Origin of the sequence: Alkalibaculum bacchi (assembly GCF_003317055.1) — a bacterium.
GTDB classification, from domain to species: Bacteria; Bacillota; Clostridia; order Eubacteriales; family Alkalibacteraceae; genus Alkalibaculum; species Alkalibaculum bacchi.
Genome location: NZ_QNRX01000008.1, coordinates 57,672 through 140,948 on the forward strand (window position 1 = coordinate 57,672; position 83,277 = coordinate 140,948).

Below are 83,277 nucleotides of genomic sequence, written 5' to 3' on the forward strand. Positions count from 1 at the left end.
AAAGTATAATTGATGAATATCGAAAGAAATCTTATTTAATAGGGCGAAATGTAGAGGTTAGAATATATAATAATGATTCTATTCGTGCAAGAGTATTAGATATTGAAAAAAACGGAGCGTTAAAGGTGGAATTAGAAAATGGAGAAATTCGAGATCTTCTATCTGGAGAAGTGACTTTGTCCACAAGTTTTTAATGAGATTTGATTCTTTTTATGATGAGAGCTCAAGAATTGGGCTTTCAAGGAACTAAAAAGTACGATTAGAATAGAATAAAAAAGATTTAAATAATTTTTTAAAAAGGCATTGACTTTGTTTTAGTCCTAAGTTATACTAATACATGTCCTCAAAAAAGACAAATAATATGGTCGCATAGCTCAGCTGGGAGAGCACCTGCCTTACAAGCAGGGGGTCATAGGTTCGAGCCCTATTGCGACCACCAATAAAGTTGTAAGTAAAAGTATATAGTCGCTAAAGGTGATAAAATACATAGAGCTTAGAACAAAAAATATGCGGCCTGGTAGTTCAGTTGGTTAGAATGCCAGCCTGTCACGCTGGAGGTCGACGGTTCGAGCCCGTTCCAGGTCGCCATTTAAATAATTGGGAATTTACAATTTACAATTTAGAATTGAGAATTATAAAGAGCCGAAAAGCAGATATAATTATTGATTATTAATTAATTAAGCCCAGATAGCTCAGTCGGTAGAGCAGGGGACTGAAAATCCCCGTGTCGGTGGTTCGATTCCGCCTCTGGGCACCAGCTATAACAATGAACAGTGAAAAATGAATAATTAAAATTACATGCAATCGAATTAAATACAAAATGCAAATTTAAGTAAATAAAATCATATGCGAAAGTGGCTCAGTGGTAGAGTATCGCCTTGCCAAGGCGAGGGTCGCGGGTTCGAATCCCGTCTTTCGCTCCAAAATTATGGCGGCATAGCCAAGTGGTAAGGCGCGGGTCTGCAACACCCTTATCCCCAGTTCAAATCTGGGTGCCGCCTCCATAACTAGCCGAAGTGGCGGAACTGGCAGACGCACAGGACTTAAAATCCTGCGGTCCTTAAAGACCGTACCGGTTCGATTCCGGTCTTCGGCACCAACACATAATGTAGATAATCACCAAAGCTTTCAGGCTTTGGTTTTTTTGTATATGTTTAAGCGGAATGGTTGGACGGTTGGTCGGGAACACCTCAAAAGCTGAATGCTGAAAGCAGAAAGCTGAAAGGAAAACCAAACTCGCCTAAAGGCGAGACGGTTTTCCTGACCACCTGACCACATCGTAAAAATAAAAAGGAGGAATCCTATGAACAAAAAAATTCTTTCCTTCGATTTAGATGGAACTTTGCTTAATGGTGAGCATCAGATTACGGCAAAAACACAAGATGTCATTAAAGCTCTTAAAGATATGGGGCATATTATTATCATAAATACTGGCAGAAGCTATAATGCGTGTAATTACTATGCAAAGTTAATAGATGCAGATTACATATTAGCATCTAATGGAGCAGTGATATACGATAATAGTAAGAATGAATTAATAGATAAAATACCTCTAGATAATAAAATCAGTCACGAAATCCTATCAATACTTTACAAAAATCAAATAGATTTAAAAATTCAATGGGACAGCATTGAGACCTATTATTCAAATAACATCACCCCCTTTGAAACCTCTTATATCAATAACTACAAGAATGATTATCCGCAGAGCGTTTTTAACTATAAGATAATAAAAAACTTTAATGAAATAAAAAATTTTAATGAAGAAATTGTTCAAATATTTTTTCATTGTATGGGAGATAATAAGACAGTATATATGAAAGTGCTTCAAGAATTAAATCAGTTAAACCATGTAAATATTGTAGACTTTAGAAGTGGGTATACTGATATTAATCATCCCCTTGCTTCCAAAGGCAATGGTTTAAGGGCTTTAACACAATTGTTGAAGATGTCAATGGAAGATGTCATTGTATTTGGAGATGGAAATAATGATATATCCGCGTTTGAATGTGCTGGAATAAGTGTTGCTATGAAAAATGCTTGTTTAGAGCTCAAAGAATTGGCAACAATAATAGCAGATTATCATGACAAGGATGGGGTAGCTTTTACACTTATGGATTTATTTAAATTAAAACACTGTTTTTTATGATATAGGAAGAAAATATGAAAAAACATTGTATACAATGTACTATTTATTGAAAGAAAACATTAAAGTATAACATGTATTTTTATTATCCTTGATTGTGCTAGTATAAATGTGGGGATTTGAACAAGAATATAGAATGTTAACTATTATTAACGTAAAGAATAAGGAGAAATGTGACTATAAAGTATGTCATATACATTTTATAGTGCGTCATAAATGTTCGTGAAATCCTATATACAAGTCAAAAACGATGTGATATAATGTTAAAACAATGCTAAGGATTACCATTCCTTAGCATACTGATACTTTATAGAGACATAAATCGGTCTTTCTAAATTACATAAGAAAACCGTTATTGTATTCTAACTATTTTAAGGAGGTTCACAATGGCAAGAAAAATGAAAACAATGGATGGAAATACAGCTGCTGCTTATATTTCATACGCTTTTACAGATGTAGCTGCTATCTATCCAATCACACCTTCATCTACTATGGCAGAATTAGTTGATGATTGGGCATCTCACGGTCAAAAAAATATTTTTGGACAGACAGTTGAGGTTGTTGAAATGCAATCGGAAGCTGGTGCTGCTGGCACAGTTCATGGTTCTCTACAATCTGGTGCCTTGACAACTACCTATACTGCATCACAAGGTTTACTCTTAATGATTCCAAATATGTATAAAATAGCAGGAGAAAAGTTGCCAACTGTCTTCCATGTAAGTGCTAGAGCTTTAGCTGCTCACGCTCTTTCTATCTTTGGTGATCACCAAGATGTTATGGCTGCAAGACAAACTGGATTTGCTTTGTTAGCATCTAATAGTGTTCAAGAAGCTATGGACTTAGCAGGTGTAGCTCATTTAACTGCTATTAAGACAAGAATACCTTTTGTTCACTTCTTTGATGGATTTAGAACATCACATGAAATCCAAAAAATCGAACAAATCGAATACGACGAATTAGCAAAATTAGTTGATTATGATGCTTTACAAGCATTTAGAAATAGCGCCTTAAATCCAGAGCACCCTGTTATTCGTGGCACTGCTCAAAACCCTGATATTTATTTCCAAGCAAGAGAAGCTTCTAATGTCTTCTACAATTGGGTTCCAGACGCAGTAGCAAATTACATGAAAGAAATTACTAAACTTACTGGCAGAGAATACAAACCATTTGATTACTACGGAGCACCTGATGCAGAACGTGTCATCGTAGCTATGGGATCAGCCGTTGAAACGATCGAAGAGACAATAGATTACCTAGTTGCTAAAGGCGAAAAAGTAGGTGTAATTAAAGTTAGACTTTACAGACCATTCTCGGAAAAGTATTTCTTTAATGTATTCCCAAGCACAGTTAAGAAAATAGCTGTATTAGATCGAACAAAAGAAGCAGGTGCTTTAGGAGAACCATTATACGAAGATATAAGAACATTATTCTACAATAGAGATAATGCACCAGTTATTGTAGGTGGAAGATATGGTTTAGGTTCTAAAGATACTACTCCTTCACAAATCTTAGCTGTATACGAAAACTTAAAAGAAGAAGAACCTAAAAATGGATTTACAATTGGTATTGTCGATGATGTGACATTTACTTCATTAGAAGAAAAAGAAAAAATAAACACATCTTCTGAAGGCACAATCAGATGTAAATTCTGGGGACTTGGATCTGATGGTACTGTAGGTGCAAACAAAAGCGCAATAAAAATTATCGGTGACAATACAGATATGTACGCTCAAGGATACTTCGATTACGATAGTAAAAAATCTGGTGGTGTAACAATTTCTCACTTAAGATTTGGTAAAACACCAATTAGATCTACTTATTTGATTGATGAAGCAGACTTTATTTCATGTTCTACTCAAGCTTATATTTATCAATACGATTTATTAAAAGGTCTGAAAAAAGGTGGTACTTTCTTAATCAATACAATTTGGTCTGAAGAAGAATTAGATAAGCACTTACCAGCTTATATGAAGAAATATATGGCAGAAAATGATATTAAATTCTACACAATAAACGCTTCAGCTATTGCAGAAGAAGTAGGTTTAGGTAGAAGAACGAATATGATCATGCAAGCAGCATTCTTTAAATTGGCTAATGTAATTGACATTGACGAGGCTGTTAAATACTTGAAAGACGCTATTCAGAAGTCTTACGGAAGTAAAGGTGAGACTATTGTTAAGATGAACAATGAGGCAGTAGATCAAGGTGTAGGAGCTATTAAGCAAGTAAAAATACCTCAAGAATGGGCAAACGCAGTAGATACATTAGACAACAAAAAAGCTCAACCAGAGTTTATTGAAAAAGTACTCGTTCCTATGAACAGACAAGAAGGAAATAGTCTTCCTGTTTCTACTTTCAAAGATATCTCTGATGGTACCTTCCCTAGTGGAACAGCAGCTTATGAAAAGAGAGGAATTGCATTATCTGTACCAGAATGGCAAATTGACAATTGTATCCAATGTAATCAATGCTCTTTCATCTGCCCTCATGCAGTAATTAGACCATTCTTACCAACTGAAGAAGAAGCTAGTAAAGGATCTGAAACTTTCTTAACTAAGAAAGCTATTGGAAAGGGACTAGAAGGATATCAATATAGAATTCAAGTTTCTCCATTAGATTGTACTGGATGCGGGAACTGCGCGGATATTTGTCCGGCGAAAGAAAAAGCTCTAATTATGAAGCCTATTGGAACACAAGAACAAGAAATTGAAAATTGGGAATATGCAACAGCAAATATCCCTTATAGAGATAATCTTGTTTCTAAAACTACAGTAAAAGGTAGCCAATTTGCTCAACCATTACTTGAGTTCTCTGGTGCTTGTGCAGGTTGTGGAGAGACAGCTTATGCAAAAACACTTACTCAATTATATGGTGATCGAATGATGATTGCTAATGCTACTGGTTGTTCATCAATCTGGGGAGCTTCAGCACCATCTACTCCATATACTACCAACGCAGAAGGTAAAGGTCCATCTTGGGCAAACTCATTGTTTGAAGACAATGCTGAGTTTGGTTATGGTATGGCAGTTGGAGTTAAGAAGACAAGAAATACAATTAAAAATTACCTTGAAGAAATAATGACTGATGATGCAAGTGATTCCTTTAAAGAAGCTGCTACAGCTTGGATTGGGACTATGGATGATGGAGAAGCTTCTAAAGCATCCTCTGCAAAATTAGTAGAAGCACTTAAAGCTTATAGTGGTAATAATCCTAAGATTAAATTTATCTTAGACAATGCAGATCAATTAGTGAAAAAATCTGTATGGATCTTTGGTGGAGACGGATGGGCATATGACATCGGATACGGTGGTGTAGACCACGTGTTAGCTACTGGAGAAGACGTCAATATCTTAGTATTTGATACAGAAGTATACTCAAACACTGGTGGTCAAGCATCTAAATCTACACCAACAGCAGCTGTAGCTAAATTTGCCACATCTGGTATGAAGGTTAAGAAGAAAGATTTAGGCGCTATTGCTATGACTTATGGATACATCTATGTAGCGCAAGTTGCTATGGGAGCAGACAAAAATCAATTTATGAAAGCGATTCAAGAAGCAGAAAGCTACAAAGGACCATCTTTAATCATCGCTTATGCACCATGTATCAACCACGGAATCCGTGCTGGTATGGGTAAAACTGTAGCTCAAGAAAAATTAGCTGTAGAATCAGGATACTGGCATTTATACAGACATAATCCATTGTTAGTTGAAGAAGGTAAAAATCCATTTGTTCTAGACTCTAAAGAACCAAATAAGAGCTTCCAAGACTTTATCATGGGTGAAGTACGTTACACATCACTTAAGAAATCTTTCCCAGAAGTAGCTGACGAACTCTTCAAGAAAACAGAAGAAGAAGCAAAACAAAGATACGAAAAATATAAGAAAATGGCTGAATAAGCTAAAATTCTTAGTAAGTTAGAAAGACCCATATTCCTTCGGGAATATGGGTCTTTCGTTTTATGGAGAATGATCATAAATGAAACTTTTGGTTGGTTCGTTGGACAGTTGGACGGGACATGCGCTTCGCGCAAGTTGATTTTTCCAACCTTCTACTTTTTAGTTTTTGCTTACCACCTTACCACCTTACCACCTAAAAAAAGCGCCCTAAGGCGCTATTTTTGTGGTCTCCATGAACTTTTTAAGTTTACTGTTAGATTAAATACTAAATGGTCTTCTGTGCTATCCTTTGTGTCTACGCAGAAGTATCCGTTTCGAACAAATTGAAATTTGTCTCCTGGCTTTGCTTTTGCTAGCTCAGGTTCTAGATAGGCTGTTGTTACTTTCATGGAATTTGGATTGATTTTATCTTCTGTAGAAGAATCCTCTTCTATATCGCTTTCATCTTTGATTAAATAATCGTAAAGTCTAGCTTCCGCCTTGATACAATGTGATGCGCTAACCCAGTGAATGGTTCCCTTAACCTTTCTACCTGTAAAGCCACTACCAGATTTTGTTTCAGGGTCGTAGGTACAGTGTAATTCTAGAATATTACCTGCATCATCTTTTATTACATTATTACAGGTAATAAAATAGGCGCCCATTAGTCGAACTTCGTTTCCAGGGAAGAGTCTAAAATATTTCTTTGGAGGTACCTCCATAAAGTCATCTCGGTCAATGTAAATCTCTCTGCTAAAAGGTATTTTTCTGTATCCTAAGCTTTCATTATCTTGATTATTGTGGATTTCTAGCCACTCTGTTTGATCTTCTGGATAATTGGTAATAACGACTTTGATAGGGTCTAATATAGCCATTAATCGGCGTGTTTTTGCCTTTAAGTCATCTCTTATAAAGTGTTCAAACATAGCGATATCCACAAGGCTATTTGCTTTAGCGATACCGATTTCTTCACAAAAGTTTTGTATCGCTTCTGGCGTAATGCCTCTTCGTCTCATTCCTGATATGGTCATGAGTCTAGGGTCGTCCCATCCATCAACCATGCCATCATCAACTAGTTTTTTTATGAATCTTTTTCCTATGATGGTTCTACTCAGCTGTAGTTTTGCAAATTCAATTTGCCTTGGTCGACGTTCTTTATAATCATCTAAATTTTCTAAAATCCAATTGTAAAAAGGACGATGATCTTCAAATTCTAATGTGCACAGAGAATGGGTAATACCTTCTATGCCATCTTCTATTGGATGAGCAAAATCGTACATTGGATAAATACACCATTTATTGCTTGTATTATGATGTGTAGCATGTAGAATACGATAGATAACAGGATCTCTCATATTGATATTTGGGCTAGACATATCAATTTTTGCTCTTAAAACTCTTGTACCATCAGGAAACTCGCCATTTTTCATCTTTTCAAATAGTTCTCTGCTTTCTTTTGTAGGTCGATTCCGATAAGGACTTTCTTTACCAGGAGTATTTAATGTGCCACGGTATTCCCGTATTTCTTCAGCACTTAAATCATCCACATAAGCTAAACCTTTGTCGATGAGCTCTAAAGCATATTGGTACATTTTTTCAAAGTAATCAGAAGCAAAAAAAATTCTGTCTTCCCAGTTTGCACCTAGCCATTTAATATCTTCTTTAATGGATTCTACATATTCTACATCTTCTTTTGTTGGATTTGTGTCATCAAACCGTAAATTAAATTTACCGCCATATTTTTGCGCTGTATTGTAATTTAATAAGATGGATTTTGCATGTCCTATATGAAGATATCCGTTAGGCTCTGGGGGAAATCGAGTGTGTATTTCTTCATTTTTGTATAGATTATTTTTAATGTCTTCCTCTATGATATTATAAATAAAATTGGATGCAGTTGTCTCACTACTCACAATATCACTCCTTATAGATTTTGAAATTTCCATATATAACTAGTCTATTTTAACATACTGCAATAAAATGTACTAATATTTATTTGGTTTGTAAATTGGTTTTTAAAAATAAAAAGGTAATTATCTTATTAATTGTTTTTGTCAGCAATGAAGATAAGACCATAGCCATTGCCATGCCTAATACGGCCAATATAGCTTCGATAATAGCTTCTGAAGCCTTACCAGTCTTTAAAAATAAATAGGCTACAGCTGTGTAAATCTTAACCCCAGGAAGGATTGGAAAAATTGAAGGAACGGTAAATACGGTTATAGGCATTTTTTTTAGTCGAGCTAAGAATTCGCTGCAGACAGTTATAAAGAATGTTGCAACAAAATAGGACATCATTTGATAATTAACAGCTTTTGATACAAGCATAAAAATTATTGAGCCAAATCCACCTAAAAATGATGCGGGCAAGATCGCCTTATTTGGAGCTTTAAATGCAATTGAAGTAAAAAGTGTAGCAAAAAATGAAATGATAAAGATGCGAATCATATGAATACTTCTCCTCGTACTATTTTGATTTTAAATCCCGTAGAAAATGGTCAAAATGGCTCCTACGCCAAATGCTAGGGCAATAGCCACTAATATGGCTTCTGCTAGTCTAGCTAGTCCAGAGAGAAGATCACCACGCATAGCATCACGAATGGCAGTGGTCATGACTAAACCTGGCAAGAGAGGTGTTATGGCTGCCGTAATAATTATGTTCGTATTGCCTACATTAAATACATTAACAAATACGATGGCAATAATCGCAATCATAGCACCGCTAATTAAGCTCATAGCAAAATTATAATTATCATCTACGTCAAAATTGCTGTACACATATTGTACTAGAAATCCGCAAATAGCTGATACAAATGCATCAAACAAACCTCCTCCATAGAGAAGAGAAAATGCAGCAGGGGATAGTGATGCTGCTGTATACAAAAGGGGGCTTGTTTTTTCTCTTTTATTATGAAGTTCTCTAAGCTTTGCAATAGCCTCTTGTATATCTATAGAGCGATTTACTATTTTTCTTGATAAATCATTAACTTCATGTATAGCCCCTAAATCAACTTTTCTGCTCTTAATTCTCTTAATAATTGTATTAATAGTATCTTCTTCATCTGCAATAGTAATAATAAACCCTATAGGAAAGGAGATTACTTCCGTATCGTACCCTAGAGAGCGTCCAATAAACATCACAGTTTCTTCGGCTCGATAGGTTTCGCCATTGTTTTCCAAGATAATTTGTGCACAGAGTTTTGTTAGCGTGACGGCTTCTCTAATATTTATATTTTCCATTATATTCTCCAGTTAATAAATAATGATGCCTTATATTATATCATAAATACGTCGCAGATTGCCTCAGCTGCTTTGCAGCTTCTTACATTATAACAATCTTAAAGATATTTTACATAAATCATTATCATCTGTCTATTAAAGCAAACTTATAGCATATAAGTTTATAGAAAATCAGTATATTTTTTATGAGAGGTATAAATTCTTCTATATTTATCCATAATCTAATTATTATATACAATTAGGAGGAAAGGCATATGGATTACGATCAATTAAGCATAGCGCTGTCTGAATTAAAGGGAGATGAAGTCCTGGAACTCACAAAGCAGTTTATAGAGAGCAGACCAGATGAATTGGCTGAGAAGAAGTTTATCATTGCAGCTCAAGATGGTATTAATAAGGTATCTGAGAGGTTTGAGATGAGAGATTATAAAGTAGGTGATTTGATCTATGCAAAAGAGATCCTAGAACAAATCATGGATATGATTTTGCCTGCTGCTGAAGGATCTATTTAAATATTTTGCATCTTTCAGCAAGAAGAGATCATTCTAATGGTGTGAATCGTATGATATAATAAAATATTGATGGGAGTTTTTTCTGTTTTAAAGGAATATTCTCCCGCCGTATTTTAAGGCGACTACCAAAGGAGAAGCTATGGATTGGGAAGATGTAATACATAATTATATACCTAAAAGTGAAGAAGAAAAGAAGTACAAGGAAGTTTTCTTATACAGTATAGATTATTTTAATGATATACTGACTAGGCATAATCCTATTGTTCATTTAACTAGTTCAGCTTTTGTGGTGAACAAAAAATTTGATCATGCCTTAATGATATATCATAATATTTATGATTCCTGGTCCTGGACTGGTGGCCACGTTGATGGGGAGACGGACTTTTTAAAAGTAGCCATTAAAGAAGTTAAAGAAGAAACAGGTATTTTTGTAAAAGCGATTACCTCTATGCCTTTATCTATAGATGTTCTATCTGTTATAGGACATTTTAAAAGAGGAGAATACGTAGCTCCACACTTACATTTGTCTATAGCATATGGAGCTATAGGAGATGAGGAACAAGAGCTCGTCATAAAAAAAGATGAAAATAGCGCTGTCAAATGGATTCCTATAGAACAAGTGAATATATATAGCACTGAAAGTCATATGAAAGATATTTATGATAAATTAATAAATCGAATACTCCAATACAAGAAAGTGACGACCACACTTTAGCCATCAGCTGCCAGTTAACCAGTGCTAGGGTCAAATATCTTTACTCACTTAAAATCGAACAAAGGTTTTTACTATAAAAACGTTATTCAATTAATATAATAATGACAAAAAGCAAGGAGGATTTTATTATGGAGAAGAGAATATTTACAGAGATTCCGTTTGTAATCGATTTAGAGGTATTAAATGAGAGAATGAAGCTAAGAAATAATAAGAGAATGCTAGAGACTTTAGAAGAGCTGATTAAACAAGCTGAAGCGGTGGCAAAACCTAAAGCAATCTACATAGAAGCTCTTATACAAGAGCTTAAAGAAGATTATATTACTATTGGTGAAACTCAGTTTAATAGTAAAAATCTTGCTGAAAATGTAAAGGGAGTAGATATGGTATTTCCTTATATAATTACCAGTGGTGTTGAAGTAGAAGCGCTTACAAAAGAAATGGACGATCTTCTAGATCAATTTCTATTTGATGGCATTAAAACAGAAATTTTGCTATGTGCAACAGACTTTATATCACAAGATATTAAAAATAAGTACGGATATGAAGAAATAACATATGAAATTCCTGGCTCCTTAGAAGGCTGGGATATGCTAGAACAGAAAAAATTATTTGCTTTATTTGGAGATGTAGAAGGAGATATTGGCGTAAAACTTTCAGACAGCAATATTATGTACCCAGGAAAAAGCGTATCGGGAATATACTTTCGAAAGGTAGAATGATAAGTGTAAGGAGTAAATTTGCACAAGTTAATTTGGCGATTAAACTAAGTTTCTGGTTGGACGGGAAAACCTGACCACCTAACCATCTGACCACCTAAAAAAGCGCCGAAGGGCGCTTTTTATGTAAAACACAAGACTAAACTTAAAACTTTGAAGGAAAGCTAAAAGATTATTCTTGTGTGTAAACAAGATTAAGGTGTAATACTATTGATTATTTGATTTTTCTTCATATGAACGTACCATTCTCTTTACCATTTCTCCACCAACAGATCCTGCTTCTTTAGAAGTTAAGTCTCCATTGTAGCCTTGTTTTAAGTTGATATTAAGGTCTCTAGCACATTCTTCTTTAAATTGATTTAAACCAGCTTTTTGTTTTCTTCTGCTCATTTTTGTTCACCTCCTTTGATATTAATAGTTTTAGGAAATTTACTATTATTAGTCATGTAAATATTTGTTATGATTCCATTAAATAGAAGTATATTGATGATATTATTAAATTCACAATAAATGGAATACAATGATGAAATTAGTAAAATTTAAATATATATTATTTTCCATGGTTATTTTAATGCTTTTCACTAAAAATAATAGAAACAAAATAAGGGAGAACATAATTATGGATAAAAGCAAACAATACTATTTTAAAAATAAATTATTACAAGAAAAAAACCGAATTTTAAAACTTGTAGAAGATATGAAGAGGAATGAAATTACAGATATGTACGAGGAAATGGCAGATGAATTATCTACTTTTGATAATCATCCAGGTGATATTGCCAGTATACGCAGTGATCTTGAGAGAGGTGCTTATCAAAAGGAAAATGAACATAGGATGTTGAGAAAAATAGAAGATGCTATTCATTCTATTGAAGAGGGAAAATATGGTCGCTGTGCAAACTGTGGTCAATCCATTTCTGAAGAAAGATTAGAAGTCATTCCATACGCGAGGACATGTGTTGGATGTAAGGAAAGCTAAAAGTAGAAGGTGGAATGTGTAACTTTTGAGGAGGTTGGGTAATTAGACGAAAAACATCTTTTGCGCAATTAAGAATCTATAGAAAAACAAGAAAGCGCATGTGGCGCATTAGCAGCTAGTCATTAGTCTTTAGTCACTAGCATTTGGTATTCCTTTTGGGTCAAGATCCTTCGCTTACGCTCAGGATAACTGAACTAGAAGCTAAAGTCAAAAGCAGGACTTTCCCACGAAAATAAACGACCACATTTTCATTATACCTTGTATATGCATTTTATGGATGTTTTAGGGCTTTTTTAAAGCCCCTTTTGAATATCTCCGCTCAATACAAAGGTCTAGCTACGACTAAATTTCCGCTTTCAATTTTCCGCTAACACCAATCATTTCTCACTCCAACTTTTACATAAAACAAGCATGCTTTTAGTAGAAAAATCAGAATGGATAAGGTATACTGTTAATCGAAATTAAGTTTGAAAGGGGAATAAGATGTTACATCAATTTTCAAGAACAGAACTATTAATTGGTCAAGATAATTTAGATAAATTGAAGGATAGCAAGGTTGCAGTCTTTGGCATTGGAGGAGTTGGATCTTTTGTAGTTGAAGGTTTAGTGCGAGCTGGCATAGGTAAACTTGTTCTAATAGATGATGATAAAATTTGTTTAACAAATTTAAATAGGCAATTACATGCTACGAGAAAGACTATAGGAAGGTCTAAAGTAGAAGTGATGAAAGAAAGAGTATTAGAAATCAATCCCAAAGCAGAAGTAACTACATTTCAAGAGTTTTATATGCCTGGTAGAGGAGATGACTTAATAAGTGAAGATTATGACTACATTGTAGACGCTATTGATACAGTCACGGGAAAGATTGATTTAGTTGTCAATGCAAAGTCAAAAAATATTCCAATTATCAGCTCTATGGGAGCAGGCAATAAATTAGATCCTACTAGATTTGAGGTTGCAGATATTTATAAGACATCCATTTGCCCTTTAGCAAAAGTTATGCGTAAGGAATTAAAAAAGAAAAATATTGAATCTTTAAAAGTAGTCTACTCAAAAGAAGTTCCAATAAAGCCAATGGAAAATGAAGATTCTAGCTGTGCTGCAGGCTGTATTTGCCCACCAGGTATAACGAGAAAGTGCACTTCTAGAAATCAAATACCAGGAAGCATCTCCTTTGTGCCATCAGTGGTAGGTTTGATTATTGCTGGTGAAGTGGTTAAGGATTTGATTGATTAGCGGAAAGTGGAATGTGGAATGCGGAAAAATATAAAATGCAAGGTGGTCAGGTGGTCAGGTGGTCAGGTGGTCAGGTGGTCAGGTGGTCAGGTGAAATCAGCGGTCGCGGAGCGACCGCTGATTTCACTTAGAACTTAGAGCGCAGAATGCGCTTTTTTTTTACTTCTAGTCTTCACATAGAACTTAGAACAAAACATTATTTATATATGAAAAAATGGGTATCTTATTTATAGAGAGGATTGATAACAAAATATAGGAACACGATGAGGAGTTGATAAAATGAGCGAATTAATTAATAACAGGGAATATAGGCAAAAGGTATTAAAGGAGCTTATAACAGAGTTACATCATGGAAAAACAGTAGAAGAAGTGAAAGATAGATTTGAAAAATTAATTGAAGGCGTTTCTGCCTCTGAAATTGCAGAAATGGAGCAAAGTCTGATTATGGAAGGAATGCCTGTAGAACAAATTCAAAATCTTTGTGATGTTCATGCTGCAGTATTTAAAGGGTCAATTGAGGCGATTCATAGACCTGAGGAGGAGAATTACGAAAATCACCCTTTAGAAGTATTTGATAAGGAAAACAGCGCAATTGAAGCCTTTATCGATGAAACGATAAAAGAAATTTTAAGTAGATATGAAAAAGAAGAAGATTCACAATCTAGTGGGATGTTAAAAGCATCTTTTCAAAAGCTTCTTGAAATTGACAAGCATTACTCTAGGAAGGAAAATTTACTATTCCCATATTTAGAAAAATACAATATCACAGCTCCACCTAAGGTTATGTGGGGAGTAGATGACGAAATACGAGATGCTTTAAAAGAGATCATTAATGACATCAATAAGGGAGAGCAAAAGAGAAAGATTATAGAAGACGCGAATACTTTACTAAATAGAATTACAGAAATGATTTTTAAAGAAGAAAATATCCTGTTTCCAATGGCACAAGATACATTAACTGAAGATGAATGGAGCGCTATATCTAATGATAGCGATGAGATAGGGTATACTTTTATTGAGCCTCAAGGTCTTTATAATCCAGAATATGATGAAAATTTAGAGGAGCCAAAAGATGTAGCTAGCTTACAAGATGCCATTCCATTTGACGCGGGTTATCTTACAGCAAAAGAGGCAAATGCAATTTTTAATACTCTTCCTATAGACGCTACATTTGTAGATAAAGATGGACATGTTAAGTACTTTACCCAGGGAAAAGAGAGAATCTTTGCAAGGCCAAAGTCTGTATTAGGAAGAGATGTAGCAAACTGTCATCCACCATCAAGCCTTCATATTGTAGAAAAAATAGTAGAAGATTTACAATCTGGTAAAAAAGATCATGAAGATTTTTGGATTAAGATGGGAGACCAGTTTGTATATATTAGATACTTTGCTGTAAGAGATAGGCAAGGGGAGTATTTAGGAATATTAGAAGTTACCCAAAATATCAAGTCAATACAGGAACTAAAAGGTGAGAAGAGATTAGCAGATTAGGAGAAAGCGAAAGAAAACCTAACTTGCTTAAAGGCGAGTTGGGTTTTCCTTACCACCTTAAATCTTACTACTTGCTTTAGCTCTAGCCCAACGATCTACTTCCAATACCGAATCTAAATCAGGGTTTTGAATGATATTATGTTCATTCATTATTTTTTCTAGTATTTGTGGTATTTCAGTAAAGTGTATCTTTCTGTTTAAAAAAGCATCTACTGCTATCTCGTTTGCCGCGTTGAGAACAGTCGGCATACTGCCACCAATTTTAATGGATTCATAAGAAAGCCCTAAACATCTGAAGACATTTATATCCGGTTTTTCAAATGTTAATGTACCTATTTGTGCTAGGTTAAGAGATTCAATACTATTCTCTATCCGATTCGGATAGAACAATGCTAATTGAATAGGCACTTTCATATCAGGGTATCCCATTTGTGCAATAGTGCTGTGATCTTTAAATTCTACTAGGGAGTGCACAATGCTTTGTGGATGTACTACAACTTCTATTTGTTCTTTATTTAGGTCAAAGAGCCATTTTGCCTCTATTACTTCAAATCCTTTATTCATCAATGTAGCTGAATCTATAGTGATTTTCCTTCCCATAGACCAATTGGGATGCTTTAGAGCCTTCTCTAAAGTAACATCCTTTAGATTTTCTAAACTATAGCCTCTAAATGGCCCACCAGAAGCAGTGAGTATGATCTTATGCAAATCCTTTCTATCATTGCCCATAAGGCATTGAAAGATTGCACTATGTTCACTGTCAACAGGATAAATTTTTATACCCTTTTCCTTGGCTTTAGCCATAACAAGATGTCCTCCAGCAACTAGAGTTTCTTTATTGGCTAGTGCTATATCTTTGCCCCTTTCAATGGCTCTTAGAGTTGGTTCTAAACCGATCATCCCAGTAACAGCAGTTAAAATAATATTTGCTTCCGATAAAGAAGCTACAGCACATAAGCCTTCTATTCCCGAGACGACCTCTGTACTATTACCTATTCTTTTCCGCAATTCTGATGCTTTTTCTTCATTCATTACAGCTACCATACTTGGTTTGAAAATACTAATCTGCTGCTCCAATAGATCAATGTTTCTATTAGAAGATAAACCTACTATTTTAATTTTATCAGGGTTTTCCTTTGCAATGTCAAGTGTTTGAGTTCCAATGGAACCTGTAGAACCTAAAATGCTTACGTATTTCATATAAAACTCCTTATTCTTTAAATTTATTTTTTGCATCTAATATTTTGATACATTGATGTTCTTAAAATAATTTAAATTCTATAGTTTTTATATATTATACCTTTTTTTTTATCTTATGTATTTAATTTAAAGATTTTTGTATAAATTTTATTTATTTGGTTTAGAATCCTAATAATGCATTAATTATTCCCATTAACATGAAAAATGCTATAATTTAAAATTACAATTTTTCAACGGACTAGTGAATGCAATATAGTACAAATAAGCTATTTATATTACATCAGAAAGAATAATATATAAATCACAAAAATGTAGTTGTATTATTAGGAAATTGTGGTAAACTATATGGTGTAAAAAATATGTAACATTTAATAACACCTTGTAAATGAGATGTAAATGTTTTGGAGGTTTAATAGAATATGGAAATTAGTCTGAAAAAGACTATGATTGCAGCTTCAGCAGGAGTAATTTTTGCTACGGGAATATTTTTTTATCATGCTGATATCGGATATGAAGTCACTTTCAATGGTCAAGACTTAGGGTATGTACAAGAACGAGAGATTTTTACTACAGCTGTAGAAGTTGTGAATCAAGATTTAAAAGAAAAATACGGAGAAAATATTGTATTTGAGCAAGATGTTGACTTTAGCATGAAAGTTATAAATCGAGACAATGTCCTAAAGGACGTAGATGAGAGCATCAACGCAGTTGTGAGCACATATGGAATACCTATGGTCGAAGGGGCTGTAATAGTCATTGACGGAGAAGAAGTAGCAAGTCTTTATAGCAAAGAAGAAGCTCAGAAGGTTATAGACAATGTTTTAGAACCCTATACGAAAGAAAGCAAGAACTCGAAAATTGTCGGAGAGCCTATTATAAAAGAAAAAGTAGAAATAGTAAACAAACAAATTCCATATAAGGAATTAACTGAAGTAGAAAAAGCAATAGATACTATAAATCAAGGCACTGACAAATTAAAACAATATACTGTAAAAGATGGGGACACTACTTGGGACATAGCTGTAAACCGTGGAATTGATGTAGAAAAGCTGGCTGAAGCAAATCCAGAAAAAAATATAGAAAAACTACATGGTGGTGACACCATTAATTTAACAGTATTAGAACCTTATTTGACTATTGAAGTAGTAAGAGAAGAATCAATAGTTGACAAAATACCTTTTGAAACGGAATATAGAGACGATTCTTCTATATACGAAGGAAGGCAAAAGGTCATTATAGAGGGAAAGCAAGGTCTTAAAGAAACTACTTCAAAGGTTGTTTATGTAAATGGTAAGGAAAGTTCAAGAGAAGTTCTAAATCAGGCAGTATTAAAGGAGCCTACTACTGAAACGATTGCTAAGGGCATAAAAGCTTTGCCTATAGGTGCTGGCAAAGGAGCTTTTTCACTTCCCACTTCTGGTAGAGTAACCGCTCTTAGTAAGGCAGGAAGTCATTCAGGTGATAGAGCTGTTGATATTGCCAATAATATGGGAACACCAATCAAGGCAGCAGCTGATGGAATAGTGGTTACTGCAAGCCCTGATGGAGGAACTCTTGGAAAATATATTAAGATAAGTCATGGCAATGGATACTCTACTCTTTATGGCCATTTAAGCGAAATACATGTAGAAGTAGGGCAAAAGGTTCGTTTAGGAGAGCAGATTGCAGCAATGGGAAGTACTGGTAGAAGTACTGGACCTCATGTACACTTCGAAGTGCGAAATAATGGAGCACGACAAGTTATAACTGATTATTTTGAAGGTTTAAAAGTAGGCAGACATGTAGCACCTGTTTATTTAGATTAAAAAAAATTTAGCCAGCTGCAATTAGCGGTCAGCTACAAGCCTCTGAAGCATAGCTCGGTGGTTCAAAGATAACTGTGTATATAAGAGCCAGGTTAAAAATAGAATTTTACTATATAATATAAAGTCGCTAATTTTCAGCGGCTTTTTTGTATGTTAGGAAAGCGTTACTTCTAGATTTGACTACTTGTTTATCCGTAGTTGAATTTTTGACCAGTGAGACTTGACCCTGCCACTGGTGGCTGATCGCTGACAGCTAGTTACTGTGTTTTACCTTACCCTTGTTAATATTCTGAATATTCATTATAATATTAATATATACAAAAATAAAAGAGATAAATACAAAAGGATATTCGCTAGTATTAAGGCTATTATAAGAAATACATAGGACATCGGAGAAGGTCTAATCAATTAAAAAGAAGGTGCAAAATGAAGGTAAGAAAAGATATAGAAACAGAAAATTTCAAATTTTTTTCCCATAAAGAATGTGAATACTTTCCATGTCATAAAGTAAATTCTCCAGAAGATTTCAACTGCATATTTTGTTACTGTCCCTTATATGCATTAGGAGATCAATGTGGTGGAAATTTTTCGTACACAGAAAAAGGCATAAAAAACTGCACAAACTGCAACATTCCCCACAGAAAAGAATCCTACGACAAGATTTTAGAAAAAATGGATAAGATAATGGAAATAGCCAAGAGAAAAGAATAAAATCGTTCTATGTTCTACGTTCTATGTATTTAAGTCACCTTCGGTGACTATTACGCTTTTACATAGAACTTACAACTTAGAACTTAGAACTTAAATTGAGGTGTCATATTATGAATATTAAATTAATTGCAATAGATATGGATGGAACTTTGCTTTATTCTAGAAATGAAATTACGCCTAGAGTAAAGCAAGCGGTATTAGCTGCGGCAGAAAAGGGCGTTAAAATAGTAATTTCTACTGGAAGAATTTACTCTTCTGCTAGACAGTACACTAGATTATTGGGAATTGAAACACCAATTATTTCTAGCAATGGCGCTCTAATTCGCAAAGATGATGAAAATATTTATAAATGCTCTATTCCTAGAGATGCTCTTGAAGAAGCTACTAATTTACTCATCGATTATGATGATATTTATTATCGCATGTACGGAGATGAAGTCTATTATTCTAAAAAAGAAAATAAAGCTGTAAAGGACTTTATGAATTGGAATGAAGGTCAAAAACCTGAAGAGCAGATAAAAGTAAAGATTATTTCAAATCCCTTAGAAATTTTTCGAGAGGGAGAAGATATTTTAAAAATGTTTATTGTACAAGAAGAAACTCGTCAAAAACGCTATGATGAACTCATCCGTAAACTAAGTGAAATAAAAGGTGTTTACTGTGTATCTTCTATGCCAAAATCGATGGATGTTATTAATAAAAATGTAAGTAAAGGTCATGCCCTAGAACATTTAGCCAAAAGATACAATATTACATCGGATAATATTATGTCCATAGGAGATAATTATAATGACATTGAAATGATCCAATTTGCAGGAATAGGCGTCGCCATGGGCAACGCAGACGATGAAGTCAAAAGAAAAGCAGATTTTGTCACAAAGACCAATTTAGAAGATGGTGTTGCAGTGGCTATTGAGAAGTATGTACTGTAAATCAGGTGGTCAGGTGGTCAGGTGGTCAGGTGGTCAGGTGGTCAGGTGGTCAGGTGGTCAGGTGGTCAGGTGGTCAGGTGGTCAGGTGGTCAGGTGAAATCAGCGGTCGCGGAGCGACCGCTGATTTCACCTAGGGCGCAGAATGCGCTTTTTTGAGCAAATATGTACTTCCTTTATCTTTAATAGAGTTTTATATAAATGCTTCTAATTCAACACAACAGTCACGAATCGTGACTAAATTTCCGCTTTCCGCTTTCCACTTTCTACTAGACTTGACCCTAAGCCTGCAAAAAAATTAAAGAAAATTTTGCTTGTCATGAAAAATTCCTTCTTTCACATACTATATGTGAAGGGAGCTGAAGTAAATGAAAGCAAAGAATATTATGACTAAAAAAGTAATTACTGTTCAAAAAAATGCTTTAGTTTCAGAAGCTGCAAATAAGATGAAACAAGCAGGTGTTGGTGCGGTAGCTGTTGAAGATAACGGAAATATTGTGGGTCTTATAACAGACAGGGATATTGTTTTACGAGATGTAGCTGAAGCAGATCAACCTGGTCAAATGAGATGTAGTGATATTATGAGTACAAATATTGCTACAGCTACACCAGAATCAAATGTGGATGATGTAGCTAGAGTAATGTCTGAACGTCAAGTAAAGAGAATACCTATTGTAGAACAAAGTAAAATTGTGGGTATGGTTTCGCTAGCTGATCTCTCACAAACAAGAGGTAAGAAAAGTGAAGCTGGAGATACACTAAGAGATATTACTACAAAACAAACTTTCCAATAAGACCAAAGAGGGTGTATGAAAAAATACATCCTCTTTTTTAAGAAAATTAAAATAAGAATATTTTAGTATTAATTATATTTGAAACGAACTAAATTTATTGTTCATATAGTCATTCTAATTCACTTAAATGCATTTGCTTACACCTTACTACCTGTGTTTTTTTCGTTTTTATAGTATAATAATACATAGAAAGAAGGTGTATCTATGGATTGGAAAAATAAATTAGAGAGAAAATGGAGTCCCTTTGCTATTCACAATTTAATGGTGTACATAGTGACCATAAATTTTTCTGTTTTTGTAATAGAGTATTTAAACCTAGTGCCCAGTATTGTAGATTATTTGTATTTTGTACCTTCATTATTTTTACAAGGACAAATTTGGCGAATTATTACTTTTATTTTTATTCCACCAAATGCAGATGTTGTATTCATCTTATTTGTTTTATATTTTTATTATATGATAGGATCTTCATTAGAAAATGAGTGGGGAACTGCTCAATTTAATATTTACTATCTCTTTGGTATGATTGGAGCAATTATTGGGTCTTTTATTACGGAATATCCTGCAACATCTATCTATCTTAATCTATCTTTGTTCTTGGCTTTTGCGCAAATTTATCCTGAGCATGAAATACTACTCTTTGGTGTTTTACCAATTAAGGTGAAGTACTTGGCTTATTTGAATTGGTTTATCTTTGCTATGACTATTCTATTTGGCGCTGTTCCACTAAAAATCTTTGCTGTTTTTTCACTTATAAACTTCTTCATCTTTTTCTATGAAGATTTTTTTAAGAATTTAAAATTAAAAAGGCAAGTGTACAAAAACCGAAAGAACTTTCAAGGGCAAATTCGAAAATTTAAAAGAAAGTAAGGAGGATGTTGTGATGAATAAAAAGGTTTTAATTGTAGGTGGTGTTGCAGGCGGAGCTAGTGCAGCTGCTAGGCTTCGAAGGCTAGATGAAAATATAGAAATTATACTTTTTGAAAGAGGACAGTATATCTCTTTTGCTAATTGTGGTTTGCCATATCATATTGGAGAAGTGATAAAAAAGAGAGAAAAATTATTATTGCAGACTCCTGAAGCCATGAAGAAAAGGTTTAATATTGATGTAAGGGTTCATAATGAAGTGATATCAATAGACAAAGAAAATAAAAAAGTATCTGTGAAAAATACCATTACAGGCGATATATATGACGAAAGCTATGATGAACTCATTTTGTCAACAGGTTCTTCTCCCCAGAGACCTGCCATACCAGGGATCAATGGCGAGAATATTTTTACTATATGGAATATACCAGATATGGATGATATTAAAGATTATCTGTCTAAAGAAAATATTAAAGAAGTTAGTATTGTTGGTGGAGGCTTTATTGGAGTGGAGATGGCGGAAAATTTTTGTGAGCTTGGTTTAGATGTTCATATAATTCAAAGACCAAATCAAGTAATGCCTACTGTAGATTTTGAAATGGCTCAATTTCTTCACCAGTACATGGAAGATAAGGGTATTAAACTAATTTTAGAGGATGGCGTCAAAGAGTTTCGATCTGAGGGCGGCAAGACGATAGTCATTACTAATAAAGGAAGGGAAATAGTCTCTGATTTAGTGATTTTATCCATTGGTATAAAAGCAAACAGTCAGCTTGCAAAAGATGCAGGATTGGAGCTAAATGATAGAGGTGGCATTATAGTAAATGAATACTTGAAAACATCAGACCCGCATATTTATGCCGTAGGAGATGTGATTCAAGTCAAAGATTTTGTAAACGGTGTAAATACCATGGTTCCTTTAGCTGGTCCTGCAAATAAACAAGGTAGAATTGTAGCGAACAATATTGCAGGGTATAGAGAAGAGTACAAGGGAACTCAGGGAACCTCTGTAGCAAAAATCTTTGATATGACCATTTCTAGTACAGGAACTAATGAAAAAACCTTAATGAAATTAGGAAAGTCTTACGGAAGGGATTACCAGTCTATCTACTTGCATCCTGTTAATCATGCAGGCTATTATCCAGGCTCTCAAGTTATTCATATGAAGCTCATCTATGAATTACCAACTGGAAGAGTTCTAGGTGCTCAAGGAATTGGTGGTGCTGGTACAGATAAGAGAATTGACGTTATTGCAACAGCAATACGCTTTGGGGCAACGGTGGAAAGTTTAAAAGAATTAGAATTGGCCTATGCACCGCCGTATTCCTCTGCGAAAGACCCTGTTAATATGGCTGGCTTCATAGCTACAAACCATTTGTCAGGAAATATGGATGTGATTCAATATTATGAAATAGAAGAATTAAATTTAAATGAGTACACTATATTAGATGTAAGAACACCCGTAGAGCGAAACTTTGGTTTTATTCCAAATTCCATCAATATAGCTGTAGATCAGCTCCGAGACCGACTTGATGAATTGGATAAGGCTAAAACTATTGTGGTTTATTGTGCAGTGGGAGTCCGTTCTTGGACGGCTTACAATGTACTCAAACACAATGGATTTTCTCCTCGTAACTTAACAGGTGGCTATACAACCTATTCTACTGCATATTATAATCAAGAAGGCAAAATAGATTATCCAAAGAATTAGTCCTTAGTCTCTAGCTAAACAGCTAGTCGCTAGTATTAGGGTATTTCTTTTGGGTCAAAAGCTAGAGTTTTGGGCTCTTAATGATAGAAACAGTAGCTAAAATCAAAGCATTTTTTACTATAAAAAACTCCCGAGGGAGTTTTTTATAGTAAAGTTATATTCTTTTAACTTGTGATGCTGTTAATGATTACTACATAAGCAGTAAAATGACGCTAAAGAAATACCCAAGGGCTAGAGACTATGGATTACTTTGTTGCTCTAAAATATGCGTAGCTCATAGGGTCTTTTGCTTCAAAAATTTCTCCGCCTACAACTGTAACTACAAATAAATTATGTGTTCCTAAATCTTGTGTTCGATCCTTTTGTACTTCACATTCTACATATCCTATGGCATTTGTTAAAACAGGTAATTTTAGATTCTTTGAGCGTTTATATTGTGCGTTTTTAAACTTTTCTACATCTCTTCCGGAGCTATATCCAAATCTTCTTACTTCATTGTGATTATCTGTGCCTAAGAAGTTTACAGCAAATACGCCAGACTCTAAGATATAATCACTTGTTAAATTGTTCTTATTAATTCCAATAACTGCTTGCATTGGAGTATCTGTCATTTGAACAAAGCTATTAGAAGTCATACCGTTTATTTTATTATCTTTATTAAAAGATGTTATAACGTATAAACCATAAGTACAATTAAATAATACATTTTGAATAGCTTGTCTTTCTTCTTCAGATTGTTGTACTTCCTCTGGCATTAAATCAAATTTATCGCTACCTACGCCACAAGTTGGGCATTTTTCTGGTGCATTAGGACCTGTATGGATATATCCACATACTCTACATTTCCATTTTTTCATTTTATAATCCTCCTTAATATAATAATTCTTAATAATAATACCCATCTAAATTATTCATTAAACATTTTAGCTGAAAGTTAAATGCGGAAAGCAGAAAGAATTAGAACACTGTTTGCACCAGGAACATATACAACAGCGTACCTCCACCAATGCTTATTAGAGTATTATTTTTCCATAAATGCAATAGGGTGACAAAAGCTATTGAAATAAGCTCGGGGATACCATGAGGTGATGTTGTTATGCTTACACCTTTTAGACAGTAAATGATTAACATGCCCATAATGGCATAGGGAAGCACTTGACCTAGATATTCTATATATTTTGGCGTTTCTTTATTTTCTGGATAAAGAAAAAAGGGAATTGCTCTTGTCAAATAAGTTACTAGAGTTATCAAAGCTATAATGATGATTAATTGTCCATTTGTCAGCATTTATGAAGTCCTTTCTCTAACAGGTTTATTTGCATATGTAAGAACCAGCAAGATTCCGATCATAGAAGGTATAATAAAATTGTCTGCTCCAAATAGAATTAAGCAAATAATGCTTGTAAATACGCCTATTAGTGCAGGTTTATGATTTGTAGTAGACTTCCATTGATTGATAAAAATTACTACAAATAAAGATGTCATGACGAAATCGATACCTGTAGTATCAAAGGTGAAAAGTGAACCGAGTATTCCACCTATGGCAGAGCCTAAAACCCAATAAAAATGGTCTAATAATGAAATAAATAAATAAAACCAATTATCATCTACATCATCTGAGGCCTTTGCGGAACAAAGAAGGGAAAAAGTCTCATCTGTCAAAGAAAAAATCATGTACTGCTTTAACTTCCCCATTTTAGGAAAACGAGTCAACATAGATAAACCGTAAAATAAGTGCCTTGCATTGACCATAAGCGTAATAAGAATGGTGCCGATTATATTAAATTCGCTAGTAATCAAGCCTACTGCAACAAACTGCATGCTTCCCGCATAAATAAAAATGCTCATAATAATTGCCCAGATATAATGGTATCCGCTACTACTTACTAGTATTCCAAAAGCCATTCCCAAGAAAAGATATCCCATTAATACAGGAATTGTATGGGGAAAGGCAGCTTTTAAAGCCTTCTTTTTCATGTGATTTAAATCCTTTCATTTAAAATTTAGTAATCTAATGTAGTAAAGTACATTATATCATAATTAGTCGCAGATAGGCTGTGAGCTAATCTACTGATTTTTAAGATGATTTACTTTCTATAAGATCCAATAAGAATAATTTAGAAACAAAGGGGTATAAATAACAAGAAAAGAAAATAAATTTCGAGGTGATGAAATGGAGAAAAAAGCAATTAATGCCATGAGAATTCTAGGAGTAGATATGATTAACAAGGCAAATAGTGGACATCCTGGAATTGTTTTAGGTGCAGCTCCAATAATGTATACGTTATTTACAAAACATTTAAAGTTCGATCCTAAAGATCCAAAATGGTTTGATAGGGATCGCTTTATTATGTCTGCTGGACATGGTTCAGCCTTATTATACTCTGCACTTCACTTAAATGGCTACGACCTTCCAATGGAAGAGTTAAAGAATTTTAGACAATGGGGATCAAAAACGCCAGGTCATCCAGAATACGGTCATACTCCTGGTGTAGAATCTACTACTGGACCATTAGGACAAGGAATTGCAACATCAGTTGGACTTGCTATAGCAGAAAAATATCTGGCTGCGACTTTTAATAAAGACGACAAAAAAGTGATCGATCACTATACTTATGTATTATGTGGAGATGGAGATTTACAAGAAGGTGTAGCATTAGAAGCGATTAGTTTGGCAGGCCATTTAGGTTTAGGTAAATTAATTCTCTTATTTGACTCTAATGATATTCAATTAGATGGACCAGTTAATTTGGCAAGTTCTGAAGATGTAAAAGGCAAATTTGAAGCCATGAACTGGAATTATATTAAGGTTGAAGATGGCGAAGATTACGAAAACATCCATAAGGCTATTACACAAGCTAAAGGAAATAGTTCCAAACCAACCATCATTGAAGTAAAAACTATTATTGGACATGGCTCTCCACATGCTGGAAAAAATGCTACACATGGGTCTCCTCTAGGAGAAGAAAATACAGTAGTAACGAGAAAAACATTAGGATGGGATAAGGAACCATTTACTATTGATCAAGACATATACAATCATTATTCTGAGCAAAATCAAAATAAGGGCATTAAAGCATACAAAGAATGGATAAAATTAGTAGATGAATACGAAAAATCTTACCCACAAGAAGGCAAGGAATTAAAGGGACTTACAAATTATCAACCTCTAAATATTGATTTTGACAAGGTATTTAATTCTTATGAAATAAAGCCTTCTATAGCTACAAGAGCATCTTCAGGAGATCTTTTAAACCTTCTTCAAGAGGAATGCCCACTTCTTATTGGAGGTAGTGCGGATTTAGCTTCTTCCACTAAAGTAAAGGGCATAAATGGAGACTTTGGACCAGATAATTTATTAGGTAGAAATATTAATTTTGGTGTTAGAGAACATGCTATGGCTGCAACAGTGAATGGATTAGTTCTTCATGGATTAAAAGGTTTCTCAGGTGGGTTCTTTATTTTTAGCGACTATATGAAACCTTCTTTAAGATTAGCAGCTCTTATGGGTATACCAAGTGTTTTTGTGTTTACTCACGATTCTATAGCCGTTGGAGAAGATGGCCCAACTCATGAACCTATAGAGCAAATTGCAGGGCTAAGGTCTATTCCTAATATGGACGTTATTAGACCAGCTGATACCACAGAAGTAATGGGTGCTTGGGAACAAGCATTAGTCAGCCAAAGTGGACCTACTTGTATTTTACTAACAAGACAAAACCTTCCTGCACTAAAAGGCTCCTGCAGAAAAGAAATGAAAAAGGGTGGATATATTATATCCAAAGAGCAAAATAAAATCGACGCCATTCTCATAGCTACAGGTAGCGAGGTGGCTTTGGCAGTTGATGCCCAAGAAGAACTTTTAAAACAAGGGATTGATACGAGAGTTGTTTCATTACCTTCTTTTAAAGCTTTTGAAGAACAGTCAGAAGAGTATAAAGAATCCGTCCTCCCAAAAAACATAACAAAGAGAGTAGCTATTGAAATGGCTTCTTGCTTTGGATGGCATAAATATATTGGATTCCAAGGCGAGACAATTACCATTGACAAATTTGGTGCCAGCGCTCCGGGAGATGAAGTCATCGAAAAATACGGTTTCACAGTAGAAAACGTAGTAAGTACAGTAAAAGCTCTGGTATAAAGCGGAAGGCTGAAAGCGGAAAGGGAAAACCTCATGTCAAGTATAAACGGCATGAGGTTTTCCCGTCCACCCGTCTTATTTACTATAACCCTAGCTACTCCTTTCGTCATCCTGAGGCTTTGCCGAAGGATCTCTAGTAATAATGTATATAGTACTAGTAATCAAAGAAGATGGTACTTCAATACAAAGTTCTTTTACATAGAACATAGAATTTAAATCTTAGAACTAAAAAGCATTGACAGAAGGGACTGTTTGTGCAAAAATAATATTAGCACTCAATTAAAAAGAGTGCTAATAAACAAACGAAGGAGCGGTTTTATGGAAGTAAAGCAATTTCAAGCGGAATCAAAAAAATTACTTAATATGATGATCAATTCCATCTACACACACAAAGAAATTTTTTTAAGAGAATTGATATCAAATGCTAGTGACGCCATTGACAAGATTTATTACAAGACCCTAAGTGAGGACACTCTAGTCTTTAATAAAGAAGATTACTATATAAAAATCCGTGTGGATAAGGAAAATAGAACCTTAACCATAAGAGATACTGGTATAGGGATGACAAAAGATGAATTAGAAGAGAATTTAGGGGTTATCGCTAAAAGCGGCTCTTTTGATTTTAAAGAAGGTAACGAACTCAAAGATGGCCATGATATCATTGGACAATTCGGTGTAGGTTTTTATTCTTCTTTTATGGTTGCTCAAAAGGTTACAGTGATTAGTAAATCAATAGGAAGCGATGAAGCTTACAAATGGGAATCAGAAGGCGTAGAAGGTTATTCCATTGAGCCAGCAACGAAAGGCGACGTTGGCACAGAAATTACCTTAAAGCTAAAGGAAAATTCAGAAGATGAAAATTACGATGAGTATCTAGAGCAGTATCGATTAAAAGCTATTATTAAGAGGTATTCCGATTTTATTCGTTATCCTATTAAAATGGACATAACAGGTTCAAGACCTAAGGAAGGTGCAGAAGGAGAATACGAGGATTACACAGAAGAACAAACGATTAATAGCATGGTACCAATTTGGAGAAAAAATAAAAATGAATTGACAGACGAAGATTATGAAAACTTCTACAATGAAAAACACTATGGTTTTGATAAACCAATTAAACATATTCATATTAGTGTCGACGGTGCAGTAAGCTACAATGCAATTTTGTACATTCCAGAAAGCATACCTTTTGATTATTATACTAAAGAATTTAAGAAAGGTTTAGAATTGTACTCAAGTGGTGTACTTATTATGGAAAAGTGCGAAGACCTTCTTCCTGATTACTTTAGCTTTGTAAAAGGTCTAGTAGATTCTGACGATTTAACCTTAAATATTTCAAGAGAAGTATTGCAACATGATAGACAATTAAAACTTATTGCTAAAAACATTAAGAACAAAATTAAAAACGAACTTATAAATATTCTAAAAAATTCTAGAGAAGAATACGAGAAATTCTACAAATCTTTTGGAAGACAATTAAAATATGGAATTTACAGCGATTATGGCTCACATAAAGAGGACATACAGGATTTAATCTTGTTCTACTCTTCTAAAGAAAAGAAAATGGTCACTTTAAAAGAGTATGTTGAGAGGATGCCTGAGGATCAAAAATACATTTACTATGCAGCAGGAGAATCTATAGAACGAATTGACAAATTACCACAAACAGAAATTGTAGCAGAAAAGGGATATGAAATTCTATACTTTACAGAAGATGTAGATGAATTTGCAATCCGTATGGTGAGTGTGTATGAAGAAAAAGAGTTTAAGTCTGTATCCTCTGAAGATTTAGGCTTTGAGACAGAAGACTCAACTTCTACAGAAGAAAAAGAAGAAAATAAAGATCTATTTGAATACATGAAAGAAGTCTTAAAAGACCAAGTAAAAGAAGTGAAAATATCTAAAAGACTAAAAAATCACCCTGTATGCTTGACCAATGAAGGGGATTTAACGATAGAGATGGAAAAAACCTTAAATGCAATGCCAACAGGTCAAAGCATAAAAGCAGAAAAAGTTCTTGAAATTAACGGTAACCACGATATCTTTGCTAAAATAAAGGATGCCTTTGAAAAGGACAAAGAAAAATTAGATTTGTATACAAAGGTATTGTACAATCAAGCATTACTTATTGAAGGCTTGACAATAGAGGACCCTGTTGAGTTTACAAATAATATGATTAAGTTAATGGTGTGATACTGGAAGGCAGAAAGCTGAATGCGGAACTTTTTGCGACGGAAAGTGGAATTTTGAAGATGTAGCTTTTACAAAGAAAAGCTGAACTTAAATAGTTGAAAAAGAGCTTCAGGGAGCATTAAATATGTGGCCTGGAGCTTTTTTATATAGTAAGTAGGGGACGACGATCTGACGTCCCGCTACTAAGATACTTTTGGTAGCTATATGCTTTCACATAGCCACTATTAGCCATGTGGGTAATTAGCGAGATTTTATGACCCGCGGATCTAGCCCCAAAGTGCTGATTGCTGATGGCTTTTGTTATTCAGCTACTGGGCAATAACAAGGCCTTTCAAAGATTTCAAAAGAACTGATTTTGTCTAGTGGAATTATGATGAAGAGTATATCTTTTTTTGAACCTTTATCACAGCATTCTTTAAGTTTTAAATCTCCAAATATAAGGAGTACGCCATCAAAGAAATCAAAGAAATCTACATCTTCTAGCTCTGCAGATACAGTTTTGCAGCAGCCGCCACATTCAAATTCTATAGCGAATCTAAGGTCGCCAAGTGATTGCAAAGTCCCTAAAACTCCTTGCATACACTGTTGCATATTAGCGCCTGGATTAGCTCTCATAGCTTCTTGTAGATCATTTAAAGCAGCTTTTTGTCTGTTATTCATTATTTATATGAACCTCCTAAAAAATTTTAGGTTCTAATACAGAACCTAAGTACGAAAGATTTCTTTTGTCATTCTTCAATATATAATATTATAATGAAGTATAAATGTTCATACTTAATGTATAAAAAAATATAGAGTGTGAAGTTTAAATTGACAAGGATAATGATTAAAGGTAAACTTAATACATATTATACAGATACGTTTAATATTGATTGTTTTCTTGATTTTAGTTAGGAGGATTAAAATGACATATAATTTTGATGAAATTATCGATCGAAAAAATACCAATAGCCTGAAATACGATTTTGCAGTAGAAAGAGGAAAGCCAGAGGATATCTTGCCATTATGGGTAGCAGATATGGACTTTAGAGTACCTCCAGCGGTGGCTGAAGCATTAGTAAAGTCAAGTGAACATGGTATATTTGGGTATTCTGATACGAAGAATGAGTATTTTCAAACACTATATAATTGGTATTTATCTCGCTTTAACTTTGAGATTAAAAAAGATTGGCTAGTAAAAACCCCTGGAGTAGTTTATGCTATTTCTACCGCTGTTCGGGCTCTGACAAAAGAAGGGGATGCAATAATTATTCAACAACCGGTGTACTATCCATTTTCTGGATCCATCCAAGCTAATAATCGTAAATTAATTAATAATTCATTAATCTATAAAAATGGATCCTATCATATGGATTTAGAAGATTTTGAAAAAAAGATTATAGAAAATAATGTTCGCTTATTCATACTGTGTAGCCCTCATAATCCTGTAGGTAGGGTATGGACCAAAGAAGAACTTATTGACCTTGGGGATATATGTGTAAAACACAATGTTATTGTCGTTGCAGATGAAATTCATGCTGATTTTGTTTACAAAGACCATAAGCATCATGTATTTGCAAATCTAAAACCAGAGTACTTAGACAACTCCATTATCTGCACAGCACCAAGCAAAACCTTTAATCTAGCAGGTTTACAAGTATCTAATATATTTATTGCCAATAAAGATATTAGAAGAGCATTTATAAAGGAAATTGATAGAACAGGGTACAGCCAGTTGAATACTATGGGACTTATTGCTTGTCAAGCAGCCTATGAATATGGTGGAGAGTGGTTAGAAGAGCTAAAAGAATACCTTTCTGAAAACTTGTCTTTTATTAGATCCTTTTTAGCAGAACATTTACCTCAAATTAAGCTGGTAGAACCAGAAGGGACTTATTTGGTTTGGTTAGACTGTAGAGACTTAGGATTATCTGAACAGGAACTAGAGGAGTTAATCGTCAATAAAGCAAAACTATGGCTAGATGGTGGAACCATGTTTGGAAAAGACGGAGAAAACTTTCAAAGAGTAAACATAGCTTGCCCAAGATCTATTTTAGAACAAGCTTTTGAGCAGCTAAGAGAAGCGCTAAAAAATATGTTGTAAGCAGAAGTATTGAGGCACAAAGTTAGATGGCGATACTGGAAAGCTGAAAGTGGAAAGCGAAAAAATGTAAAGTTAAACAGGAGCTGAACAACCGTTTAACTATTGTTAAACAGGAGGGAGTTTCAAATGAATATCGAGAAAATAAGAGAAGAAGTGTCTCAGTTTTTAAAAGAGAATAAAATGAGCTATAAAGATATTGATTTTGAAAAAGAGACTACCCAATTTATAAGTCAGATGATAAAAGGCTTAAGTGGCGACTCTTCACTAAAGATGATACCTACTTATATAGACCCTTTCTCTACTTTTTCCTATGGAGAACCTATTATTGTTTTAGATGCAGGTGGCACGAATTTTAGAAGGGCAGTAGTTACTATTCAAGAAGATAAAATCCTTGTAGAGAATCTGCAGGTCTATCCTATGCCAGGGGCAGATAAAGTTATTTCTAGAGATGAATTTTTTAAAATCATTGTCCAATACATCTCGCCCATAATAAACAAAAGCAATAAAATTGGTTTTTGTTTTTCTTATCCAGTTGAAATACTTTCTAATACAGATGGCAAAGTCTTGTCTATGACAAAAGAATTAAAAATTACAGATATTGAATCTACTATATTGGGAGAAACCCTCAATTATTATTTATGTCAAGGAGGATATGAAGGCAATAAAAAGGTAGCAGTATTAAACGATACAACAGCTGTATTACTTAGCGGAATAGGTGTTTCTCAAACCTATAAATATGATACCTTTATAGGTTTAATACTTGGCACAGGAACCAATACTTGCTACATGGAAAAGAGTAAGAATGTATTAAAAGATAAACTTCTTAGCAAAAAAGAAGGTCATACCTTGATAAATATTGAATCCGGGGGATATAGTCCTCTATTTAGAGGTGCTATAGATGAAAGTTTAGATCAAAAGTCAAATGATCCAGGAAATCAATTGTTTGAGAAGATGATATCTGGAGCTTATCAGGGGCCCCTTGTCTTTGAGAGCTTGATGCGTGCAGGTAAAGATGGCCTTTTTACCAAAAAAATTATTGAAGAGGTGCCTAGTATATCTTCAAAGGATGTATCTGATTTTCTCCTAAATCCTTTTTCTAATGAAAAGAGTTTAGGTCAAGCTATTAGTAAACACGGGACATATGAAGATCGAATTAAAATTTATCTTTTAATTGATGAATTAATAGAGCGAGGCGCTATGCTATTAGCAATGAATGTAAACGCTATACTCAAAAAAACAGGAAGGGGAAAAAACCCATGCGAGCCTGTTTGTCTGACTATAGACGGCTCTACCTTTTACGGTTCGCCTGTATTTCAAAATAAATTCGACTATTATTTAAAAACTTATGTAGAAAATAAAGGCTTTTATATAAAGCAAAAAAAAGTAGAGAATGGGACTTTAGTTGGTGCAGCTATGGCAGCTCTTATGGTTTCTTAAATTAAAAATTTTTAAGAGGTATTGACAATATTTTAATTACCATTTACATCTCAAAACAATATTGGTATACTGTATACAATATAATTAAACAATGAACATAGGAGGGTAATTAATTATGTCATTACATGTTGTACATGAGGCAAAAAGATGCCTTAATTGTAAGAAGCCATTATGTAGGGAAGGTTGCCCTGTTAATACACCTATTCCACAAATGATTGCCGCTCTTTTAGATAAAGATATAAATAAGGCAGGAGATATGGTCTTTAAAAATAATCCCATGTCATTAGTGTGTTCTTTAATATGCAATCATGAGCATCAGTGCGAAGGACATTGTATATTAAATAAAAAGGGAATGCCTGTTCAAATTAGCAGCATTGAAAATTATATTTCTGATAGCTATTTTGATAAAATTAAAAAAACCGACACACCTCAAAATGGAATTAAAGTTGCAATTATTGGTTCAGGTCCAGCGGGAATCACGATTTCCATTATATTAGCTCAAAAAGGCTACGATGTTACGATTTTTGAAGCGAAAGATCATATTGGAGGAGTTCTTAGATATGGTATTCCTGAATTTCGATTGCCAAAGAAGATTATCGATAATTACCATGATAAGATGATATCATTAGGTATTAAGATACGACCCAATACAGCAATAGGTTCTGTTATAGATGTAGATGATTTATTTCGAGATGAGTATAAAGCCGTCTTTATTGGTACAGGTGTGTGGAAACCTCATACTTTAGGAATAAAGGGGGAAACTCTCGGGAATGTACATTTTGCTATTAACTATTTGACCAATCCTGATGTGTATCAATTAGGTGATAGTGTAAATGTCATTGGGGCTGGAAATGCTGCTATGGATGTGGCTAGAACGGCAATCCGAAAAGGAGCCAGAAAAGTAACAGTATTTGCTAGAGGGAATCAGCCTTCTGCAAATCTTAGAGAAGTAGAGTATGCATCTATTGAAGGTGTAGAATTTGAGTACAATGTTAAACCTGTTGAGATAACTGACGAAGGAGTATGGTTTGAAGAGGTACATAGAGATGAAGAAGAAAAAATACTAGATATACCTGGAAAAAGAAAATTTTTCCCCTCAGACTCTACTGTTATTTCAGTAAGCCAAGGTCCTAGGAATCGAATTGTTACGACTACTGAGGGCATTGACACCAATAGGGCAGGTTTAGTAGTTACAGATGCACAGGGTAATACCACAAGAAAAGGTGTGTTTGCAGCAGGAGATGTTGTATTAGGAGCTAAAACAGTAGTAGAAGCAGTACACTACTCAAAATTAGTAGCCAAGGCAATAGACGAATATCTACAAAGCTTAGTTTAAAATCTAGAGGCAAGACAATTTAAGTCTCGCCTCTTTTATATTTAAAAAAAAGTAGTATAATAAGTAGTGTGGAGAATTTTTTTATAGTAGAACTTTGTAGAATAAATAATGTAGACCATATGAGCTAATAATAGATAAATAAATTTGGGTTTACTTATTTATTATATGTATAATTTTTAAGTAAATTATGGTAATATTAAATAAATAAACATAATTTTACGAGGAGGAACTAAATGGAACCAGACTCAGGTGGGTCGATTATACCCCAGTTAGTATTAATAGTTATTTTAACTTCAATCAATGCTTTTTTCGCAGCTTCTGAAATGGCAATGGTTTCTGTAGATAAGAAGAAACTTGCTATTGAGGCAGAGGAAGGAAACAAAAAGGCCAAGCAATTATTAAAACTCTTAAAAGAACCTTCAAGATTTTTATCTACCATACAGGTAGGAATCACCTTTGCAGGATTTTTATCTTCTGGATCAGCTGCGGTAGGTATTTCAAATGACTTAGGGAAGTTTTTAACTAGTTATGGAATACCTTTTGGAAAAGATATCGCATTTATTGGAATAACATTAATACTAGCCTATTTCACATTAGTTTTTGGAGAATTAGTACCTAAGAGAGTTGCCCTTCAGAATGCTGAGAGTTTTGCGATGAAAGCTGTTGGAATAGTCAGCATTGTTTCAAAAGTCATGAGACCTTTTGTATCTTTTCTATCTTTTTCCACTAATGGAATACTGCGAATTGCTGGAATTAGCCTTGAGGGTGTAGAAGAAAAAGTAACACTAGAGGAAATTCGATCAATTGTAGAAGTGGGCCAAGAGCAGGGGATTATAAACCCTACTGAAAGAGAAATGATTGATAGTGTTATTGGTTTTGATGATAAGTTAGCTGAGGAGATTATGACTGCACGAACAGAGGTCTTTATGATTGACGTAGAAGACCCTATTGAAGAATACCTTAAGGAGATGCTTCAGTTAAAGTATTCTAGAATCCCTGTTTTCGAAGGAGATGTAGATAATATTATTGGTATACTCTACATAAAAGATTTTTTATTAGAGTCCTATAAAGTTGGCTTTGAAAATGTAGATATACGTAAGATAGCACGTCCTGCTTACTTTATACCAGAACGAAAAAATATTGATGATTTATTTACAGAGCTTCAAAATACTAGAAATCATATGGCTGTATTAATTGATGAATATGGTGGATTTTCTGGTATTGTAACAATGGAAGACTTAATCGAAGAAATTATGGGAGATATCGATGACGAATACGATCACGATGAACCTGATATAAAGAAAATTGACGCTTTTAATTTCGTTGCTAAGGGGACTACTTCTGTTAAGGAGTTAAACAGTAAGCTTCAAATAGATATTGATGAATCTTCTGAGGACTACGACACTTTAGGAGGATTATTGATTTCTATAATAGGATATATTCCTAAAGATGGCGAGAAAATTGAAGTCTCTTATGAGGATGCAGAAGGCAGAGAAATAGACTTTTTTATAGAAGTAGTAGAAGACAAAAGAATACAAAGAGTACGAATTGTGCTGAGTGATTATATAAAAGAAACAGAAAACGATGACGATGAAGACGATGACTAAAGCACCTGTGGCATTTTAGTCACCAGTCCTTAGTGTTTAGTCACTAGCATTAGGGTATTCCTGTAGGGTCAAATATGCGACGTACGTCCCAGTGGACAATGAATATGGAACAATAAACAGTATATAGTTGCTAAGATCTTATTAAAACTTTTCGCTATAAAAATAAGAGCTATTTCCAAGGAAATAGCTCTTTGTTTTTGAGATGCTGCTGTTTACAAATGAGGTTTTTATTTTATTGCAGTGGATTATGAAAAACATATTAGCGGAAAGCTGAAAGGGAGACCGTCTCGCCTTTAGGCGAGTTTGGTTTTCCTGACCACCTGACCACTTGACCACCTGATTTCACATAAAACTTAGAACTTACAAAGTAGAACTTGAGTAGTCTTTAGCTAAACTCTTAAAATTTGGTCGTCCTGCCACGTCCATTAAGTAGGCTGACTTTGTGGCTCCTTCTTTCCTATTAGAATTCAACATGTTTATAAAAGCATCTGCAGAATAGATGCCTATTCCGTGACCGTAATATTTACCACCGCTTAGGTCAATGACATTTTCTCCTTGTAAATAGGGAGTGAGTGGGCTGACTTCAGGATTATCAAAATAGAGCCGATCACCTGGCAAGAAATCTGCTACTTTATGAACAGAGCCCACTTCTTTTAGTTTCCAACCAATCCTAGACCAATTCATCAAATATATATTTTTGAACATACTATCAAATCTTTCCTTAGAAAAAACATTTAACAAAGCTTTATAATATACTATGAGCATTGCTGTAGCACACTCTGTTCCATATTTTGAACCATTGGTATAAATATCGTTGATAGCCTCTGCAGCAGAAACATCATCCTTTAATTCAAAGCCTCCATCTCTCTTTCGATTCCAGTATTTTTCATTACATATAGATTGCCTAAAGACTTTAAAGTGTAAACCACTTTGGTTAAGAGCTTTCGCTGAGTTTACAATTTCTCTTCTTAGTAACAACTCAAAATCTAATTGTCCTATATCAGCATAATTGTACGAGCTAGAGCTAGCTGACATAATTCGTACAGTTTCTCTTTCTATGCTATGTACAGGATACTTTTTTAAGTATTCATTTACATCTATAGGAGTATTATCAATCTTAATCATATCTAGCCCTCCCAATCCTTGTTCATTAGGGCTATCTGTGAAGACAAATCGTTTTTAATCCATTGACGCCACAACTTATGGTTTTGCTTTTTTAATTTATAGGAGTACTCTGATAATTGCTCTTTTTTTTCAAGGCTCGATTGTCTAAAATACTTTAGTGCATCTTTTTCAAAAAATTTTAAAGGCTTTAAGAACTCTCCTGTATCGGGAGATACTTTTTTATTTAAGTACTTTCCTTCTAAATGAACTTTAAAGATATTTGGCTCACTGCTAAGCTGAAAACTTTCCCCTGAAAAATAAATATAAGGCATATTTTCATTTACCCAACTATACGTTTGTTGTATATTTACTTCTTTATTGTCTTGAAAACTGTTTATATCCCCATCAATATGTAATAATTTACAGGCTAGTTGAATCGATTTTTCATTAGATAATTTTAATCGATTTGTTATTAGCCCTAAAAGGCTCGGATCTTTAGACTGAAGAAGGTACCAGGATAGATCGTGTATAAAACAGCCCTTTTCATAGCGATTAAACATAAGGTCAATTACAGAAGGTAATATAGAATGATCCTTCATAAAGCATATAAGCATGCCAACAGTACCATCTAATATTTCATCGAATTCGTCGTTTAAACCGTCAGCATAAACGCCACTGTCAAACATCCATATAAGGGTATCGTGAATTCTTTTGCTATTGTATTTGTCGCTAATTTCTTTAAATTTCATATCCCCTTTAATGACAGAGCACAAATTTAGGGCAATGCGATTTCTAAGATTTAGATTTCCTAGTGTATTTAAAGATTCTACTTCTTTTTTGACAAAATATAGAGTAGGAAAATACAATCTCTTGTCGTTTAAATAATAAATAGCACCCCTTTCATTTTCTAATAAAAATCTCTTAAAAGCTTTCCTAAATGAATCGTAGTCATAAGCTTTATTCAACAAGTCGAAGTACTTCAACGATGGATCTTTCATTTTAACACCGCCTTTTAATAACTTTAATCTATTCTATTAAAGTTTATTGGCTTTGTTGAATAAAATTAGTTTTTTATGTAAATTGCTGAAAGTTGAATGTGGAAGCGGAAACTTTTGAACTTACCTATTGACTATATGAACTTGTAATTTTTTAACCATTATTTTTTAAAATCAAAAACTCATAAATTCTCCAATAGCTTATGATATGTTATAATAAATCTATTGAGAAAAAACACATATTGGAGGAAAGAAAATGAAAGTAGTTGCTTTTAACGGAAGTCCTAGAAAAGAAGGAAATACTTATCAAGGAATACGAATAATATGTGATGAATTAGAAAAAGAAGACATTGAAACAGAGATTATTCAAGTTGGCAGCAAGGAAATACGCGGATGTACTGCTTGTAATGGCTGTGCAAAAAATAGGGACGAAAAATGTGTACTTCCTGGTGATGAAGTCAACGAATGGATTCAAAAGATCAAGGATGCAGACGGTATTGTATTAGGAGCACCAGTTCATTTCTCTGGAATTGGAGGTACTATGAAATCCTTCCTAGACAGAGCTTTCTACGTAGGAGGTAATAACGATAGTTTATTTAGACATAAAGTAGGAGCTGCATTAGTAGCTGTAAGACGATCAGGAGGAAGTGCATCCTTAGATCAACTGAATCACTATTTAACTTACTCAGAAATGGTTATCCCTACGTCTAATTATTGGAACATCCTTCATGGAACAAGACCAGGTGAAAGCGTAAAAGATGAAGAAGGCGTTCAGATTATGAGAATACTTGGAAAAAATATGGCTTGGATATTAAAATTAATGGAAAATGGCAAGGGAGTAGTAGCTACACCAGAGATGGAAAGAAAGACTTTTATGAATTTTATTCGATAATTATAACCAGCATTTAGAAGCTACAGCTAAAGATTAATGTGTAAATCTCTTTTGGGATTTATGGTTTACATGGTCATATACTTTTGTAAACTTGATTCCCATAACCTATATGTAGTAGAAATTTCTTATAGGGAAACTCCGTATAAAGTTAAGAACCTCTTGATGCTCAATTCCGTTGCTGATAGGTGATGAAAAGGTATGATACAATTCGAAATTTTAAGATTTATATTTCAAATTATAAATCTGGCATTACTAGTGCTTGTTATTTATTTAGTTGTTTTACTTATTCGATATGTTAAAAGGAAACTTTGACTCTATTTTTTAATGATATAGGATAAAGTAAGCAAAGTCTTGGTATAAGATACGACTAGAAGGGAATAGACATGAATAAAGGCTATATATACGAATTTCAAAATAAATTACTAGATTGGTACGATGAAAATCGCCGCATACTCCCATGGAGAGAAGATCCTTCTGCTTATAAGGTATGGATATCTGAGATTATGTTACAGCAGACTCGAGTGGATACAGTAATACCTTATTTTCTGAGATTTATGGAGGCTGTTCCTAGTATTTTTGCTTTAGCAAATATCTCTGAAGACAAATTGCTCAAGCTTTGGGAGGGATTAGGCTATTATAGTCGTGCTAAAAATTTGAAGAAAGCTGCACAAATTCTTTTAGAAGAGCATAATGGTCAGATGCCCTCAGATAAAAAGGATTTGCAATCTTTGCCTGGTATAGGTCCTTATACATCGGGGGCTATCGCCTCTATTGCCTTTGGACAAAAAGAGCCTGCGATTGACGGTAATGTCCTTAGAATTGTCTCTAGAATTACTGCGAATACTGGAGATATAAAAGATAAGAAGGTAAATGTAGATATAGAACAAATGGTTAGAGAAGTATTATCAGAAAATCGGGCTGGAGATTTTAATCAAGCTTTAATGGATTTAGGCGCAACAGTTTGCATTCCAAATGGAGCACCTAAATGCATTATTTGCCCTCTTTCTACTCTGTGTGAAGGCTATAATCAGGGAATTGCCCATACCTTACCTGTAAAAACTGCAAAAAAGAAGCGAAAGGTAGAAGAAAAAACCATTTTCGTTTTAAAGTATTTAGATCAATTTGCCTTAAGAAAAAGGTCAAATAAGGGTCTTCTATCAAAACTATGGGAATATCCCAATGTAGATGGTTTTATATCTGAAAAAGAGATAAAACAGTTAATAAAATCTTGGGGACTTTTAACAGGCTCCGTTGTAGAACTTAATAATTCAAAACATTTATTTAGCCACATTGAATGGCATATGAAAGCTTACTATATAAAAGTAGAAGCCTTGCAAAAGGGCAATGACTTTACATGGGCAAACAAAAAAGATATTGAGGAAAAGTACTCCATTCCTACGGCCTTTAAAGAGTATACAAAATATATTGATCAATTAGAAGATGATGACAGCCAAGCTATGTGAGTTTAAAATCAAAATTATAGGGTATACCATATATGAGTATTTATGAAATACTATAGATAAAACGGACAGAGGTGATTAAATGAGTATTAAAGAAGATATTTTAAAAGCAATGAAAGAGGCAGGAAAGCCAATAAGTGCTGGAGAAGTTGAAAAACTAACTGGTCTAGACCGAAAGGAAATTGATAAGGCATTTAAAGAGCTAAAGAAGGAAAACGCAATCGTCTCACCTATTCGCTGTAAATGGGAACCTGCTGAATAAAATAGTATAAATACAAGGAAGTGCTATAGAGCACTTCCTTTTTTTATGAAGGAAAGTTCTACTTTTGACCCAAGCTCTTGCTTAAGTCATCCTGAGAGCAAGGGAAGGATCTTAGACCCGAAAACCTGACCCTAGAGCGCTGGTTGCTGGTGGTTTGATCGCTAATGGCTAAAGTGCCAAAGTAACTTTCTTGTTTCAGAGGCTAATCTTAATACTCATTACATATAATAATAAGACACAGTATATATAGGAGGAGTAAATATGCGTGAAAGATCTAGTGGAATACTATTACATATATCTTCCTTACCCGGGGAGTACGGAATAGGTGATTTTGGGAGAACTGCTTATGATTTCGTGGATTTCCTATCTAAAGCTAAGCAAAAATATTGGCAGGTGCTCCCCTTTGGAATAACAGGCTATGGAAACTGTCCTTATTCAAGCTTTTCAGCCTTTGCAGGCAATCCGTATTTTATAGATCTTGATGAATTAATAAGAGCACATTATCTCAGTAATGAAGATGTAAATAGTAGCAACTTATCAAAGGAGGGTCCGGTAGATTATTATTATTTACATCAAGCAAAGATGAACTTACTTAGGCAAGCCTATATGAACGGAAAAGAAGATTTACAAGAGGCTTTAAGTTCTTTTTATAAAGAACAGTCTTCTTGGTTACGCCATTTTGCTCTTTATATGTCTTTAAAAGATAAACATCAAAACGAACCTTGGCAAAATTGGGAAAGCAATTATAAAGTTTTGTACTCTGATGTATTAAAGAATTTTGAAAAGAATAATAAAGTGGAAATAGAGTTCTGGATCTTTATACAGTATCACTTTTTTAAACAATGGTTTGCTTTAAAAAAATATGCGAACGAACACGGTATCAAAATCATTGGAGATCTTCCTATTTATGTGGCGGGAGATAGTGCAGATGTATGGGCGAATCCTGAACTTTTTTGTTTAGATAAGGATTTGCTTCCAATAACCGTTTCAGGCTGTCCTCCAGATGCCTTTTCAACAACGGGTCAGTTTTGGGGCAATCCTATCTACAATTGGAATGTAATGGAACAGGATGGATACTCTTGGTGGGTTGAAAGGATAAAACAGTGCTTTACTTTGTATGATACTGTTCGCATAGATCACTTTAGAGGTTTTGAAGCCTATTGGGAAGTGAAGTACGGGTCTAAAGATGCAGCTCACGGAAGATGGGTAAAGGGACCCGGCATTAAATTTTTCAATCAGATTAAAGACACGTTAGGTGAACTAGATATTATTGCAGAGGATTTAGGCGTATATTCAGAAGAATTAAAAAAACTGCTCCAAGATACAGGCTATCCAGGGATGAAAGTCCTTCAATTTGCCTTTAATTCTGATAAAGACAATCATCATTTGCCACATAATTTTAATAGACACTGTATAGCCTATACAGGAACTCATGACAATTTTCCAGTAAAAGGATGGTATAACCAAGCTCCGCATGAAGAAAAAAAATACGCTTTAAAATACCTGCATCAGTGTGGTGATGAAGAAGTTCATTGGAGCATTATAAGAAACGCCTGGAGTTCCACTGCTTACCTAGCAATAGCTCAGATGCAAGACTTCTTAGGCTTAGACGAGAACGCTAGAATGAATACACCTTCTACTATAGGTGATAACTGGACTTGGAGAATGAAAAAAGAAGATCTAAGCCAAGAGCTAGCGGACAAAATAGCAGATTTGACGCTGTTGTATGGAAGATAGGTTGGACGGTTGGACGGGAAAACCTAACTCGCCTAAAGGCGAGAAAAAGGTTTTGCTGACCACCTGACCACCTTATTCCAATTTACACTCCAATTTATCCAGCGCCGGCCCGTCTAAAATATTTCCCTTGTAATCAAAGCGGGAGCCGTGGCAGGGGCAGTCCCATGTTTTTTCAGCGCTATTCCACTTTAACTCACAGCCTAAATGAGTACAAGTTGTATCAACTAGATATATTTTTCCATCCTTATCCATATAGGCACCTATTTTTTCACCATCTATTTCTACAGTATGTCCTTTACCAGGTTCCGTAGGTAGTTCTTTTGTTACGTCTTCTAATTTTCCTTTGATTAAGTCCTTCGCTACTTGTATATTATCAACTACTAATTTGAGTATGGATTTGCTGCTTAAATTTCGGTAAGGTTTATATAAATTCTCCCATTGACTTTCATTATTTGCAATTAAATCTGAAATCACTTTTGCAGCCACATGAGATGTAGTCATACCCCATTTCTTAAAGCCAGTTGCAATGTATACATGGTCTGTATAGCTAGTAATTTTTCCAATATAGGGAATATCATCAGGTGTCATCAAATCCTGAGTAGACCATCTATAGGGAATACCCTCTACAGTATATAGATCTTTGACAAAATCATATAGATTAACATAGTGAGCTTTTTCTTGTTCACCATGGGCCGTTTGATGGCTATCGCCGCCAATTAAGAGCAAAGCTTCCTCTTTGCTGATTTGGTTTCTAATAGATCTAGTAGGACTTTCAGCGCTAATGTACATGCCAGTAGGAAGTTCTTCTTTTATTTTTACTCCAAGAACATAAGATCGCTGAGGGACCATTCTAGTAAAATAAAAGCCAATATTATTCGTAAAAGGATAGTGGCAAGCGACTACTACCTTATTTGCTCGAATAATGTTTCCGCCTTTAGTATTTAAAGTACAGGGGCTACCTCTGTCGATATCATCAATTTGCGTCCCTTCAAAGATGAGGGCACCTTCCTTTTGAACATGCTCTGCAAGAAAAAGTAGGTATTTTCTAGGGTGAAATTGTCCTTGATTGGAAAATTTAACAGCACCTAAAATAGGGAGGGGAAGAAGTGATTCCTCTTCAAAACTAGCATCAATACCAGCCCTTTTAGCAGCCTCTACTTCATCTTTGATTTTTGGTAGATATTTAGAATCACAAGTATAGATGTAGGCATTTTCTTTTGAGTAATCACAGTCAATCTTTAATTCTTTAATAGTGTCTTCTATAAAAGAGACTGCCCATTGATTAGAATTAGCGTATTGTGTAGCTATTTCAAGGTCATTATTGATGATCATATTATGATAAATAAGGCCGTGCTGAGAAGTGATTTTTGCAGTGGTATGACCAGAAGCCCCTGTAGCAATTCTGTTCTTTTCAAAGATTGCTACTTTAAATCCACTTTTTTGCAGGAGATAAGCTGTTACAATGCCCACCATTCCGCCGCCGACAATAGCGACATCAACTTCTAAGTCTTCTTCTAATGGTTTATGATGGGTTTCTTCTGTAGAAGAAATCCAATAAGAATTTGCTTCCTCGTGAAATAAATTATCTTTATCAACCATGTAATACTTCCTTTCAATAGATCTTACATCTTAATTAGTATAAATGTTGACTTTAAAGCAATACCTTCATGTTAGTGACTGAGGACTAATGATTAGGGACTAACAGCTTTTTATATGGTCCAGATAGCTCGGTTCCTCCATGGTGTCCTGTATCCTTAAAAATGATGTTGTTTTTATTATCTAACAAAGTGATTGAGACTTTAGAGTTAATGGTCTCTTCAATTTTTCGGTCCATAGATCCAACTTTTGGAGCCATCAGTTCTCCCACATTATTGGATATTTCTACTTGAACCTTGAGCTCATGTTTGCTATTTTTCAAAGTGATGGATATAAGATGATCCTTAAGATTAAGATGTTTTATTTTGCAACTTGTATAAGTTGCAAAAGTATAGTGTTTGTCCCCAATTCTGAGAAAGCTAATAAAGCCTATAAAGAAGCTGCCAAACCATGGGATTTTTGCTATAGAAAACATAAAAGACACATTTTCTTTTGTAAAATGATTACATTGTACCCAGATCCAAGATTCGGGAAAGGATTTGCCCCAATCTTTTTCAATATAACCATAGCCATTATCAAAATTTACTATCTTCTTCTGATATACCATTTGTCCCTGAATATTGTGGCTAATATTTACAACCCCGTGATAACATTCCATAAGAGGAACAAAGGAAAAGGGACCCATTATGCCTGGGCAGAATCTGGTTTTAGGGTAGGGGATAGGATTGAGAAAATGTAATTCTCCTATACAGATGAAATTATCGTTTTCTAAATTCAGTATCATTCGATCTTTTGAAAAGTAATTATCCCCAATAATAACTTGGAATCTCTCACTATTGTACTTAAAATCGTCATAATCAAAAGGGATGTAGTGAGACTGCCCTATTATGCCATCAATGGCTTGAATAAAAGCTTCTTTTTCACCGTTTTTATTAATAGCAATGCCAGGGATAATGGATAGGATCGACTTTTGGTTCCCGTTAATAAGCTTAAAGTACCAACCTTCAAAATAATTTTTTTTCTTGTACTGACCTTGAAATATTTCTGGATTAAATAGTCTATTAATTCGATACATTTTACACCACTTTTGCCGTATTTTTCATTTGATAGTATCTCACTTGTAGAGATAAATTATTCATAGGAAAAATGTCTTTTAAGGTGGTAAGGTGGTCAGGTGGTCAGGTGGTCAGCAAGACCATAAATCGCCCTTGGCGATATGTAGCGAACGGTGTTCCACCGTTCCGAATTACGGTCACCATTGGTGACCTAAATTTCCGCTTTCCGCTTTCCGCCTTTCCCGTCCAACCGTCCAACGAACCAACCGACCAACCTACGCATTTGCGCAAAAAGAAAAAGTCCTAGGACAAATCCCAAGACTTTTCATGATAAATTAAATTACATATCAAACAATTCCGTGAGCCATCATAGCTTCGGCTACTTTTAAGAAACCTGCTATATTAGCACCTACTACTAGATTTTCGTTTTCTGCACCGTATTCTATAGCCGCTTTTTTTGCATTTTTAAAAATATCTACCATAATTTGTTGTAATTTTTCATTTACCTCTTCAACAGTCCATGAGTAGCGCATGCTGTTTTGTGACATTTCAAGGGCTGAGCAAGCTACGCCACCAGCATTTGATGCTTTTCCTGGTGAGAATAAGATATTGTTTTTAATAAATACTTCTATTGCATCAAGTGAACAAGGCATATTAGCTCCTTCGCAAACTGCAATTACGCCATTATTGATAAGAGTATTTGCAGCTTCTACATTGATTTCGCCTTGTGTTGCACAAGGTAAGGCAATGTCGCATTTTTCATTCCATATATCTTTGCAACCTTCTACATATTTAGCACTTGGTACTGCATCTACATATTCTTTGATTCGAGCTCTTTTCACTTCTTTTAATTCTTTTACTAGATCTAATTGGATACCATTTTCGTCTACAATATATCCATTAGAATCAGAACAAGCGATGACCTTAGCACCTAATTCCATAGCTTTTTCCATAGCGTAAATCGCTACATTTCCAGAACCAGATACAACTACTGTCTTTCCTTTAAAACTTTCATTTGCATGTTTTAACATTTCTTGTGCAAAGTAAATTAAACCGTATCCTGTAGCTTGAGTTCTTCCAAGGCTACCACCGTAGCTCAGACCTTTACCTGTTAAAACACCTTGTTCACGAACGTTTTTGATTTTATTGTAATATCCAAATAAGTAGCCTATTTCTCTAGCGCCAACGCCGATATCTCCAGCAGGAACATCTAAATCTGCGCTGATATGTTTTTGTAATTCAGCCATAAAGGATTGGCAGAATCTCATTACTTCATTATCGGATTTTCCCTTAGGATCAAAGTCAGAACCACCTTTGCCGCCACCCATTGGAAGACCTGTTAAAGAATTTTTGAAAGTTTGTTCGAAACCTAAAAATTTAATAATGCTTTGATTTACAGATGGGTGAAATCTTAAACCGCCTTTGTATGGTCCAAGAGCAGAATTAAATTGAACTCTAAAGCCTCTATTTACTTGCACCTTACCATTGTCGTCTACCCAAGGTACTCGAAAATAAATAACTCTTTCTGGCTCAACAATTCTCTCTAGTAATCCAGCTTCCATAAATTTCCGATTTTTTTCAAAAACAGGAACTAAAGAATTAAAAACTTCTTTTACTGCATCAAGAAATTCTACTTCGCCTGAATTTCTTTTTTCCACTTGCTCATAGACAGATTGTACGTACTGTTTGCTATTCATGTAGTGTTCCCCTCCATTTATAATATGCAACAAATTAAAACTACGAACATTAATTTGTGAAATGATTTAACATTCATGTCGTTTTTAATAATATAGCACCAGATAAAACTAGTGTCAAACGGAATTTTGAAGGAAGGTGGATTATTATTGCATTCAAAGGAAACTTAAATTTTTATACTCGCTAGGCTCAAACAGAAAAACTTCTTAAGGATCCCCTTTCCCTAAGCGAGACCAATCGTTTGCCCATGTTTTAGAAATACCATATTTTTTCTACCTTCTTTCCTAAGACAATCCCTAAGGGACTGATATGGAATAGGTTCATGGGATTATAGACTATGTAGAATAAACACTTGCTTTATTCTGATAAAGTGAGTATAATATTAAAAGAATATTTAACTGAAATAGTATAAAATTATTAAACGAGGAGGATTAATAGTGAAAAAATTAATAGCTTTATTTTTATTGCTGACGATGGTTGTAGGGTTGGCTGCATGTGGTAGCACAGGAAATAATGAAACAGATGATCAGTCCCAGGATGAAAGTGATTTAGCTTATGTGGAAGGAAATGGTAAGCTTATCATCGGCTACACTGATTACGCTCCCATGAATTATACCGATGAAAGTGGTACTTTTACAGGCTTTGACACAGAGCTAGCTACTTTGGTTTCTGAAAAACTTGGCCTTGAACCTCAATTTGTTGAGATCAACTGGGATACCAAGGAAGTGGAACTGAATGCAAAGTCCATTGACTGCATCTGGAACGGCCTAACAATCAGCGACGAGCGTAAGGCAACGATGGAAGTTACCCAACCTTATATAAAAAATGCCCAAGTGGTTGTGGTAAAAGAAGGTACTGAATATGAAGACACTTCGTCCTTAATTGGCAAGAATATAGCTGCTGAGCAAGGTTCTGCCGGTGAAACCACCATTCAGGGAGATGACAACTTAAAGCAAGCAAGTTATATTCCTAAGACATTGCAGACTGAGGCCCTTATGGAAGTAAAAGCCGGGACTGCTGACGCTGCTGTCTTAGACTTAACACTGGCAAATACCATGACAGGCGAAGGTACCAACTATAAGGACATTACCATTGTAGATAAATTGGCAGAAGAGAATTATGGGGTTGCATTCCGCAAAGGTTCTGATATTAGTGAGGAAGTGAACAAGATTTTTGACGAACTTGTTGCAGACGGGACCATGGCTAAATTAGCTGAAAAGTATGGACTAGATCTAGCACAATAGACTATAATACATATGAAATGAAGCGAGGGACAGAGGGTAAACCTCTGTCCCCCTGCTTTTTTAATTGAGGTGAAAGAAATATGGATCAGATTTATGTAATTGTTGGTCGGCTATCAGATAGCTTTTTGCTTAATTGTAAGATATTTATAATAACCCTTTTGTTCTCACTACCCTTAGGCCTGTTAATTGCTTTTGGATCCATGAGCCGTTTTCGTCCCCTTCGTTGGCTTGTGCGAACATTTGTATGGATAATCCGTGGAACTCCATTGATGCTACAGCTTATCATAATTTTTTATGGACCGGGACTTTTGGACATGTCTTTTACATGGCCAAATGGTGAGTCTGGGCGTTTTGTAGCAGCAACTGTTGCCTTTGTTATCAACTATGCCTGTTATCTTTCAGAAATTTATCGAGGCGGTATTGAAGGAATACCTAAGGGCCAATACGAAGCTGGTGAGGTCTTGGGCATGACAAAGAGTCAGATATTTTTCAAGGTAACATTGCTTCAAGTGGTAAAGCGTATACTTCCTCCTGTGGGTAACGAGATTATTACCTTAGTGAAGGATACGTCCCTGGCCCGTATTATTGCCAATAAAGAGATCATTATGATGGCCGGAGAATACAGCAGTAAAGGACTTATTTGGCCTCTTTTTGCCACAGGGATTTACTTTCTTGTATTTGTGGGGGCATTAACCATACTACTTGATTGGCTAGAGAAGAAACTGAGCTATTTCCGTTGATAAAAGGAGGAAATTGGAATGTCAATTTTAGAAGTAAAAAATATTGAAAAACGCTTTGAAAGCTTGCAAGTTTTGCAGAAGATTGATTTTTCCTTAGAAAAGGGAGAATCAATTGCAATTATAGGTTCTTCTGGAAGTGGAAAGACCACCTTGCTCAGGTGCCTTAACTTCCTAGAAAGGCCTGATAATGGAAGCATCTCTGTAAATAATAAGGTGATTTTTGACGCAATGGATCCTGTTACTCAAAGAGATAGTGAAGTGCGAAAAAAGCGATTACATTTTGGATTGGTTTTTCAAAACTTTAACCTATTTCCTCAATACACAGTCCTAAAAAATGTTACATTGGCAGCGGAACTGTTGGCTCAAGAGCGTCCAAGCTTTAAACAGGAGAAAAAAACGATCTTGAATGAGATTCAGGATCGGGGTAAAATGCTTTTATCCCAAGTTGGCCTGTCGGATAAGCTGGATTATTATCCACATATGATATCCGGTGGACAGCAACAGCGGGTGGCTATTGCTCGCGCCCTAGCGCTAAATCCAGACATTTTGTGTTTTGACGAACCTACCTCTGCCTTAGACCCGGAGCTCACAGGGGAAGTATTGAAGGTTATTAGGAATTTGGCAGACCGCAATACGACAATGATCATTGTGACCCATGAAATGGATTTTGCTCGGGATGTGGCAGACCGCGTTATCTTTATGGATGCTGGTGTAATTGTGGAACAGGGCACCCCTCAGGAAGTCTTTAGCAATCCTAAAGAAGAGAGAACGAAGCAGTTTCTATGCAGGTATAATAAAGAGTAAGGCAACACTGAAATGTAGCAATTTAAAGTGGGACTCAAAATGTTAAAAAAAGTAATCCTTCATGGGATTACCGTGAGAGGATTTCATAAAATTATTGACTGGTATTTAATTCATATGGTAAAATAATGATATAAGCACGTTAAAAGGGAGTAGTTTTAAATGCATAGTCAACAATTACTGGTTAAATAAATTTAACTTGGCTATGTGTCCATTTAGGTAACGAGACTTTTAATACGATTCTTAAGAATTGTGTTAAAAGTCTTTTTTTTATCGCGTAAGTGCGAAAAACTTGCAAAGCGCCTTTTCTCGCTTAACTTACTAGATTGCCAAAAAAGTGGGGAATACTATTTGTCGTAAAGAAAATTTACTTTCTATGGCATAAAGTTTTCTTGAACTCATTATTACATCTTGCTATTATGGGTATTATATATCCTTAGATAAATAAAAAATCAGAGAGGTGTCAAAAACATGTGGTTTTCAAAATCCAGTAAAGAAGTCTTAAAAGAGTTGGATGTTAATCCTGCAACTGGACTTAGCAACCAAGAAGCTCAAAAGAGACTGGAGAAGTACGGTGAAAATAAGCTTAAAGCAAAACCTAAAAAAAGCTTACTTTCATTATTTTTAGCACAGCTAAACGATATGTTGATTTACGTGTTATTAGCTGCAGCTGTTATAACATTAGTTATCGGCGAATACGTAGATGCAATTATCATCATTTTGGTTGTTTTAATCAATGCATTTGTAGGTCTCATTCAAGAATCAAAGGCTGAAAAGGCTATAGAGGCATTACAGCAGATGACTACACCTAGAACTTTAGTAAAGCGTGATGGAGAGATTAAGGAAATCAATTCGGAACACGTTGTGCCCGGAGACATCGTAGTAATTGATGCAGGTCGGTTTATACCAGCTGATATTCGTCTCGTTGAGAGTGTAAACTTGCAAATTGAAGAGTCCGCCTTAACAGGTGAGTCTGTTCCAACAGATAAGGATTCAAATACAATATTTGAAGATCCAAAGACTCCAATTGGTGACAGATCTAATATGCTCTTTATGTCTACTCTTTCTACTTATGGTAGGGGAGAAGGTGTTGTAGTTGGAACGGGCATGGAAACAGAAATGGGTAGTATTGCCAAAGCATTAGATGAAGATGTAGATGAAATGACTCCTCTTCAAAGAAGGCTTGACGAATTGGGTAAAGTCCTTGGGTTTATATGTATTGGGATATGTGCAGTCATATTCATTGTCGCATTGATTCAAGGTAGAGAGTTATTTGATATGTTCCTAACGGCTATTAGTTTAGCTGTTGCTGCTATACCAGAAGGTTTAGCTGCTATTGTAGCTATTGTATTATCGATTGGTGTAACCAAAATGTCTAAAATCAACGCTATTGTTAGAAAACTTCCAGCCGTTGAGACACTTGGTTCTGTAAATGTAATTTGTTCAGATAAAACAGGTACTTTAACACAAAACAAGATGACAGTAGTAAAACACTATGTCATGAATCACCTAAAAGATGTGCCAGCAGAAGGAGCAGGCTTTAAAGGTTCTGATGATGAGAACGAACTTATCAAATCTTTTGTATTATGTTCTGATGCAACTTATGAAAATGGTCAAGGCACTGGTGATCCAACAGAAGTAGCATTAATTGTCCTAGGTAATAGGCACAATATGACAAAAAATGATTTGAATCAAAAATATAAAAGAGTTGGGGAAAAACCTTTCGACTCTGACAGAAAATTAATGTCTACTTTAAATGAAGAAGGAAATGGATATAGGGTCCACACAAAGGGAGCTATTGACAATATCCTTCAAATTGCCACTCACGCATTAGTAGATGGCCAAGTTGTACCACTAACAGAAGAATTAAAACAACAGTATTTACAAATAACATTAGAAATGTCAAATGATGCTCTTAGAGTATTAGGAGCTGCTTATAAAGATGTAGACAGTATAATCGATGCGGATGAAATGGAAAATGGGTTAACAGTTATTGGACTAGTTGGTATGATTGACCCTCCACGATTAGAAGTTAAAGATTCTATTGCAGAAGCAAAAATGGCAGGTATTAGGTCAATAATGATTACAGGGGACCATAAAAATACAGCTGTAGCCATTGCAAGACAATTAGGTATAGCAGACTCTATAGAGCAAAGTTTAACTGGTGCAGAAATTGATCAGATGAGTGATGATGAATTTGCTCAAAAGATCAATAATTACAGAGTATTTGCAAGGGTATCTCCTGAGCACAAAGTTAAAATCGTTAAAGCATTCAAATCTCATGGAAACATCGTTTCTATGACTGGAGATGGTGTCAACGATGCACCTTCTTTAAAAAATGCAGATATTGGTGTAGCTATGGGTATAACAGGTACAGATGTATCTAAAGGCGCTAGCGATATGATTTTAACAGACGACAATTTCTCAACGATTGTTCATGCAGTTGAAGAGGGAAGAAATATTTATAACAATATTAAAAAAGCAGTTATCTTCTTATTGTCTTGTAATTTAGGAGAAGTTATCTGTATCTTCCTAGCGATATTGTTAAACTGGCCAATCCCACTAATTGCTACTCAGTTGCTTTGGATCAACTTAGTTACGGATTCACTTCCAGCGTTAGCGTTGGGAATGGATCCTGGCGATAAAGATGTAATGAAAGAAAAACCAAGAGATCCAAAAGAAAGCTTCTTTGCTAACGGAGCTGGTTTCAGAGCGATTTTAGGTGGAACTTTAATAGGTTTATTGACACTTGGAGCTTTCTACTTTGGTTTAGTAGAGCATGGTCACTATATTGGCGAAGTAAATATGCCTGAAGAAGCTATAACATATGCAAGAACAATGGCCTTCGTCGTATTAGCAGTATCACAATTGTTCTATTCATTAACTATGAGAAATTCTAAGAAATCCATATTCCAAGTAGGATTTATGACGAATAAATTGCTTATTGGTGCGATTATTGCGGGAATCTTCCTACAATTTATTGTAATATCCGTACCATTTCTAGCAGATGCTTTTGGTGTACAAATGCTTACATTATTTGACTGGGGAGTTGTACTAGTTTTCTCATTAATACCTTTCTTAGTAAATGAAGCTGTTAAGGGATTTATGAGACTTAAAGATAAATAAAAAAGTAAAGATCACTATGCTTCACTGCTTACAATAATAAATTGTCTGCAATGAAAAAACCCTTTTATTGAAGGTATTATTCAATAAAAGGGTTTTTTTATTATAAACAAAAATTATTTATAAAATCATATAAGATGAAATAAAATTAAAAAAGTTTATATAAAATACAATTTTGATGTTTATGTGGTAAAAGTTAGGGAATATATTAAATATATACATATTATGACAAATAAATTAATAAACACATATATAATTATATATATAACTATAATATTTTATAGTTTATTCTACATAATTGTATATGGAATTAGATAAAGGCAAACCTGATGAAAATCAGGGACGCAAAGCTAAGAGTCTAAGGCAATGAAAATTGCTACGACAGTCAAGCCGCCAAATTTATGGCGGCTTTTGCTGTACCTAGGACAAATGAATATACAAAAGAAAAAGGCAAACCTAATGAAAGTTTGGGACGCAAAGCTATGAGTCTAAGGCAATGAAAATTGCTATGACAGTCAAGCCGCCAGAAGTGAGTTCAGGCGGCTTTTTTATATAGACGAAAGTATTCCTTTTATCATTATTTACTAGCATCTTGTAATAACACATAAAGATAGAACCCTAGTGCATTTTTTTACATGAAAAAAGCAAAAGACACTATCACAAAGACGAATGGAGGGATTATTTTGATAAAGATTGACCTTTGTTTAGATTTAAAAGAGGAGGTGAAAACTCAATGAGATCGAAAGGAAAAAAGAGAAAATTTAGTTTATTTATGGTATTTGTATTGCTTTTCTCTTTATTAGCCTCTTCACTGGTGGTCATGGCGGAGACAGTAGATTCTAATTTGGAGATGAATAGTGTAAATGTTTCTGAAGAGGAACTTACTCTAACAGGGCTCCTATCTGAAGGACCAAAAGTAGAACAGCTGGTAGAAGAGCCAAAAGTAGAACAGCTGGTAGAAGAGCCAAAGGTAGATCTGCCAGCTGAGGAACCGAAAGTAGAAACACCGACAGAGGAACCTAAGGATGAGTCACCTGCCGAGGAGCCAAAAGTAGAAACACCGACAGAGGAACCGAAGGGTGAGGCACCTATCGAGGAACCGGAGGGTGACATTGTGGAGAAAACCGTAGAAGTTGCTCCGGTTTCCGACGATGATACTCCTATACGGGATGCAAACACCAACAAGGAGAGCGCCCCTTTAACTGAGGTCCTTACAGTTGCACCAATGGCAGTTGGTCCAATACCTATTGTGAACTACTTTGCAGCAACAGGTAGTAGCACAAATGATCACTATTCAGTAGTCGGCGTTTATATCACTCCTGATAATAATATTCACCTGTTGATAGACAACGACAAGAATACTGCAAATCAGACGAGGTTTTATGATCCCATGCTAAATGGGGTAGCAGCTGCAGGATACGGTTTAACGCCTCAAAATTACGATCCTTATTGGAAGGAGTTGGGAAATAGTGTAACTTTAACGTCTCCAGGCAATCCTGACAGAGTAATTACAGGTGTAAGGCTATTTACTTTTAATTTAGGACCGATGATGGGTTCTCTTAAAGAGAGTAATACCTTGCAAATTCTTAACAGTGCGGATGGCTTTAGTATTAGAGGCTTAACATTTACGATCAATATGGGTCATACCATAACTAAGACCGTTGACAAAGCCAATGCCACAATTGGAGACGAATTGATCTACACCATTGCAGTTAAGAATACAGGCGATTTTATCCTTAGAGGCATTAACGTGACGGATACCATCCCTTCAGGCACCACAGTACTTAAAGTTTCTAAGGACAATGGTGCAACGTGGGTTGATCCGGTCATTGCAGGTAATGTCATCACTTTAGACACCAATATTGATTTGGTCGCCGGGGCGTCAAAGACCTATAAAGTAAAAGCATTTATCAATGATAATGTGACAAATGGTCAAACCCTTGATAACACAGTTGCAACGGGCGGGAACGTACCTACACAAACGGCTACTGCTCGAGTTACAGTTAAAACGGCAAACGTAACTGTCAAAAAAATTATTACTGGAAATTTTGGTGAGGTATCACGTGAATTTCCATTTACCGTAAAGGCAAACAAGAATGGTGGACATTATACTGAGAAAACATTTGACTTTCACTTACACCATAATGAAACACATACCATCCCAAACCTGCCGACAGATGCTGTTTTGGCTCTGACAGAAGTAAATGGCGATTATGTTGTTACTGTAACCGTAGATGGCAATCCTATTACCCCCGTTACAGATGTATATACTATCAATGTAGGATCTATGGCTACCAAAACCATCACCGTCACTAATGAGAAAAATGTTGTTATTGATACAGGTATTTCTCTTGATTCACTACCATATGTTTTGATTCTCGTATTCACAGTAGTTGGCTTAGGTGTAATGGTTATTCGCAAGCGCAATATTCACAATTAAAGCTAATAGGAGACACGTTAATAGGAGGTTATTATGAAGGGCAAACAAGAAACCAATTGGACTCAAGTTTTAAATACACATAAAAACACAAGCAGAGAATCCCTAGGCGAAACCGAAAATAATTTTGATGACTGCCGATTTAACCCTGAGCAAAAGGCAATTGCACAGTGGTTAGAGGACATTCACTTTCAAAAACAGTTCTTCGGAGGCATAAACGAGGAGGATGTTTGGAAGAAAATTGGCGAATTGAATGCTATGTATGAAGAAGCTTTAAAAGTGGAACGCATACGATATGATACCCTGCTTGAACACTACAAAAAAATCTGTAAAATTACTGAATTTAATGGTACTCATGAGGAAATGCTTGATAGGGAGAAGGTCGGTAATGAGTAAAATCCTAGAACTTATCAATATCTCTGATACTATAAAAAGACGAAAAAAGGAATCAGCAATAAAAGTGGCCTATATGGATCTTTTACAGAGAATCCTCTTGCTAGTAATTATTGGGTACCTTATACTTACGCAAATCTTCTTAATTGTTCGAGAAAGTGGAAATGAAATGTTCCCAGCAATTAAGGATGGTGATTTGATCATCGTTTTTCGGTTACAGCGAGAATTTGAAAAAAACGATATTGTAAGCTACAAGGTTAAGGGAGTCCGGCATACAGGGCGAATCTTAGCCAGGGAAACAGATATAGTCACAATAGATGACAGCGGAACATTGCTTGTCAACGGAACAGCTCAAGTGGGAGAAACATTTTATCCCACTTACGCTAGGGGGGGAATTGAGTATCCTTACCGAGTACCAGAAGACTCCGTCTTTGTTCTAGGAGATTACAGAACGCAAACAGTTGACAGCCGGGATCTTGGCCCCATTTCTACAGATGCAGTAGAAGGTAAGGTAATTACCATACTTCGAAGAAGAGGTTTGTAAGCTTCAAGGAAGTGATTTGATCAAAATAATATGTATCTTATGCTGCAAAAGCAGATACAGATAAAAATTAAAAGGGAGGATTTAAAATGAAGAAATTTTTGGTTATTTTCTTGGCGTTGGCAATGGTATTTAGTATGGGCGGTACGGCATTCGCAACTACCCCTGGATATGTAGACGGAAGCCCAGTGCGAATTGAAAAGGCACTTACTATTAATAATCCAGGAACGGTTAATCCAGTAGAAACTTTTAAATTTACTGTTGATACGGGATCAGGATTAAGAGATGGAGTAGCTATAACAGCTCCAGAGTTTAGCCCAGCTTCATTTACAATTGATGTTGCACAAGGTGCAACAACGGGTTTTGCAAACATTGTTTTACCTACTTTTACTCAGGTTGGAGTATACACCTACCCTATCACTGAAGTAATAGGTAATACAGCTGGTATGAATTATGATGGCGCAACGTACAATCTAGTAGTTACAGTAATTAACAATCCTAATGGTGCTGGATTCCTACGTGTTCTCACACTTACAGATGATAAGAACGTTAAACGTGATGCCTTTAAAAACGATTTTGACGCTGGTAATTTAACGATTAAAAAAGAAGTTACTGGTAACTATGGAGATCCAAATGATCAATTTACAGTTACTGTTACACTAACACCAATTGGAGATAAAGTTATAAAAGCAGATCCAATTCTAGCATCAGGTGGGACTAAGGAAGTGAGCGGTGATGGAACGGTTACAATCACTTATACTGTTAAAAAGGGATCAGAGTTCACTATTCAAAACATCCCATATGATGTGAACTATACTGTAGTAGAAGCAGCTAACGATAAGGATTATACAGTAAGTTATGATGCCAATGCAAGTGGGGAACTTGATGCGGCAGCTATAACGACTACTATTACAAACAATAGAGACACAACTGTTAAAACAGGCATCAGCCTTGACAATTTGCCTTATGTGATTCTTCTAGTATCTGCACTAGGTGGCTTGGTAGTATTTGTTATGAAAAAACGCTTATCTCATAACAGCTAATAAATTCTGCAACTAAGGATAATGAATTTGATTTAATACAAGGGTTCAGATGGTGCATTTGCATCATCTGCTACCCAATTTACAGTAAAGGATTGGAGTGTAATTCCATGAAGGTTTCTGAATTAATCCTCAAAGTAGCCAATGGGCTTATAAGTTTTGTAATTATATTATCCTTAAGTTTAGCAGGTTTATATGCAGCTTATGCCCTATGGGATAACAGTTTAATCTATGCTGCAGTAGACGATGCTCAAGCAGATATGTTAAAGCTAAAGCCTCAAGAGGATAAACCTACCTTTGATGAATTGCTTGCTATTAATCCTGACGTCCAAGCATGGCTTACATTAGATAATACAAATATCGACTACCCTGTCTTACAAGGAGAAACGAATCTAAATTACATCAATACAGATGTATATGGCAATTTTGCGCTTGCTGGAAGCATTTTTCTCGACTCACGAAATGATGGGGATTTTTACGACACTTATTCCCTGCTGTATGGTCATCATATGGATAACGGCAAAATGTTTGGCGATCTTAGTTTATACAAAGAGGAAGCATTTTTTAAGGAGAACAAAACAGGAACGCTTATTTTACCCGACAGGGTCTATAAATTAGAAATCTACGCTTGCTTACTTGTTTCGTCTTCAGAAGAAGCAATTTTTAATCCGAAACGATGGCAAGATAATATAGATGATTTGCTACAATTTGCAGACAGTAATGCTTTATACTTAAATGAGGTCGCAATAGAAAATGCCATGAACTCAACGGATGGAGACCCGCAAATTTTGGCTCTTACAACTTGTTCGTCAGAATTCACAGATGCAAGGACGGTTATTCTGGCGGTTATGGAACCATATGTTCAACAGCAGAATAGAACAGTAGAATAGGAGGATTGTGAAAATGAGAAGAAAGCATACAAAGTTTATGAAGGTACTACTCATACTTGCGACGTGCCTAATCGTACTTAGACCAACTGCCCTGGCGGCAGAGGTACGAAGCGGCGAAATACCGGTTACTGTGACTCTAGGTGGTTCGCCCCCAACGGTGGACGAAGATTATAAAATAATCATGAAAGCCGATAATCCAGTTAACCCTATGCCAGAGGGTAGTGTAGACGGAGTTTTTAGTATGATTATTACAGGAGCAGATACGGCTAGATTACCAGGGATTGAATTTTCATCACTCGGCGTCTACACGTACACGATTTCTCAGGAAGTCGGCACCAACAAATTAGCCACCTATGACAGTAGGATATATAATCTCGTCATCTACGTAACAAATGCAGAAAATGGCGATGATCTTGAGACTACAGTGATTTTGTACAAATCTGGTGAAACGGATAAGCTCGAAGAAGTAAAATTTTATAATGAGTATGAAGAAGAAATTGTCGACATCCCCAAAAATCCAAGTGAATTACCTAAAACGGGAACAAGTACGATGACGATTGTACTTATTCTATTTGGAATTGCTTTAATAGCTGTTGGATTAATACAATTACCAAAGGGTAGAAGTAAATAAAAGTAGCAAATATAAAATCCTAGGGTTTGCTCTAGGATTTTTAATATTATTTGTCTTTTTGAATAAATATAGTTTATTATTAAATAAACTAGAATAGTGCGAAAATCTGTGAGAATCGGTGATTACATGAAAAAAACAATCTCAACACTCCTTATTATTATAGGGATTTTATTAGTATCTCTGCCTTATATTAGTGACTTTATGTTAAAGCTATCAAATGATGCCAATAGCAAAGAGATAGATAAGATTACATGGGAAGATATTGAAAAAAACCAAGAAAGCAAAGCTGAGTTTAATTTAGATTCTGTTCAAGATGTGAATCTTACGAGGACACTATTAGGTTCAAGAAATCTTGATAGAAATCTTATTATCGGTCAACTGATTATTCCTGATATTGATTTGAGTTTGCCAATCCTAAAGGGTATTTCAGAGAGGAATTTGCTAGGTGGAGTAGGCACCATGAAGAAAGATCAAAAAATGGGTCAAGGCAATTATACTTTAGCAGGCCATTATGTTAGCAGAAAAGATACCCTTTTTGGAGGGTTAATGGATATTAAAGAGGGAAGTACGATTTACATGACAGATAAAAAGACGATGTATGAGTACATCGTCTATAAAATAGAAATCGTGCAAGATACAGCTATAGAAATGTTATCCGATGATCGTTCTAATGAACGGGAAAAGCCCATCGCATCCCTTATGACCTGCTATTATTCTTCTAAAACCGGCAAAAGGTTTTTCGCCATAGGAGAGCTTGTAGACCAGTACCCCTATATTGAACAGTAGTTGAGCGATGGCGGAACAATTGTTAGAAGCTACATTCCTAATTTTTTTCTCTTGCTATTAATATGAGCTTCAATGCCTTTAGCAACTTCTACAGGATCGTCCCCTATGGCTACCTTACCACCTGTAAGCCCTTCTACGTCTTCTGTCAGAAGTTTTACTAGATTTGGTGCTCCAGTAATAAATGGAGTAGGAGATAGATGTGTATAGCAGCCATATGCTACTGTAAAGATACCATCTATAGTTGCCTTTTGCTCCATCCATTCTGGTGCTGTGACGGCGATTGGAAGGTCAGGGATGTCTACATCTAAATGATCTGCCAAAGCAGTTACGAGCATAGAGATTCTACCAGTATCTGTACAAGTACCAAAGCTCAATACTGGAGGTATTCCTAAAGCTTTGCAAATGCCTTTTAGACCTTCTCCTGCCATTTCAGCAGCGTCTAGATTACAAAGTCCAGCTACTTCTAAACCATGGTTCCCGCAACCACCAGCAACAACTAAGATATCCCGTTTTATCAATTCTCTAGTAAGGTTTACGGTATTCCAGTCTTGTGGACCGTTTCTTAATGTAGAACAGTTTGCTAGAGCTACAACTCCCTTGATTTGTCCTTTTGAGATTACATCTACTAGGGTGTTTAGATCATTGCCAATAGCACCTAATACTGCTTCAGTAGAGAAACCAGCAATTGCCTTTTGTACATGTTTTGGTACCATTGGAGTAATTTTTCCGTGTCTCTTTTTAAAGTTCTCTATAGCTAATTCAATGCATTTGTCTGCCATCTCATCTGCTTTTGAAGGATAGTATGGCATATTCGTTTCACAACCAGGTACTCCGATAATCGTACTTACGCTAATGAGAGCTACTTGATATTTTTCTGCATATTGATCAATCGCTGGAGGAGAACAGTTTTCTTCCATAACGAGTGCGTCTACAGTTCCTGTTGCTAAAAAGGGCTCGATAGAAAGCCAGTTACCCATTAATCCTACAAAGACATCGTCTACTTCAAATCTTTGTAGTAATTCTTGCCCTGTTTCAATGGAACCTACAATTCGAAGACCTTTTGCACCAGCTTTTTTGGCCATTTCTTGGTATTCTGCTTTCTTTGCCTTTTGCAAAGTAGCAACGCCAATCCAAGGTTGGTGACCATTAAAGGCAATATTTACATAGTCAGGATCCATAATCCCTAAGTCTACATTTACTTCATGAGGCATTGGAGTTCCAAATAAAATATCTTGAGTCATTTCCAAGCCTATTTGAGCAGTGTAAATAGTAGAAAGTCCAAGTCGAAGAGCTTTTGTTGCTAAAGAAACATAATCTCCATCTACATTTGTCAAGCAACTTGCAATGGCGTTTTGAACTTCATGCTCGACGCCACAAGGATAGATATGAAGGTTTCTCCAAACATCATGACGTTTTTTAGGAGCAAAAGCCTTAACCATTAAGCTTTCTTCATCTGGAGTTATTTTCATTTCTTTGTCAAAGAGATCTGCTAGTTGAATAGCCATAGCATTTACATCTTGATTTGTATCTATTCCAAGTGTTGCACACATAGATTTTAACTTATCTATATCCTTAATTTTAAAGGATGTTTTTCCTTCAGCAGTAGCTTTTAGGGTTCTAAAAGCTTCATAAGCGTGGTGTCCATAAGTGGCAGCACCCATAATATTATGCATAAGGAAATTTCTCATAGCCATTGCATCTGGTCCAATGCCACAAACTCCTTTGGTAGCTCCTGTCTTTTCATTAATACGACAAGGACCTTGCGTACATAGTTGACAGCTTATTCCCTCTAAACAAAATTTACAGCGTATTTTTTCTTGCTCTGGCCATCTTGAAAATACGCTAGAAAGGCCATCGGTTTGAATTCTCCTTAACATTTCTTCAACTGAATCGTGGTAGCTGACTCTACCTTCCATTTTTTCTAAAATTGTCTCAGACATTAGTTCCTCCTCATTTCATTAAATACTAAGATTTCACCCTTAGTATGCGTTGATCTGTAAATAAAATGAGCAAAAAGAAAAAATAGTTGGAAAATTAATCATTTGATTTTTGTCCCAATAATATAGTAAATTCTACAGAGATTTCTTGAATATCTGAATGTAGTACCTGCTGTATTCTTTCTTGAGAGACTTTCCATGATAGAGGAGTCATGGAAATTAGATGCTCGAGATTAGTCTTGTCTATAGGAGCCTTGTATTCTAATGAGTGGGTGCTTAGGAGCTGATAGTTTTTCTTAAAATGGTTTATAACCCTTTCATTAGAATAAGTTTCTTTCTCTGTTTCGTTATAGAAGGCATCTCGTAATTCTCGTAAGTAATTGGATCCTGGCACAACTTTTATGAGTAAGCCATTTTTTTTAAGAATTCGATTAAATTCTGCATAGTTTGAAGGGGATAATACATCTAATATTATATCAAAACTCTGATTTTTAAAGGGATTTTTTGTTAAGTCGCCTACACACCAAATGCATTCTTTGTATTCCCTAGAAGCAATATGTATCCCGTCTTTAGAAATATCGATACCAATGCCTTCATAAGAGATGCTTCCATTAGATATGTTTTCAATAATTTGAGAAAGATGGGACCCTTCGCCACAACCTATATCTAATATATTAATTTTATTTGAGCTTTTAATTTGCTGTAGAGTGATGATTTCACTGATTTTTTTGATTAAAGGTGTGAAAAATCCACTTTTACATATAATATTACGAGATTCTAACATAGAACGATTGTACTCTGTCTTTACATTGTGAAGAAGAAAATTGATATACCCGTTTTTTGACAAATCAAAGCAATGATTTTTTTTACATCTTAAGCTATTATATTCTACGATTTCCATACTACTTTCGCAGATTGGACATTTAAATACTTTAATATTATTTTTTATCTTCATTTTACCTAAAGGTATTATTTTATCTTTCATCAATGAACACACCTCTTATTATGAATAATTTGAATAGATTAATTCTTTTGTTATAAATATTAAATACTAAAAAAACAAACCAAATTATAAATGCTGTTAAAAATTACCTGATTATTTTATTCTTTACGAAACATACTATGACTATAACATAAAAAGGAGGCAATAAAAATGAGTAGAAGAAAACAAAAAGCAGGATTAGAACAATTCAAACAAGAGTGTGCAAGAGACTTATCAATAAATTTAAAACAAGGATACAATGGAGACTTAACTTCTAAGGAAGCAGGATCTGTTGGTGGAGAAATGGTTAAGAGAATGGTTAGAGCTTACGAGGAAAAAACAAATCAAAATCAAAATATGCAGTAGTTATATAATAAGGAAACAGCAATTACGAGAGACAAAGGAAGAATAATTATTTCCTTTGTCTTTTTCGTTATAGATTGGACAGTTGGACGGGATAACTTCTTTTAGCGGAAAGTGGAATGTTGAAAGCTGAACTCGCCTTTAGGCGAGGAATGCTTTGACAACTGCTTAGCAATCGTTTAACTACCGTTCAACTATTGTTTAAAAGGGGCATAAAACGAGTCGCCAATAGGAATAATATACTCATCATAAAAGAATGAAAGGAGCATTTCTATGGCTAATTTTACTGGAACTGTTAAATGGTTTGACAATGATAGAGGCTATGGGTTTATTTCTACAAATGATGGAAAAGATGTTTTTTTGCATCATTCTCAAGTGAAAGAAAAAAGCCATGACAAGGATATACACGAAGGGGAAGAACTGACTTTTGATATAAGAGAAGACGAAAAAGGTCCAGCTGCAATTAATGTTCAAAAAATGTGAGGAGGACAAATTGAATGAATAGAGTACACTATTATGTAATAGGATTACAAAACAATACAGAGAAGACACAAATAAAAAATGCCTTAGATAAATTAGACGGAGTGCAAATGGTTAATGTAGATCTTGGTCGAGGCTCAATAGAAGTTGGATTTAATGAAGCAACAGGTGAAGATGAAATAAGAAAGACAATAGAACATACAGCATGTTGTAAAATTAAACAATAGATATTTGCACTAAAGAACTTTTAAGTGTAGAGTATAGTAAATAGCTAAAAGCGGAATGCGGAAAGCTGAAAACTCGCCTAAAAGCGAGGTAAAGTAAGATCCTTCGCTTATGCTCAGGATGACTAGGTAGTCAACTAGAGCCATCCCTGCGGGTTTTTAGGTATTGGGACCTTAGCTACTGCTTAAGTCATTCTTGAGCGTAGCGAAGAATCTTGACCCTAAAGGAATATCTTAATACTAATGACTAGCAACTAAAACGTTTATAGCACTTTAACAGGAGGTGATACAAATTGAAAAACTTTTTTCGAACTGAATTTGATTACGAAGAAGACCCTTATGATCGCCTAGAAGAAATTGTCAACAACAAGAGCAAATATAAAGATTTTACGAATAAGTCAACATTAAAAAAACCAGAGTTTGACTATGAAGAAGACCCTTATGAACCAGAAATCGATTTTGAAGAATAACTTGTGAACAATAGTTGAACGGTAGTCGAGCAATCGTTATACAGTAGTTAAGCAATTGTTTAATTACTGTTCAACCTACCTAAAATCGAGAAGGTATTGTATGAGTTGCAGATTTAGTCATCAATGGTGACCTAAAAAGTTTTTACTTAGAACTTACAACATAGAACTTAAAACTAAAGCTAAAGCGCCTCAGGCGCTTTCTCGACAAATTTCGACTTGTTTTATAAAAATTCTATTTACAAAAACTACTTCATGTGTGATAATAGTGGAAAAGAAATCTTTAAACAGGTACAGGGATACCAGTAAGATTAATATTTCTAGCATGTCACGCTATGACCATGCTCAAAACACGAATTTTAATCTTGCTGCGACACTGCAGCAAGATTTTTTGTGCGAAATTGCTTTCTATCTATCCCATTATACCTACCAATTCAAGGAGGAGAATTATGGAAAACCAAAACACAATACGAGGTTATTTACCTGACGAAAGACCACCTTTCCTAGAACTTATTCTATTTGCAATTCAACAAATTGTTGTTATGTTTCCAGCCACGGTCTTAGTAGCGCTTATTACAGGTTTTCACGTTTCAACGACAATCTTTGCAAGTGGTTTAGCAACCTTAGGGTTTATTTTAGTTACAGGTAGAAAAATACCACTATATTATGGCTCAAGTTTCTCTTATATTGCAGCAATTGCTTCAATAATGAGCGCAGATGCTTTTGCAGGTTATTCTTTAAATGACAAAATCTCAATTGCACAATTTGGAATTATCATGTCTGGTTTTGTTTCAATTGTAGCAGGCTTTGTCATTCAAAAGAGTGGAAAGAAAATGATTGATAAAGTGCTTCCACCAACTGTTACAGGAAGTATTGCCATCATTATTGGTCTATCTTTAGCTGCTAATGCTATGGGAAATGCCTCAGCTGTCCCAGCAAATGTTTTAGAAGTAAATCAAGCTACTGCAAGCAGTTATGCATGGGTTATTGCAGTTGTTACTTTAATTGCAACAATTTTATATTCCGTTTACTTAAGAGGTAAGTTAAGTCAATTGCCAATTTTATTTGGACTTTTAACAGGTTATGCAGTAGCACTCATCATTGGAAATGTAACAGGAATTCAATTTGTAAATTTTAACACTATCGTATCTGATAGCATTATAAATATGCCTATATTCACATTCCCTAAACCAACTGTGGCTGCAGTAGTGGCGATTATGCCTATTGCTATTGCTACAATCCCTGAATCAACAGCACATATTTATCAATTAGATATTTACGTAAATGAATTAGCAAAGAGAAAAGGTAAGAAAGAAAGATATAATATTGAAGATAAACTAGGGTTAAACCTTATTGGAGACGGTTTGGGAGATATTATATCTGGTTTTATCGGTGGACCTGCTGGTACAAATTACGGTGAAAACATCAGTGCTATGGCCATATCAAAGAACTTCTCTGTACCAGTACTAATCGTAGCAGCTATCATTACTATGGTGATCTCTTGCTTTACACCACTTATTAATATCATTTACTCCATTCCAACATCTGTAATAGGAGGATTGTCTATTTACTTATTTGGCGTTATCGCAGCGCAAGGTATTACAATTATGATGGATAAAAAAGTGGATATGTTTAGCTCTAAGAACTTAGCAGTTATTGCGGTTATATTAATCATAGGATTAGGTGGAACATATCAGTTTGAAGGCGGCATGATTCCAATGTTCGGAACACAACTTCCAGCACTAGCAACAGCAGCTATTGTAGGAATAGCGTTAAATTTACTTCTTTCAATAGGGGAAAGAGATTAGTTGAAAGCGGGATGCTGAATGCGGAAGTTTTAGTGATGAGCTATCAGCCACCAGCTACCAGTATTTTAGGGCTAGGCTCTGCGGGTCAAAGGTCCTTTGTTGGTGCTTAGGATGACTGGGGTAGTAGTTAGGCTTATTTATATCAAAAAGTAGGGACACTTTAAAAGTGTCCCTTTTGTCATTCTAATATACAAGGAAAGTTCTGTTTTGAGATTTAACTGCTATTAAGCCATCTTTATATATAGTTTAATCTTTGACTTGTAAGATTCCACCCTAGCACTGGTAGCTAGTAGCTAATCGCTGGTTTTCAGCTTTCGGCATTCAACTTTCAGCGATTAATGCTTGTTATATGATGAAAAATCGCTTCTTTAAAGTTCTTCCTCCAGGTTACGTTTCTTCCATTAAAGGTATGTTGTGATACTACGGGTTCGCCCGTTATAGGATCAAACCCAGTGATAATAGTTGAGTGTTGAATTCGATCTTGAAAATTCTTGTATTGTATAAGGTCTCCTATCTGCACTTTTCCAGCAATATCTCTAGAGTATAAATCTTGATTTGCTAAGTAATAAGTATCTGCTTTTATGCCAAAGCTTCTATTTTCCACTGTAGTAGTTCGTATATACCAATAAAGTGAATGGGCTACAGCCCAGCTGATAGAAGTTTGACCATTGTTATACCACCAAGGGTGTGTATTATTATAGTCGTTTTGAGCGCCACCAGCCCGTAAGCATTGAGAGATAAAATTTGTACAGTCGTCATTTTCAAAGTACACGTAATCTGGATTAGGGTTTAGAGCATATTGTAAAGCGTATTGAACAGCAGCATTTCGATTGTAAATCACCTTTGTCACATCCTTTCTTGCTATATCATACGCACTGTTAAGAAAAGAGTGTATGAAAAAGGTGGTCAGGTGGTCAGTAAAACCTTTTTAGCTGAAAGCGGAACTTTAGTTGGAAAAGCTTGATTAGTTAGCTAGTCAGAAAGGTCATGCTTTTTTGGTGGGAGCTAATGAAGAGTAGGGTGCCTTAGCAGGTCACCATGGGTGACCTAAATTTCAGCTGTCCGCTTTCCGCTTTCCGCAAATACTCAATTATTGATTTCACCCCTACCTTTTATATAAGACTTAGAATTAAAACAGATGTTTTACATAAAAAGCAACAAACTTACGGCCATGACAGCCATTCCAGCTACTAATCCATACATTGCTAGATGTGTTTCAGCATAGGCTCTTGCTGTTGGTAATAACTCATCTAAGGAGATAAATACCATAATTCCAGCTACAATACCAAATAAAATGCCTATAAATAATTTCATGCTGCCAAAAAAGGCATACAGTAAAAAGTATCCAATTATTGCCCCAAGAGGTTCAGATAGCCCTGATAAAAGAGATAACTTAAAAGATTCCTTTCGGTTACCAGTAGCATAAAAGACAGGTATAGATATAGCAATTCCCTCAGGTATATTATGAATCGCAATCGCAATAGCGATAGGAATACCCAATGAAGAATCTTCTATAGAAGCTACAAAAGTTGCTAAACCTTCAGGAAAATTGTGAATGGCTATAGCGAGCGCCGTGAGGACGCCAATTCTTTTTAATTTGTGATTAGAGTGTTTGTCGTGTTGATTTATATATTCAACCATCTTGATTTCTTCGGCGATATGTGGCTCGTGGGGATTATCTTCAGTTGGCACTAATTTATCGATGATAGCAATAATTAATATTCCCGCAAAAAAAGAAGCAACTGAAACCCAAGGACCTAATTCACCTCCTAATTCTGTAATAAGGTAGTCCTTGGATTTTGGTAAGATTTCAATCATAGATATGTAAACCATTACCCCTGCAGAAAACCCAAGAGCAAGAGATAAAAACTTGTAATTTGTTCTCTTTGTAAAAAGGGCTAAAAGACTTCCAATCCCTGTAGATAAACCTGCAAATAAGGTAAGCCCAAATGCAAATATAACATTATTAAAGTCCATATTACACTCCTTCGTCACGAAACGACATTTATTTTAACATATTATAACACGAATTAAGTTGTAAGTTCTAGGTTCTAAGTTCTAAGTTCTAAGTTCTAAGTTCTAAGTTCTAAGTTAGAAGTTGTTGTGAACAGACAAAAAATATAGCTGAAAGCCGAAAGCTGAAAGCAGAACTTTCTATGGAATTTAGTACTAACAACTATATATTTGCTTACCACCCTACCACCTTACCACCTTACTACCTCGTATGTTATAATAGCTATTAATAGAAAAACAGCTAAAGAAAAAGGTGGAGTTTTATGCGTATCTTACATACTGCGGACTGGCATTTGGGAAAACACTTAGAAGGATTTAGTCGTATGGACGAGCAAGAATCCTTTCTAGAGGATTTTATAGATATTGTTCAAAGAGAAGAAGTAGATATGGTTATCATTGCAGGGGATATTTACGATACCAGTAATCCCCCTGCTCGAGCAGAGAAGATGTTTTATGATGCCCTTAAAAAAATATCTGCTCATGGGGAGCGTTTGATCTTAGTTATAGCTGGCAATCACGATAATCCAGAGCGTTTAGTTGCTGCAGGACCTTTAGCAAGAGATCATGGGATTATTATGCTTGGCACACCAAAGACAGTAGCTCAAACGGGTTTTTATGGAGAGCATAAAGTAATTGCTAGCAGTGAGGGTATGATAGAGGTGGAAATCAACGGAGAAAAGGCCGTAATTCTAACCATTGCTTACCCTAGCGAAAAGAGATTAAATGAAGTTTTGTATAAGGAATTGACTACAGATGAAGAAAAATTAGCAACTTATGCAGAGAGGATACAAGCTCTCTTTACAGAGCTAGAGAATTATTTTAGAGAAGACACCATTAATGTAGTAGTCAGTCATTTGTTTGCTATGGGAAGTGAGGAGGAAGGCTCCGAAAGAAATATACAGCTTGGAGGAAGTTATATTATTGATGGAAGGTATTTTCCACAAAAGGCACAGTATATTGCATTAGGCCATATTCACAAGCCTCAAATCGTGCCAGGTACTCAAAAAAGAGCTCGCTATGCTGGTTCGCCTATTCATTACAATAAAAAAGAAAGACATTTTCAAAAAAAGTGCTTCATTGTAGATTTAGAGCCAAAAAAAGAAGCTCTTATTCATGAAGTTCCCCTAAAGGTGTACAAGCCCATAGAAGTTTGGCAGTGTGATAGCATTGAAAAGGCAATTGCCCTATGCGAAGAGAATAGCACAAAAGAATGCTGGACTTATTTAGAAATCAAGACCCAGCGTTTTATTAGAGAAAATGAAATCAAGACTATGAAAAATTATAAAAAGGATATCATTGAAATCATGCCCATATTATTATGTGATGAAAAACCCACAAATGAAATAACAAATATGGCCGATAAATCCTTCGAGGATATTTTTCGAGAGTTTTATAAAAATGAAAGAGAGACAGAGCCTGATGAGGAACTTGTTAATATGCTACTAGAGCTGGTTAAGGAGGATATGTATGAAGCCGCTGAAGCTGAAGGTTAAAGGGTTAAATAGTTTTATAGAAGAACAGGTAATCGATTTTGAGAAGCTGACCCAAAAAGGCTTATTTGGCATTTTTGGTCCTACGGGTAGTGGTAAATCTACAATACTAGATGGAATTACCTTAGCTTTATATGGAGAAATGTCTCGAAAAAGCTCAAATTATATTAATACTAATGTGGATACCATGGAAGTGAGCTTTGAATTTCAAATTTCATCTGCTCAAGTGAAAAAATACCGTGTTACTAGGGATTTTAAAAGGGACAAATCAGGAAGCATCCACACAAAATTAGCACGAATTATTGACATTACAGAGGAGCAAGAAATTATACTTGAAGAACAAGTACGCCAGGTAAATAATAAATGCCACGAAATTATCGGATTAAATATTGATGACTTTACGAGGACGGTAGTCCTACCACAAGGGAAGTTTAGTGAGTTTTTAAAATTGCAGGGCAAAGAGCGAAGAGAAATGCTTGAGCGCTTGTTTAATCTCGAAAAATATGGGGATGAGTTGTCTCAAAAGCTGTACAATGAAATCAACAAGTACCGACATGAAGAAAGTGAAATGAGCGGACAGTTAAAAAGTTATGAAGATGTAAACAAAGAGCTTATAGATGAAAAAGAAATACAAGTGAGAACTATCAAAGAAGAACAAGAGCGTATGAATATAGAAAAGGCTAAGATGGAAGAAACGTACTCAAAGTCTAAAACCTTGTGGAGTCTACAATTAGAGCTAAATAAATACATGGAAGATATGAATACTTTAGAAGAACAAAGGCAAGAAGTCAAAGGGTGGAACGAAAAAGTGCAACTAGGACAAAAAGCATTGAGGGTTCTTCCATATATTCAAAACTTTGATAAAAAGATAGAGGACATAAAGAATGAAAAGAAAAAAAATGATGAGCTAAGTAATCAATTAAAATCAATTGAATCAAAAAGAGCAGAGATTCTAGAAAAATACGATAAGGCATATAAATCAAAAGAAGAGGAATTGCCTGTACTACAAGAACTTCAATTTAAACTTCAAGATGGGTTAGCAATTGAAGAAGCATTAGAGGTGCTGTATAAAGAAAAAGAGGTTCTAACAAGAGAGTTTGAAGAAAACACACAAAAATTAGAGGAAAAACAAAAGAAAAAAGAAAGTCTGCAGAAAAAAGTAAAAGAGACTAATGATCAAATAGTGCAAAAAGAGCTGGAGCTTGAAGAGGTAAATACTCCCCATGAGTATGTAGAACAACTTCGTATGGCCTTCTCTATAGATCAAAAAATAGATGAATTAAAGGCTGCTAAAATTCAAACAGAGAATGAACTAATAGGCATTCTAAAAGATATGGATGATACTAAAAGAGAATATGATTCTTTAAAGAAAGAAATAGAAGAACAGGAAAAGTCATTAATAGAACAAAATGAAAAACTAGGCTTCTTAACTCAGTCTCCACCTGGAGATGATGAATGCCTTCTAATATCTAGCAATCAGTTAAATGATTACAAGAATAAATGGAAGATGTATAGTGATTACTCTTTAGCCATAAAGAATCAAGAAGAAGAGATTAAAAATTACGAAAAGGAATTAGAAGAGAAGAAAAATAAAAAAATAGTTTTAGAAGAAGAGTTTACTTTGTTAAATGAAAACATAAACCAACTCAAAACAGAGAACATAGCTCTTTCTCTAAGAGAAAATCTTAAGGAGGGAGACTCCTGTCCTGTTTGCGGCTCTACAATGCATAATATAGAAGTAGGCGATTCTTCTAGGATTAATGTAAAGAAATTAGAGGAATCCTTAAAGGAAAAATCAGACTTAATTCACTCTTTATCTGCACAAATAGCAAAGGCAGAAGGAGAAATGGGACTAGAGAACAAAAATATTCTAAAAATAAAAAGGGATTTAGAGTCTTTAGGTGAAGATTTTTTAGAGCATCCTATTGAGATATTAGAAGAAAATTTTAAAAAATTACAAGAAAACATTCAAAAGTACAAAGAAGAAAAAGACAAGCTAGAACAGAACATTCAAACAATAACAAAAAAAAATACAGAAAAACAAATCACTTTTAGCGCATCTGTGGAAAGACTTAACAATTACAGTATTCAAAAGACACAAATTTTGGCTCAATTAGAAACGATAAAAAAGGAATTACATGAAAATCAAGAAGCACTAGAAAACTTCCAAAAGAGTTTGCAAATTCTTGATGTAAAGAAAGAAATGCATGAGATAAACGAAAAAGAAAAGAAAAAAAATGATCTACAAAATCAATTAAAAATACTAAGGGAACGATTAAAGGTCGATCAAGAGCAAGAGGGGATTCTTATTAAAGTAGAATCGGACTTACATAGGATTTGCACTCAAAAGAGTTCAGATTTAAAGGGAGTAGAAAAGAGTATTGAAGAAAAGAAAAACTCTCTACTCTCTAAGCTTGGGCAGATCTCTGATATTTCTAAAGAATTAGAAAAGACAAAAGAAAAGATTGAAAAAATTAAAAAAGATTTTGAAACAAGCCAAAATCAAAAGGAAAAAAACGATATAGCTTTTAGCCAATACAGCGAAAAGCTAAACATAAGTAATTCTTACCTTCTTTCTATGGAAAAAGAGCTTCAAGAAGTACAGGAAAGCTTAAAAGTAAAATTATGCGAAGAGAATTTTGTAACAGTAGAAGAAGTGAGAGATTGCTCTTTGACTTTAGAAGAGATTAATAAACTACAAAAGAGCATCGACAAATTCAATAATGATTTTAATCAATTAAGTGGTGCTGTAAATCGAATTTTAAGGAATATGAATGGAAAGAATATATCTCAAGAAGACTATGAAAAAATTCAAGAAGACTGGGAAAAAATCAACACTCAAGAAAAAGAACTAGAGACCAACAGAATAAGCTTTGAGAATGAATTAAACAATATAAAGAGAAGATTAAATGAAAAGAAAAATATAGAAAAAGAAAAAAGAAAAACAGATGAGAAATTAGGCCTTTTACGAGATTTGGAGAAATTATTTAAGGGAAAACGCTTTGTAGAATACGTGGCTTCCTATCAGCTTCAGTATGTATCCTTAGAAGCATCTGAAAAGCTAAAATGGATTACTAGAGGGAATTATGGCCTTGAAGTAGATGAAAAAGGAAAATTCATCATTCGAGATTATAAAAATGGGGGAGCCATGAGAGATGCTTCTACTTTATCAGGTGGAGAAACGTTTCTAGCATCTCTTGCATTAGCATTGTCCTTATCTGCCCAAATACAACTTAAGGGCACTGCCCCCCTTGAATTCTTCTTTTTGGATGAGGGCTTTGGCACCCTTGACGATGAGGTTTTAGAAGTAGTAATGGATTGCTTAGAGAGAATCCACCACGAAAAATTGTCTATTGGCATTATTAGTCATGTAGAGTCTATTAAAAACCGGGTTCCCGTAAAACTACTGATTGAGCCTGCAAAAGCTGGTTTAGGTGGAAGTAAAGTAATAATCGAATATAGTTAATGAATAATGATAGATGGATAGGAGTGGGGGCTTTGGGCATACCACATCTATCCATTTAAAAATATCTGTGTTAAAATGAAGTAGCTACAAAGGATAAAGAAATAGAGGGATATACTTATGAAACATATTGTCATAACGGCAGGGGGTACTGTTGAAAAAATTGATGAAGTGCGCCAAATCACCAACACTAGTACGGGCAAATTAGCTCGTTTAATTTGTAAAGAGGTCTTAGACTATCTTGGGGATGAAGATTTTACCGTTCATTATATAATGTCTAAGAGGGCTGTAAAACCTGAGGTTGTACAGAGTAAGATGATGATCTATCCTGTAAGTGATACACAAAGTGTAATAGATGCAATCGACAAAGTCTACTCTCAGCATAAGATAGATTACTTTATTCACTCTATGGCTGTCTCTGATTTTACCACGTCTTATACAGCACCAGTGAGTATTTTAGCAAAAGAAATTTCTAACTTAATACAAGATAACCCTGTGGAAGAATTGGAAGAAAAAATACAAGAAATTTTGACTAGTCCTTATTGTGCTTTACCAAGAGGAGCAAAGATTTCGTCTAGAGAAGATATTGTACTTGGTTTAAAGAGAACGCCTAAAGTCATATCTTATATTAAAGATAGAGATCCTGAGACCTTTTTAGTAGGATTTAAATTGCTAAACGGCGTATCAGAAGAACGATTAAAAGAAGTAGCATGTAAACTTGGAAAAGATAATGACTGTAATTTAGTTCTTGCCAACGATATGTGTAATATTAATAATGAAAAACATGAAGCCATATTATTAAAAGATGGTTGTATTGTGGAGCGGTTTCATACCAAAGATGAAATTGCAAAGGGAATTGTAATGAGAATGTTAGGAGAGAATAAATGAGTAAATGTATTACGGTAGGTGTAACTGGAGGAATCGCAGCATACAAAGCGGCAGAAATCGTCAATGATTTAGTAAAAAAAGGGTTTGAAGTCCATGTAATCATGACAAAAAACGCTACAGAATTTGTGCAACCATTAACTTTTCAAACCTTATCTCATAATAAAGTCATTGTTGATATGTTTGATAAAATAGACAAATGGGATACAGAGCATATCTCACTTGCAAAAAAGACCGATTTATTTGTCATTGTACCAGCTACAGCAAATTTTATTGGAAAATTAGCCAATGGAATAGCTGATGATATGCTACAAACTACCTTAATGGCCACAAAAGCCAAGATCATGATTGCCCCAGCTATGAATACAGGCATGTGGGAAAATCCAATTCTCCAAGATAATATTAAGAAGTTACAAAGATATGGTTATACTATACTAGACACCGATAGTGGTCGGCTAGCTTGTGGAGATATGGGCAGTGGAAAATTGTTAGATTGGCGTATTATTGTGGAGAAGGTAGTAGAAGAGATAGATACTTTGCATAATTGAGTTTCGTTAGATGGTTTGCTTCTTCGACGAGAAAATTTTTTAGCGAAAAGCTGAAAGCTGAAACTCGCCTATAGGCGAGATAATGTAAGAGCTAGCTTTTGCACTCAGGATGACTATGTAGTTTAATAAAGATGATTTTATGATTTTCTCCACTCCATTAGGTAGAAAGTTCTGCTTTCAGCATTCAGCTTTCCGCTTTTATAACCTTCTCCGAAAAACATATTTTTAGTAGCTAAGCTTTTTACTCATAAAGGAGAGATAATCTATGAATAAAAGATTCGTCTTTTTACTATACAATCCTGTTGCTGGGAATAAAAGTTTTCCTAATCACCTAGATTATTTTATTGAGGTATTTCAAAATAAGGGTTATGAGGTGCATTTATTCCGAACAAGTTCTGCAGAGGACTTTTCTAATGTTTTTGAAAATAGGGACGTGTCTATATATGAGGCCATATTTATTGCAGGTGGAGATGGATCTGTAAATGCTCTCGTCAATAGTATGATTAAGCTTAATATCGATATCCCCTTAGGGATCATTCCAGCAGGTACTATGAATGATATTTGTTATAATATTGGTATGCCTATGGACATAAGACAAGTTATAGAATCCTTGTCTGTACTACAGACAGAGTATGTAGATGTAGGACTTGTTAACGATCAGTACTTCTTAAATGTATGCGGTGGTGGTCTATTTATGGAAATTTCTCAGAACACAGATCGCCAACTGAAAAATGTGATGGGAAGAGTAGCTTATTATCTTACTGGCATTCAGCAATTACCAAATTTTAAGAAACTGAATTTAAAGATTTCTACAGAGGAACAAGTTATAGAGGATGAGTTTTACTTTTTCATTGTTATGAACGGAAGGGGCGCTGGAGGCTTTCACAAATTGGCTCCAGAAGCTATGATGAACGATGGGAAATTAGACCTGATTGCTATAAAAGTATGTCCTCTAAACGAACTATCTGTGGTATTTGCAAAGATATTAAGAGGAAATCATTTATCCTACAAAAATATACTTCATATACAAAGTGATCATTTCTCTATTGAAAATATGGAAGAAGATTATCATGTGATTACGGATATAGATGGAGAAGAAGGTCCCAATATGCCTTTAAACTTGCAGATTCTTTCTAGAAAGCTTAAGATGATTTTGCCACCTAAAAATTAAATATAATAAAGATGACAATCCCACTTCAAGATTTTGATGAAGTGGGAGATTTTTATATAGTAGAAAAGTTCTACTTTTAGACTTAGATATTATTTGAGTCCTCTTTATATGTGATGGAATCTTTGACCTGTAAGATTTGACCCTAGCAGTGATGGCTAAAATGCCAAAGATGCTCTCTTTATACTAATTAAACATATAAGATTAATAATATCGAATATTTACAAGAAATCATTAATGGTATATAATACTTTCATGTTATAATGATTTTTAGACAATATTTTAATCTGAGTTTATAATATGAAATACAGAAAATTATTTTAGGAGTTTGCAATGAAAGAAAAAATCATAGAGATAATAGATTTGACAAAATCCTTTCATACCAAGGATGGAGAAGTAAAGGCACTAGATCACATTGATTTAACAATACATAAAGGCGATATTTTTGGAATCATCGGTATGAGTGGCGCAGGTAAGAGTACCTTAGTTCGCTGTATGAATTTTTTGGAAGTTCCTACAGCAGGTACGGTCATTGTTGACGGACAAGATCTATTTGCTTTGAGTAAAAAAGAATTAAGAGAAGTAAGACATTCTATGGGGATGATCTTTCAGCAGTTTAATTTATTAATGCAAAAGACAGTAATGGAAAATGTCTGTTTTCCACTAGAAATTGCAGGCGTCAAGAAAGCAGAAGCACAAGAAAAAGCAAGAGAACTCCTAGCTATAGTAGGATTAGAGAATAAAGAAAAGGCATATCCTTCTCAATTAAGTGGTGGTCAAAAGCAAAGAGTTGCCATTGCCAGAGCTCTAGCCACAAATCCAAAAGTATTACTATGTGACGAAGCAACCTCGGCACTAGATCCCACTACAACTCGTTCCATCCTGGCACTGCTAAAAGATATTAATAAGAGACTGGATATTACGATTGTCATCATCACCCATGAGATGAGCGTTATCGAAGGTATTTGCTCTCATGTTGCCATAATTGATCAGAGCAAGATAGCAGAGTCTGGACGAGTTCAAGAAATATTTACTCATCCGAAAACTCTTGCCGCTCAAAAACTAGTCTATCCAGATGGACAAAACACTGGCGAAAATATAGGCGAGAAATGTTTACGTATTGTATTTGATGGTAGTTCTTCTTATGATCCAGTAATGTCTGAGATGATCTTAGCTTGTAAGGCACCAGTCAATATTCTCTATGCAGATATGAAAGATATCGAAGGAACAGCTATTGGACAGATGGTCATACAATTGCCTTCGGATGAAAACTTAGCCGAAAAAATTATTTATTATCTAAAGAACAGAAATCTTACAGTAGAAGAGGTGAATTATCGTGCTTGATAGTGGAACCATATCCATGTTTGCCGTAGGCTTATTAGAGTCTTTGTATATGACATTAGTCAGTACATTTATTGCCTATTTAATAGGATTACCAATGGGTATCTTAGCTGTTGTAACGGAAAAAGATAATATTTTGCCAATAAAGTCGTTAAATAGCATTTTAAATACCATTATAAATATTACTCGTTCTATACCTTTTTTAATTTTAATGATTGCCATTATACCTTTGACTAAGAAGATAGTTGGTACACCTATTGGTTCTACTGCAACTATTGTACCTCTAGTAGTTTCAGCAGCTCCTTTTATTGCTAGAATGGTAGAATCTTCTATTAAGGAAGTAGATAAAGGTGTTATTGAGGCAGCTTTATCCATGGGAGCATCACCCTTTCAGATTATATATAAGGTAATGCTACCCGAGGCAAAACCTTCCTTAATTGTTGGCATTGCCATAGTCACTACAACGATTTTAGGTTATTCAGCCATGGCAGGAGCTGTAGGTGGAGGTGGTTTAGGAGCCATCGCTATTAATTATGGATATCATAGATATGAGTACTTTATTATGTTTGTGACCATTATATTATTAATCATTTTAGTACAAATTTTTCAAGAAATAGGCATGAGAATTGCCGATAAACAAGATAAAAGAAAATAAAAGGGGGAATCATTTATGAAAAAAGTTATTAGTTTACTAACCGTTGCAGTTTTATCTATTTTTGTGTTTGTAGGCTGTAGCGCATCTGACGACAAGATTATAACAATTGGTGCAAGTCCATCTCCTCATGCAGAAATTTTAGGGGTGGCAAAAGAAGTGTTAGCAGAGGAAGGTTATACTTTAGAAATTAAAGAATTTACGGATTATGTTGTCCCAAACACTGCTTTAGATTCTGGAGACATTGATGCGAATTTCTTTCAACACAAACCTTATTTAGACGATTTTAATGCACAAAAAGGTACAGAATTAGCATCTATTGCAACAATTCATTATGAACCACTAGGTTTATATCCAGGAAAAACAACTAGCCTTAATGAATTAGCAGATGGCGCTACTATAGCTGTTCCAAATGACACGACAAATGAAGCAAGAGCATTACTATTATTAGAATCAGCTGGACTTATAAAAGTAGATCCAAATGCAGGTTTACAAGCTACAATAAGAGATATTACCGATAATCCTAAAAATCTAGTAATCAAAGAAATAGAAGCAGCTCAAGTTGCTAGAATGTTAGAAGACGTAGATATGGCAGTAGTCAATGGAAATTATGCTCTATTAGCTGAATTAGACGTTGAAAATGATGCATTAGTAAAAGAAGAAAAAGACTCTTTAGCTGCTACTACTTATGCAAATATTGTAGCTGTTCATCAAGGAGACGAAGAAAGAGAAGATTTAAAAGCTCTGGTAAAAGCACTACAATCAGAGAAAGTAAAAGAATTTATTCAAGAAAAATATGAGGGTTCTGTTGTACCGATGTTTTAAGTAAGGTGGTCGGGTGGTCAGGTGGTCAGGTGGTCAGCAAAAGCATAATGCCACTGCTGCGCTTGTGGCTGAATGCAATACCATCTTCTAAGACCCTAGCTACTGCTTAGTCACCTTGAGCGTTAGCGAAGGGCCTTAGAAGTCATATAGAAAAAGCTTAGACGTACAAGTCTAAGCTTTTTCTTATTGTAATGCTATAAATAAATTCGATGTAAGGTTGTTTTTGACCCAAAAGGAATACCCTAATGCTAGTGACTAGTTGACTAGTGACTAGCGACTAAATGCGCTGAATGCGCTAGTCTATGTAGTTTATGATATCTTTTGCATGATCTACTACAATTTCTGGGTTTAGTGTTAGTAAGTAGTTTTTGTCTCGAAAGCCCCATGTAACCACGATGCACTTCATACCTGCATTTTTGGCTGTTTTTATATCTACTTCGGAATCTCCTATGTAAATGCATTCTTTTGGTTTGGCTCCTGCTATTTTAGCCAGAGCTAGAGCTCCGCTTGGGTCGGGTTTTCTTTCGTAATCTCCGTGAGAGCCGATGACTTTAATGAAACTCCACTTGCTTAAGTATTGATCTACGATAAAATCTGTTACATCCTGATTTTTATTGGTATTAACTGCTAAGGGGATACCTAAATTTGTGATTTTATCTAGTACTTTAGCGATACCTGGATAAAGGTTCATGCCTGCTCCGTAGTGCTTGCCGTAGGTTTTAATCATCATAGAGTAGTATTTTTCTACAGATTCTGAATCTTTATATTCTTCAGGAAGAGCCCTAAATACTAGATGTTTAATGCCATTACCTACAAATTCCTTGTATTTTAAAGTAGGATATGTTTCGAAATCATTTTCTTTTAAAACTTGATTCATAGAAAATGCAATGCCTTCTAATGAATCTACTAAGGTACCATCTAAATCAAAAATCATCAGCTTAGTTGTCATATTTACCACCTCAAAGACAAAATATTTGTAATACAATTATAGCATATTTAAATTTGTCTCTATTCAGAATAAGGAATAAAAGGATTTACATTCTTACAAAGTGAGAATTTGACAGAATGTCCAATATCCATTATATTTATATTATAAATCAGATATGATAACTAGGTTTAGGGGGTGAATGAAATGAAAATATCTACAAAAGGGAGATATGGCCTACGGGCAATTATTGACTTGGCGCTAAACTCTAATGGAGAGCATGTTTCTTTAGTAAATATTGCAGAAAGACAGGACATCTCGAAGAACTATCTAGAACAGGTTTTCTCAACATTGCGAAAAGCAGATATTGTGAAAAGTGTAAAAGGAGCCCAAGGTGGCTATGAACTAGCGAAAGACCCTTCTGAAATTACTGCAGGCGAAATTTTAAGGGCTCTTGAAGGAAGTTTATCTGTAGTAAATCCATCTAATGAAAATGAAAGCAATACAATAGAAAAGTGCATTAAGAAGAATGTGTGGAATAAAATTGATGAAAGTGTAAATACAGTAATTGATAATACTACCTTAGAAGATTTAATAAACGAATATAAGAAAGATTCTGATGTAATTATGTATTATATCTAAATAGCTAGATTATGTGATTTCTAACATAATTTAATAATTCCTTGCATATAATGAGTACAGGAAAAAGGGGTGTATAAATTTGAAAGAATTTATCTTAATGCTCGTATTACTGTGCTCATTTTTTATGTTTGGATGTTCTACAGGATCAGAGGATGCTGTGAATATTACTGACAACAAAAGTACTGATATTGCTGTGGAGGAGAATACTATTGAACAAGTGCAAATGCCAACTAAGTTGAGTTCAACGAAGACAAATTTGAATACTTATTTTGCACTTATTGACAGACCTCTAGAGGAACTCGAGTCCTTATGTGGACAAGCTGATGTAAAAGATGTAATGTATGGTGGAGACTTTTATTACTATGACAAACTAGAAATAGGATTTGGCGTTGATGGGGATATTGTAACTTCTATTTATATCTATGAAGGAGAATTAGATAATGGGATTAAAGTCAATATGTCCTTAGAAGAAGCATTAAAAATTCTTCAATTATCACAAGCGGATGTAGAAGAAAACGAATACGGTATAATATTAGTCTTCTCTAAATACCATTCTTACGATGCCTATCTATCCTTTGATGAAGGAAAGCTACAAGAAATCCTCATTAAGAAGAGTTAGGTCTTTAAGTTTTTCCCGTCCAACCGACCAACGAGCGAACTGTCCAACCAGTCATCAAGAAATCACACAAAAACTAAAAAAGGAGGATGTCAACTCCTCCTTTAATTGTCATTCTAAATTATTATTTCGATCTCCATCAGGGTTTGAACGGATAAAAATTTGCCCATCTCTGTGTACTACATGGTAACCTGGGAAGTCACTGATATTGTTTGCAATTTCCTCAAGTGTATAAACTTGTCCAGAACTTACGTCTTTGAATTTCTTATTGCGGCCACCATCACCCTCTTCAATTACTTGAAGTTCACGTTTTTCCATTTTCTTACCTCCTTGTGTCTTAGTTTTACCTATTATTTGTAATCAAAGATAAAATATACTCAGGAGAAAAAATAAGCGTTTCAAAACAACTATTTTTTCTAATAGAAAAATCTTACTTTGGACCTAAACTCCTTCCTTAATTATTCTGAGGCTTTGTCGAAGGATCTTGACCCTAAAGGAATACATACAAGCCAGAGACCAATGATTAGTGACTAACGCGCCTTCGGCGCGTAGCCTATTCCAACTATTGTCACTATATTTAACATATCGGAATTGTTATAATGGTAATAGAGAACAAGAATTACCTAAGGAGGCGTTTATGAAAAAGAGACATTTTATTATAGCATCAATCGCGTTGATATTTTTCATTGCTTTGGGTATAAGTATTTACATAAATCGATCAGAGATTACAGAGATTCACTATAGAGACTTTGTACAAGATTTAGAGTCAGGAAAAGTACAAGAAATCAGAATAAAGGATGAAAGTGTACTAACGGTAAACTTAAAAGACGGAACAGTCTATGAGACAACGAATCCTCAAAGTGACTCTATGAGAGAGTATTTTCTGTTAAATGGAGCAAGTATAAATGAAAATCAGAATAAGGTTGCAGATTCCGTTATACAAACTTTAGGACTCGTTGCCATAGGTGCCTTTGCTATCTTTTATATGAAAAAGAATACTGGAAAAGATAAATTAGAAGTAGTAAATATCAATGATCAAAATTCAGGAGATAAACCTATCTGCAATTTTGAGCATGTTGCAGGAAATGATGAGGCAAAGGAACTTGTAAAGGATATTATTGACTTTATTAAAGATCCTGATAAATATGCTAAGCTTGGAGCCAAAATGCCTAGAGGTATACTGCTCTATGGACCACCAGGAACAGGTAAGACCCTTATGGCTAAGGCTATAGCTGGTGAGTCTGGAGTTCCCTTTTATGCAGTATCTGGTTCTGATTTTGTTCAGATGTATGTAGGAGTCGGTGCAAGTAGGATTCGTCAGCTTTTTCAAAAGGCAAAAAAAGCAAAAAAAGCAGTAATTTTTATTGATGAAATAGATGCAATTGGAAAAAAGAGAGGTAATGGAGTAACACAAGGAAATGATGAAAGAGATCAAACCCTTAATGCTTTGCTCACAGAAATGTCTGGTTTTAACAGTCATAGTGGCATTGTAGTAATTGCTGCTACCAATCGCCTTGAGACATTAGATGAGGCTTTAGTGCGACCTGGAAGATTTGATCGGCTAATTGAAATTGGTTTACCAGATATTAAAGCTCGTAAGAGAATACTTAAATTACATTTAGATGATAAACCAGTACATAATTTAGTAAATATGGACAAGTTAGCTAGGGAGACTGTTTACTTTAGCGGTGCTATGCTTGAAAACTTAGCCAATGAAGCTGCGATTATCGCCGCAAATAAAAATGAAAATGAGATTTCTCAGAAAGATTTTGATGAAGCTTATTACACGATTATAGCAGGCTCTGCTAAAAAAGATCTTAGTACCATAAGTACAGAAGATCGTAAGGTGACTGCTTATCACGAAAGCGGACACGCATTAGCTACAAAACTGCTGCAACCAGAAAATACAGTAAGCAAAGTGACGATTATACCAAGTACTAAAGGTATCGGTGGATTTAGTATGAGTATTCCAAAGGATAGACAATATAGAACAAAAAGTAGCATCCTTTGTGATATAAAAGTGTTATTAGCAGGTAGAGTGGCTGAGGAGTTAATCTTTGGCGAAAGCAATATTACTACAGGTGCTTCTAATGATATTGAAAAAGCCTCTCAATTAGTCAAAGAATACGTATCAAAATTTGGAATGGATGAAGAACTTGGCTTATTCAATTGTGACGCAGCTTCTATGAATCCAGACACGGCAGTAATGGATAAATGCAGAGAACATATAAATACACTATATCAAGAAACAAAAGAAATCATGCTAGATAATATAGATCTTTTAAATCTATTTGCGAAAGAGCTTCTAGAGAGAGAAACCTTAAACGAAGAGGATTTGGACTTACTAGTTCAAGGGCATGTGGCGTAAATATTATGTAAAGCTTGTAGATGTTTTTAAGTATAAGCTGAAAGCCGAACTCTCTATGTACTTCGGTAGAAAAGACTTTAGAATTGCCTATACAAACTACCCGATTCATCCAGAAGAGTTTGCGACGAAGGCGAGTTTGCTTTTCCCGTCCAACGAAAAAAGAAGGTCGATTATTCCATGAGGATAATTCGACCTTCTTTTTTACTCTCTTTTAGGTTGATAATTCTTTGGTTTTTAGAGCCTTTAAAGACTAGGCGATAATCTTTTTCTTTTTCCATGAAAGGTCCATCTACTAGGATATCACATAAATGTAGTAGCTCTTTCCAAGAATTATTTTGTGAATGGATAATGGCCTCATAAAGGTATCCTGTGTAGACCATAATATTTAAATTAGAATTTTCTTTAATCCTTTTAGCTAAGTCTAAGAATTCATCCCCTTGCTCTAAAGGCTCCCCACCGCTAAAAGTGATTCCATCCAAAAGTGGATTAAGTGATAGTTCTTTTATAATGTCATCAATATCCACCATGTAGCCTTCATCAAAAGAATGTGTGCGGGGATTATGGCAACCTGGACAATTGTGTTTGCAACCTTGGGCAAAAATCACATACCGTATCCCCGGCCCATCTACAATAGACTCCTTTACAATACCAGCAACGCGAATGTTCATTAAAAAAACTCCTTTTAAAAAAGTTGGACGGTTGGTTCGTTGGTCGGTTGGACGGGAAAATAAAAAGCAGAAAGCGGAATGCGGAAAGCAGAAAAAATCACACTCACCTGAAGGGGAGCGTGATTTTGCTTACCACCTTACCACCTTACCACCTTACCACCTTACCACCTTACCACCTTACCACCTCGTATAATGTAGTTATGATATTTGATAAATTAAATCTACATAGTCTAACGAATTTTTATCTTTATAATAGTATCTAA

The 83,277-nt window shown here is 35.0% G+C and carries 73 protein-coding genes, 6 tRNA genes, 1 pseudogene and 2 riboswitches (1 of these 82 cut by a window edge); of the genes and pseudogenes, 59 read left to right on the forward strand and 21 right to left on the reverse strand.

Annotation, left to right across the window (positions count from 1 at the left end):
- From DES36_RS07395 to nifJ, 9 genes are all read left to right on the forward strand, one after another.
- Positions 1–194, forward strand: the final stretch of a protein-coding gene (locus tag DES36_RS07395) for a biotin--[acetyl-CoA-carboxylase] ligase (RefSeq protein WP_113920593.1). Its footprint begins 790 nt before the window's first position; only the last 194 of its 984 coding nucleotides appear in the window; its start codon lies off the left edge, out of view; it ends in the stop codon at positions 192–194.
- Between the two features lie 169 nt (positions 195–363).
- Positions 364–439 (forward strand) — tRNA-Val (locus DES36_RS07400).
- A 72-nt stretch (positions 440–511) separates the two neighbouring features.
- Positions 512–588: transfer RNA gene (locus DES36_RS07405), tRNA-Asp, on the forward strand.
- Positions 589–681: 93 nt separating this feature from the next.
- A tRNA-Phe gene (locus tag DES36_RS07410) sits at positions 682–757 on the forward strand.
- Between the two features lie 91 nt (positions 758–848).
- Positions 849–923 (forward strand) — tRNA-Gly (locus DES36_RS07415).
- Between the two features lie 7 nt (positions 924–930).
- A tRNA-Cys gene (locus DES36_RS07420) sits at positions 931–1,004 on the forward strand.
- Positions 1,005–1,010: 6 nt separating this feature from the next.
- Positions 1,011–1,099, forward strand: a tRNA-Leu gene (locus DES36_RS07425).
- A 204-nt stretch (positions 1,100–1,303) separates the two neighbouring features.
- Entirely contained in the window at positions 1,304–2,149 is an 846-nt protein-coding gene (locus DES36_RS07430; RefSeq protein ID WP_113920594.1) for a Cof-type HAD-IIB family hydrolase, read from the forward strand.
- Between the two features lie 383 nt (positions 2,150–2,532).
- Complete coding sequence (gene nifJ, locus DES36_RS07435; protein ID WP_113920595.1) at positions 2,533–6,045, forward strand: pyruvate:ferredoxin (flavodoxin) oxidoreductase; 3,513 nt, start codon at positions 2,533–2,535, stop codon at positions 6,043–6,045.
- 215 nt (positions 6,046–6,260) lie between these two features.
- Here nifJ and DES36_RS07440 read toward each other — a convergent pair whose 3' ends face one another.
- From DES36_RS07440 to DES36_RS07450, 3 genes are all read right to left on the reverse strand, one after another.
- Positions 6,261–7,937 carry a glutamine--tRNA ligase/YqeY domain fusion protein gene (locus DES36_RS07440; RefSeq protein ID WP_113920596.1) on the reverse strand — a complete coding sequence of 559 codons (1,677 nt, stop codon included), beginning with the start codon at positions 7,935–7,937 and terminating at the stop codon, positions 6,261–6,263.
- 79 nt (positions 7,938–8,016) lie between these two features.
- Complete coding sequence (locus DES36_RS07445) at positions 8,017–8,472, reverse strand: threonine/serine exporter family protein (protein ID WP_113920597.1); 456 nt, start codon at positions 8,470–8,472, stop codon at positions 8,017–8,019.
- Between the two features lie 30 nt (positions 8,473–8,502).
- Positions 8,503–9,264, reverse strand: a complete 762-nt coding sequence (locus DES36_RS07450) for a threonine/serine exporter family protein (RefSeq protein WP_113920598.1) — start codon at positions 9,262–9,264, stop codon at positions 8,503–8,505.
- A gap of 254 nt (positions 9,265–9,518) precedes the next feature.
- On the opposite strand from DES36_RS07450, the gene DES36_RS07455 reads away from it, so the two are divergent.
- The 3 genes from DES36_RS07455 to DES36_RS07465 all read left to right on the forward strand — a co-directional run bounded on the left by DES36_RS07455 (position 9,519) and on the right by DES36_RS07465 (position 11,210).
- Positions 9,519–9,776, forward strand: a complete 258-nt coding sequence (locus tag DES36_RS07455) for a B12-binding domain-containing protein (protein WP_113920599.1) — start codon at positions 9,519–9,521, stop codon at positions 9,774–9,776.
- A gap of 139 nt (positions 9,777–9,915) precedes the next feature.
- The gene (locus DES36_RS07460; protein WP_113920600.1) at positions 9,916–10,491 is read left to right on the forward strand and encodes an NUDIX hydrolase; all 576 of its coding nucleotides are present in this window, start codon (positions 9,916–9,918) and stop codon (positions 10,489–10,491) included.
- A 128-nt stretch (positions 10,492–10,619) separates the two neighbouring features.
- Positions 10,620–11,210, forward strand: coding sequence for a vitamin B12 dependent-methionine synthase activation domain-containing protein (locus DES36_RS07465; protein WP_170128224.1), 591 nt, complete (start codon positions 10,620–10,622; stop codon positions 11,208–11,210).
- Positions 11,211–11,414: 204 nt separating this feature from the next.
- Here DES36_RS07465 and DES36_RS07470 read toward each other — a convergent pair whose 3' ends face one another.
- Entirely contained in the window at positions 11,415–11,597 is a 183-nt protein-coding gene (locus DES36_RS07470) for an alpha/beta-type small acid-soluble spore protein (RefSeq protein ID WP_113920602.1), read from the reverse strand.
- Positions 11,598–11,826: 229 nt separating this feature from the next.
- Here DES36_RS07470 and DES36_RS07475 point away from each other — a divergent pair, with 229 nt between their 5' ends.
- From DES36_RS07475 to DES36_RS07485, 3 genes are all read left to right on the forward strand, one after another.
- Positions 11,827–12,186 (forward strand): TraR/DksA C4-type zinc finger protein, encoded by a 360-nt coding sequence (locus DES36_RS07475; RefSeq protein WP_170128225.1) that lies wholly within the window; start codon positions 11,827–11,829, stop codon positions 12,184–12,186.
- 483 nt (positions 12,187–12,669) lie between these two features.
- A complete protein-coding gene (locus DES36_RS07480; RefSeq protein WP_113920604.1) occupies positions 12,670–13,422 on the forward strand; it encodes a tRNA threonylcarbamoyladenosine dehydratase in 753 nt (250 codons plus the stop codon).
- Between the two features lie 279 nt (positions 13,423–13,701).
- Positions 13,702–14,913, forward strand: coding sequence for a DUF438 domain-containing protein (locus DES36_RS07485; RefSeq protein ID WP_113920605.1), 1,212 nt, complete (start codon positions 13,702–13,704; stop codon positions 14,911–14,913).
- 57 nt (positions 14,914–14,970) lie between these two features.
- On the opposite strand, the gene DES36_RS07490 is transcribed toward DES36_RS07485, so the two are convergent.
- Positions 14,971–16,113, reverse strand: coding sequence for a 1-deoxy-D-xylulose-5-phosphate reductoisomerase (locus DES36_RS07490; protein ID WP_113920606.1), 1,143 nt, complete (start codon positions 16,111–16,113; stop codon positions 14,971–14,973).
- A 419-nt stretch (positions 16,114–16,532) separates the two neighbouring features.
- Between DES36_RS07490 and DES36_RS07495 the strand changes: the two genes are divergently transcribed.
- The 6 genes from DES36_RS07495 (at position 16,533) to DES36_RS07520 (ending at position 22,930) form a co-directional block, all read left to right on the forward strand.
- Positions 16,533–17,918, forward strand: a complete 1,386-nt coding sequence (locus tag DES36_RS07495; protein WP_113920607.1) for a peptidoglycan DD-metalloendopeptidase family protein — start codon at positions 16,533–16,535, stop codon at positions 17,916–17,918.
- 426 nt (positions 17,919–18,344) lie between these two features.
- Positions 18,345–18,629: a cysteine-rich small domain-containing protein gene (locus tag DES36_RS07500; protein WP_113920608.1), complete on the forward strand. Its 285-nt coding sequence runs from the start codon at positions 18,345–18,347 to the stop codon at positions 18,627–18,629.
- Between the two features lie 110 nt (positions 18,630–18,739).
- On the forward strand, positions 18,740–19,561 hold the full coding sequence (locus DES36_RS07505; RefSeq protein WP_113920609.1) for a Cof-type HAD-IIB family hydrolase: 822 nt from the start codon (positions 18,740–18,742) through the stop codon (positions 19,559–19,561).
- A 365-nt stretch (positions 19,562–19,926) separates the two neighbouring features.
- Entirely contained in the window at positions 19,927–20,352 is a 426-nt protein-coding gene (locus tag DES36_RS07510; RefSeq protein WP_113920610.1) for a CBS domain-containing protein, read from the forward strand.
- Positions 20,353–20,556: 204 nt separating this feature from the next.
- On the forward strand, positions 20,557–21,222 hold the full coding sequence (locus DES36_RS07515) for a rhomboid family intramembrane serine protease (protein ID WP_113920611.1): 666 nt from the start codon (positions 20,557–20,559) through the stop codon (positions 21,220–21,222).
- A 13-nt stretch (positions 21,223–21,235) separates the two neighbouring features.
- Positions 21,236–22,930: an FAD-dependent oxidoreductase gene (locus DES36_RS07520; protein WP_113920612.1), complete on the forward strand. Its 1,695-nt coding sequence runs from the start codon at positions 21,236–21,238 to the stop codon at positions 22,928–22,930.
- A gap of 245 nt (positions 22,931–23,175) precedes the next feature.
- On the opposite strand, the gene DES36_RS15315 is transcribed toward DES36_RS07520, so the two are convergent.
- The 3 genes from DES36_RS15315 to DES36_RS07535 form a co-directional block, all read right to left on the reverse strand.
- A complete protein-coding gene (locus tag DES36_RS15315) occupies positions 23,176–23,787 on the reverse strand; it encodes a flavin reductase (protein ID WP_170128226.1) in 612 nt (203 codons plus the stop codon).
- Between the two features lie 100 nt (positions 23,788–23,887).
- Entirely contained in the window at positions 23,888–24,217 is a 330-nt protein-coding gene (locus DES36_RS07530; RefSeq protein ID WP_113920614.1) for a branched-chain amino acid transporter permease, read from the reverse strand.
- A complete protein-coding gene (locus DES36_RS07535; RefSeq protein ID WP_113920615.1) occupies positions 24,218–24,907 on the reverse strand; it encodes an AzlC family ABC transporter permease in 690 nt (229 codons plus the stop codon).
- 196 nt (positions 24,908–25,103) lie between these two features.
- Here DES36_RS07535 and tkt point away from each other — a divergent pair, with 196 nt between their 5' ends.
- Both tkt and htpG read left to right on the forward strand, forming a co-directional pair.
- A complete protein-coding gene (gene tkt, locus DES36_RS07540; protein WP_113920616.1) occupies positions 25,104–27,071 on the forward strand; it encodes a transketolase in 1,968 nt (655 codons plus the stop codon).
- Between the two features lie 318 nt (positions 27,072–27,389).
- The gene (htpG, locus tag DES36_RS07545; protein ID WP_113920617.1) at positions 27,390–29,264 is read left to right on the forward strand and encodes a molecular chaperone HtpG; all 1,875 of its coding nucleotides are present in this window, start codon (positions 27,390–27,392) and stop codon (positions 29,262–29,264) included.
- 300 nt (positions 29,265–29,564) lie between these two features.
- On the opposite strand, the gene DES36_RS07550 is transcribed toward htpG, so the two are convergent.
- On the reverse strand, positions 29,565–29,924 hold the full coding sequence (locus tag DES36_RS07550; protein ID WP_113920618.1) for a hypothetical protein: 360 nt from the start codon (positions 29,922–29,924) through the stop codon (positions 29,565–29,567).
- 244 nt (positions 29,925–30,168) lie between these two features.
- Between DES36_RS07550 and DES36_RS07555 the strand changes: the two genes are divergently transcribed.
- The 4 genes from DES36_RS07555 to DES36_RS07570 all read left to right on the forward strand — a co-directional run bounded on the left by DES36_RS07555 (position 30,169) and on the right by DES36_RS07570 (position 35,727).
- Positions 30,169–31,347, forward strand: coding sequence for a MalY/PatB family protein (locus DES36_RS07555; protein ID WP_113920619.1), 1,179 nt, complete (start codon positions 30,169–30,171; stop codon positions 31,345–31,347).
- 126 nt (positions 31,348–31,473) lie between these two features.
- Entirely contained in the window at positions 31,474–32,784 is a 1,311-nt protein-coding gene (locus DES36_RS07560; protein ID WP_113920620.1) for a hexokinase family protein, read from the forward strand.
- Positions 32,785–32,899: 115 nt separating this feature from the next.
- Positions 32,900–34,120 (forward strand): NAD(P)-dependent oxidoreductase, encoded by a 1,221-nt coding sequence (locus DES36_RS07565; RefSeq protein ID WP_113920621.1) that lies wholly within the window; start codon positions 32,900–32,902, stop codon positions 34,118–34,120.
- Positions 34,121–34,353: 233 nt separating this feature from the next.
- Positions 34,354–35,727 carry a hemolysin family protein gene (locus tag DES36_RS07570; RefSeq protein ID WP_113920622.1) on the forward strand — a complete coding sequence of 458 codons (1,374 nt, stop codon included), beginning with the start codon at positions 34,354–34,356 and terminating at the stop codon, positions 35,725–35,727.
- Between the two features lie 360 nt (positions 35,728–36,087).
- Here DES36_RS07570 and DES36_RS07575 read toward each other — a convergent pair whose 3' ends face one another.
- Both DES36_RS07575 and DES36_RS07580 read right to left on the reverse strand, forming a co-directional pair.
- A complete protein-coding gene (locus DES36_RS07575) occupies positions 36,088–36,852 on the reverse strand; it encodes a protein-glutamine gamma-glutamyltransferase (RefSeq protein WP_113920623.1) in 765 nt (254 codons plus the stop codon).
- Between the two features lie 2 nt (positions 36,853–36,854).
- The gene (locus tag DES36_RS07580) at positions 36,855–37,829 is read right to left on the reverse strand and encodes a hypothetical protein (protein ID WP_113920624.1); all 975 of its coding nucleotides are present in this window, start codon (positions 37,827–37,829) and stop codon (positions 36,855–36,857) included.
- A gap of 253 nt (positions 37,830–38,082) precedes the next feature.
- On the opposite strand from DES36_RS07580, the gene DES36_RS07585 reads away from it, so the two are divergent.
- From DES36_RS07585 to malQ, 4 genes are all read left to right on the forward strand, one after another.
- A complete protein-coding gene (locus tag DES36_RS07585) occupies positions 38,083–38,718 on the forward strand; it encodes a flavodoxin family protein (protein WP_113920625.1) in 636 nt (211 codons plus the stop codon).
- A gap of 383 nt (positions 38,719–39,101) precedes the next feature.
- Positions 39,102–40,181, forward strand: a complete 1,080-nt coding sequence (gene mutY / locus DES36_RS07590) for an A/G-specific adenine glycosylase (protein ID WP_113920626.1) — start codon at positions 39,102–39,104, stop codon at positions 40,179–40,181.
- A gap of 79 nt (positions 40,182–40,260) precedes the next feature.
- Positions 40,261–40,440, forward strand: coding sequence for a transcriptional regulator (locus DES36_RS07595; RefSeq protein ID WP_113920627.1), 180 nt, complete (start codon positions 40,261–40,263; stop codon positions 40,438–40,440).
- 261 nt (positions 40,441–40,701) lie between these two features.
- Positions 40,702–42,177, forward strand: coding sequence for a 4-alpha-glucanotransferase (gene malQ, locus DES36_RS07600; RefSeq protein WP_113920628.1), 1,476 nt, complete (start codon positions 40,702–40,704; stop codon positions 42,175–42,177).
- Positions 42,178–42,249: 72 nt separating this feature from the next.
- On the opposite strand, the gene DES36_RS07605 is transcribed toward malQ, so the two are convergent.
- The 3 genes from DES36_RS07605 to gdhA form a co-directional block, all read right to left on the reverse strand.
- A complete protein-coding gene (locus tag DES36_RS07605) occupies positions 42,250–43,776 on the reverse strand; it encodes an FAD-dependent oxidoreductase (protein ID WP_113920629.1) in 1,527 nt (508 codons plus the stop codon).
- Positions 43,777–43,861: 85 nt separating this feature from the next.
- A complete protein-coding gene (locus tag DES36_RS07610; protein WP_113920630.1) occupies positions 43,862–44,848 on the reverse strand; it encodes a tocopherol cyclase family protein in 987 nt (328 codons plus the stop codon).
- Between the two features lie 327 nt (positions 44,849–45,175).
- Complete coding sequence (gene gdhA / locus DES36_RS07615; RefSeq protein ID WP_113920631.1) at positions 45,176–46,525, reverse strand: NADP-specific glutamate dehydrogenase; 1,350 nt, start codon at positions 46,523–46,525, stop codon at positions 45,176–45,178.
- A 435-nt stretch (positions 46,526–46,960) separates the two neighbouring features.
- On the opposite strand from gdhA, the gene DES36_RS07620 reads away from it, so the two are divergent.
- The 11 genes from DES36_RS07620 (at position 46,961) to DES36_RS07670 (ending at position 59,149) form a co-directional block, all read left to right on the forward strand.
- Positions 46,961–47,767, forward strand: a complete 807-nt coding sequence (locus DES36_RS07620; RefSeq protein ID WP_479722699.1) for an amino acid ABC transporter substrate-binding protein — start codon at positions 46,961–46,963, stop codon at positions 47,765–47,767.
- A gap of 80 nt (positions 47,768–47,847) precedes the next feature.
- Positions 47,848–48,507 carry an amino acid ABC transporter permease gene (locus DES36_RS07625; protein WP_113920633.1) on the forward strand — a complete coding sequence of 220 codons (660 nt, stop codon included), beginning with the start codon at positions 47,848–47,850 and terminating at the stop codon, positions 48,505–48,507.
- Positions 48,508–48,525: 18 nt separating this feature from the next.
- On the forward strand, positions 48,526–49,311 hold the full coding sequence (locus DES36_RS07630; protein ID WP_113920634.1) for an amino acid ABC transporter ATP-binding protein: 786 nt from the start codon (positions 48,526–48,528) through the stop codon (positions 49,309–49,311).
- Positions 49,312–49,779: 468 nt separating this feature from the next.
- On the forward strand, positions 49,780–52,434 hold the full coding sequence (locus DES36_RS07635; RefSeq protein WP_113920635.1) for a cation-translocating P-type ATPase: 2,655 nt from the start codon (positions 49,780–49,782) through the stop codon (positions 52,432–52,434).
- Between the two features lie 306 nt (positions 52,435–52,740).
- Positions 52,741–52,829: riboswitch (cyclic di-GMP riboswitch) on the forward strand.
- Between the two features lie 41 nt (positions 52,830–52,870).
- A riboswitch (cyclic di-GMP riboswitch) is annotated at positions 52,871–52,959 on the forward strand.
- A gap of 205 nt (positions 52,960–53,164) precedes the next feature.
- On the forward strand, positions 53,165–54,871 hold the full coding sequence (locus DES36_RS07640) for a DUF5979 domain-containing protein (protein WP_113920636.1): 1,707 nt from the start codon (positions 53,165–53,167) through the stop codon (positions 54,869–54,871).
- A gap of 33 nt (positions 54,872–54,904) precedes the next feature.
- On the forward strand, positions 54,905–55,264 hold the full coding sequence (locus DES36_RS07645) for a hypothetical protein (protein WP_113920637.1): 360 nt from the start codon (positions 54,905–54,907) through the stop codon (positions 55,262–55,264).
- Positions 55,257–55,805 carry a signal peptidase I gene (lepB, locus tag DES36_RS07650; protein WP_113920638.1) on the forward strand — a complete coding sequence of 183 codons (549 nt, stop codon included), beginning with the start codon at positions 55,257–55,259 and terminating at the stop codon, positions 55,803–55,805. The genes DES36_RS07645 and lepB overlap by 8 nt, the downstream gene beginning before the upstream one ends.
- Before the next feature lie 86 nt (positions 55,806–55,891).
- Positions 55,892–56,845 carry a DUF7601 domain-containing protein gene (locus DES36_RS07655; RefSeq protein ID WP_113920639.1) on the forward strand — a complete coding sequence of 318 codons (954 nt, stop codon included), beginning with the start codon at positions 55,892–55,894 and terminating at the stop codon, positions 56,843–56,845.
- Between the two features lie 107 nt (positions 56,846–56,952).
- Complete coding sequence (gene srtB / locus DES36_RS07660) at positions 56,953–57,732, forward strand: class B sortase (RefSeq protein ID WP_113920640.1); 780 nt, start codon at positions 56,953–56,955, stop codon at positions 57,730–57,732.
- A 13-nt stretch (positions 57,733–57,745) separates the two neighbouring features.
- Positions 57,746–58,363: a Spy0128 family protein gene (locus DES36_RS07665; protein WP_113920641.1), complete on the forward strand. Its 618-nt coding sequence runs from the start codon at positions 57,746–57,748 to the stop codon at positions 58,361–58,363.
- A gap of 126 nt (positions 58,364–58,489) precedes the next feature.
- Entirely contained in the window at positions 58,490–59,149 is a 660-nt protein-coding gene (locus DES36_RS07670; protein ID WP_113920642.1) for a class A sortase, read from the forward strand.
- 29 nt (positions 59,150–59,178) lie between these two features.
- Here the strand turns inward: DES36_RS07670 and cooS are convergent, their stop codons facing one another.
- Both cooS and DES36_RS07680 read right to left on the reverse strand, forming a co-directional pair.
- Positions 59,179–61,089, reverse strand: coding sequence for an anaerobic carbon-monoxide dehydrogenase catalytic subunit (gene cooS / locus DES36_RS07675; protein ID WP_113920643.1), 1,911 nt, complete (start codon positions 61,087–61,089; stop codon positions 59,179–59,181).
- A 94-nt stretch (positions 61,090–61,183) separates the two neighbouring features.
- Positions 61,184–62,071: a methyltransferase domain-containing protein gene (locus DES36_RS07680; protein WP_113920644.1), complete on the reverse strand. Its 888-nt coding sequence runs from the start codon at positions 62,069–62,071 to the stop codon at positions 61,184–61,186.
- 168 nt (positions 62,072–62,239) lie between these two features.
- On the opposite strand from DES36_RS07680, the gene DES36_RS07685 reads away from it, so the two are divergent.
- The 5 genes from DES36_RS07685 to DES36_RS07700 all read left to right on the forward strand — a co-directional run bounded on the left by DES36_RS07685 (position 62,240) and on the right by DES36_RS07700 (position 65,410).
- Entirely contained in the window at positions 62,240–62,434 is a 195-nt protein-coding gene (locus tag DES36_RS07685; RefSeq protein ID WP_113920645.1) for an alpha/beta-type small acid-soluble spore protein, read from the forward strand.
- 270 nt (positions 62,435–62,704) lie between these two features.
- Complete coding sequence (locus DES36_RS07690) at positions 62,705–62,914, forward strand: cold-shock protein (RefSeq protein ID WP_113920646.1); 210 nt, start codon at positions 62,705–62,707, stop codon at positions 62,912–62,914.
- Between the two features lie 14 nt (positions 62,915–62,928).
- Positions 62,929–63,138, forward strand: coding sequence for a heavy-metal-associated domain-containing protein (locus tag DES36_RS07695; protein WP_113920647.1), 210 nt, complete (start codon positions 62,929–62,931; stop codon positions 63,136–63,138).
- A gap of 290 nt (positions 63,139–63,428) precedes the next feature.
- The gene (locus DES36_RS14795) at positions 63,429–63,605 is read left to right on the forward strand and encodes a hypothetical protein (RefSeq protein WP_170128227.1); all 177 of its coding nucleotides are present in this window, start codon (positions 63,429–63,431) and stop codon (positions 63,603–63,605) included.
- A gap of 446 nt (positions 63,606–64,051) precedes the next feature.
- Positions 64,052–65,410 (forward strand): uracil-xanthine permease family protein, encoded by a 1,359-nt coding sequence (locus DES36_RS07700; RefSeq protein ID WP_113920648.1) that lies wholly within the window; start codon positions 64,052–64,054, stop codon positions 65,408–65,410.
- A 328-nt stretch (positions 65,411–65,738) separates the two neighbouring features.
- On the opposite strand, the gene DES36_RS07705 is transcribed toward DES36_RS07700, so the two are convergent.
- Both DES36_RS07705 and zupT read right to left on the reverse strand, forming a co-directional pair.
- Positions 65,739–66,251 carry an amidase domain-containing protein gene (locus tag DES36_RS07705; RefSeq protein WP_170128228.1) on the reverse strand — a complete coding sequence of 171 codons (513 nt, stop codon included), beginning with the start codon at positions 66,249–66,251 and terminating at the stop codon, positions 65,739–65,741.
- 302 nt (positions 66,252–66,553) lie between these two features.
- Positions 66,554–67,387 (reverse strand): zinc transporter ZupT, encoded by an 834-nt coding sequence (gene zupT, locus DES36_RS07710; protein ID WP_113920650.1) that lies wholly within the window; start codon positions 67,385–67,387, stop codon positions 66,554–66,556.
- A gap of 299 nt (positions 67,388–67,686) precedes the next feature.
- Here zupT and DES36_RS07715 point away from each other — a divergent pair, with 299 nt between their 5' ends.
- The 8 genes and pseudogenes from DES36_RS07715 to DES36_RS07750 all read left to right on the forward strand — a co-directional run bounded on the left by DES36_RS07715 (position 67,687) and on the right by DES36_RS07750 (position 77,795).
- Positions 67,687–68,916 carry a metallophosphoesterase family protein gene (locus DES36_RS07715; RefSeq protein WP_113920651.1) on the forward strand — a complete coding sequence of 410 codons (1,230 nt, stop codon included), beginning with the start codon at positions 67,687–67,689 and terminating at the stop codon, positions 68,914–68,916.
- A complete protein-coding gene (locus tag DES36_RS07720; protein ID WP_113920652.1) occupies positions 68,891–72,379 on the forward strand; it encodes an SbcC/MukB-like Walker B domain-containing protein in 3,489 nt (1,162 codons plus the stop codon). Before DES36_RS07715 ends, DES36_RS07720 begins: the two co-directional genes overlap by 26 nt.
- A gap of 117 nt (positions 72,380–72,496) precedes the next feature.
- A complete protein-coding gene (locus DES36_RS07725) occupies positions 72,497–73,264 on the forward strand; it encodes a phosphopantothenoylcysteine decarboxylase domain-containing protein (RefSeq protein WP_113920653.1) in 768 nt (255 codons plus the stop codon).
- A pseudogene (locus DES36_RS07730) lies at positions 73,261–73,791 on the forward strand (flavoprotein); the annotation flags it as partial. The gene DES36_RS07725 and the pseudogene DES36_RS07730, both read left to right, overlap by 4 nt.
- 283 nt (positions 73,792–74,074) lie before the next feature.
- Positions 74,075–74,980: a YegS/Rv2252/BmrU family lipid kinase gene (locus tag DES36_RS07735; protein WP_113920655.1), complete on the forward strand. Its 906-nt coding sequence runs from the start codon at positions 74,075–74,077 to the stop codon at positions 74,978–74,980.
- A 330-nt stretch (positions 74,981–75,310) separates the two neighbouring features.
- Entirely contained in the window at positions 75,311–76,321 is a 1,011-nt protein-coding gene (locus tag DES36_RS07740) for a methionine ABC transporter ATP-binding protein (RefSeq protein WP_113920656.1), read from the forward strand.
- Positions 76,314–76,973, forward strand: coding sequence for a methionine ABC transporter permease (locus DES36_RS07745; protein WP_423230752.1), 660 nt, complete (start codon positions 76,314–76,316; stop codon positions 76,971–76,973). Before DES36_RS07740 ends, DES36_RS07745 begins: the two co-directional genes overlap by 8 nt.
- Before the next feature lie 15 nt (positions 76,974–76,988).
- Positions 76,989–77,795: a MetQ/NlpA family ABC transporter substrate-binding protein gene (locus DES36_RS07750; RefSeq protein ID WP_113920657.1), complete on the forward strand. Its 807-nt coding sequence runs from the start codon at positions 76,989–76,991 to the stop codon at positions 77,793–77,795.
- A 295-nt stretch (positions 77,796–78,090) separates the two neighbouring features.
- Here the strand turns inward: DES36_RS07750 and DES36_RS07755 are convergent, their stop codons facing one another.
- Positions 78,091–78,744: an HAD family hydrolase gene (locus tag DES36_RS07755; RefSeq protein ID WP_113920658.1), complete on the reverse strand. Its 654-nt coding sequence runs from the start codon at positions 78,742–78,744 to the stop codon at positions 78,091–78,093.
- Positions 78,745–78,927: 183 nt separating this feature from the next.
- Between DES36_RS07755 and DES36_RS07760 the strand changes: the two genes are divergently transcribed.
- On the forward strand, positions 78,928–79,362 hold the full coding sequence (locus tag DES36_RS07760) for an RrF2 family transcriptional regulator (protein WP_113920659.1): 435 nt from the start codon (positions 78,928–78,930) through the stop codon (positions 79,360–79,362).
- 79 nt (positions 79,363–79,441) lie between these two features.
- Positions 79,442–79,981 (forward strand): hypothetical protein, encoded by a 540-nt coding sequence (locus DES36_RS07765; protein WP_113920660.1) that lies wholly within the window; start codon positions 79,442–79,444, stop codon positions 79,979–79,981.
- A 108-nt stretch (positions 79,982–80,089) separates the two neighbouring features.
- On the opposite strand, the gene DES36_RS07770 is transcribed toward DES36_RS07765, so the two are convergent.
- Positions 80,090–80,296, reverse strand: a complete 207-nt coding sequence (locus tag DES36_RS07770) for a DUF3892 domain-containing protein (protein WP_113920661.1) — start codon at positions 80,294–80,296, stop codon at positions 80,090–80,092.
- Between the two features lie 319 nt (positions 80,297–80,615).
- Between DES36_RS07770 and DES36_RS07775 the strand changes: the two genes are divergently transcribed.
- Together DES36_RS07775 and DES36_RS14800 are read left to right on the forward strand one after the other, a co-directional pair.
- Complete coding sequence (locus tag DES36_RS07775) at positions 80,616–82,346, forward strand: ATP-dependent metallopeptidase FtsH/Yme1/Tma family protein (RefSeq protein WP_113920662.1); 1,731 nt, start codon at positions 80,616–80,618, stop codon at positions 82,344–82,346.
- Positions 82,336–82,527: a hypothetical protein gene (locus tag DES36_RS14800; protein ID WP_113920663.1), complete on the forward strand. Its 192-nt coding sequence runs from the start codon at positions 82,336–82,338 to the stop codon at positions 82,525–82,527. The genes DES36_RS07775 and DES36_RS14800 overlap by 11 nt, the downstream gene beginning before the upstream one ends.
- On the opposite strand, the gene nrdG is transcribed toward DES36_RS14800, so the two are convergent.
- A complete protein-coding gene (gene nrdG, locus DES36_RS07785) occupies positions 82,517–83,014 on the reverse strand; it encodes an anaerobic ribonucleoside-triphosphate reductase activating protein (protein WP_113920664.1) in 498 nt (165 codons plus the stop codon). The two genes, DES36_RS14800 and nrdG, sit on opposite strands and share 11 nt — an antisense overlap.
- Positions 83,015–83,277: the final 263 nt, after the last annotated feature.

Coding starts and splice junctions, on each gene's coding strand:
- malQ (WP_113920628.1), top strand. CDS start 40,702: ATGCGTGAAAGATCTAGTGGAATACTATTACATATATCTTCCTTACCC.
- DES36_RS07740 (WP_113920656.1), top strand. CDS start 75,311: ATGAAAGAAAAAATCATAGAGATAATAGATTTGACAAAATCCTTTCAT.
- DES36_RS07595 (WP_113920627.1), top strand. CDS start 40,261: ATGAGTATTAAAGAAGATATTTTAAAAGCAATGAAAGAGGCAGGAAAG.
- htpG (WP_113920617.1), top strand. CDS start 27,390: ATGGAAGTAAAGCAATTTCAAGCGGAATCAAAAAAATTACTTAATATG.
- DES36_RS07680 (WP_113920644.1), bottom strand. CDS start 62,071: ATGAAAGATAAAATAATACCTTTAGGTAAAATGAAGATAAAAAATAAT.
- DES36_RS07750 (WP_113920657.1), top strand. CDS start 76,989: ATGAAAAAAGTTATTAGTTTACTAACCGTTGCAGTTTTATCTATTTTT.
- DES36_RS07720 (WP_113920652.1), top strand. CDS start 68,891: ATGAAGCCGCTGAAGCTGAAGGTTAAAGGGTTAAATAGTTTTATAGAA.
- DES36_RS07535 (WP_113920615.1), bottom strand. CDS start 24,907: ATGAAAAAGAAGGCTTTAAAAGCTGCCTTTCCCCATACAATTCCTGTA.
- lepB (WP_113920638.1), top strand. CDS start 55,257: ATGAGTAAAATCCTAGAACTTATCAATATCTCTGATACTATAAAAAGA.
- DES36_RS07655 (WP_113920639.1), top strand. CDS start 55,892: ATGAAGAAATTTTTGGTTATTTTCTTGGCGTTGGCAATGGTATTTAGT.
- DES36_RS07755 (WP_113920658.1), bottom strand. CDS start 78,744: ATGACAACTAAGCTGATGATTTTTGATTTAGATGGTACCTTAGTAGAT.
- DES36_RS07630 (WP_113920634.1), top strand. CDS start 48,526: ATGTCAATTTTAGAAGTAAAAAATATTGAAAAACGCTTTGAAAGCTTG.
- DES36_RS07475 (WP_170128225.1), top strand. CDS start 11,827: ATGGATAAAAGCAAACAATACTATTTTAAAAATAAATTATTACAAGAA.
- DES36_RS07550 (WP_113920618.1), bottom strand. CDS start 29,924: ATGAATAACAGACAAAAAGCTGCTTTAAATGATCTACAAGAAGCTATG.
- DES36_RS07530 (WP_113920614.1), bottom strand. CDS start 24,217: ATGCTGACAAATGGACAATTAATCATCATTATAGCTTTGATAACTCTA.
- srtB (WP_113920640.1), top strand. CDS start 56,953: ATGAAGGTTTCTGAATTAATCCTCAAAGTAGCCAATGGGCTTATAAGT.
- DES36_RS07585 (WP_113920625.1), top strand. CDS start 38,083: ATGAAAGTAGTTGCTTTTAACGGAAGTCCTAGAAAAGAAGGAAATACT.
- DES36_RS07520 (WP_113920612.1), top strand. CDS start 21,236: ATGAATAAAAAGGTTTTAATTGTAGGTGGTGTTGCAGGCGGAGCTAGT.
- DES36_RS07510 (WP_113920610.1), top strand. CDS start 19,927: ATGAAAGCAAAGAATATTATGACTAAAAAAGTAATTACTGTTCAAAAA.
- DES36_RS07555 (WP_113920619.1), top strand. CDS start 30,169: ATGACATATAATTTTGATGAAATTATCGATCGAAAAAATACCAATAGC.
- DES36_RS07460 (WP_113920600.1), top strand. CDS start 9,916: ATGGATTGGGAAGATGTAATACATAATTATATACCTAAAAGTGAAGAA.
- nrdG (WP_113920664.1), bottom strand. CDS start 83,014: ATGAACATTCGCGTTGCTGGTATTGTAAAGGAGTCTATTGTAGATGGG.
- DES36_RS07645 (WP_113920637.1), top strand. CDS start 54,905: ATGAAGGGCAAACAAGAAACCAATTGGACTCAAGTTTTAAATACACAT.
- DES36_RS07570 (WP_113920622.1), top strand. CDS start 34,354: ATGGAACCAGACTCAGGTGGGTCGATTATACCCCAGTTAGTATTAATA.
- nifJ (WP_113920595.1), top strand. CDS start 2,533: ATGGCAAGAAAAATGAAAACAATGGATGGAAATACAGCTGCTGCTTAT.
- DES36_RS07735 (WP_113920655.1), top strand. CDS start 74,075: ATGAATAAAAGATTCGTCTTTTTACTATACAATCCTGTTGCTGGGAAT.
- DES36_RS07715 (WP_113920651.1), top strand. CDS start 67,687: ATGCGTATCTTACATACTGCGGACTGGCATTTGGGAAAACACTTAGAA.
- cooS (WP_113920643.1), bottom strand. CDS start 61,089: ATGTCTGAGACAATTTTAGAAAAAATGGAAGGTAGAGTCAGCTACCAC.
- DES36_RS07575 (WP_113920623.1), bottom strand. CDS start 36,852: ATGATTAAGATTGATAATACTCCTATAGATGTAAATGAATACTTAAAA.
- DES36_RS07770 (WP_113920661.1), bottom strand. CDS start 80,296: ATGGAAAAACGTGAACTTCAAGTAATTGAAGAGGGTGATGGTGGCCGC.
- mutY (WP_113920626.1), top strand. CDS start 39,102: ATGAATAAAGGCTATATATACGAATTTCAAAATAAATTACTAGATTGG.
- gdhA (WP_113920631.1), bottom strand. CDS start 46,525: ATGAATAGCAAACAGTACGTACAATCTGTCTATGAGCAAGTGGAAAAA.
- DES36_RS07725 (WP_113920653.1), top strand. CDS start 72,497: ATGAAACATATTGTCATAACGGCAGGGGGTACTGTTGAAAAAATTGAT.
- DES36_RS07445 (WP_113920597.1), bottom strand. CDS start 8,472: ATGATTCGCATCTTTATCATTTCATTTTTTGCTACACTTTTTACTTCA.
- DES36_RS07685 (WP_113920645.1), top strand. CDS start 62,240: ATGAGTAGAAGAAAACAAAAAGCAGGATTAGAACAATTCAAACAAGAG.
- DES36_RS15315 (WP_170128226.1), bottom strand. CDS start 23,787: ATGAAAAAATGGAAATGTAGAGTATGTGGATATATCCATACAGGTCCT.
- DES36_RS07515 (WP_113920611.1), top strand. CDS start 20,557: ATGGATTGGAAAAATAAATTAGAGAGAAAATGGAGTCCCTTTGCTATT.
- DES36_RS07430 (WP_113920594.1), top strand. CDS start 1,304: ATGAACAAAAAAATTCTTTCCTTCGATTTAGATGGAACTTTGCTTAAT.
- zupT (WP_113920650.1), bottom strand. CDS start 67,387: ATGGACTTTAATAATGTTATATTTGCATTTGGGCTTACCTTATTTGCA.
- DES36_RS07605 (WP_113920629.1), bottom strand. CDS start 43,776: ATGGTTGATAAAGATAATTTATTTCACGAGGAAGCAAATTCTTATTGG.
- DES36_RS07560 (WP_113920620.1), top strand. CDS start 31,474: ATGAATATCGAGAAAATAAGAGAAGAAGTGTCTCAGTTTTTAAAAGAG.
- DES36_RS07495 (WP_113920607.1), top strand. CDS start 16,533: ATGGAAATTAGTCTGAAAAAGACTATGATTGCAGCTTCAGCAGGAGTA.
- DES36_RS07670 (WP_113920642.1), top strand. CDS start 58,490: ATGAAAAAAACAATCTCAACACTCCTTATTATTATAGGGATTTTATTA.
- DES36_RS07500 (WP_113920608.1), top strand. CDS start 18,345: ATGAAGGTAAGAAAAGATATAGAAACAGAAAATTTCAAATTTTTTTCC.
- DES36_RS07580 (WP_113920624.1), bottom strand. CDS start 37,829: ATGAAAGATCCATCGTTGAAGTACTTCGACTTGTTGAATAAAGCTTAT.
- DES36_RS07625 (WP_113920633.1), top strand. CDS start 47,848: ATGGATCAGATTTATGTAATTGTTGGTCGGCTATCAGATAGCTTTTTG.
- DES36_RS07465 (WP_170128224.1), top strand. CDS start 10,620: ATGGAGAAGAGAATATTTACAGAGATTCCGTTTGTAATCGATTTAGAG.
- DES36_RS07695 (WP_113920647.1), top strand. CDS start 62,929: ATGAATAGAGTACACTATTATGTAATAGGATTACAAAACAATACAGAG.
- DES36_RS07480 (WP_113920604.1), top strand. CDS start 12,670: ATGTTACATCAATTTTCAAGAACAGAACTATTAATTGGTCAAGATAAT.
- DES36_RS14800 (WP_113920663.1), top strand. CDS start 82,336: ATGTGGCGTAAATATTATGTAAAGCTTGTAGATGTTTTTAAGTATAAG.
- DES36_RS07455 (WP_113920599.1), top strand. CDS start 9,519: ATGGATTACGATCAATTAAGCATAGCGCTGTCTGAATTAAAGGGAGAT.
- DES36_RS07485 (WP_113920605.1), top strand. CDS start 13,702: ATGAGCGAATTAATTAATAACAGGGAATATAGGCAAAAGGTATTAAAG.
- DES36_RS07665 (WP_113920641.1), top strand. CDS start 57,746: ATGAGAAGAAAGCATACAAAGTTTATGAAGGTACTACTCATACTTGCG.
- DES36_RS07610 (WP_113920630.1), bottom strand. CDS start 44,848: ATGTATCGAATTAATAGACTATTTAATCCAGAAATATTTCAAGGTCAG.
- DES36_RS07505 (WP_113920609.1), top strand. CDS start 18,740: ATGAATATTAAATTAATTGCAATAGATATGGATGGAACTTTGCTTTAT.
- DES36_RS07565 (WP_113920621.1), top strand. CDS start 32,900: ATGTCATTACATGTTGTACATGAGGCAAAAAGATGCCTTAATTGTAAG.
- DES36_RS07690 (WP_113920646.1), top strand. CDS start 62,705: ATGGCTAATTTTACTGGAACTGTTAAATGGTTTGACAATGATAGAGGC.
- DES36_RS07635 (WP_113920635.1), top strand. CDS start 49,780: ATGTGGTTTTCAAAATCCAGTAAAGAAGTCTTAAAAGAGTTGGATGTT.
- DES36_RS07640 (WP_113920636.1), top strand. CDS start 53,165: ATGAGATCGAAAGGAAAAAAGAGAAAATTTAGTTTATTTATGGTATTT.
- DES36_RS07760 (WP_113920659.1), top strand. CDS start 78,928: ATGAAAATATCTACAAAAGGGAGATATGGCCTACGGGCAATTATTGAC.
- DES36_RS07700 (WP_113920648.1), top strand. CDS start 64,052: ATGGAAAACCAAAACACAATACGAGGTTATTTACCTGACGAAAGACCA.
- DES36_RS07775 (WP_113920662.1), top strand. CDS start 80,616: ATGAAAAAGAGACATTTTATTATAGCATCAATCGCGTTGATATTTTTC.
- DES36_RS07450 (WP_113920598.1), bottom strand. CDS start 9,264: ATGGAAAATATAAATATTAGAGAAGCCGTCACGCTAACAAAACTCTGT.
- tkt (WP_113920616.1), top strand. CDS start 25,104: ATGGAGAAAAAAGCAATTAATGCCATGAGAATTCTAGGAGTAGATATG.
- DES36_RS07490 (WP_113920606.1), bottom strand. CDS start 16,113: ATGAAATACGTAAGCATTTTAGGTTCTACAGGTTCCATTGGAACTCAA.
- DES36_RS07470 (WP_113920602.1), bottom strand. CDS start 11,597: ATGAGCAGAAGAAAACAAAAAGCTGGTTTAAATCAATTTAAAGAAGAA.